The following is a 115,343-nucleotide window of genomic DNA, read 5'->3' on the forward strand; positions in this document are numbered from 1 at the left end:
CCCCGAGCAGGTCCCGCCACGCCGCGATGATCTCCCGTTCCACGGCGGCGGCGGACGTCTCGGGCTCGGTCGGCGCGGTCGGCGCGGTCGGCGCGGCCGGGACCGCCGGGACCGCCGGGACCGCCGCGCTGTCCGCCACCATCGCCGCCGCCCCGGGCGGGGTGAGGTCGACCCAGTGCCGGACGCGCTCGAAGGGGTACGCCGGCAGCGGCACCCGCCGGGCGGCCGGGTCGAGCCGGAACGCGGCCCAGTCCGGCTCGACGCCCGCGGTCCACGCCGTCGCGACCGCCCGCAGCAGCACCGGCAGCGCGTCGGGGCCCGCCGTGGCCGGCATCGTGGGCGCCACCGGGACAGGCCCGCCGCCCGCCGCGCGGACCAGCGCGGTCAGTGCCCGGCCCGGTCCGACCTCCAGGACGACCGGGTGACGCACGGCCAGCAGCTCGGCGGCGGCCTCCCGGAACCGGACCGGCTCGCACATCTGCCGCACCCAGTGCTCGGCGGGGCGGGTCGTGCCCTCGACCACCGGTTGCCCGGTCAGTCCGCAGAGGACGGTGGTGGTGACCGGGTGGTGCGGCACCGAGGCGGCGGCCGTCCGGAAGTCGTCGCGGATGCTGTCGAGCAGGCGGGAGTGGAAGCCGTGCGCGGCGGGCACGGGGCGTACCCGGATGCCGGCGGCGGCGCACCGGTCGGACAGTTCCCGCACCCCGGCCGGCGGGCCGGAGACCACTGTGACGCCGGGAGCGTTGTCGGCGGCCACCTGCACGCCGGGCGGTAGCAGCGCGGCCACCCGGTCCCGGCCGGCCAGCACGGCGGCCATCCGGCCGGGCGGGGTGCGCTCCACCAGCCGCCCGCGTTCGGTGAGCAGGGCCAGGGCGTCGGCCGGGCGCAGGCCGCCGGCCAGGCAGAACGCGGCGTACTCGCCGACGCTGTGCCCGATCAGCCGCTGCGGTCGCAGGCCCCAGTCGAGGAGTTGGCCGCCGAGAGCGTACTCCAGCAGGAACAGTGCGGGCTGGGCGATCGAGGGGCGGGCCGCCTGCGCCGCGGCGGACGGGTCGAGGAGCACGGCGCGCACCGGGTCGGCGCGGCCCGCCGGCAGCGCGTCCAGGCCCGTCTCGATCCGCTCGCGGACGCCGGGCAGCCGCGTGTGCAGGCCGGCGGCCATGCCGGGGAACTGGCTGCCCTGCCCGGGGAAGGCGAACGCGAGCGTCGCCCGGCGGGGCGCGGTGACCGGCTCCGCCGCGGTGCCGAGCTGCCGCAGCAGGTCGGCGCGGTCGGTGGCGACGATCGCCCGCCGGATCGGCCAGGCGGTACGGCCGGCGCGGCTGGTGTGCGCGACGTCGGCGAGTTCCCACCGGGGCGTGTTCGCGAGGTGGTCGCCGAGCCGCCGCGCCGCCACCCGTACCGCCTGTGGGGTGCGCCCGCTCAGCACGACGAGATCGGCGTCCGCCGTCCTCGGTGTGACCGGCGGCGGGGGCGCCTCCTGCAGGACGACGTGGGCGTTGGTGCCGCCGATGCCGAACGAGCTGACGCAGCCCCGGCGCGGCCCGCCGCGCGCCGGCCAGGGCTCGGCCGTCGTGTTGACGCGCAGGCCGGCCTCGGCGAACGGGATGTCGGGGTGGGGCCGGTCGTGGTTCACGGTGGGCGGCACGATCCCGTGGCGCAGGGCGAGCAGCATCTTGATCATCCCGGTGATGCCTGCGGCGGCGTCGAGGTGGCCGAGGTTCGGCTTCACCGACCCCAGCAGGCGTACGCCCGCCGGGCCGCCCCGCCCCAGCGCCTCGCCGAGGCCGGCGACCTCGATGGCGTCGCCGATCTCGGTGCCCGTGCCGTGTGCCTCCACCACGTCGACGCTCGCCGGGTCGACGCCGGCCCGGGCCAGGGCCATGCCGATCACCTCGGCCTGACCGGCGACCCCGGGCGCGGTGTAACCCACCTTCGCGGCCCCGTCGTTGTTGACGGCGGAGCCGAGCACCAGCCCGAGGACGGGATCGCCGTCGGCCACCGCGTCCCGGAGGCGCCGCAGCACGACGATCCCGGCGCCGTTGCCGGCCACCGTCCCGGCGGCGTCTGCGGCGAAGGCCCGGCAGTGCCCGTCCGGCGCGCCGATGCCGTTCGGCTCGTGGCGGTAGCCGCGCTGCTGGGGCGTGCTGACCGTCGCGCCGCCCGCGAGGGCGATGTCGGCGTCCCCGCTGCGCAGGCTCTCGCAGGCGAGGTGCACCGCGACGAGCGAGGTCGAGCAGGCCGTCTGCACGCCGATCGCGGCGCCGCGCAGGCCCAGCCGGTAGGCGATCCGGGTCGCCGCGTGGTCCTTCTCGTTGCCGATGAGGATCGGCAACGGGCCGAGCTCGGCGAGCAGGTCCGGCCGCCCGAGCAGGTGGTTCGCCAGGTAGGTGTTGACGCCGGTGCCCACGAACACGCCGATCCGGCCCGGTTCCCGACTCGGCGGGTGGCCCGCGTACTCGAGCGCCTCCCACGCGCACTCCAGCAGCAGCCGGTGCTGCGGATCGGTGATCATGGCCTCCCGGGGGGTGAGGCCGAAGAAGGCGGCGTCGAAGTCCTCGATGCCGTCGAGCGTGCCCCGCACGGGCACGTAGTCCACGTCGTCGCGCTCCCGCTCGGTGACACCGGCGGCGGCGAGCTGCTCCGGCGTGAACCGGGTGAGCAGCTCCCGGCCCTCGACCAGCGCGTCCCACAGCTCGTCGAGCCCCGCGACGCCGGGGAAGCGGCCGGCGACGCCCACCACGGCGATCGGTTCGCGTCCGGCCGTCATCGGGTCACCCCGGCGGCCGTCTGATCGGCGCCGCGCAGCCACCCGGCGAGCGAATCCACGGTGGGGTGCCGGTAGAGGTCCAGCAGGGCGAGAGTCCGGCCGGGCAGCCTGTCCCGCAGCAGCCGGTGCACCTTGGCCAACTGCAACGAGTCGCCGCCCACCTCGAAGAACGGCTCGTCGTAGCCGAAGTCGTCGTCGCCGAGCACGGCGGTCCACGCCTCGGCGATCAGCGACTCCAGATCCGCTGTCGACGGGCCGGGCGGCGCCGGTGCCGGGGCGGGCCCCTCCTCGCTCAGACGCAGGATCGCCCGGGCGTCGACCTTGCCGTTGGCGGTGAGGGGCAGGGCGTCGATCACCACCCAGCGTTTCGGCACCGCGTACGCCGGTAGGCTCCGCACGACAAGCGCGCGCACCTCATCGACCAGACCGGCCTCCGGCGGGGCGACGAGCGCCGCCACCAGGAACCGGCCGCGGTCCGCGTCGCCGGCGACCACCACCGCCGCGTCGCTGACCCGTGGGTGCGCCAGTAGCCGGTGGGTGACCTCGTCCCGCTCGACCCGGTGCCCGTCCAGCTTGACCTGCTGGTCGCGGCGGCCCAGGAAGCGCAGTCGGCCGTGTTCGTCCCAGCGCACCAGATCGCCGGTCCGGTAGTAGCGGGTGCCGTCGCCGAGCCGCCGGAACGCCTCGGCGGTCCGCTCCGGATCGTCCAGGTAGTCACGTGCCAGCCCGGTGCCGGCGGCGCACAGCTCCCCCACCGCGCCGGGCGGCAGCAGCTCGCCGCGCTCGTCGAGGACCAGCAGGCGGGTGCCGCACACGGGCCGACCGATCGGGACGTCCGAGTCCAGCTCGCACGGGTCGTCGACGTGGTGCACGGTGGTGAAGACGGTGTTCTCGGTGGGGCCGTACCCGTTGGTGACCCGAAGACCCGGGCAGTGCCGCAGCACGGCGGCGACCTGTCGGGCCGGGACCACGTCGCCGCCGGTGAGCAACTGCCGGAGCCCTCGGAACGCCGCCGGGTCGTAGTCGGCGAGCACCCGGAACAGACCGGCGGTGAGCCAGGCGAGGATGACCTCGCGCTCGGCCAGGAACCGGGCCAGCTCGCCGGGGTGCGGCACCGGGCCGGGGAAGATCTCGACCCGGCCGCCGGTGAGCAGTGGGACGAACAGCTCCATCGTGGAGGCGTCGAAGGCAAGCGGCGCGAGCCGCAGGAAACCGGCGTCCGGCCCGTGTTGGAACACGTCGGGGTCGTGCACGAGGCGCCGCACCGCGGCGTGGGTGATCCGGGCGGCCTTGGGCTCACCCGTCGACCCGGAGGTGAACGCCAGGCAGGCGACCCGCTGCGGATCGGCCGGCGCGGCGGGTGGGGTGTCGCCGGTGCGCGCGGGCCGGGGCCGCCCGGTGCGGACCGCGCAGGCGCCCGGGGCGAGCCGGGCGATCCGCGGGTCACCCACCACGGCGGCCGGGCGGCACCGGGCGAGCTGCGTCGCCACCCGCTCGTCCGGGGCGTCGGCGTCGATGCCGACGTACGCCGCTCCCAGCCGCAGCGTCGCCAGCACGGCCACCACCTCGGTGGTGGTGCCCGCAGCGGCCACGACCACCGTCGAGCCGGTCGTGACCCCGGCGTCGGCCAGCTCGGCGGAGAGCCGCTCGGCGAGGTCGTGCAGCTCGGCGTAGGTGGTGCTGCCCTCGGGGCCGCGCACGGCGACCGCCGCGGGCCGGCGGGACGCCTGCGCCGAGAACGCCTGCCACAGCCCGCCGCCCGGGCCGGCGTCCGGCCCATGCCCCCATTCGCCGAGCCGGGCGCGCTGCCGCTCGGACATGCCCCGAACGGTGCTCAGCGGCAGGTCGCGGGCGTGTGCGAGCGCCACGAGGGTCGCCTCGAACGCCTCGGCCAGCTCCGCCGCGCCGGCCGGGGACAGCGCGGCCAGCCGGTGCTCCAGCGCGAACCGGGGCCGCTCCCCCCATGCCTGGAGATAGAGCATCGCGTCGAAGACGGAGCCGCCGTCGTGGCCTTCGTGGACGGTCGCCGTCCCGGCCGGGCCCGGCAGCTCGGCGGGGATCAGCTCGTCGTGGGCGGCGAACCCGATCTGGACCAGCGGGTTGCGGTCGATCGCCCCGGCGGCGCCCAGCTCCGTCACGAGCGCCTCGAACGGCAGGTCGGCGGCGGCCACCGCGTCGGCGAGGGCGTCGGCCACGGCGGGGCCCAGCGTGTCCGCGGGCGCGTCGTCGTCCCAGCGGCAGCGCACCGGCACGACGCGGGTCGCGAGCCCGACCATCTCGCTCAGCTCGGCGGTCGGGCGCCCGGCGGCCGGCACCCCGACGAGCAGGTCGTCGACCCCGCACCGGCGGGCCACGACGAGCGCCCACGCGGCCAGCAGCACCGCCGTACGGCTCACGGCGGCGGCGCGCGCCAGGTCGCCACACGCCGCGGTGGCCTCGGCCCCGAGCGTGAAGGTCAGCCGCGAGCCCGGACGCCCCGGCCGGTCGGTGCCGCCGGGCCGGCCGGGCAGCTCCACCACCTGCGGCGCGCCGGCCAACTGGGCGGCGCGACGTCGCCGCAGTCGGTCGTCGGGCCGGGCGGACCGGAGCAGGACGTCGGGGGGTACGCCCGGCTCGGCCGGCGGCACGGCGCCGCCGAGGTACGCCGCGGCCAGCTCCCGCAGCACCAGCCCGACCGCCCAGCCGTCGAGCAGGGCGTGGTGGGCCAGCAGCGAGACGACGTGGCTCTCGTCCCCGGGCAGCTCGGTCAGCAGCCACTCAGCGGCCGGCCGGCGGAACGGGTCCAGGCCGGACGCCAGGTCGGCGAGGTGCGCGTGGGCGACGTCGACCGGGTCGCCGCCGGGGGTGACCCGCCCCTGCTCCCGCAGCACCGGGCGCCACCGGCGCAGCACGCGGCGTCCCGGCTGGCCGGCGTCGGCGTCGGCGTCGGCGTCGGCGTCGGCGTCGGCGTCGGCGTCGGCGTCGGCGTCGGCGTCGGCGTCGAACACGGTACGCAGGGTCTCGTGCCGGGCGGTCAGCGCGTCCAGGCAGTCGCGGAGGTGCTTGGCGCGGGCGGGCCCCGGACAGTGGAGGCTGAACAGCAGGCGGTAACCGGTGCCCGGCCACTGCTGCTCGTGCACCAGCATGGCGTGCTGCGCGGGCAGCAGGGGACGTCGGTCCGACGGCGGCCGGTCCCGGTGCTCGGCCCGGTCCAGCGGGGCACTGCGGCGCAGCGCCGCGGTGAGCGGCCCGGGACGCAGCAGGTCAGCGAGGTCGATCCGGAGGTCGAGTTCGCGCTCGGCCCGGGCGACCAGCCGCATCGCCCGCAGCGAGGTGCCACCCAGCGCGGCAAAGGATTCCCGCGAATCTCCAGAGAACTGCTTCTCGGAAATGTCGAGAACATCGCGGGAAAGCCGAACAAGAGCAGGAAAAATTGCATTTTCCAAGACGTCAAAACCCCCGTTAAGACGACGCCCGCGCGAGCGCGCGGCTCTCAGTGAGAGACGGCACCGCACCCTAGCATGGGGCGACATTCCTGGCAATCCACAAAGATCAGTCTCCGTGACACCCCGTACCAGCGCTGTTAGAATCGCTCGCGTCAATGCGGCCGGCAGGCATCTCGGGCCAGCGGCGGAAAGATCAAAAACTCGGGAAACGCCGGCTCACACGCAGCACGCGCAGTTCAACGGGGGAACGGCATGGCGTCACCGCAGTCCACCATGTCCGGACGCGGAACCGGAACCGCAGGCGGCAAGGGGGCGCACGGTCGGCTGACGTCCGTGCGCGACACGCTCGTACCGGTGACCGGCCCCGCCCGACGGCTCGCCGCCGCGCAGCTCGCCGGCAGCGTCGGCGCCGGTCTCTACCTCGCCGGCGCGCCGGTCTACTTCCTCCGGACCGGCGACCTGACCGTCGCCCAGGTGGGCGCCGGGCTCTCCGCCGCCGCCTTCGCCGGCATCCTGGCGAGCGTCCCGGCCGGCCGGCTGGCCGATCGCTACGGCGCCCGCCGGATGTCCATCGTGTTCGTGCTGCTACAGGCGCTCTTCGTGCTCCTGCTGCTGGCGGCCGGCCCGTTCTGGGCCTTCGTGCCGCTCGTCGCGCTCGTCGCCGTCGCCGAGCAGTCCTGGGACGTCAGCCGCGACGGCATGATCGCGGCAGCGGTCGCCGGGAGCGACCGGGTGCGCGTCTCGGCGTACCTGCGGAGCGTGTTCAACGCCGGCTTCGCGGTCGGGACCCTGGCGGCCGGCCTGGTGCTCGCCGTCGACTCGCGGGCGGCGTACGTCGGAATGCTCGCGGCCGTGGCCGCGTGCTGGGTCGCGGTCGCCGGCCTCTACCTGCTGCTGCCGGCCTGGCCGAGGCCGACCCCGCCGGAGGGCGCGCGGCAGCGCGTGCGACCCCTCGCCGACCTGCCCTACCTGCTCGTGGCGCAGGTGAGCTGCCTCACCCGGATCGGCGAGACGATCCTGCTGGTCGGGCTGCCCCTCTGGATCGTCTCCGCCACCGATGTGCCCCGCCCGCTCGCGGCGTGGCTGACCGGCATCAACACCCTGCTGGTCGTGCTGCTCCAGGTCCGGGTGTCGCGGGCCGGCGACACCATTCCGGCCGCCGCGCGCCTCCAGCGGCTGGCCTTCCTGCTGCTCGCCGTCGCCTGCCCGGTGGCCGCGCTGACCGGCCGGCTGCCGGTGGCGCCCGCGATCGCGGTACTGGTGCTGGTCGCGGTCCTGCTGACCTTCGCCGAACTCGGCGGTGAGACGGCGCGGTGGACCATGCAGTTCGGTCTCGCCCCGGAGCACGCGCAGGCCCGCTACGCCGGGGTCTTCCGACTCGGCCAGGCGGTCCCGGCGGTGGCGGGCCCCGCCCTGGTGACCGGCCTGACCGGCGGCCTGGGCACCACCGGCTGGCTCGTCCTCGCCGTGATCCCGCTGGTCGGCGCGGCCGTCAACGGCCCCGCCGTCGCCTGGGCCCGCCGCACCCGCCCGGAGCCGGCCCCCGCCTGACCCACCGGGTCCCGCCCCGACCCCACCAGCGCCGCGGGCCGTCGGCCCGGGCCCGCCGACCGTCACGAGGGAAACCGGAATGACAGACACGACCGAGGCCGTCCGGGACGGGCGACCACGCGACGCCATCGAGCTGGTGCTGCTGCACATCTGGCGCGACCACCTCCGCAACCCCGCCCTCGGCGTCGACGACGACTACTTCACCCAGGGCGGCACCTCGCTACAGGCCGTGCGCACCCTGTCGGAGATCCGCCGGCGCACCGGGGTGTCCCTGCCGCTGCCGGCGATGGCGCGGGCCGGCAGCGTCACCGCGATGGCCCGGCTGCTGCGCGACGGGTACGCGGACACACCCACCCCCCTCGTGCCGATCCGTCCCGGCAAACCGGGCGGCCCGGTGGTCGCCTGTGTGCACCCGCTCGGCGGCAGCGTCCTGTGGTACCGGCACCTCGCCGACGCGCTGCCGCGCGGTCACACCTGCGTCGGACTGCAGGCGCGGGCCCTCGACCCGCGGCTGTCACCGGACCACACCATCGGCGAGATGGCCGCCGCCTACCGGGCGGAACTGGCACGCGCCTACCGGCCCGAACAACTCGTCCTGGTCGGCTACTCGTTCGGCGGGCTGGTCGCGTACGAGATGGCGAGCCGGATGGCGGCCGACGGCGAGCGACCCGCCGCCGTGGTGCTCCTCGACACCGCCGTCACCCGCCGCGAACAACCACCGGCGTCCCGTGCCCGCCTGCTCTGGTCCCTGGTCAACCACAACTTCGGCCTCGACCTGTCGGCGGACGACCTGGCCACCCTCTCCCCCGACGCGATGTGCGCGCGCATCCTCGACGAAGCGGTCGCCCGTGGCGTCCTGCCACCCGGCTTCGGCCCCGACCGGCTACGACGCCTCGTCGAGATCTACCCGATCAACGCCGAGGCGGAACGTGTCTACCGCCTGCCGACCTATCCGTGGCCACTGGACCTGGTCCGACCGCGGGAGCCGCGCGTGGACGCGGAAAGCCTGGAGATCTGGTCGGAACACTGCCCGGCCGGCGTGCGCGTACACCGCGTCCCCGGCTCCCACCTGGACCTGCTCGCCCCGTCCCACGCGCCGGCGGTCGCCGAGGTGATCGCCGGGCTGCCGTCGGCGTAGGCCGGGGCCGGTTGCCGGCTCGGGGCCGACCCTCCCGGCGGACCGGGTGACGGTTGCAGATCAGTCCCGGTCGATCTCGGCGTACCTGGCGCGGCTCTCGGCGAACCAGTCGGCGATCAGCTCCAGCGTGGGATCCTCGTACGCGAGGGTCACGGCCACCCGCTCGAACGTGTCGAGGAACGCCCTGATGTCGCCGGGCGGCAGCAGGGCCGTGTCAGCGAACAGCGAGAGGTGGATCCGCTCGGCGGTGCCCCGGATCCCCATGAAGAGATCCTTGTTCTTCATGGGCACCCGCTCGGGCCAGGAGAAGGTGGAGGACCGGGTCGTCGCGGCCAGTTCGTCGAGGGTGGCGGGGGGTCTGGTGGGCCGGCCGGGCAGCGCCGACCAGGTGTCGTTGAACTGGCAGCCCCGCCGCGCCCCCGCCGCGCTGATCATGTCCAGGGTGCTGCGCTGGCGGTGCCGGCCGTACCGTCTCGCCTCCGCCAGCACCGCCGAGCAGTGACGGACCAGAGCGGCGAAGGAATCCGCGGTCAGCTCGATCACGGTCAGGATCCCCTGGCTGAGGTTGCTGACCGTGCCGGCCAGCTCCGGTGTCGTGCGGTTGCCCTGCATGACGTCGATGGGGTAGTTGGGCCCCGGGCAGACGCACCGGATCAGCGCCGAGGTGATGGAGAGCAGGATCGCGGAGGGGGTCGTCCGGTGGCGGCGGGCCGCCGGGCCGATCGCGACGGCCACCGCGTCGGACTCTAGTTGCCCACGGAAGAACCGTGGCGTGACCGGAGTGGCCCGTGCCGGCAGCATCTCCGGGCGGGTTCGGTCGAGCTGGCGCCGGATGAACTGCGCGGCCTGGATGTTCAGTAGCTGTCCCTGCGGCCCGTTCTCCATCCGGGCGAGGTCCGCCGGTTGTGATACGGGCCGGGCGGGTGGCGGTGGCGCGCCGGCCGCGCGGGCTCCCAGCAGGGCGGTGAGGTCGGTGACCAGCAGTTCAGCGCTGGTGAAGTCGGCGGACAGATGCGACACGGCCAGCGTGAGCAGGATCGGGATGCCGTCCTGAAGGATCACCGAGAAGCGGATCGGAAGTTCCTTGTCGTGGTCGAAGCCGAGTTCCGCGGCGCGCTCCAGACAGTCGGTGACGATGCTGGCGTAGTCCTTCGGATCGTCGACCGAGCGGTCGACCAGCTCGACCGGGAGCGACCCCGAGCCGAGGATCTCCTGAATCGCGTCGCCCCTGGCGGTGGGGTGGTACATGGTGCGGAGCGCCTCGTGGCGCCGGATCAGCTCAGCCAGGCTCTCCAGCACGTCGCCGACGCTCAACAGCAGCGGGATGTGCAGCCACTTGATGAGCACGGCGTACGACCGGGTGTCCTCCCAGTCGCGGATCAGGTCCCAGATGACCTCCTGGCCCCAGGCCAGCGGGGCCGTTCGCGAACGTCCGCCGTGGAACTCCAGGTCGGTCGAGCGGATAGTGATCATGGGGAGCTTGGCACCTCCACGACGGTGGACAGGGTGCCGGGTGCCGGGTTCGCCGGCGATCGGAGTACCTGTCGCAGGCAGAAGGTCGAGTAAGACAGGCCGACGGTCCAACTCGCGACCACGGCCCACATGATGGCGTGGATGCCGAACGGGCGGCTGAGCAGGTACGCGAACGGGATCTGCACCATGACGAAGGCGACGATGGTGCAGATCAGCGGTGCTGTGGTGCGGCGGGCGCCGTTGAGGTAGCCGTGCAGGACCACCATCAGGGTGTAGAGCGGCAGGAAGGGAAAAATGATCGTCAGGTACTCGCCGGTGACCCGGCGGGTGGTCGGGTCGTCGGTGAACAGCGCGGCGATCGGGGCGCGGGCCAGCAGGACCACGGCGGAGAACACCAGCGTCAGCGCGAAGGTCAACCCCAGGGTCCGCAACAGTGCGTGCCTGGCCCGTTCGTGGTGGCCGGCGCCGAGGTTCTGCGCCGCGAACGTGGTGACCGCCCCGGAGAAGGACAGGAACAGGATGGCGCTGAACGCCTCGACCCGCGCGACGACGGTGAAGGCCGCCATCACCACCTCGCCGTACGGCTCGATGATCCAGACCAGCACCATGATCCCGACGGCGAGGATGATGTGCTGCGTGGCCAGCGGCAGACCGAGCCGGGTGGCGTCGACGAGTTCGCCACGTACGGCCTCGCGGGCGGGCCGGCCGGGAGGCAGGGGATAGATCCGGGCCGACGCGACGACTCCGATGACCGCGGCGGCGCTGCTGGCCGCCGCCGTGGCCAACGCGGCACCGGCGATTCCGAAGCCCAGTCCACCGACGAAGAGCAGGGCCAGCCCGATGTTCAGCAGGTTTCCGGCGGCCTGCACCCACATCGCCGCCCGCGAGTTGCCGAGGCCGCGTAGGTAGGCGCTGACCGCGGCGGATCCGAAGATGCCGGGGAAACCGAGGGAGAGCACCTGGATGAAGCGGGCGCACTGCTCGGCCAACTCGCCCGTGATGCCCATCAGCGCCAGCACCGGCTGGGCCAGCACGGTGACCAGCAGCACGCAGCCCACCGTCCAACCGACCGTGACCAGGGCCAGGGACACCACGACGTCGCGCCGCTGCCGGTCCTGCCCGGCGCCGCGCAGGTGCGCCAGGCGGATGGTGAACGCGGTACCGAGCCCGATGAACATCGCGTTCAGCAGATAGAACAGCGGCCCGCTCGCGCCGACCGCGGCCAGCCCCTCGACGCCGACGTAGCGCCCGACGACGATGCCGTCGACGAGGAGGTACACCTGCTGGAACAGGCTGGCCGCGGTCAGCGGCAGGGCGAAGCCGACGATCTGCCGGAGCGGCGGCCCCTTTGTCATGTCGGTCATGACGTCCCCGATCCCGGTCGTCGCTCAGTTGCCGCTCGCGCCGAACTCCCGCAGTTCGTCGACGTGGTACGCGATCTCGGCGACGGTGCGGTCGGCGAGCAGGTCCGCGACGTCGTACGACACACCGTGGTAGACCGCGATGTTGTTGGCCACCGTGGCCGCCATGATGGAGTCGCCGCCCAGGTCGAAGAAGTCGGCCTCCACGTCGAGCCGGTCGTAGCCGAAGGCGAGCGCCAGACACCGCGCGACCGACCGTTCGGTGTCGGAGTAGTCGCCACCGGCGCGGCCGTCGAGTTCGACCGGCACCGCCGCGACCGTCGTCTGGATCCGGTCGGTGGCCTTCGCCAGCCGGGCCTCCAGCGCGTGCATGTGCCGTTCCACCGTCGCCTCGATGTCGGCGGAGAGCCCGACGTCGTAGGAACGCAGCAGGTGGATCAGTTCGCCACCGTAGTGGAGTTCGCCGGCGAACAGCCGCGAACGGCGGGAGCGCAGGCCGGCGTCGAGGACGGCCAGGCCCACCGCGGTCGGGATGGCCTTGAACATGGTGTCGCCGTTGGTGCCGAAGTCGACCGCCATGCCGATCTCCTTCCAGGCCACCCAGTCCAGCGCGATCACGTGGCACCGCCCGCCGGCCCGGGACCTGGCCAGGTTGTCCAGGTAGTAGTTGGCGGCGGCGTAGTCGGCCTGACCCGGGGCCGGAAAGACCGAGGCGACCGAGGAGAAGTGCGCGACGAAGTCCGGCGGGTCGTCCCGGGTCGCCTCGTCGAGGACGAAGGCGGCGTGCAGTTTCGCCCGTACGACGGCGTCGAAGTCGTCGAGGTGGCGGAACATGACCGTGCTTCCGCCGGGCAGGCCGGCGGCGTGCACGATGCCGTCGATCCGGCCGTGTCGAAGGCGGATCTGGGCGACCGCCTCGGCCAGTGCCTTGCTGTCGCCCGCGTCGGCCGCCACCGCGTCCACCGTGGCGCCCAGTGCCTCCATTTCCCGCACCGCCCGGATCCGGTTCGCCTGCGGCCCGTCCGAAGCGGGCCCGGTCAGCTCGTCCCACCGGTCGCGGGGTGGCAGTCCGGATCGGCTGAGCAGGATTACCGTGATGTCGTGCTGGGCGGCGGCGAAGTCGCGGGCGACGGCGAGGCCGAGCGCGCCGGTGCCGCCGGTGATCAGGTAGGTGCCACCCGGCTTGAGATACGGCCGCGGCCCCTCGGCCTCGACGCCGAGGTCGATCTCGGGGACCTCGACGAAGACCTCGCGCAGCCGCTGCTCGCCCCGGAGGACCGACAGGCCGTGCTCGTCGGCGAGGATCTCCGCGCGTAGCGCGGCCGGGGACACGGCCAGGTCGACGTCGATGTGCCTGACCTTGACGTACGGGTACTCCCGCACGATCACCTTGCCGAAGCCGACCAGCGCGGCGTTCTCGGTGACCGCCGTCGTCTCGCCCTGGTGGGCGCTGACCGCGGTCCGGGTCAGCACCACCAGGTCGAGCTTCGCGCCGGCAGCCATCAACGCCTTGGTCAGGTGGAAGAGGCCGTACAGGTTCTTGGTGGATCGACGTTCGATCTCCTCGATGTCGGTCGCCGGGCGCTCCTCGAATGCCAGGGCGTAGACGAGGTGGGTGACGTCGTGTTCGTCGACGAGCCGCACGATGCGTTCGATCGACGCCACGCTGTCGGCGGCGAACACCTCTTCGCCGGGGCCGATCGGCTCGCCGAGGCGGACGATCCGACTTGCCGCGGGCAGGGCGTCGGCCAGCAACCCGCCGGCCTCGGTCGCCGGGTCGACGAGCGCCAGTACGGTGCCCGCCGAGGTCGTCTCCGGTGTCGCTGCCGGCGTGGGCCGGAGTTCGACGTCGTGCGTCACCGGATGGTGCTCGGTGGCGCGCTCCAGCGACATCGTCTGCCGCCAGTCGTCCGGGAAGCTCAGCCAGGCGGTGCTCTCGTCGAAGACGTAGCGGGGCAGCCGGACGACCCGACGCGCCTGGCCGGCGGCGAGTGCCCGCCAGTCGACCGGAGCGCCCCGCAGGTATTCCTCCGCCGCCTCGGCGAGCCGGCCGACGACGGGTTGCGGGATGTCGGCGAGGACCCCTTCCAGCGCTCGGCGGAGATCGTCGGGGCCGGTGACCAGCAGGGCGATCCGGTAGCGGTGCGCCGAACGCGAGACCTGGGTGGTGTAGCAGACGTCGGCGATGTCGAGGTCGTCCAGCCCGCCGCCGTCGATGAACGCCAGATAGCTGCGGACCAGCCCGGTCAGTGAGCGGGGCGTGGCCGCGCTCAGCGTGAACAGGTGTTCACCGGCGGGGGCGAGCGGGCGGGGCGCCGCGACGTACTCCTCGACCACGACGTGGGCGTTCGTGCCGCCCAGGCCGAACGCGCTCACCCCGCAGCGACGCGGGCCCGCCGGCGACTCCCACGGACCCAGTTCGGTGGGGACGAAGAGCGGCCCGGAGGCGAAGTCGAGTTTGGGGTTGGGCGTGACGAAGTTGGCCTGCGGCGGGAGCATCCCGTGCCGCAGCACCGCCACCGCCTTGAGTAGGCCGATCACCCCGGAGCCCTCGAACAGATGGCCCACGTTCGCCTTGACCGTGCCCACCGCGCAGAAGTTCCGCTCGGCCGTGTGCTGGGCGAAGGCCAGCTTCATGCCCTCGTGCTCGATCGGGTCGCCCACCCGGGTGGCCGTGCCGTGGGCCTCGAAGTAGCCGAGCGTGCGCGGGTCGATGCCGGCGTTCTGCCACGCCGCGAGCAGCAGGTCGGCCTGCGCTTGGGAGTTGGGGCTGGTGATGCCGTCGGTGTGACCGTCGTGGTTGACCGCGCTGCCCTTCAGGATCGCGTAGATCTGGTCACCGTCGGCGATGGCCTGCTCGGTCCGTTTGAGCACGACGGCGCCGGAGCCCTCACCGAAGCCGGTGCCGTCGGCGGCCTCGTCGAACGTCCGGGTGACACCGTCGGACGATTCGATGCCGATCGCCGAGTGGGGATGCTTGACCGGCGCGAAGACGATCCGGGCACCGCCCACCACCGCCAGCTCGCAGTCCCCCGCCAGCAGGGCGTTCTTGGCCTGGTGCACCGCGACCAGGGTGGCCGAGCAGGCGGTGTCGACGACGATGCTCGGCCCCCGCAGGTCGAGCAGGTGGGAGAGGCGGTTGGCCAGCATGGCCGGGATGTTGCCGGTGATCGCCTGCTGGCTGGCCGAGGGCTCGATCCGGGACAGGTAGTCCATGTAGGTCGCGCCCGGGTTGGTCGCGAAGCCGACGAACACCCCGGTCCGGCTGCCACGGAGCCGGTCGGCGGAGTATCCGGCGTCCTCCAGGGCGAGGAACATGGCGCGCAGCACCATGCGGTGGTGCGGATCGGTAAGCGTGGCCTGCCGGGGGGTCATCCCGAACACGGCGTAGTCGAACGTGTCGACGGTGTCGAGGAAGCAGCCGTTGTGGAAGTCCAGGTCATCATCCTCCACCGGCTCGACGGTGGTGGCCCGTACGTAGTGGATGTACTCGGCCAGGGTGTCCCGGCGGTGCGGCGGGAACGGCCGGGTGAGGCTGGCGCCCGTACTGATCACCCGCCACAGGTCGTCCAGGCCGTCCACCCCGGGCAGCTCCACCGAGGTGCCGACGATCGCGATGCTCATGCTCCGTTGTCCCTTCAGTGGATCCTGCTCACCAGCGCGGTCAGGGTGCTTCCGTGGACCTCGTCGAACCGGGTCACGCCCGCCGCCCGCAGCGTGGTGACCGCGCGCACCCACTGCACCGGGGTGGACACCTGGCGGGCCAGCAGCTCGGCGCCCTCGTCGGGGCGGAAGACCGCACCGGTCACGCTGGACACCACGGTGCCGTGGCCGTCGGCGAACACGCAGGCTCGCAGCAGTTCGCGCAGTGCGGGCTCGACCGGCGCCATCAGGGGGCTGTGGAACGGCCCGCTGACGTTGAGCGGGACGACTCGGGCACCGGGCAGGGCGCCGATCGCCTTGGCCGCGACGGCGACCTCGACCCGGTCGCCGGCTATCGCGGTCTGCGTGTCGGCGTTCAGGTTCGCCACGTGGACGCTGGACAGACCGGTTTCCCGCAGGACGCGCTCGACGAAGGCGGCCGGCACCCCCTGCACCGCCGACATGGCTCCGCCGGTGACACCGGCCATCAGCTCTCCTCGGCGTCGTACCAGCCGCAGCGCGGTGCCGAAATCGAGCACGCCCGCCGCGACCAGTGCGTTGTACTCGCCCAGACTGTGTCCGGCGAAGAACCGGTAGGCGTCCGGCTGCTCGTTGGCCCGCCGCATTCCCAGCAATGCGTTGACCACAAAGACGGCGGGCTGGGCGAATTGGGTGTCGCGCAACCTTCTGTGCGGATCCCGGGTGCACAGCTCCTCGATGGAGTAACCCAGAATCCCGTCCGCCAGCGCGGTCGTCTCCGGAAACTGGGCGAAGAGATCAGCGCCCATTCCTTTGCGCTGCACGCCCTGGCCGGGAAAGAGCAGACACTGCATGCTGGCCTCCTGTCGCCTGGGCAGCGGAAAATTGTTGGATCGGCTCGAACACCAGACGTTGCGCGCTGCCTCGCAGGCACTCCCTGGTAAACCGTCGTGCGGCCGGCCCCGGCCCGCAGTCCACGATGCGGTCGACGGCCGCGTCGTCGATTGCGTGTCGCGTCACGAGTTCCCATTCGATGGGGCGGAGAAGTACCTGGGTGAGGAACTCCTCCACCAGATCCGACGACCCCTGGAGATTGCGTGGACCGTCGGTGGCGTACACCGGCAGCCGCAGTCTCTCGCCGCCCGGCAGGTCGCCGATGAAGTGCAGGTCGCCGCCGACCCGCTCCGCCGCCGGCGCGAGGTGCGCGCTGTGGAACGGGATGGTGGTGGTCAGGAACGCCCAGCTCACGCCGGTCCGCTCGAACAGCGCCTCGTGGTCGAAGTAGAGGTCGAGCAACTCCCCCGCCGGGCCGCTGAGCACGTAGGTGTCCGGTGAGTTGGCCAGGCTCACCGAAAGTGACCCCCCGCCGGTGTTGAACGCCTCGACGAGGCCGCGCAGACCGTCCCGGGGCAGGCCGGAAAGGGCGGCCATCGGCCCAGGTGGGGCACCCCGACGGCCCTTGGCCAGGTAGCGGTCGACGGCGTCGGCGTCGGGTGTGGCGGCGGTGGTGAGCTGATGTCCCCGGACCAGGGTTAGCGCTAACAACCGCAGGCACACGGAGGCCACGTCCAGGAACTCGTCCATCCGCCGCAGTCGCATTCCGGCGATCATGGCGGCCAGCAGACCGATGCTGTGGCCCAGCGACCCGACGACGCCCTCCGCGCGGTGCCGAGCCGGTTGGAGGTGGCAGACCTGGAGGATGTGCACGCAGAGCCCGGCGGAAACCGAGTTGCGCAGGACCTCGTCGGGGGCGCCGGTCGCCGGGGCCAGCCATTGCCGCAGCGGAAGATCCGCCGGCCCGCTCGGTGCCGGTGTCGGCGGGTCGAGATAGGCCGCCACCTGGTCCAGGGTTTCCCGCACCGCCTGGCAGTAAGCCGCATTCTCGGGAATGGCGAAAAGGCTGCGGAGCGCCGGCAGGAGATTGTCGTTGGTGCCGCCAAGGCCATCAAAGAGCAGCAGCGTACGCACAGCCGACCTCCACTTTCGGGCCACTGAGTGATCGACATGGGGTCGGGGTGACGTGCGGCTGAATAAAGCCTGCCCGCATGGCTTGTGGCTTTTCGTATCGGGGACACTAGCAAATGATATGGCTCAATGTAAACAAGCTCGTTGGCGGGCCGTGGCGGATCGTCGATCCGTCGGGTGGGATGGATCCTGCGCTTCGTCACGGGCGGTGACGGAGCCGCCGTGGACTTCACACAAATGTCAATTGTGGTTAACAGAAATGACATGGCCCATGCGAGGTCGGAGGACTTTCCGGTCCAATAGCGCGTCGGGCGGAGGCTCGCTGTCGGTTGTTTCCGGGCTTGGCTGCCCGGTGACCCATTTGCGCGCCGAGCGCACCGGCAGTCGGCCGGCGAGCCTCCGATGGGCCCGCCGGCCGCCGCACCCCCATACGCTTACATGGGAGCGTCGCCGTGCAGTCGTCGCCGGGTGTGCTCACCACGACTGGCTGCGCTTGGCAGCAGCCCTGGCACGATCGACACTTCGCCCCGGTCACCCGGGGGAGCTTTCACGCGGCGCAGATGATCTGGGCCTGCGCCGAGTAGAAGTTGGGCATCGGCTGGGTCACCCAGGACGCCCCGTTGGCGCACTGGATGAACGGCTCCGGATAGCCTGCGGCATAGGCCAGGTTACGGGCCTGGTTCTGGGCGTTGATCAACGCGATCTGCGGGATCGAGCTGATGCCGTAGCCGGTGAAGACCTGCACCCCCGGCGGCGGGGCAGCCGAAGCCGGAGAGGCGGCGGTGAGGCTCGATGCCAGCATCGCCGTGGCGAGCGCCGCAGCGGCGGTGAGTCGTCGGACTGTGGACATGAGCTAGCTCCTCGGATAGATGGTGGTCGGTTGCCAAAGGGTCCCCGGCGGTCCCGGAACATGGTGGGGGGTCGAGCGATCTCAGGCGGCGCCGGCCGGCCATCCCGTTGCTACTCCGGCACCACCGCAGGTCGATGGAGAGAGCACGCGCGGTTGACCCGTACGCCGGCGGGACGGCTCTACTGCCAGGGGCCGCTGCGGCAGATGAACTGGGTGGTGCCGCTGTACTGGGTCGTGCTGCCGTCGAAGTAGCTGTAGCTGGCCCGCACGGGGTGACCGAGGTTGCTGGCCGGGCAGGCGGCGAAGAGGGTCGACCCGGCGGTCGTGAAGGTGCCGACGCTGCCGGAGTACCAGGTGACGTTCCAGGTCGTCGTGCCGGTGCTGCTGCCGTCGCAGTAGAACTGGGAGGCGCCGGACTCGCAGAAGGGCGCCGGGGCGGCGGCGAGTGCCGGGGTGGCACCGGCGGCGGCGAGGCCCAGAGCGGCAAGCGCGGACGCGGCAAGGACCTTGACGGTGGTACGCATGGAACTCTCCCAACGTAGCCAAGCGATGACTCAATGCAACGCCAGCCTATCTATCGCATAGACGTACCTGGATTAGCCGTTCGGTCGATCAATCACCCCGGTGCGTCCGAGGCGGTGCGGTGCGTACAGTTCCGGGTCGGACGTGGGGTGGGCCGGGTGGGACCCGGCGCAGGGAACGGGACGAGACAGCGACACATGACGGCGGACAACCTTAACGAAACCGGTCGAGACGGCATTGACCGCGGACAGCTGGAGACCTGTCTCAGCGTCTTCGAGGCGCTGGAGAACCTGCCTCCCGATCACCCCGACGTGGTGCGGGTGCAACGGGCCACCGCGAAGCTCTACAAGGTGATCAAGCAGCGGCGACGCGAGGCACGGCGCGATGCCATCGCGGCTGCCGACCGCGCGGTGACGGCGGCCACCGCCACCGGCGCCCCGGGCCGGATCGACGACGAGACCCAGGGCGTCCCGCTCGCCTCCCCCACCGTCGGTACCACGGCCGGCTTCCTGCACCATCCGCGCGGCTGCTACGTCTGCAAGCAGCGCTACCACGAGGTGGACGCCTTCTACCACCAGCTCTGCCCACCCTGCGCCGCGCTCAACCGGGAGCGCCGCGACGCCCGCACCGACCTGACCGGCCGGCGCGCGTTGCTCACCGGCGGCCGAGCCAAGATCGGCATGTACATCGCGCTGCGGCTGCTGCGCGACGGCGCGCACACCACGGTGACCACGCGGTTCCCGCACGACGCGGTCCGCCGATTCGCCGCGATGCCGGACAGCGGGGACTGGCTGCACCGCCTGCGGATCGTCGGGATCGACCTGCGCGACCCCGCCCAGGTGATCGCCCTCGCCGACTCGGTCAGCGCCCAGGGACCACTCGACATCCTGATCAACAATGCGGCGCAGACCGTCCGCCGCACGCCCGGGGCGTACGCCCAACTCGTCGCCGCGGAGACGGCGGCCCTGCCGGACGGCCCCCTGCCGGAGCTGATCACGTTCGCCAAATCCGCCGACCAGGGCCACCCAGCGGGAATGATCGCCCCGCCGCAGTCGGCCACGGTCACCCCGCAGGCGCTCACCGCGTTGGCGCTGACCGGCGGCTCCGCCTCGCCGGAACGGATCGCGGCAGCCACCGCCATCGACGCCGGCGGTCTGGTGCCGGACCTCGACCCGGTCAACAGCTGGGTGCAGCGGGTGCACGAGGTGGACCCGGTCGAGCTGCTCGAAGTGCAACTGTGCAACGTGACCGCGCCGTTCGTACTGGTCAGCCGACTGCGACCGGCGATGGCCGCAGCGACCGCCCGCCGGAAGTACGTGGTGAACGTGTCGGCGATGGAGGGCCAGTTCGCCCGCGGCTACAAGGGGCCGGGGCACCCGCACACCAACATGGCCAAAGCCGCCCTGAACATGCTCACCCGAACCAGCGCCCAGGAGCTGCTGGCCGACGGCATCCTCATGACAAGCGTCGACACCGGCTGGATCACCGACGAGCGGCCCCACCCGACGAAGATGCGACTGGCGGACGCCGGCTTCCACGCCCCGCTGGACCTGGTCGACGGCGCGGCCCGGGTCTACGACCCGATCGTCCGCGGCGAACAGGGCGAAGACCTGTACGGCTGCTTCCTGAAGGACTACGCGCCCTGCGCCTGGTGATCAGCCCCTCGGATACTCGCCGTGTTCATCTGCCCCGTGGCGGACTGCGGTTACCATCACCTCACGGTATTGGAGATTTCGGTGGGGAATGGTTGCCGACGACGAGGATCGACATGTCACCGGTCAGCCTCGGCTGAAGGCAGCATTGGCCGGAAAGATTCGCCACGAGGTGTCGGGCTACGACATGTCCTGGCAGTGGGGGCCAGGGGCCCGGATCGCGAGTGACTATTGCCTTGGCTTCAGCTGTCCGCACAGCGAGCAGCTCCAGGATGAGCCTCGCAAGCTCCAATCCGAGGATGCGGATCAGTTCGACGAGGGGGCAGTTGCCCTCGCGGCGCATCTCGCCGGATGCGACGAGGTCGTCTCTCGAGGTTTCCTGCGGCGGATGCTCCTCGCCTATGGCGCGCTGCTGCGCGAACCAGTGGACTGCGGACCCGCCGAGGCGTGCATCGCATTTGATCGTCACCGTCTCTCCGACCCCGCTGCGAACCCACCGCTTTCCGCGCCCAGCCACGACATCGTCGTGGAGGTCGCGAAGTTCCTCGGCGCCGCCGCGGCCGGCGGGGTGGTCGGCAACCGGATCGACGCGGGTGTCGTGGCCACCGCGAGGCGGATGTTTCGGCTGGTAACAGAGCGATGGCGCCGCCGCGCTCCGTCGGCTGACGCACCGCTCACTGTCGAGGAGGCTGTCGAGGCGGCGAGAGCTGCCGTCACCGCGGCTGGCTACCACCCATCGCGGACGCTCTCCACGGAGCGCGCCACCAAGGGCTCGTGGGTGGTGTACCTTCACACACGCGAGAAGGACACATCGGTCCGACTGCGGGTATGGGTGCCCCCGGGCCCACCCGACTGCGCAACGATCCTCATCGTGCCGCTGCACCTGTAGGCCAGCCGTCGCGCCGATCGGCTCGTGGCCCGCTCGACCTGGTCGACGGCGCGGCCCGGGTCTACGACCCGATCGTCCGCCCGCGGTAACCGGGCGAGCTGTCATGAGCGCTGAGCGGAACTGGCCTTTCTACAGTCCCTTCGCCGGTGGAGCGGGCGGCCGGGTTCGGTCCGGAGGCATCCGGAGCAGGGCGCCCGCCGAGAGGGCGAGCAGCGCGCCGACCGCCCAGAACACGCCGGCCGCGCCGGCGGAGAAGGCGCCCACCGCGACCGGCAGCGCAGTCTGGGCGAGACGGTTCGCGGTCAGCCGCAGGCCCATCGCGGCGCCCCGGGTGCCGGGGCGAGCGGCGTCGGCCACCCAGGACATTGCCAGCGGTTGCGCCACGCCCAGCCCGATCCCGAGGAGCAGCATGATCACGGCGGCGCCGGGGAGCTGGACCAGCGGCAGCACCAGCAGGCCGAGCCCGGCGACGGCGATCGAGGCCACCATGGTCAGCCGGCGGCCGGCGCGGGCCACCACCCGGTCGACGACCAGCCGGGCGAGCAGGGTGACCACTGCCCGCAGCGCGAGCAGCCCGCCCACCGCCGCGACCGGGACGCCGCGTTCGTCGGCCCAGGCCGGCAGGAAGACAGAGAGCAGGTCGAGCGCCGCCAGCACCACGCCGCCGGCGACCAGAGTCGCGGCCATCCCGGGTACGCCGACCATGCCGGCCGCCACCCGCCAGGACGACCGGGGGGCCGGTGCGCGGGACCGGGGCGCGGCCCGCAGCAGTGGTCTCAGGCAAAGCGCCGAGGCGGCGCAGATCGCCGTGCCGACGGCCAGCCCGACGGCCGCCGGTGACGGGCCGACGCCCGGGACGCTCGCCGCCCCGGCAGCCAGCAGCGGGCCGACCGCCTGCCCGACCGCCCCGGCCGCGGTGAGCAGGCCGAAACCACGGTCGAGGTTCGCGGTGCCGCTCACCGCGACGGTGGCCTGCTGGCCGACGACGCTGACGAGTTGGCCGAGACCGAGCAGCGCGCTGGCCACCAGCAGCACCGGCAGGCTGCCGGCCAGCATGGCGAGCACTCCCGCCCCGGTGAACAGCACGACGCCGACCACCATCAGCCGAGCCGGGCCGAACCGGTCGGCCTGCCGGCCCACCGGGTACGCGAGCAGCAACGGCAGTACCGAGAAGCTGGCCGCGAGCAGCCCGATGCCGGTGTTGCCGGCCTGCAACTCGATGGCCCGGTACCCGGTCATCGGGCGGACGGCCGCGTACCCGCCCAGCACCAGGCCGGCCTGGACGAGCAGCGGCCACCCGACGGCCCGGCGGGTCACCCCTTGTAGCTGACGACCCGGCCCCAGAGGCCCTTGGTGCCCCAGATCCCGGAGCGGAGGCATTCGAGCTGGTAGACCTGGCTGTGGTCGATGAAGACGTTGACCTCGGGGCCGTAGTTCTTCACGTACCACTCGAAGACCGGCGGGTCGGCGGCCTCGAACATCACCGACTCCAGGCCGAACTCGGCGATGAACAGCGCCGGCACGTCGGTGCGCCAGGCGCGGACCTGCTCGGTGATCCCCTCGGACTCCAGCATGACCAGGTTCGCGCCGGCGTCGAACGCGCGGCGGGCGCGTTGCACCGCGTAGCTCGGGTCGCCGGTGCCCTCGGCGGCGAGCTCCTCCACCGACGAGGTGCCGCCGGCCCCGAACTGGATGCCGACCTCGGCCTTCACCTTGAGTCCGGCTTTGCGTCCGCGTTCGATCAGCCGCAGGTAGTCGGAGGCGGCGATGGCCAGCATGCCGACGGAGATCTCCACGATGTCGAACTCGTACCGGGCGATGGCCTGGAAGTACTGTTCCACCGCGTCGGGGCCCCGGGTCAGCACGAACTCGATGAGCCCGCCGGTGGAGACCTCGACGTTGTGGTCGTGGCAGACGTCGATGAACTTCTTCAGGGTCGCCTCAGACATCAGCGGCATCGACGCGCCGGGGAACTTGAACGAGTCCACGTGCGGGCCGACGGACTCCAGCAGGTCACGCAGGTGGTCCGGACCGAACGAGGTGTAGTAGGGACCGCGGATCTCGGTAAGCCCGACGGTGCGCGGCTTGTCCGGCCGCTCGTTGAGGCGCAGGAACGGGAAGGACCGCTCGGGGGTGGTGCTCATCAGGATGGATCTCCTCGTCAGCTCGACTCGAACTCGATGTCTTCGACCTGGTGGCGGTGTCCGGCGGTGAGCCGGTCCACCTCGGTCCACACGTCGTCGGGCAGCTCCAACTCCAGCGCGTCGGTGACCGCGTCGAGCTGGTCGACCCGGCTCACCCCGACGATCGGCGCGGTCACGTCCGGGTGGCGCAGCCCCCAGGCGGTGGCCAGCACGGCGAGCGTGCTCCCGGCCCGCGCGGCCACCGTCGACAGGGCGTCGACGGTGGCGAACGTGGCGTCGGTCCAGTACCGCTCGGTGTAGCGGCGGCCGGCCGCGCCCACCGCGAACCGGCTGCCCGCCGGTGGTGGCCGGTTGCGGTCGTACCGGCCGGTCAGAACGCCGCCGGCGAGCAGGTTGAACGCGAGCACGGCGACCCGCTGCTCCCGGCACAGCCGGAACGCCTCGATCTCCGCGCCGCGTCGCACCAGGCTGTACCGCAGTTGCGCGGTGCGCAGCCGGGGCAGCCCGGCCAGCTCGCCGAGGGTGAGCGCCCGGGCGAGCTGGTACGCCAGGAAGTTGCAGCAGCCCACGTACCGGACCTTGCCGGCGCGGACCAGCGTGTCCAGCGCGGCCAGGGTCTCCTCGATCGGCGTCGATCGGTCGTACCGGTGCAGTTGCAGCAGGTCGATGTGGTCGGTGCCGAGTCGGGCCAGCGACCCGTCGACGGCGGCCAGCAGGTGTTTGCGGGACAGGCCGAGCTGCCAGGGGGCGGGCCCGGTCCGGTTGTAGACCTTGGTGGCCAGGAAGACCTGGTCGCGCCGGCCGGGCAGCCACCGGCCGAGCAGCTCCTCGGTGGCGCCGACGGCGTCCGCGCCGCTGCCCAGCGGGTAGCTGGTCGCGGTGTCCAGCCAGGACATGCCCCGCTCCAGCGCCCGGTCCAGGATGTCCCGGGAGGTCGCCTCGTCGCACTGCGCGCCGAAGGTGGCGGTGCCCAGGACGACCCGGGGCGCCCGTACCCCGGTGTCGCCGAGCAGGACGGTGGCCGGTCCGGTCATCCCCGGTCCCGGCTGTGCCGGGCGGCGGTCCGGCCGGCCCGACGGCCGAAGACCGCGCCGGACATCAGCCCGCTGCCGCCGGGGTAGTTGTCGTAGAAGAGGCCGCCGACCACCTCGCCGGCCGCGTGCAGGCCCGGAATCGGCTGGTCGGCCTGGTTGAGCACCCGGGCGTCCTCGTCGACGCGGACTCCACCGTAGGTGAAGGTGATCGCGCAGCCGACCGGGAACGCGACGTACGGGGGCCGGTCGATCGGTTGGGCCCAGTTGCTCTTGGGTGGTTCGAGGCCGCTGGTGGCCAGCCCGTCCAGCACGGTCGGGTCGAACGGTCGGTCGCCGACCGACGCATTGTACCCGGTGACCGTCCGCTCCAGCCGGTCCGGGTTCAGGTCGAGCTTCTCGGCCAGCTCGCGGATCGAGTCGGCGACGACCTGGCTGGCCCCGTCGTGGCCGTAGTCGGTGCGAAGCAGGCCGACGCCGCGCTGGTCGAAGATCTGGTACGCGAGGCCGCCGGTCTGCCGCAGGATCGCCGACCCGATCTTGGCGTACGTGTAGTTGCGGAAGTCCGCCCCCTCGTCGACGAACCGGTCGCCCTCCACGTTGACGGTGATCCCGAACGGGTACGAGTGCCGTTGCAGCTTGTTGGTGAGCACCCGGTTGCCGTACGGACCGGCGTTGATGTCCCAGGCCACCGCGTGCGCGCCGGACCAGTTGCCGTACGCCTGCGCGCCGATGCCGAGCGCGCTCATCAGGCCCTCGCCGGTGTTGTGCCGGCTGCCGCGTACCTTGGCGGTGTCCCAGCCGGGGCCGAGGTGCACCGCCCGCAGCCGGGCGTCGGCCTCGAAGCCGCCGGAGGCGAGCACCACCGCGCGGGCGCGGATCTGCCGTTCGCCCTGTGGGGTGCGGCACACCACGCCCTCCACGGCCCCGGTCGGGCCGACCAGGAATCCGGTCATCTGGTGTTCGGCGCGCACGTCGATGCCGGTGGCCTTGGCGGCGGCGAGGTGCTGCTCGATGAGCCCGATGCCGCCGCCGACGGTGGCGATGGTGCCGCCGCCCCAGAACTTCTTCCGGCCGTTGACCTCGAAGACCTGGTTGTCGGACTGGAGCTTGAACTTGACCCCGTGCCCGTGCAGCCACCGGAGGGTGGGGAAGGAGTCCTCGACGAGGATCCGCATCAGGGTCGGATCGGTCCGGCCCCGGGTGAGCCGGAGCATGTCGGCGGCGAAGCTCTCCACCGGGTACGGGTCCAGGTCGTACCGGTCGGCCTCGCGCTCGTCGAGCTCGCTGAGGATCGGGCGCAGGTCGTCGAGGCCGTGGTAGGTGGCCCGGAAGGATCCGAGCGTGAAGTAGGAGTTTCCGCCGAGTTCCGCCGTGGTCGCCTTCTCCAGCATGCCGACCCGGGAAACCTGCTCCCGGGCGGCGTGCGCGGCCGAGAAGGCGGCGTTGCCGGCCCCGACGACGAGGACGTCGTAGTCGTAGTCGCTCATGGTTCTCCCTGGTTCGTGGGCGGGGTTCACGGCTGAAGGATGCGGACGTCGGCCGCGTCGACGGTGACCTCGACGGTGGCGCCCTCCGGCAGCTCGGTGCGGATGTTGCTCCAGACCCGCAGCACGTGCTCACCGCAGGTCACGGTGTACTCGGTGTGCGGGCCGAGGAACAGCGCCGCCTTGAGCGTCCCGGTGAAGGTGGCCGCGCCGTCGTTCTCGGCGGAAGCGCCGGTGGCGGGGGCGATGTGGGCCCGTTCGGGACGGAACAGCGCGATCGCCTGGTCGCCGTCGCGGAGCTGGTCGGAGGCCAGCCGGCCGCGTACCAGGCCGAGGGCGGTGCGGACGGCGGCCAGCCCGGCGCCGTCCGGCCCGGTGACGGGGCCCGGCAGCTCGTTGCTGGTGCCGACAAAGTTGGCCACGTACCGGGACGTCGCGTCGTGGTAGATGTCGCGGGGGCCGCCGAGCTGGGCGAACCGTCCCTCCCCCATCACCGCGATGCGGTGCGCCAGCCCCATCGCCTCGTGCTGGTCGTGGGTGACGTAAACGGCCGCGAAGCCCAGCTCCCGTTGCATCGAGACGAGTTCGGCGCGCAGCTGCTCCCGGACCTTGGCGTCGACGTTGGACAGCGGCTCGTCGAAGAGAATGAGGTCGTTGCCGGCCACCAGAGCCCGGGCCAGCGCCACCCGCTGCTGCTGGCCACCGCTCATCTGGCCGGGGTACTGCCGGCCCAGCTCGCCGATGTGGACCTGGTCGAGGCTGGCCTGGACCCGGGCGGCGATCTCCGGGCGGGGCAGTTTCCGCGCCCGGTTCTCCAGCGGATACGCGACGTTCTGCGCCACCGTCATGTGCGGCCACAGCGCGTACGACTGGAAGATCATGCTGATCCGCCGTTTCTCGGGCGGGACGACCAGACGTCGGCTGTGGTCGTACACCGGTTGGCCGTCGATCTCGACGGTGCCGGCGTCCGGCGTCTCCAGTCCGGCGATCATGCGCAGCAGGGTGGTCTTGCCGCAGCCGCTCGGGCCGAGCAGGACCAGGAACTCGCCCCGCGCCACATCGAACGAGACGTTGTCGACGGCTTTCGTCTCGGCGCCGTCGGCGCGGCGGAACCGCTTGGACAGGTCCCGGACCCGCACGATGGGGCCCGCCGGTGGCGTAACCGTGCTGGCGGTGGTGCTCTCGACCTGGGCGGGTGCGACCATGCCCCTGTCACCTCCGGAGTCGTGGATTGTCATCGGTTGCCCTTGGTCCGCCCGCCGGTGCCCTGCCAACGGCCCTGCCAGCGGGAGTAGGCGAGGCAGAGACCGACGACCAGCGCGGTGACGGCGGTCAGGACGACGGACAGCGAGGCGAGTTCCGCGTAGGAGCCGTTCTCGAAGATCTGCAGGATGCGGAAACCGACCACCATGTTCGTGGTGCCGGCGAGCACCGCCGTGGCGGTGAGGTCGCCGACCATCCGGGCGAACAGGAAGGCCCAGCCGGCGACCAGGCCGGGCACCATCAGCGGCAGGTACACCCGGCGGAAGGTCTTTCCGCCGCCGGCGCCGCTGATCTGGGAGGCTTCCGCCAGGTCACCGCCGACCTGGCTGGCCGCCGAGTCGGCGGCGACCGAGCCCTGCGGCAGATAGATGCTGATGTACGCGAGCAGCAGGATCATCGTGGTGCCGCCGAGGTAGAACGGCGGGCCGCCGAACGCGAGGATCATCCCGACCGCGATCACCAGGTGCGAGAAGACCGAGGGCAGTTTGATCGCGCCGTCCAGCGCCCGTACCGCCCGCCGCTTGGACCGGACCACGAGCAGGGCGACCAGCGCGGCGGCGACCATGCCGATGGTCGCTCCGGCGATGCCGAGCCAGAGGCTGTTCTGCACGGCGGTCAGCGTCTGGCCGTCCTCGAAGACCGACTCGCGGACCGAGTCGAGACTCAGCCCGGTCCAGTTGATCTTCGGGGTCCAGAAGCCGTTCAGCGAGACCAGCAGCAGTCCGATCGCCGGCAGCACCACGGCGAGCGCACCGTAGCCGAGGATGAGCAGTCGGGCCGGCCACTTCCAGCCGCCCAGCTCCTGCCGGGTGAAACGCTGCCCCTTGCCGCCGACGGTGGCGTGCCGGCCGCTGCGCAGCATCCGCGACTGGAGGTACCACATCACGCCGACGAACAGCAGCACGATGAAGCTCAGCCCGACGGCGGTCGCGGTCTCCGGCGGGTACGTGAACGACAGCAGGTCCACGATCCGTACCGAGATCACGTCGATGCCCGCGCCCGAGCCGATGATCACCGGCACCGAGTAGAGCGAGAAGCCCTGCCAGCACATCAGCAGGATCGCCCCGCCGATGCTGGGCCGGATCGCGGGAAGGGTGACCCTCCACAGCGTCTTCAGTCGACCGGCCCCGCTGATCCGGGACTGCTCGTCGAGACTCGCGTCGGCGTTGCGCAGCCCGGTGGTGACCAGCATGAACACGTACGGGACCTGGTAGAGCGTGTAGACGAAGATCAGGCCGGGCCAGGAGAAGATGTCGAACGGGCCCTCGGTCAACTGGATGCCGACCCCGCCGAGCACCCAGCGGATGAACGCGTTGAGCAGACCCGCGTTGGTGGAGAGCAGCAGCACCCAGCCGACCGCGCCGGCGATCGGCGGCAGCAGAAACGGGATCATCGGCATCGAGTCGGTCAGCCCGGCCACCCGGGCGTCGGTCCGCTCGTTGAGCCAGGCCAGGATCGACCCGACGACCAGCGCGACCACGCCGCTCACCACGACCGCGACCAGGGTGTTGACGATCAGCGTCACCAGATCGGGGACGGCCAGGACGTCCCGGATCGGCTCCACGGTGAGCCGACCGTCGACGTAGACCAGCCCGACCGCGACCCGCAGGATCGGGTAGGTGGCGAGGACCGCGAGCACCGTCGCCACCGTGACCGCGATCGTGGTGAACGGGGTGATCCGGCGGCGGGCCGCCCGGGCCGGCGCGGGGCTCTCCGGCTCGGCGTCCGGCCCGGGCGGAGCGAGCATCACCATCGGCGCGCCCCCATCAGCTCAGCCCGAGGTTTCCGATGACCTGCGCCTGCTTGGTCTTGGCGCCGGCCAGGTCGGGCGAGACGTACTCGGTCGGCAGGTTGGTGGTGTCGTAGGGGGAGACCGCGCCGGCCGCGTCGGCGAGGACCTTGCTGCCCTCGGCGGAGAGCGCGTACTGGATGAGCAGCCGAGCCGCGTTCGGGTGTCTGCTGTTGGCCGCCACCCCGGGGACGACCTCCGCGCCGCTGGTCAGCGGCGGGGCGACGAACTCGATCGGCGCGCCCTTGGCCTTCGGGTCCACGATGTGCGAGGCGAGACCCATCACGCAGAACGCCGCCTCGCCGGCGGCCACCGCCGCCGCGGCCGGCACCCCGCTGGCGTACTTCTTGAGGTCCTGGGCGGCGAAGCGCTGGAGGAAGTCGGGTCCGCTGGCCTCCGCCACCACCAGCCACTCCCCGATGTACGACGCGGACGACGCCGGGTCGGGAATGGCGATCCGGCCCTTCCACTTCGGGTCGAGCAGGTCCGCCCAGGTCTTCGGGGCCTCGCCGGCCGGCACCAGGTCGGTGTTGTAGGCGATCCCGGCCGGTTGGATGATCGAGATGGCGGTGCCCTCGTCGGGCAGCACGAACCGCTCGTCCAGGTTGCCGGGGAAGTCGGGCAGCCCCGCGTCAGCCAGTGGCACCAGCCAGCCGCTCTCGATCGCGTCGGCGGTGAAGCCGGTACGCGAGATCAGCAGCGCGTCGGCGGCCGGCGCCCCGGCCTGCGCCTCGGCGGCGAACCGCTGGGCGAGCTGGGCGCTGGTCAGCCGGACGACCTGCACCTCGACGTCGTACCTGTCGGTGAAGGACTTGGCGAACGCGGCGGTGGCGTCCTCCTCCACGGAGCTGTAGAGGGTGACGGTGCCCTCTTCCTTGGCGGCGCTCTCCAGTCCGTCGGGGGCGGCGACCTCAGCGGCCTCACCACCACGGTCGCCGCAGCCGGTGATCGCGAGCAGGACGACGGCGGCAGCCGCCAGATATCTACGACGAGGGTGTGGCATCAGCGTGGACCTCTCTATCGGTGGTGGCGGTGGGTGACGGGGAGCGGGCGGCGGCGAGCGCCACGGCGACGTCGATCAGGAGGTCCTCCTGACCACCCACGTACCGGCGTCGACCGGCCTCGCGGAGGATCTCGTGGCTGGGCACGCCGTACCGCCGGGCGGCCCGTTCGGCGTGCAGCAGGAAACTGGAGTAGACGCCGGCGTAGCCCATGACGATCGAGGCCCGATCCATCACCGGCTCCCGGTCGACGTACCGCAGGACCACGTCCTCGGCGGCGTCCAGGATCGCGCCCAGGTCGACCCCGGTGACGATGTCCTGCCGGTCGAAGACGGCGGTGAGCACCTCGGTCGGTGAGTTGCCGGCGCCCGCGCCGAGAGCCCGGGTCGCGCCGTCGATCTGCCGGGCGCCGGCCCGGACGGCGGCCACCGAGTTGGCCACCCCCATGGCCAGGTTGTTGTGCCCGTGGAAGCCGACCTGGGCGTGGTCGCCCAGCTCGGCGTGCAGGGCGCCGACCCGGGCGGCGGCGTCGTCGGGGAGCAGCGCGCCGGCGGAGTCGACGACGTAGACGCACTGCGCGCCGGCGTCCGCCATGATCCGGGCCTGCCGGGCGAGCTGCTCCGGCCCGATCATGTGCGACATCATCAGGAAGCCGACCGTCTCGGCCCCCAGCGAGCGGGCCAGCCCGAGATGCTGGGCGGCGATGTCCGCCTCGGTGCAGTGGGTGGCCACCCGGACCAGGTCGACCCCGTGGTCAACGGCGGCGCGCAGTTCGTCGGCGGTGCCCACCCCGGGCAGCAGCAGCGCAGCGATCGTGGCCGGGCCGGCCTCGGCGACGGCGACGTCGATCAGGTCGAGTTCCGGGGTGGCGGAGAAGCCGTAGTTGAACGAGGAACCGGCCAGACCGTCGCCGTGGGTGACCTCGATGACCGGCACGTGCGCCGCGCGCAGCGCCCGGACCGTCGCCCGGACGTGTGCGGGCCGGAACTGGTGGCGCATGGCGTGGCTGCCGTCGCGCAGCGTGGTGTCGGTGATCCGGATCCGGGTGCCGCTCACGACGCCACCTCCGCCCGCGCGGCGGCGATCCGCTCACCGACCCGGGTGGCGGCGGCGGTCATGATGTCGAGGTTTCCCGCGTACGGCGGCAGGTGGTCGCCGCGTCCCTCGACCTCCAGCAGGACGGTCACCCGCGCCTGCCCCTGCCAGTCGGGGCGCGGATCGTCGAACTGCGGCTCGGCGACCAGACGGTAGCCCGGCACGTAGCCGGCGACCCGGTCCACCATCGACCGGATCGACCCGGTCACCCGGTCCCGGTCGGCGTCCGGGTCGATCGCGCAGAACACCGTGTCCCGCATGATCATCGGTGGGCTCACCGGGTTGAGGACGATGATCGCCTTCCCGGCGGCGGCACCACCGATGGTCTCGACGCCCCGGGCGGTGGTGGCCGTGAACTCGTCGATGTTGGCCCGGGTACCGGGTCCGGCCGAGCGGGACGCGATGGACGCGACGATCTCCGCGTAACTGACCGGGGTGACCGCCGAGACGGCGGCGACGATCGGAATGGTGGCCTGCCCGCCGCAGGTGATCATGTTGACGTTCGGGGCATTCAGATGCTGGTCGAGGTTGACCGAGGGGACGACGAACGGGCCCACCGCCGCCGGGGTGAGGTCCACCGCCGGGATGCCCGCCTCGGCGTACCGGGCGTGGTGGACCAGGTGCGCCGCCGCCGACGTCGCCTCGAAGACCAGGTCCGGCAGCGGATGATGGCGCAGCAGCCAGTCCACCCCCTCGGCGGAGGCCGGCACGCCCGCCCGGCGGGCCCGGGCCAGCCCCTCGGAGGCCGGGTCCACGCCGACCATGGCGACCAGCTCCAGCCCGGCGGACCGCTGGATCTTGACCATGAGGTCGGTGCCGATGTTCCCCGACCCGACGATGGCGACGGCGAGGCTCATGAGGCCAGGCCCCCGTTACCGGTCACGGCCTCGTTTTCGTCGTCGGTCGCGGCCCGGTTCCCGTCGTCGAGGTTGCCGGGGATCTGGAAGGGCTCCGCCATGGCCGGGCGCATCCGCTCGTCGACCCAGGTCCGGCCATAAAGGATCTCCAGTGGCAGATCCTCGTCCTGGACGTCCTGCTTCTGCTGCTCCTCCATCCGCAGGCGGGCCTCGGCCGCCTGCGCCACCTGCTCGGCGACGCCGCGCGGGACCACCACCACGCCGTCCTCGTCGCCGACGATCACGTCGCCCGGGCTGACCACGACACCGCCGCAGGTCACCGGCACGTTGACCGAGCCGACCGAGTGCTTCACCGCCGACCGGGGCACGATGCCGACGCAGAACACCGGGAACGGGATCGCCATGATCCCGGACCGGTCCCGGACGCTGCCGTCGATCACCGCGCCGACGAACCCGACCCGGTGCGCGAAGAGCGACATGTTCCGGCCCAGCACGGTGGCGTCATAGGTCCCGCCGGTGTCCACCACCAGCACGTCACCGGGCTCGCCGAGCTGCAGCGCCTTGTGCACCATCAGGTTGTCGCCCTCCGGGCAGTGCGCCGTGACGGCGGTGCCGACGAGCTTGCTGTCGAGGTCGAGCGGTCGCATCCGGTGTGACATCGCTCCGTGACGACCCATCGCGTCGGAGAGCGTGGCCGTGTCGATCCGCCCGAGTCGGTCGCGCACGCTGGGTGACACTCGTTCCGGTACGCGGTTGATGCTCTTGAACATTCACTCCCCCTCAGGGCCTGCTTCCGGCCGCGGCGCCTGACCGGGACTATGGCCCTGAACTGGGTTCGACGTACACGACGATGTATCGGATTACGAGATGCCTGTAGTAAATTCCGCGTTACCCGCGTCACCTCCTTCCCCAAGCCAACCACCCTCCGTAGTCGGCTCCCCCCTGAAGGAAGAGGTACGAGATGAGCACCGATCCGTCACTGACCGTGCTGAAGGCGTTCCGTGTCCTCGACCTGTTCCGGACCCACCGTCAGGTCGGAGTCAGCCAGTGCGCGGAGCTGCTCGGCCTGACCAGGGCGAACGCGCACCGACTCCTGGTCAGCCTCACCGCCGCCGGGGCGGTCGAACGGACCGACAGCGGGCAGTACCGGCTCTCGATCTGGATGTTCGAGGTGGGCGCCCAGGTTCCACTACTGCGCGCGCTCACCGAGCAGGCACAGGTGCCGATGGAACGGCTCGTAGCGGAGACCGGCTTCCAAGCCCATCTCGCAGTACGTGACGGCACCGAGCTGATCTACCTGTTGAAGATCAGTCACGTTGACGGGCGGGTCCGGACCCGCCCCGGCACCCGCAACCCGCTCTACGCCACCAGCCTCGGCAAGATCCTCCTGGCCGGTGCGCCCGAGTCGTTGATCGAAGAGGTCATCGCGCAGGGGCTGAAGCCGCTGACCAGGTACACCCGCACCTCACCGGCGCTGCTGCGCGCCGAGCTTGCCGACGTGCGCCGCACCGGCTTCGCGTACGACCGGGAGGAACGGCAGATCGGGGTCTCCTGCATCGCCACCGGCCTGCACGACCACACCGGACGGGTGATCGCGGCGATCTCCATCCCGTCCAACTCGGAACACCGCGACCTCGACCAGGGGCGGTTACAGGCGCCGCTGCGCAAGGCGGCGCAGACCATCGAGGCCCGACTCGACCGCCGCGCCGCCAACCTCCCCTGACCGGGCGGCCCCGCCCGGCCCACAGGCGGGTCTCCGGCTGGCTGCGCGGTGTGGTCGGTGAGGGTGGCTTCCCGGACCACGCGTTGCAGGAGTCTGTGGACCCGGACCATCGGCCCCGCGCTACGAGGGCAACTGGAACAGCAGTGCGGCAAATCCGGCTTCCTCGAACCGGTTCGACGGATCGGTTCGGACGGCAGGCCCCCTTCGGGCGCGCTGATCGAACGAGTCACCGGCACACTCTCGCTGGCAGGCGAAACCCCGGTTCGCCACCCCGTGGATTCATTGACAACCTTCACTCCCTGGTTCTACGATCCGTTCGAATCGATTCGCCGGCACAACGCTCCGTGAGCGTCCCCCGCGCCGCATGCGGTGTAGATCAGCCTGGCATCCGTCCCGATCCCGGCAGAGGCGGCACCACCAGCCTCGATCCGCCACCGCCCCATCCCACCGCCGCCGCACCAGGAGAGGATTCGATGAGTGTGAAGAGAAGGCTGAGTCGCGTCATGGCAGCGGCGGGCGTCACGTTGGTCCTCGCTGTCGGTGCTGGGGCCTATGTGGTCTCGGACGCACCGGGCGTCGCCCACGCCGCCGGCACCGGCCCGTGTGACATCTACGCCACCGGCGGCACACCATGCGTCGCCGCGCACAGCACCACCCGCGCCCTCTACGGCGCGTACAACGGACCGCTCTACCAGGTCCGACGCTCCTCGGACAACACCACCCGCGACATCGGCGTGCTCAGCGCCGGCGGCTACGCGAACGCCGCCACCCAGGACACGTTCTGCGCCAACACCACCTGCGCCATCACGATCATCTACGACCAGTCCGGCCGCAACAACCGCCTCACCCAGGCCCCGCCCGGCTACTGGCCCGGTCCCGGACCCGGCGGATGGGACAATCTCGCCGACGCGAAGGCAGCCCCGATCACCGTTGGCGGACAGAAGGCGTACGGCGTCTACATCGCCCCCGGCACCGGTTACCGCAACAACAACACCAATGGCGTCGCCACCGGCGACCAGCCCGAAGGCATCTACGCGGTCGTCGACGGCACGCACTACAACCAGTGGTGCTGCTTCGACTACGGCAACGCACAGACCGACGGCCAAGCTGACGCGCCCGCCATCATGGAGACCGTCTACTTCGGTGCCAACAAGCAGTGGGGCTACGGCACCGGGGCCGGCCCGTGGATCATGGCCGACCTGGAGTGGGGGCTGTTCTCCGGAGTCAACGCCGGCTACAACGACATCGCGCCGATCAACCACCGCTTCGTCACCGCCATGGTCAAGGGCGAGTCGAACCACTGGGCCATCCGAGGCGGGAACGGCCAGTCAGGGGCTCTGACGACCTACTTCGACGGGCGACGTCCGAACGGGTACCACCCGATGAAGAAGGAGGGTGCGATCCTGCTCGGCATCGGCGGCGACAACAGCACCTCCGGCCGGGGGACCTTCTACGAAGGTGTGCTGACCTCCGGCTACCCGACCGCGGCCACCGAGAACGCCGTCCAGGCCAACATCAACGCCGCCGGCTACGCCACCGCCGCAGGAGGCAACCCGCAACAGAACGTCCAGCTCGTCGGCGGGCAGTCCGGCCGCTGCATCGACGTACCCAACGCCACCACCACCAACGGCACCCAGGTCCAACTCTGGGACTGCCTCGGCAACACCGCCCAACGCTGGACCTACACCGCCAACAAACAACTCCAGGTACTCGGCAACAAATGCCTCGACGCCAGCGGCGCAGGCACGACCAACGGCACCCAAGCCATCATCTGGGACTGCAACGGCCAAACCAACCAACAATGGAACCTCAACGCCAACGGCACCATCACCGGCGTCCAATCCGGACTCTGCCTCGACGCCAGCGCCTACGGCACCGCCAACGGCACCAAGATCCACCTCTGGGCCTGCCACGGCGGCACCAACCAACAGTGGTCCACCCGCACCTGACCACACCCGCACACCACACACCGGCAATGCCGCCCCCGCGAGGCCGCTGAGGGCGGCATTGCCGGCGATTCCTGCACGGTAGTGACCTGGCCAGGCACCCTCGCACCAGGCCGGCCACGGCGAAGCCCGGATCGGAGCCGGCGGCGAGCAGGTTCGCCGGGAGGGCCAGACGATGACGCCGAGCCCCGCGGCGATGGCGATCTCAAAGGTGCGGAAGCCCCGCGAGCGCTGCGCGAGCACGGCGAACGCGGTGGCCCGATGATGATCCCGCCGGGCAGCAGGGGGATGCCGAAGAGCAAGTACCGGGCGACCGCGCCACCGATCACCTCGGCCAGGTTGGCCATGGCGACCAACTCGGCCTGTACCCACATGGTCCTGTCGAGGGGCTTCGGTAGGCGTTCCCGGCACAGTTCGGGCAGGCTGCGCCCGGTGGCCAGACCGAGCTTCGCGGTGAGCGTCTGCACCAGCATCGCCATCAGGTTCGCCACCACCACGCCCCAGACGCGGCGGAGTCGGTGGCGAAGTTGCCGGGGTCGACGTAGGCGACGGCCGCGACGAACGCCGGGCCGAGCAGGATCAACCGCCCGCGTGCGCGGGCGCGCGCGGGTCACCTGTAGCGGAGCAGCCCTCAGCGTCGTCAGTTCGTTGGCGACCATCGCACACCTCCCCTTCCACCTGGTTGCTGCCGGTTCCTTCCCGAGCCGCTGACCCGTCGGTGCCAACCTCTGGCCTGCTGGTGCCGACCGGTCGACACGCCGGGCAGCCGCCCGTGGCGTGCCGTGTCGGGCCGGGCGCGTGTCGCGTCGTGCTTGACAGGAGCGACAGTGCCAGCGAGGCTGTCTGTCAGTCCTATTGTATTAGGACAACAGGAGGGATCATCGCGAGTGATCGAATTCGTACTGGACAGCCGGTCGAAGGTGAATACCTACATGCAGCTCGTGCAGCAGGTGAAACAGGCTCTGCGGGTCGGGCTGCTGACGCCGGGCGACCAGTTGCCGAAAGTCCGGGACGTCGCGCAATCCCTGGCGATCAACCCGAACACGGTGCTGAAGGCGTACCGGGAACTGGAGATCGAGGGTCTGGTCGGCGGCCGCCCCGGAGTGGGCACGTTCGTCCAGCGCACCCTGGCCGGCGCGTCGCTGCCCAACCAGGCCGAGCTACGCGACGACCTGGTTGCCTGGCTGCACCGGGCGCAGGCTGCCGGCCTCACCGCCGAAGACGTCATCGCCCTGGTGGAGACCACGCTGCGCGCCGCCCTCCCCGAAGACACCCCGCAGAAGGAACCCGCGTAAGCGGAACGAGAGGACAGAGAATGGACCATGTCTTGGAGGCGGACCGGCTGGGCAAGCGGTACGGCCGGGCCTGGGCGTTGCGGGACTGCTCGCTGCGCCTGCCGGCCGGCCGGATCGCCGCGTTGGTCGGGCCCAACGGCGCGGGCAAGAGCACACTGTTACACCTGGCCGTCGGGCTACTCAAGCCCGACGCGGGCACGGTACGGGTGTTCGGTCGATCGCCGTACGGCGACACGGACGGCCTCGCCGACATCGGCTTCGTCGCCCAGGACACCCCGCTCTACCGGGACTTCACGGCGTCCGAGCTGGTCGTCGCCGGCGGCAAGCTGAACAAGCGGTGGGACGCGCACCTGGCCCGCACCCGGTTGGCGCAGCTCGGCATTCCACCGGACCGACCCGTGGGCAAGCTCTCCGGTGGGCAACGGGCCCAGGTGGCGCTGGCCCTGGCGCTGGCCAAGCAGCCCCGGCTGCTGCTGCTCGACGAGCCGGTCGCCAGCCTCGACCCGCTGGCCCGGCGTGAGTTCCTCCAGTCCCTGATGGGCAGCGTCGCGGATTCCGGGACCACCGTCCTGCTCTCCTCGCACCTGCTGGCCGACCTGGAGCGCGTCTGCGACTACCTGATCGTGTTGAACGCCGCCAAGGTACAGCTCACCGGCGCGGTCGACGACCTGGTCACCGGGCACCGCCAACTGGTCGGCCCACGGCACGACGGCGGCCCGATCGGGGGCGTCGCCGCCGTCGTCCGGGCCAGCCACACCGACCGGCAGTCGACACTGCTGGTCCGCACCGACGGGCCGGTCAACGATCCGGCCTGGACGATCCGCGAGGTGAGCCTGGAGGACGTCGTCCTGGCCTACCTGGCCGAGGGCACCGCGCAGACCAGTCACAGCGAGTGGGGGGTGGCAGCATGATCTGGTTGACCTGGCGGCAACACCGCAAGCAGGCCCTTTTCACAGTGCTGGCGTTCGCCGTGCTCGCGGCCGTGCTGGTGCCGATCGGCCTGTCGATGCGGAACACCTTCGCCGACCTCGGGCTGGCGGACTGCGTTGGCCAGCTTGCCCGTGCCGACGTGGCCGCGTCGACCCGCGAGGCATGTGACGCGGGCTTCCACCGCTTCAGCAACCAGTACGGCAGCCTCAATCTGCTGGCCGTCCTGCTGATCACCCTGCCGGTGCTGGTCGGCCTGTTCTGGGGCGCGCCACTGGTCGCCCGTGAGGTGGAGCAGGGCACGCACCGGTTCGTCTGGACCCAGGGCGTCGGCCGCACCCGCTGGGCGCTGACGAAGTTCGGGCTGGTCGGAGCCGCTGTGCTGCTCCTGGCGATCGGCTACGGGCTGGGCATATCGTGGTGGGTCGCGCCGCTGACCCAGGCCGCTTACGAAGGTCGCCTCGGCATGGTCGTCTTCGATCTGCAGGGCATCGTCCCGATCGGCTACACGCTTTTCGCCGTGGCGTTGGGTGTCTTCGCCGGCACCGTCTGGAAGCGGATGCTGCCCGCCATGGGCATCACCCTCGCCGGGTTCATCGGCGTACGAGCGGCGGTGGCGCTCCTGGCCCGGCCGCACTACCAGACCGCCCGTACCCAGACCTTCCCGATCGAGAGGGAGGGACCCCCGGAGATCAGCCGGGGGGACTGGATCCTCGCCCAGGGCGTCCGTAACCCGGACGGGACGATGATCGCGGAGGATACCCGCATCCAGTGCCCGCCGGGCGGCAAGGGCCCGGACGGTCGGGTCTGCGGCGCCGAACTGGGCCTCCAACCGGGCGCGTACAACTGGCAGCTGTACCAGCCGGCGGACCGGTTCTGGCTGTTCCAGGGCATCGAGACGGGTATTTTCGTCGCCCTCGCCCTGCTGCTGCTCTACCTGGCCGTGCGCCGGGTCCGCCGGATCGCGTAGTCGGGGACCTCGGATCGTGGACAGCGACGGGTGCTCGTCGGGGCGCGGGGGCCTCGGCGATCACCCGTCAGCCACACCCTCCGGGGTCAGCGAGAGCCAGGACGCCAGGTCGCGCAGCTCGTCGTGCACGGCGCGGCTCACCTGCAGGGTGAGGGGCACATCTTCTTGGACGGCGTGCACGGTGAATGTGCCGCGCCGGCGGTCGGCCGTGGCGTCCACCTTTCCGACCAGCCGGTCGCCGTGCGAACTCAAAGGGGTACATGGGAGCGTGACTATCAGTCAAATTGCGATCGAAAAGGCGACTCCGGCCGGGCTTGGCAGACCCGTTTCCCACCAAGCCCGGCGGACGGCATCACTTCGCGGGTGTGGCCTTGACGGTGGCGCGCAGCGTCCGTGCGAGGCCAGGCATCGCCTTCCAGCCATCGGCGACTCGGGCGATCCGGGCGGTGTTGGTGGTAGTGAACTTCTGCAGGTCGCCAGCGGCGGCGTTGACGACTCCATCGAGCCGTGATTCACGGCAGGCCCAGTCGGCAGCGGCTACCTTCTTCTCGAATGCGACAGCGCCGGCCCATTCAGGGAGGGCGGTCGGGTCCGACGGACGCTCGAATGACACAGGCGGAAACCTCTGCTCGACCTTCAGGTACGCCTCGGACAGGTCACCGGCATCGATTCCGGCCGACGTCATGCAGCCGGCGTACTGGCGAGTCAGGTCCGGTGCGGCCTGCTGCTGGACGCTGCCGAGCAGGTCCACCAGCTCGACTTCCAGTTCCTGCTGCCCGTCGGGAACCCTGAGCTTCTCACCCGCGGTGGCGGCGTTCTGGCAGGAGTCGACAGCAGTGAACCAGCGAGCTTGGTCATCCGCGGCGGCAGGCAAACCCGGGTTGGGGGTTTCACCTCGCTTGGCCAGCATCTCGATACGGGCGGCGACCCCGAAGTCGGCGCGGTGGGGCGCAAATCCGAGCAGGTCCCCGGGGGCAGGGTCGGTAGGCGGGCTCATCGGCTGATAGGGGGTGACGCCGTACACGACGCCCTTGGTCCGGGCGCAGGCGGCGATCGCGGACTGGCTGGTGAGCCACATTCGCTCCTCGCCGGCCAGACGCTGTTGCGGCGTTCCATACACCTGGTCGATCACAGCGGACAACATGGCCGGGGCATCGACGCCGACGGGCGCGGCGGTCGGCATGCCGGGCTCGCAGCCGGCCAGCGCGACGATGGTGGCGGTGGCAACAGCAGCCTGCCGGCGACGGTTAACCATTGGCCGGTGGACTCCCTTCACACGAGATCAGGACGAGCAAGAAGTGACCGAGCCGCCCCCGTCGTACAGGTAGGAGCCGGTGGAGGTGAGCCACCACGAGCGGGTGCACTTGTTCGGAATGCTCATGATGACCGCAGACTGGTGCGCCGATCGCTATCTCGCAAGTGCCGCTGGCCCGCCGGTTACACCCCGGCGCGGGCCACGGGACGGTGAGCAGTCCCACGCGCTGACTGTCGCCGCTTATCAGGGTAAGCGGCGTTGTGCGAGGCGGTGACCACATTGCAGGGTGATGGTTCTGCTCGGCACAACGTGTACAGCGTCCTAGGATAGGAGGGTCAGTTGATGATCTCCCTGTGCGACCTCAATCTTGTTCAAGCCGTAGGTCTAGATCCTGCTGCGGCCCTGCCGCATCGCCCGTGAGAGCCGCCGTCCGGCGGCGCCTGCCGCTGGCAGGGTCCTCGTCGCCGGTGGTGCGGGCGTCGAGGACCCTGCGCTCAGCTTCCCTCTGCCGGTGGCTGGCCGGCGGTGGCGGCGACGAGTAGGGACAGTTCCCGGACCAGGTCGTCCATGGACTGGCCGCTGCTGGCCCGGACCAGGCCGAGGGCCAGGTCGGCGAGGAGGTAGAAGCCGAGGGTGCGGGCCTGCTCGCCGGGGAACGCGGCGAGCAGTTCCTCGGCGCCGGCGAGGTCACCGCGGTGCTTCGCGGCGATGACCCCGGCAGCGCGTTGGAGTAGTTCCGCCGCGGCGGGGGTGGTGTCGTCCACCAGGTCAGATCTTCGGGCTCGTCGCGCGGGCGGCGTCGAATCGGGCGATCACGTCGGACCAGTTGACCAGGTTCCACAGTCGGTCGACGTAGTCGGGCCGCACGTTGCGGTACTGCAGGTAGTAGGCGTGTTCCCAGGCGTCGAAGACCAGCAGCGGGGTGGTGCCCTGGCCGACGTTGCCGTGGTGGTCGTAGACCTGCTCGACGATCAGCCGCCGCCCCAGCGGCTCCCAGCCGAGGACGCCCCAGCCGGAGCCCTGCACGCCCTTGGTGGCTGCGGAGAGTTGGCCGGCGAACGCGTCGAAGGAGCCGAAGTGCTCGTCGATCGCGGCGGCGAGGTCGCCGTCGGGGCGGTCGCCGCCGTCCGGGGACAGGTTGCCCCAGAAGATCGAGTGGAGCACGTGGCCGGAGAGGTTGAACGCGAACGTCTTCTCCAGCCCGACGAGCGTGGCGAAGTCGCGCTTCTCGCGGGCCTCGGCGAGCCGCTCCAGGCCGTCGTTGGCGCCTTTGACGTACGCGGCGTGGTGCTTGCTGTGGTGCAGCTCCAGGATCTCGCCGGACATGGCCGGTTCCAGCGCGCCGTAGTCGTAGGGCATGTCGGGCAGGGTGTAGAGCGCCATCAGGGAATCCTTCCGGTGATGCTGCCATAGTTTGGTTGTTGCCAGTATCTTGCAACAAGGTGGCGGTTGTCGTGAGGAGCGGGGATTGATCACATCGCCTGTCGAGCGGGTGAGCGCCGTGATGGATCGGCTCCGCCGCGCCGGTCTTCGTACGACACTCGCGCGTCGCGGCGTCGTGGACGCGCTCGGCGAGGCCGCCGGCGAGCGTCGGCATCTGCGCGCCACCGAGGTGCATCAGCGGCTCACCGGCCGGGGACTGGCGGTGGAGCTGTCCACCGTGCACCGCATACTCACCCACCTGGTGGACGTCGGTGTGGCCCACACGGTGTCGGTGGGTGGCACGGCGACGTTCGGGTTGGCCGACCGGCCGCACCATCACGCGGTGTGCCAGGGCTGCGGCGGCATGCGCCAGCTGACCGCCTCGGCGGTGGCGGGCACGGTCACGGCGGCCCGGGCGGTCGATATCGAGGTGGATCCGGACGGTGGCACCGGCGGGGTGGTCGTGTACGGGCGGTGCGCGCCGTGCCGCAGCAGGACCACCTGACCGCGCCGGCCGGTCGCACGACCGCGCCCCGCCCCCGCGAGCACCGAACGGACCTCACCGACCGCGGTGAGTTGACAGCGCTCGCAGTGTGCCTGGCCAACACGCGGCTCGACGACACCACCCAGGCGTACGCCGCGGTGACCCGGTGGCCGGGCCTGGGCGACGGGCTCACGTCGACCGGCCTCGCGGTGTTGGGGTCGGCGGGCCGGCAGCTTCGCGCGGTCTTCGTCGACGCCGCCGCCGGCCACGACCGGGAGGCTGTCGACCGGCTCAACCGGCTGCTCACCCGGCACCGGCTGCGGCCGGTCATCTCCGGCACCGGCCCGTCGGATCGCCATCTGCACGTCGCCGCGGTGGGCAGCGACGCGGCGGTGGAGTATGTGGCGGCGGCGGTGTGGGCGCTCGCGGTGTTCCTGTGCGAGCAAGGCGTCGACCGGTTGAAGGTGTGCGCCGAACCGGGGTGCGGCGCGGTGTTCCTGGACGGGAGCACGAACCGGCGTCGCCGGTTCTGCTCGCCGCGCTGCGCCACCCGCACGCACGTGCGGGCGCACCGCGAGCGGCGGCGTGTCACCTGACACCGGTCAGATGATCGCGGCGAGCGCGGTGAGGATCTCCTCGGCGGTGCGACCCGAGGCTCCGCCCTGCGCCAGGCGGGCGGTGCCGCCGCCGCGCCCGTCGAGGGTGGCCTTGACCAGGTGTACGGCGCCGAGCGGGTCCGGCGTCGCCGCGGTGGTGGCGACGACCAGTCGGGTGTTGCGTGGCGCGGACGCGGCGACCGCCACCACGCCGGGCTGGTCCTGGGGTAGCGCGGCGCGGATCAGCTCGGCGAGCTGCCGTGGGTCCTCGCCGTCGGCGGCGACGACGGCGACGTGGCGGGTGCCGTTGATGCGTACCGCGTCGGCGGCGAGGCGTCGGGCGCGCTGCGCGGTGAGTTCGCGGGTGAGCTGGTCGGCGCGGCGTTCTGCGGTCTTGGCGCGGCCGAGCAGCGCGCCGATGCGTTCGGGTAGGTCCTCGCGCGGTGCCTGCAGCTGCGCGGCGAGCTGGGTGACGAGGTCCCGTTCCCGGGTGAGGTAGCGCAGCCCGTCGAGGCCGACGACCGCCTCGACGCGGCGGTGACCGGCGCCGACGGACGACTCGCCGGTCAGCGCGAGCAGGCCGATCTGGCTGGAGTGGGTCACGTGGGTGCCGCCGCACAGCTCCCGGGACCAGGCGCCGCCGATCTCGACGACCCGGACCTGCTCGTCGTAGGTCTCCCCGAACAGGGCCAGGGCACCTAGGTCCCGGGCCCGGGTCAGCGGCATGACCTGCGCGGTGACCGGCAGGTCGTCGCGCAGCGCCTGGTTCGCGACGTCCTCGACCTCGCTGCGCGTGGCCGGGGACAGGCCGCCGGGCCAGGCGAAGTCCAGCCGCAGGTAGCCGGGCCGGTTGTAGGAGCCGGACTGCAACGCGGTCGGGCCGAGGACCTGCCGCAGCGCGGCGTGCAGCACGTGGGTGCCGGAGTGCGCCTGTCGGGCACCGAGGCGCCAGCTCGCGTCGACGCGCGCGGTGAGGCGGGCGCCGACCGTCAGGTGCCCGGCGGTGACGCGGACCTGGTGGGCGACGAGCCCCTTGACCGGGCGCTGCACATCGATCACCTCGCCCGCGCCGTCGGGGCCGGTGAGGTGCCCGGCGTCGGCGGCCTGTCCGCCGGACTCGGCGTAGAACGGGGTGACGTCCAGGACCACTGTGGCGATCTGTCCCTCGGACGCGACGGGCACCGGTTCGCCGTCGGCCAGGATCGCCACGATCGTCGACTCGGTCGTCAGGTCGGTGTAGGCGCGCCAGTCCGTCAGGCCCGCCGTGTCGACGATCCGCCGGTAGGCAGACAGGTCGGTGTGCCCGGTCTTGCGGGCCTGCGCGTCGGCCTTGGCCCGGCCGCGCTGGTCGGCCATCAACCGGCGGAAGCCGTCCGCGTCGACCTGGAGGCCCTGCTCGGCCGCGATCTCCAGGGTCAGGTCGATCGGGAAGCCGTACGTGTCGTGCAACTGGAACGCCTTGTCACCGGAGAGCGCCGGCTTGCCCGCCGACTTCGTCTCCGCGATCGCGGTGTCCAGGATCGTGGTGCCGGCGCGCAGCGTGGCCAGGAACGCGTCCTCCTCCGCGTACGCGTACTGCGAGATCCGGCCGAAGTCCTCGGCCAGCTCCGGGTACGACGGGGCCATGCAGTCCCGCGCCACCGGCAGCAGCTCCGGCAGCGCCGATTCCTGGTAGCCCAGCAGGCGGACCGACCGGATCGCCCGGCGCATGATCCGCCGCAGCACGTAGCCACGCCCCTCGTTCGACGGGGTCACCCCGTCGCCGATCAACATCAACGCGGTGCGCACGTGGTCGGCGACCACCCGCAGCCGCACGTCGTCCGGATGCGACTGGTTGGCCGCGTGCCCGGAGTGCGCGCCGTACCGCTTCCCGGTCAGCTCGGCCGCCCGGTCCAGGATCGGCTTGACCTCGTCGATCTCGTAGAGGTTGTCCACACCCTGCAGCAGCGAGGCCATCCGCTCCAGGCCCATGCCGGTGTCGATGTTCTGCGCCGGCAGGTCGCCGAGGATCGGGAAGTCCTCCTTCCCGGTGCCCGGCCCCCGCTCGTACTGCATGAAGACCAGGTTCCAGAACTCCAGGTAACGGTCCTCGTCGACCTCCGGACCACCCTCGCGGCCGTACTCCGGGCCCCGGTCGTAGTACAGCTCCGAACACGGCCCGCACGGCCCGGGAATGCCCATCGACCAGAAGTTGTCCGCCTTGCCCCGACGCACGATCCGCTCCGCCGGCACACCCGTGGCACGCCAGATGTCGTACGCCTCGTCGTCGTCCAGGTAGACCGTCGCCCAGATCCGCTCCGGGTCCAGCCCGAAACCGCCCGCCTCGACCGACTTCGTGGCCAAATCCCAGGCCAGCGGAATCGCCCCGGACTTGAAGTAGTCACCGAAGGAGAAGTTGCCGTTCATCTGGAAGAACGTGCCGTGCCGACTGGTCTTGCCGACCTCGTCGATGTCCGGCGTCCGCAGGCACTTCTGCACGCTCGTCGCCCGCTGGTACGGCGGCGTCTGCTGGCCCAGGAAGTAGGGCACGAACTGCACCATGCCCGCGTTGATGAACAGCAGGTTCGGGTCACTGATGGCGGGCAGCGGAGCGGACGGCACCACGGCGTGCCCGTTCGCCTCGAAGTGGGCGAGGAACCGCCGCTTGATCTCCGCCGTCCGCATACCACCCATCCCTTACTGCAACTGTTTGGCAATTGCATAGTATGGGCGACTGTGCAGACACCGACCGGCACCCCACAATCCATCACCCGATACGGCACCCCGGTGCTGCACCGCCGCTGCGCCGAGGTGACCGTCTTCGACGACGCCCTCGCGCAGCTCGTCGCGGACATGTTCGCCAGCATGTACGCCGCCCACGGCGTCGGCCTGGCCGCCAACCAGATCGGCGTCGACGCCCGGATCTTCGTCCTCGACTGCCCCGACGCCACCGGCGCCCACACCGTCGCCCACGTGATCAACCCGGTCCTGCACCTGCCCGAGCAGCGGGATCTCGTCACCGACAGCGAGGGCTGCCTGTCCGTGCCCGGCCAGTACGCCGAGGTCACCCGCCCGGCCACCGCCGCCGTTTCCGGCCTTGACCTGCACGGCCGGCCGGTGCGCATCGACGGCACCGGCACCCTCGCCCGCTGCCTGCAACACGAGGTCGACCACCTCGACGGCCTCGCCTACGTCGACCGGCTGCCCGCCCGCACCCGCAAACGCCTCCTCGCCGCCGCGGCCGAACACCCCGGCGTCGGCGTCGGACAGGACTGAGCGGTGCCGGTCGTCCTCGGCATCGAAACGTCCTGCGACGAGACCGGCGTCGGCATCGTCGCCGACGGTGTCCTGCTCGGCGACGCCCTCGCCACCAGCATGGACGCACACGCCCGCTTCGGCGGCGTCGTGCCCGAGATCGCCGCCCGCGCCCACCTGCACGCCATCGCCCCGATGGTCCGTCACGCCCTCGACCGCGCCGGCCTCGGCTTCGCCGACATCGAGGCCATCGCCGCCACTGCCGGCCCCGGCCTCGCCACCGCCGTACAGGTGGGCCTCGCCGCCGGCAAGGCCTACGCCCTCACCCTCGGCGTCCCCCTCTACGGCGTGCACCACCTGGCCGGCCACGCCGCCGTCGACGTCCTCGACCACGGCCCCCTCCCCGCGCGCAGCGTCGCGTTGATCGTCTCCGGCGGCCACACCAGCCTCCTACTCCTCGGCGACCTCGCCCGCGACCCCGTCGTCCACCTCGGCGACACCGCCGACGACGCCGCTGGCGAAGCCTTCGACAAGGTCGCCCGGCTGCTCGGCCTGCCGTACCCCGGCGGCCCGGCCATCGACGCCGCCGCCCGCCACGGCGACCCCACCGCGATCGCCTTCCCCCGTCCCATGACCGCACGCGTCGACCCGCCCTACCGGTTCTCGTTCTCCGGCCTGAAAACCGCCGTCGCCCGCTGGACCGAACGCCACCACGGCCCCCTGCCCGTCGCCGACATCGCCGCCTCCTTCCAGGAAGCCGTCGCCGACACGCTCACCCGCAAAGCCGTCGCCGCCTGCCACGACCACGACATCGACACCCTGCTGCTCGTCGGCGGCGTCGCCGCCAACAGCCGCGTGCGCACCCTCGCCGAACAGCGCTGCCACGCCGCAGGCATCACCCTGCGCGTCCCCGCACCCCGACTCTGCACCGACAACGGCGCCATGATCGCCGCCATCGGTGATCTTCTCGTCCGCGCAGGTGTGGGCCCGTCAGCGCTGACTCTCGGCGCCGACCCCAACGCCGTCCTGACCCGCGCCACGATTCCCGACGCCGTCTTGCAAGGGTGAGAACGACGCCCAGGTGGCCGGACTGCACGCCGCCCTGTCCGGCGGCGGCGTGTCAGCTCAACGCGAGGCGGACACCGAGAGCGATGAACGCGACCGCACAGAGCCGGTTGATCTGCCGCGACCACCGCTGGTCGGCCAACCGGCGGGCGAGCCGGCCGGCGCCCGCGCCGAGGGTGACGTCCACGGCGAGTTGCACGGTGACGAACAGGGCGCCGAGCAGGACGAGCTGCGCCGTGGCGTTGCCGGCGCCCGGATCGACGAACTGGGGCAGGAACGCCACGCTGAACAGGATCATCTTGGGGTTGAGCAGGTTCGTCACCAGACCCCGCAGGAAGGCCCGACCGGGCGACGCGCCACGGTCCGGACCGGTGACGGCCATCGGATCGCGGTGGCGCGCGGCCCGGACACCCAACACGATCAGGTACGCGGCGCCGGCCCATCGGATCGCCGTGAACAACGTCGGCGACGCGCTGATCACGGTGGCCAGTCCCCCGACCACCGCCGCCACGTGCACGGCCTCCCCCGCGGCGACGCCCAGCGCGGCGACGACGCCCGACCGGGCGCCGTAGCGGGTGGCGTTGGCCAGCACGAACATCATGTCCGGACCGGGGGTGACCATGAGGACGACGATCGCGGCGAGGTAGCCGGCGAGGGTCGCCACGGACAGTCCGAGCATCGCTCAGCCCTCCCCGGCGCCGTCGAGCAGCGCCCGCCGCAGCGACAGCCGATGCTCCCGCCGGATCCGCGCCTCCCGGTAGCGCCGCCGGTCCCCATCGGTCTCCGGCAACAGCGGCGGTACCGGACGGGGGTCGCCGTGATCGTCCACGGCCACCATCACCAGATGCGCCGTCGCCACGTCGACCGGCGGCACCGCCCGGTCCCAGCGGTCCGCGCTGACCTTCACCGCCACCTCCATCGAGCTGCGGCCGGCCCAGGTGATCCGGGCGTCGACGTGGACCACGTCGCCCACCCGGACCGCGCGCAGGAACGCGGTCTCGTCGATGGCGGCGGTGACCGCCGGGCCGTCGGAGTGGCGGGCGGCGACGACCCCGGCGACCGAGTCGATCAGGTTGAGGATCCGGCCGCCGTGCACCGTACCCATCAGGTTGGTGTGGTGCTGGTCCATGATCTGCGACAGGGTCAGGTTCGACGCCGACGGTGGTCGTCCGGCGAGCGTGATGGTGTCGGGCACTGTGCGGGTCCGTCCTCGATGCGGTGGACCGCCGACCGGAGGGCGCGCGTCGAGGGCACGCCGACGGATCGCGTACGGCGTGACACCCGCCCGACCCACCCGCGAGGTCGACGGCAGCGCGCACCGGTGGTGCGCGCGACGCGGGCAGGTCTTCGGACTCGCGGGCCGGACCGGGTTCGGTCGCCTACTGGCCGTCGCTTCCCAGGCCGGTGGCCCAGTGCTGATGACGGCGGTCGTTCCCACTCACCGCTGCGGGGCAGTCCCGGACTTCCACCGGGTTCCCTCTTACGACATCCGGCCGTCGCCGACCGGATGAACCAGCGCTGCCGCCATCGTAGCCAGTCGTCCGAACGTGGCCCGTGTGGCAGGTCGGGGCGGGTGACGCCGGTCTCGTCGCGTCCTGATCGGCGCCGTCGAGGTGTCCCGCGACTCGGACACGACCGCTCACCCGTCGCTCCGTCGTCGTACGATCGTGCGCGGTGCTGGTTCGCCTTCCCGCTTCGGCGGGTGGGCGTCGTAAGAGGGAACCCGGTGCGAGACCGGGACTGCCCCGCAGCGGTGAGTGGGAACGACCGCCGTCAACGAAGCACTGGACCGAAGAGGTCCGGGAAGCGACGGCCAGTAGGCGACCTCGTGTCATGCCCGCGAGTCCGAAGACCTGCCAGCGCCGCGCGCGCCGTCCGGTGCGCGCCGTCGGCGGCCTCTCGGGAGGGCCAGGGCGGAAAGCCGGTACGCCCGTCGTATCCGCTTCTCCCTCCCGAGAGGTCGCCAGGCACCTCGAGGGAAGGACCACCCGTGACAACCTCATTCGGCCAGAGCACCGTGCTCGGCTACCCGCGCATCGGCGCGCGCCGCGAGCTGAAGAAGGCGGTCGAGGCCTACTGGGCCGGCACGCTCGACGCCACCGGCCTGCACGAGACCGCCGCCGAACTGCGGGCGCAGGTGTGGCGGACGCTGCGCGACGCCCGCCTGGACGCGATCCCGTCGAACACCTTCTCCTACTACGACCAGATGCTCGACACCGCCGTCGCCCTCGGCGCGATCCCCCACCGGTTCGCCCGCCTCGGTCTCGACGAACTCGACACCTACTTCGCGATGGCCCGCGGCGTCGACACCGAACCGGCGCTGGAGCTGACCAAGTGGTTCGACACCAACTACCACTACCTGGTGCCGGAGATCGACCCCGACACCTCCTTCACCGCCCGACCGGCCAAGGCCCTGAGCGAGTACGCCGAGGCCCGCGCGCTCGGCATCACCACCCGCCCGGTGCTGATCGGTCCGGCCACGTTCCTGCTGCTGGCCAAGGGCGCCGACCCGTTCGCCCGCCTCGACGACCTGGTCGACACCTACGCCGGCATCCTCACCGCGCTCGCCGGGGCGGGTGTGCCGTGGGTGCAACTCGACGAGCCCGCCTACGTCGCCGACCGCACCCCGGCCGAAATCGACGGCCTGCACCGCGCCTACCGGCGCCTCGGCGACCTGCCGAACCGGCCGCGGATCTTCGTCACCACCTACTTCGGTGACCTCGCCGACGCCCTCCCGGCGTTGCTCGACACCCCGGTCGACGCGATCGGGGTCGACCTCGTCGCCGGTCCGGGGAACCTCGAACGGCTGGCCGGCGCCGGCCCGCTCGGCGGGAAGACGATCGTCGCCGGCCTCGTCGACGGCCGCAACATCTGGCGTACCGATCTGCGGGCCGCCGTCGCCGCCGGAGCCACCGTCGCCGCGTTGGCCGACCACGTCGCGGTGTCCACATCCTGCTCCCTGCTGCACGTCCCGGTCGACCTGAGCGCGGAGACCCGCCTGGACCCTCGGCTGTCCGAACGGCTCGCGTTCGCCCGGCAGAAGCTCGACGAGGTCGTCCTGCTCGGGCGCGCATTGCGCGACGGCACCACCGCCGTGCCGGCACCACCGCCGGCCACACCGGCGTCCTGGCGGCGCGACGATATCCGCGGACGCCTCGCCGCGCTACGCCCCGAGCACCGGCGGCGCGGCGACTACTCCGACCGGGCCGCCCGCCAGCAGCGCCGCCTCGGCCTGCCCGCGCTGCCCACCACCACGATCGGCTCGTTCCCCCAGACCCCCGAGCTGCGCGCGGCCCGCGCCGCCCGCCGGGCCGGCACCCTCGACGACGCCGGCTACACCGCGCGGATGCGCGCCGAGGTCGCCCACGTCATCCAACTGCAGGAGAACCTGGGCCTGGACGTCCTCGTGCACGGCGAGCCGGAACGCAACGACATGGTCCAGTACTTCGCCGAGCAGCTCGACGGGTTCGCCGCCACCGACCACGGCTGGGTGCAGTCCTACGGCACCCGCTGCGTGCGTCCACCCATCATCCACGGCGACGTCGCCCGCCCGGCGCCGATGACCGTCGCCTGGTCCACCTACGCCCAGTCCCTGACCAGCAAACCGGTCAAGGGCATGCTCACCGGACCGGTCACCATCCTCGCCTGGTCCTTCGTCCGCGACGACCAGCCGCTCGCCGACACCGCCGACCAGGTCGCCCTCGCCCTGCGCGACGAGTGCCGCGACCTGGAGACCGCCGGCATCCGCGTCATCCAGGTCGACGAACCCGCACTGCGGGAAACCCTGCCGCTACGCCGCGCCCACCAGCAGACCTACCTGGACTGGGCGGTCGGTGCGTTCCGGCTGGCCATCAGCGGCGTCGCCGACGACACCCAGATCCACACCCATTTGTGCTACTCCGAGTTCGGGGAGGTCATCGCCGCCATCGACGCCCTCGACGCCGACGTCACCAGCATCGAGGCGTCCCGCTCCAAGATGGAGATCCTCGACGACCTCGCCACCATCGGCTACCACCGCGGCGTCGGACCGGGCGTCTGGGACATCCACTCCCCCCGCGTACCGCCGCACGACGAGGTCGTCGACGCGCTGCGCCGCGCCGTCGCCGCGGTGCCCGCCCACCGGCTCTGGGTCAACCCCGACTGCGGCCTGAAGACCCGCGGCTACCCCGAGGTCGAGGCGTCCCTACGGCGCCTCGTCGCGGCGGCGGCCGAGGTACGGAAGGGCTGAGCGCGTCGCCGGGTGGCCGCACGAGAGCGGTCACCCGGCCTGGCCAGTTGGCGCGTCCGGGCCATCCCCCCGGGCACGGCCGGACGGCCCTGCCCGCACGGTCCCGCAGAAGTCGCGGGAACCGCGATCGGGTGGCCTCCGACTATCGGGATGTCGGGTGAGCGCTGTGGCGCGACACGGGGAGGCCACGCGTGGAGGTTCAGGTGAGAGGCGAAGCCCGGCACGACGCGACGGCCGGATGGACGGGCGGGCAAAGGAACTGCGGGCCACCCACCGGGCACAGGCCGGTCGAGTGAGCGCCGCCGCGGTGACATTCCGGGCCGTCACCTGCCGGTACGGCAGCAGGACCGCGGTGGACGCGGTGGATCTGGTCGTCGACCCGGGTGAGCACGTGGCGTTGACCGGCGCCAACGGCTCCGGCAAGACGACCCTGCTGCGCGCGGCGCTCGGCCTGCATCCCCTGGCCGGCGGCGGTGTCGGCGTGGACGGGTTCGAGGCGCGGCGCGGCGCGGAGTGGGCTCGGCGCAGGCGGGAGGTGGCCTGGGTGCCGCAGCGCCTCGCCGCGGGCCGCTTCCCGCTGCTGGTCGACGAGTTGCTCGACAGCGGCGGCGGACCCGGGGCCGCGCGGGACGCCGCCGCCGGTCTCGGTGTCGCGGGGCTGGGCCGCCGCCCGCTGCACACCCTCTCCGGAGGGCAGTTGCAGCGGGTGTTCCTGGCCCGTGCCCTCGGCGCGGTCGCGGCCGGCGCCCGGGTGCTGTTCGCCGACGAGCCGACCGCCGCCCTGGACTTCGACGGGCAGGAGCAGGTTGCCGCGCTGCTGGCCGCGTTGCCGGTGACGGTGGTCGTGGTGTCCCACGACCGGGCGATGTCCCGTGCCTGTGACCGGGTGGCCGAGATGGCCGCCGGCCGGCTGCGGGTGATCTGAGCCGTGGACCAGATGCTCGATCTGCTCAGCCTTCCCGCCGTGCAGCGCTCCGGGATCGGCCTGCTGATCGCCGCCGTCGGCCTGCCGGTCGTCGGGGTGTTCATCATCGGGTTGGACATCATCGCCGTCCGCTTCGCGATGATGCACGTGGCATTGCTCGGCATCGCCGTCGGCCTGCTCACCGGCCTGGACCCGATGCTGTGTGGCCTGGCCGCCTGCGCGCTCGCCGGAGCGGGTGTCGCGCCGCTGGCCCGACGACCCACCGGCCTGCCGGGGGCGATGGGTCTGCTGATGACCTTCGCCATCGCCGCCGCGCTGCTCGTGCTGTCGGTGTCCGGCGTCAACGCCACCGGCGCGTTCGAGCTGTTGTGGGGGTCCATCCTCGCCACCCGCGAGGTCGACCTGGTGGTGCTCGGCGGTCTGACGGTGATCGTCCACGTCCTGTTCTGGCGGTGGCGGCGGCACCTCGCGCTGCTGTTGTTCGACCGGGAGTTGGCCCTGTGCTCCGGAGTCGCCGCCGGACCGCTGCTACTCGCCCTGCTCGTGGTCGTCGCCGTGGCCATCGGCGCGTCGATCCGGCTGACCGGGGCGCTGCTGGTCGACGCCCTGACCATCCTGCCCGCCCTGGGCGCCCGCAACCTCGGCCGGTCCCTGCGTTCGATGGTGGTGTGGGCAGTCGCGCTCGGCGTCGTCGGCAACGGCGCCGGGTTCGCCGCCGCGCTGCTTCTCGACCAGCCTCCCGGGCCCGTCCTCGTCCTCGTCGCCGGGACCCTGACCCTGCTCACCTACCTGATTCCCGAAGGAGCACGTGATGCGATCGATCCGGGCCGCCGCGCTGAGCGCGGTGGCGACCCTGTCCCTGCTGGCCAGCGGATGTGGCAGCACTGACGACCCGGCGCCGGCCGGTAGCGGCGGCGCGTCGACGGCGGTGAAGGGGCCGAGGGTGGTCGCGTCCACCACGTGGGTCGGCGCACTCGCCAAGGCCGCCGGCGCCACCGATATCACCGTCGTCGCGCCGGCCAGCGTGCAGCACCCGCCGGACTACGACCCGAAGCCCAGCGACCTGAGCGCCGTCGTCAGCGCCGACTACATCCTGTTCGCCGAGTTCGACGGCTTCGCCGCCCGCCTCAAGGACGCCGCGGGCGGCGGGGGCAAGCTGGTGCCCGTGCAGTTGGAGAACACCCCGACGGCGATCACCGCGGAGGTGACGCGACTCGCCGCGATGTTCGGCACCCAAGCGGCCGCGAACACCTGGACCTCCTCGTTCACCACCGAGTACCAGACCCTGTCCACCCGGGCCAAGACGGCGGCTGCTGGCCGGGCGACCGCCGTGTCGCACGTGTTCATGGCCTACTGGGGCGACTTCGCCGGCATCCCGGTCGTGGGCACCTACGGACCACAGCCGGTCACGCCCAGCCAACTGGCCGACCTGACCGGTAAGAAGCCGACGCTGGTCCTGGCCAACGCGCACCTGCCCGGCGCCAACCCCGACATCGCCGGCGCCGCACGCGTCGACATCGTCAACTATCCCGGCGCCGACCTCGACCTGCTCACCGTCTTTCGGACCAACACCGAGCGGCTGACCGCGGCGCTCAAGCCCTGAGAGGCTGGCCCGGCGAGGGCTGGTGAGGGCATCGCGGACGTCCTCACCAGCCCTTGCGCAGGCGGTGGTGCGCGCAGGCGTCCGGCGACACCCCGGACCCGCTGGGGCCGCCAGCGGATGCGGAGCGCTCGGTGTGACGTCAGCCGGCGCCGACGAACCGGTCCGGTGCTTCCTTGAACTGCCGCTCGCACCAGGATCCGCAGAAGTACCAGCGGACGCCGTCGTGCTCGGCCGTGCGGGAGGTGTCGGGTGACACCGGCATCTCGCACACCGGGCACAGCGGCCGGTCCGGTGCGCTTTCCGGGCTCCCGGCGAACTGGCTGTTGCTGCCCGGGTGCATCCAGCCGGTGCCCTGGTATTCGAGTTCGGTGGCGGTCTGCCGAGCGACGTCCCGGCCGAAGTATCGTTCGACGATTCGCAGTGCGAGGTCGATGCCACTGGTGAGCCCGCCGGCGGTGGCGATCCTGCCGTCCTCGACGTAGCGGCGGCCTCGGACGACGGTGACGTCCGGGAAGGCGGCCCGGAGCGCGGCGTAGCCGCCGTGGTGGGCGGTCGCGGTCCGGCCGTCGAGCAGGCCAGCCTGCGCGAGCACGAACGAGCCGTTGCAGACGGACATGGTGACCGAGGTGTCCTGGTGGACACGGCGCAGCCACTCCAGCATCCCGGGGGCCAGTTTCCCGGTGTCCATGGCGGGCACCACCACGATGTCCGGCGTCGGCGCACTGTCGAGATCGTGGCCGGGCGCCAGGACCATGCCGGCGGAGATGCGGACCGGATCGGTCGTGGCAGCCACCGTGTAGAGCGTGAACGGGTTGCGCCCGTCGGCGAGGTGGACGTACTCGAAGACGCCCCACGGCCCGGCGAGGTCGACGAGTTCCGTTCCGGGAGAGATGAGGAACGCGACAGTGATGTCACCCGTCGCGGGAGGGTCGAGCGGTGCGGTGAGCCGGCCGTCAGGTACGGGCTGCTCGTCGGCCGGTTCGGATTCGTCGAACGTCGTGCTCATGGTGGTGCCTCCGTTCGGGGATGAGACGCCGCGCGTCACTGGGTGCACGCCGTGGACCTGCGGCCAGGCGTTCCGGGCCGAGCCGCCGGTGTCGCCGGACGGCCCAGCCCGGAATACCGGTGTCGTCTCCGCTCAGCCGGTGGCCTGGACGGCGTCGCTGATCCGCTTGACCGCGACCGCGTTCAGCGGCCCGAGATAGAAGCTGTCCGACACCGACGTGTAGGTCTTCGTCTTCGACGCCGGCCACTGCGGGAACTGCTTGAACAACTGCTCGGCGTACGTCTTCGCGTCGTCGCTCGGCTGGTAGAGGCCGATCACCAGGACGTCCGCGTTCGCGGCGGCGAGGGCCTCGGCGTTGATCGCGGCGAGTTGCTGGTCGGTGCGGCCGGCGAACACGTTGACGCCGCCGGCCCGGTTGACGATGTCGTCGAAGATCCCGCCGGCGAACACCGTCGGCACCTTGAGCCCCATGGCCGCCGACATGCCCGGATAGACGACCAGCACCCGCTTGCGTTCGCTGGCCGGCGCCGGGAGCGCGGCGAGCGCGGTGCGGGTGTCCTGCACGATCTGCGCCGCCTTGCCCTGCACGTCGAAGACCAGCCCGAGCTGGGTGAGCAGGTCGAACGACGACTCCACCGACCGCTTCGCGTACGTCGTGACGTCCTGCGGTCGCGGTGCGGTGGCGCCGTTGGCGCAGTTGGACGGCGTCACGAAGCTGTTGACACCGGCCTTGCCCAGCTCGTCCCGGGAAATCGAACCGATCTTGTTGTCGAACCCGCCCGCCCAGGTGGAGATGACCAGGTCCGGGGACTGGGCCAAGACCTGCTCGCGGGGCACCTCGAAGTTCTGGTTGATCTTCACGCCGCCGGTCGGGATGGCATCGATCTTGGCCACCATGGCCGGGTCGTCGGACACGCCGTAGCGCTGGCTGTTCGCCACGATCCGGTCCTGCACCCCGAGTGCGATCAGGGACTCGACCTCCGCGACCGACGCCCCGTTGAGGAGCACGACCCGGCGCGGCGCCTGGGTGAAAGTGACCTCACGGCCGCAGTTGTCGATGGTCAGCGGATAGGTCGTCCGCGCCCCGGGGGCAACGGACGCGCTCGATGCCGCGGTCGGCGCATCCGCCACCTTCGTGCCGGAACAGGCCGCGAGCGCCAGGACGCCGCACAGGGCCAGCACTGCCCGGACGGGACGGGAGTAAGAGTCAGGAATCAGCGGCGGAACGGCTCGTACCATGGGTGGACTGTTACTCCTCTGTCGGTGGCACATGGGGAATCGGTCGGTCGTCAGGGTCAGACGGTGCCGAAGAAGCTCCGCAGTGGAGGGAGCCGGCGGATCAGGAACTGGTCCAAGGCGAGGACGATCAACAGGGACAAGCCGAACAGGGGCAGGAAGACACCGAGTACGACCATCGCGCCGAGCAGGGTCCAGTTGCCCCAGACCGGAAGTTTCGCCCGGGGCGCGGCAAGGCCGGAGGCGGTTCGGCGACGGGTCCACCACATCATCGGACCGGTGACGCACATGAAGATCACCGCGAGGCAGAAGAACGTGGACAGGACCGTGTTGAGCGTGCCGAGGCGTCGCCCCTCGTGCAGCGCGATGCCCTGGGAGACGACCTTCGCCGCGGCGCTGTAGTCGTCGTAGCCGTACTGGCCGACCACGTCGCCGCTGTACTGGTCGACGTGGATGGTCCGCTCCTTGCTGACGTCGGACTCGGCCGGGTTGCCGACGTTGTACCACTGGCTGCTCATCACGCTGAACACGCCTTTGTCGCCATCCGGATACATGATCAGGTACGGGCCGGGGGCGCCCTGGGTCTGCGCGGCCGTGACCGCCTTGTCGATGGAGATCGGGGTGCCGGCGCCGGTGCTGGTGCCCTGCGGGGCGTTGCCGGCGGCCCATCCGGCGGGAGCGGACTGGCCGTCGGTGTCCTCGATCTGCTGGCGGATGGTGGACTCCGCGCCGGGATCCTCACCCCAGAGCCCGGAGCCGCCCTGGACGGCCACCTGCTGGGCCTTGGCGCCCCAGAATCCGGTCCACGGCAGGCCGGAGATCACCAGCAGCAGGATGCCGAGGCCGACGGGAAGTCCGACGAGGGCGTGCCAGCCGCGCAGCCGCGCGCCGCGCTTGCCCTTGGCCTGTGCGCCGCTGCGGGCGCGGCGGCCGAGGAAGAAGATGATGAACCCGGTGATGGTCAGCACGATCGCCCAGGAGGCGCCGAGCTCGACGATGCGGTCGCCGGCGCCGTCCTCGCCGATGAGCAGGTCGCCGTGGATGCGCTCGGCCCAGGTGGAGACGAGCTGGTCCTGGCGGAGCTCGCCGGTGACGGTGGAGGTGTAGGGGTCGACGTAGATGTTGGTGCTGCCGCCGTCCTCGAGCCCGGCGACAAAGAGGGTCGCCCGGTCACCGGCGCCGTCCTGCACGGACAGGATGGGGCGGTCCGGGAACGCCGCGCGGACGGCGGCCTCCTGGGCCGACAGCGCCGTGCGTTCGGCGCCGTCGGTCACAGACACCTTCAGCACGCCGGGATGGGTCAGGGAGTCCACCTCGTCGCGGAACATGTAGGTCATGCCGGTGACGGCGAGGCAGAAGAGCACCGGGATGACGATCAGCGATCCGTAGAAGTGCCAGCGCCAGAACGCGGCGAACCAGTTGGTCCTCCTGGGCCTGGCCGGTGACGACGGCGCCTCGGCGGGGGGCGGCGTGGCGGTTTCGGTGGCGGTCAAGGAGGTCGCCCCTCTCGGTCGGCGTCGTTTTCTTTTTCCAGATCGGCTGGCTAGGTTGTAGTCGTGCTAGAGGCCCCGTGGGTTCCCGTGCTGACGGCTGTGTTCCTGGCGACCGGCCTGGTCTGTGCCGCCGGTCTCCTGATTCGCAGGCGGGGATCCGCCGGCGACCGGGAACTCACCGACGTCGATCTGGTTGACATCAGTCACGGCGTGATGAGCGCGGCGATGATCCTCATGCTGTGGGTGCTGGTCGAGGGCGTGGTCGCCTGGGCGCAGGTCGCCATCTTCGCGATCCTCGCCCTCTCGCTGCTGCCCGCCTACCGGCGGGCGCGCGCCACGTCGGGCCGTGTCGACCTGCTCGGTCACATGGCGATGGGCGTGGCGATGATGTGGATGCTCGCGGCGATGCCGACGCTGATGTCGGAGATGGCCGCCGGCGGCACTGGCTCCGGACACTCGCACGGCGGGGGCAACGCCGCGGCGGGGCCGACGGCGACACCGATGTGGGCGGACGTGGTGAACGTCGCGTTCGTGGTGCTCGCCGCCGGTACGGCGCTGTGGTGGCTGTACCGCGCCGCGACGGTGGCCGGCCACCGGCTGCACCTGGCCAGTTACGCGGCCATGGCCGGGGGCATGGCGACGATGCTGGTGCTGATGAACGGTTGACGCGCCCCGCTCACATGAGCAGCGTCCGCCAGTAGAACCAGAACTCGATGCCGATCAGCACCGCGATGACCAGGTACCACACGGCGAGCCCGACGGTGTGCAGCCGCACCAACGCCGTCGACGCCGCCGGCGCGGGCAGGTGCCGGTGGTGCAGGTTGTGCAGCGTGACGTACCAGAAGATGGCGATCGTGACGACCCAGACCACCATGCAGTACGGGCACAGTGCGCCGATGCGGTAGACGCTCTGGTAGATCAGCCAGTGCACGAACAGCACACCGAACGTGGCCCCCACCTGGAGGCCGAGCCAGCACCAGCGGGGCAGCGTGACGCGGGCCAGGAGCAGCACCCCGATGGTGGTGACCACGCTGAAGCCGACGATGCCGAGCAGCGGGTTGGGGAAGCCGAAGGCCGACGCCTGCGGCGTGACCATGACCGAGCCGCAGGACAGGATCGGGTTGATGCTGCACGACGGGCGGTACGCCGGATCGGTCAGCAGGTTGACCTTCTCGATGGTCAGCGTCAGCGCGGCCAGCAGCCCGACGCCACCGCCGACGGCCAGGATCCACGGCACGATCCGGGCGGCGAACGGCTCCCCGCCGGCGGCCGGCCGGTCACCCAGGTCCGGCGCGACGCGGGTGTCGGCGCTCACTCGCTCAGCGCCGCGTCGACGGCGTTCTTGAGCGCGGCGTACGTCGCCGGGCCGTCGAAGCGTTCACCGTTGAGGAAGAACGTCGGGGTACTCTGGACCCCGGCCGCGGTGCCGTCCTGCTGGTCCTGCCGGATGCGGTCGGCCGTTGACGCGTCGGACACGTCGGCGCGGTAGCGGGTCATGTCGAGGCCGAGCTGCTCGGCGTAGCCGGCGAAGACGGCGGACTGGTCCTGCTGCTGGTTGCCCCAGCTGCTCTGGGTCTGGAACAGCTTGACGTACATCTGCTCGAACTTGTCCTGCTTGCCGGCGGCCTCGGCGGCCCGGGCGGCGTTCTCCGCGTTGGCGTGCACCGACAGCGGGAAGTTGCGCACCACGTAGGTGATCCGTCCGGCGTACTCCGTGCGAAGCCGCTCGACCTGGGGGAACGCCTGCCCGCAGGCGGGGCACTCGAAGTCGAGGAACTCGACCACTGTGACCCGGCTGTCGCCGGCGGTGCTGATCCGGTGGCTGTCGGCCCGCACCAGGCGCTCGGCGGAGACTTGCCCGGCCTTGCCCGACTGGCGCTGCACGACCACGAACAGCGCGGTGAGGCCGATCAGCACCACCGCGAGCAGCCCCAACGTCAGCTTGGTGTTGGTGCTCATGCCGCGCTTCTGCATCGCGCGGGCCGCTTTGCCACCGGCCCGCCGGTCGCGCTGGGAGCGGCGCTCCGGCGTGGCGGCGGATCGCGGATTGTTCGGGCGGGTCTTCGGCATCGTCCCAACCTTCTCGACGGTCGTCAGTCCGTGCCGGAGTCCGGGTGCGGCACGCCACCGTAGATTGGTCGCTCGGCGGCGTCCGCGAGTTCCCGCGGCCGGTCAGGTCCGGACCGTGGTCGCCATCAGCGAGCGGCCCCCGCTCCTGGTGCTCACCTCGAAGCGCAGCGTCCAGGACCGGCCGGCGGCGAGACTGGCATTACCGAGCGCGGTGCGGCTGGTCAGGGGCACCACCGCCACCCCGGTGGGGCGGTCGGTGGTGGTGTCGTGTGCGGTCGCCGCCCACCGGACCACCTCGTCGTCGCCGCCCGCGCCGCGCCAGCAGAGATGGAGGAACAGGCCGCTGGTGTCGCGCCGGAGCCAGGCGTCCAGGGTCTGTCCCCGGTCGCTGATCGTCACCGACGTACGGCGGGGACAGAAGTCGCGGTCGGCGGTCGGACGCGCCGCGGCGGCGGGCAGCGCGGCGGCGGTCACCGCGGCGAGCAGGACCACAGCCGTGCCGATGATCAGCGGCCGCGAGCGGCGCCGGGGTCCGGACGCGCGGATCGTCTCCCCCGCGTGATTCGGACGCGCCAGTGGACGCAGCACGTGTTGGGGCGGTCCGGCCGTCTCCTGGTGGTGCACGGCGAGTCCGGGAGCTGTCCGGCGCCCGGCCGGTCGTGGCCGCTCCCGGAGGCTCTTCGCCGTCGCGCGGGTCCGGTTCCGGCCGGCGGCGAGCGGGACGATTCGGCAACGCGTGCCCACCGCGGCGCTGACGGTGACGAGTCCGCTGTCTGCGCCGGTCGGTTCGAGGCCGAGGTCCGGTGGTTCGTCGTCCGTTCCGCCGCGGTCCACGGTCCGCATGAGCACAGCGGCGAGAACGATCATGGCCAGGAAGATCGCGAGGCTGGTCACGACAGCCGCCGTCGGGCCGCCGTGACGGGATCGTAGGTAGGGGTCATGCCCGTCCGATCGGAGCAGCCGGCCCATCATCGCGGCCGGAGGGACTTCTCTGCTCGGTTAGTCCGCGTCGGGTGGGCAATAGTTCCCGCCAGTCGTCGGCGTCCGGGCGGTGGCCTGCGTACCGCTCACAGCAGGGTGACCGTCGCGGCGGCCATGCCGGCGGACATGAGCAGGTGGCTGCCCACGACGCCGGCCCGGCCGAGCAGAGCCCGACCCTGCGGCACCCGGAGCGCGGCGACCAGCCGGAGCGCCCAGACAGCCGCCGCGCCGGCGAGCAGCACCAGCAGCACGACGGTCAGTGCGTCCGGCAGGCCGGTGCTCTCCCACCCGCCACCGCCCGCGTGCGACTCGTGCGGGCCGTGGTGACCGGCATGGTCGGCCATCCGCAGCAGCATCCAGGTCATGGCCGCGGCCATGACCACCTCATGGCCGAGTTCCGTGCGGGTGCCCGGGGTCGCCGGGCCCAGCGCGGCGCGGGCCGCGAACCCGCCGCCGAGCAGGAGGAACAGCGCGGCCTGCACACCGGTTCGGTCCCAGCCGACGCCGACCCACGCCATGGCGATCATCGCGGCGCTCATCGCGAGGTGGGTCACCTCCACCAGCCAGGCCGTCGGACCTCGAAGCGCACGGCGTCGTACCCCCTCGACCCAGCACCGGGCCAGGCAGTGGACGCCGGTCGCGACGAAGGGCACCGTCAGCACCCACCGAAGCCAGAGCACCTCGACCATCTGTTGCACCCTCCCCTGTCCGACGGGTTCGGCAGACAGGTCGGTCACGCGGTGGGGTCCGGTTCCCGGCGGGTGGCTACTTCGTCCGCGCCGTCCGGTCGGTGGAGGGCAGCCGAAAATTGCGCAGCCGGAGGCTGTTCGAGACCACGAGCAGGGACGACAGCGCCATCGCGGCGCTGGACACCAGTGGGCTGAGCAGTCCGGCGGCGGCGATCGGCAGGGCTGCGACGTTGTACCCGAACGCCCACCCGAGGTTGCCGTGGATGGTGCGCAGCGTCCGCCGGGCCAGCACCACCGCGGCCGGCACCGTCCGCAGATCGTCCCGCACGAGGATGATGTCCGCCGCGCCGATCGCCACGTCGGTTCCGGTCGCGATCGCCATGCCGAGGTCGGCGCGGGCCAACGCCGGAGCGTCGTTGACGCCGTCGCCGACCATCGCGACCGAGCGGCCGGCACGCTGGAGTCCCTCGATGACCGTCGCCTTATCCGCCGGCAGCACCTCGGCGATGGTCTCGTCCACGCCGATCTCGGTGGCGACCGCGGCCGCCGTCGCCTGGTTGTCCCCGGTCAGCAGCACGGTCCGCAGCCCCGCCGCCCGCAGTCGCGCCACCGCTGGCGCCGCGCTGGGCTTGACCGTGTCGGTCAGCGCCAGCGCGCCCGCCACCGCTCCGTCGACCGCCACGAGGACGCAGGTGCAGCCCTTGCTCTCCCAGGCCGCGCGCCGGTCCCGCACGTCCTGCGCAAGCAGGATGCCGGAAGATTCCACCAGTCGGGGCGATCCGACCAGTACGGGCCGGCCCGCGACGACGCCGCAGGCACCCAGGCCGGGCAGCGCCCGGAAGTCGTCCGCCTCGGGCAGGTCGCCGACCTCGGCGCGGGCGTAGTCGGCGACGGCCCGGGCGATGAGGTGTTCCGCGGCGTTCTCCACCGCTCCGGCCTGGGCGAGCAGGCTCGCGCGCGAGGTGTGGTCGGCGACCCAGAGGTCGGCCACCACCATCCGGCCGGTGGTCACGGTGCCGGTCTTGTCGAACACGACCGTGTCGATCGAGCGAGCCGACTCCAGCGCCTGGTGTCCCTTGACGAAGATGCCGAGCTGGGCTCCCCGGCCCGACGCGGCCAGCAGGGCCGTGGGGGTGGCCAGGCCCAGCGCGCACGGGCAGGCGATGATCAGGACGGCCAGCGCGGTGCCGATGAACCGCTCGGCGGGCGCCCCGGCGAGCGCCCATCCCACGCCGGTGACGATCGACAGGGCGATGACCGCCGGTACGAAGACGCCGGACACACGGTCGGCGACACGCTGGACGTCGGCTTTGTCGGACTGGGCGCGCTCCACCATCCGGACCAGCTGCGCCAGCTGGGTGTCCCCGCCGACCCGGGTGGCGCGGACACGCACGCGGCCGGTCAGCACCGTCGTCCCGCCGGTCACCGGTTCGCCGGGGCCGACCTCGGCGGGGACCGACTCGCCGGTCATCGCGCTGGTGTCGATCGAACTCGCGCCGGAGAGCACCACCCCGTCGGTGGCCACCATCTCGCCGGGGCGCACGACGATCTCGTCGTCGACGCGCAGGTCCCCTGCCGGCACCCGATGCTCGACGCCGTCGCGCAGCACGGTGGCGTGCTTGGCGCCGAGACCGGCGAGGCCGCGCAGGGCGTCGCCCGCCGCCCGCTTCGCCCGCGCCTCGAAGAACCGGCCGGCCAGGACGAAGATGACCACGCCGGCGGCGACCTCGAGATAGATGGAGCCCTCGGGCTGGAAGAGCAGCCCCCAGCCGCCGGCGTGGTGATCCTCGCCCCGGTCGCGTCCGAAGATGGTGTAGAGCGACCAGAGAGTCGCCGAGATCACCCCCAGCGACACGAGGGTCTCCATCGAGCTGGTGCGGTGCCGGGCGGCGGCGATCGCCCGCCGGTGGATGGGCCAGGCGCACCAGGTCACGACCGGCAGCGCCAGCGCCAGCAGCACCCACTCCCAGCCGGAGAAGCGGATGCTCGGTACCAGGATGAGGGTGATGGACAGGTCGGCGAGCGGCACGCCGACCAGCAGCGCGACGATCAGCCGCCGCCACAGGTCAGCGACGCGAGCGTCCTCCTCGTCCGCGGGGTCGGCGTTACGGACGGGAGCCGCCCGGTAGCCGGCCTTCTCGACCTTGGCGATCAGGTCCGCAGTGGGGACCGGCTTGACCAGCCGGACCGTGGCCCGATCCGTCGCGTAGTTGACCGTCGCCTCGACGCCGTCGAGCTTGTTGAGCTGGCGTTCGACCCGGGCCGCGCACGCTCCGCAGGTCATTCCGGTGATGGCTAGTTCGACACTGTTCGGGGTGTCGGTGACAGTCTTCAACTCTGCCTCGGTCTCTGGTCGGGGCTGGTCGCGTGTCGGGTGTCCCGGCGTCGCGCGCCCGCCGACGTGACCTGCGGTCGGCGGCCTCGAAGTGATCGAACGTCTCCGTGTGCTTCCGTCGGGCCGGCCTGACCCGGGCGTGGGAGACGCGCTGGCCGAATCCTACCGCTCGTAGTATTCGCTCCGTCGAGGGTCCACGAACTACCGGGCGGTCATCCCTCGCGAGCGCGTGCGGAATCGCGTTCCGCCATCCGCGCCAACCAGTCGTTGTAGGCGTCCAGCGCCATGTCGTCGTCGTCCACGTCGCGGCGCAGCGACACGTCGGGCCGTCCCGGCGACGCCGTCTGGTAGCGGGCCATGTTATGCCGGCGGGCCGCCTCGATCCAGCGCAACCGGGCGCCGGCGCCGCCGAGGTTGCGGACCCAGGGAATCGCGGCGATGACCACGAAGACCATCATGATCGCGTCACCGGCCACCCACATGATGGCTCCGCCCCAGTGCACGTCGGTGAGTAGGTCCGGGCCCCAGCCCGGGTAGTGCCGCGCGTAGGCGGGCCACGGGGGCGTGGTGGTCATCAGCAGTGCGACGCCGGTGAACGTGTCGATCGGCATGGAGAAGAGAATGATCACGATCTTGATGGGGCGGGACAACCGCCACCGGATGGGCTCGTCGCCGAAGCCGGAGAGCAGGTAGAGGTAACCCACCGTCAGGTAGGCCAACTCCTCGGCCGCGTCCACTGCCGGGTTCTCGATGCTGAGCGTGTTGAACGAGGTCAGGTGGGTGATCACCACGATCGCCGCGTAGGCGGGAACGGCCACCAGCGGACAGGTGAGCACCGTGACCACGGGTGAGCGCAGCACCCGCTTGATCCTGGTGTGCCAGGGATTGCGGGTGGAGTGCAGGGCGAGGATCAGCGGTCGTCCGAGGATCAGCAGCACCGGGGCGATCATGATCAGCAACAGGTGTTGGATCATGTGGATCCAGAAAAACGCGTCGTCATAGGTGCCGATGAGACTCAGCCGGGCGACGACGATCACCCCGAGCCCGGCGTAGAAGCAGGCCGCCCGACCCCATGGCCACGGCCCCGCCGGATGGGCGGCGCGCACCCGGAGCACTCCCCAGGCGTACGCGGCGGCAGCGGCGGCGACCAGCGCCAGGGTGATAGGTTCGGCGCTCCAGGTGGAGACGGCGTCGCCGATGGTCGGTGTCGAGTAGGTCATCTGATCTCACGATCGCTCGTGTGCCGGGTGAGGAATCTCGCCGCCCGCGGCCGAGACGCGACAGCCAGCCATCCCTCGACATTCGATTCGGTCAGGACGCTACCGGGAGAGGACTGTCGGTCAGCTGATGGGTACCGAACTGGAGGACGCGCCGTCGCGTGAGCGCCCGAGCCGGCCGACAGAGCGGCGCGTCGCCGCCGGAGCCCCGCTCCCCCGCTGGTCGCGTGGCAGATGGGTGTGGCTGGCCGGCGGCGGGCTCGCGGTGCTCGCGATCGGCCTCGCCGTCCAGGCCGGCCTGGTCGGTCAACCGTACGCGGCCCTGGGCGTGGCCGACCCGGGTCAACTGGCGCGCACCTGCGCCGCACTGTTCCGGCTGCTGGCCACGGTCAGCGCGACCGTGTGCGTCGGCGCGCTGGTCTTCGCGACGTTCCTCACCCGGCCGCAGCCCTCCGGCGTCGCCTCGCCGGCCGGGTACGCCGCGCGACGGACCGCGGCGCGGGCGGGCGCGGTGTGGCTCGCGGCCGCGCTGGTCCTGGCACCGGTCGACGCCGCGGACAAGGCTGGCCTCCCGTTGTCCCGGGCGCTGCGACCGGACGCGTTCCTCGTCCTGGTCGACGCCCTCGGCGCGCCGAGGGCGTGGCTGGTCACCGCCGGCTGCGCGGCGGTGGTCGCCGTCGGCGCCGCGCGGGCGTTGCAGTGGCGAACCCACGCCGCGTTGCTCGTGGTGGCCGTGATCGGGCTGCTGCCGCCGTTGACCGTCGGCAGTTCCGCCTCCCAGGACGGGCACGACCTGGCCACCCTGGCGCTCATGATCCACGTGGTGGCCGCCGCGGTGTGGGTCGGCACGTTGCTGGCGGTACTGCGGGCCCGCGGCGGCCGCGGCGAGGAGGCCTGGCGCCGGTATCGACGTCTCGCCGCGGTCTGCGCGGTGCTGGTCGCCGCCTCCGGCCTGCTCGACGCCGGCATCCTGGCCCCCGGTACGACCGCCATGACCAGCGGGTACGGCGCCGTGGTGCTCGCCAAGGTCGCGGTCCTGGCCACCCTGGGGCTCCTGCTCGTGCGGCTCAGCGGGCGGGTCGGCCGGCCCGTCACCGGATCCGGGTCGGTGCTGCGGCTGGTCGCCGCCGAGCTGATCCTGCTCCTTGTCGCGTACGGGCTGTCGGTGGCCCTGACCCGGCTGTCGGCGCCGAAGTTCCTACTCCGCCAGCCCACCGGGCACGAGACGCTGCTGGGCTACGAGCTGACCGACGCGCCGACCGCGCTGGTGCTGCTGGGGCAATGGCGATTCCATGTGCTGTTCGCGCCGGTGGCGGTCGCCCTGGGAGTCGGCTACCTCGTCGCGGTCCGCCGGCTGCGCCGTACCGGGATCCGGTGGCCACTGGGTCGCAGTCTCGCCTGGAGCCTCGGCTGCCTGGCGCTGCTGGTGGTGTCCTCGTCCGGGCTGGGCCGCTACGCCCCGGCCATGTTCAGCCTGCAGACCATCTCTCACATGCTCTTGGGCATGCTGGTGCCGCTGCTGCTGGTCCTCGGCGCGCCGTTCACCCTGGTGGTGGCAGCCCTGCCCGCCGCGGCGGACGGTCGGCTGCCCGGTCTGCGCGAGTGGGCCGAGGCGCTACGCACCGGCATCGTGGCCCGGCTGCTGACCCACCCGCTGGCCGGCACTGTGGTGTTCGCCGGGGCGCCGTTCCTGCTCTACTTCACCGACCTGTTCGGCTTCTCGATCCGCTATCACTGGGCCCACACCGCCGTGCACACCGTCTTCCTGGTGATCGGCTTCGGGTTCGCCTGGCTCGTGGCCGGTGTCGATCCCCTCCCCCGCACCACCCCCGGGCTGTTCCGCCTCGGCGCGCTGATGGCGGCCATGCCGTTGTGTGTGGCGTTCGCGGCGGCGATCCTCAACAGCGGCGACCTGATCGGCAACGGTGCGGCCAGCGGGAACCTCTACACCGGACTGGACCTGCCCTGGGTGCGGGACCTCGCCGCGGATCAGCGGCTCGGCGGCTACCTGGCGCTGGCCATCGGTGAGACGTGCATGCTTCTCCTGCTGGCCATGCTGCTGTGGCGGTGGGGGCGGCACGGCGCGCGGGGCCAGGCCGAACTGATGGGCATGGACCTCGACGCCGACCCACTCGGTGACGCCCTCCCGCGGGTCGGTTCGCCCCACAGCGGGTGAGCCGGTTACGCCGCGTCGGGCGGTCGACGCGGCGTCAGAGCGCTCGCGGCGCATCAGCGCCCGGCGCACTGATCTTGTGCAGTGCCAGGTCGCGGGGCAGCAGCGCGACACCGGGCCCGCCCTCGGCCACCCAGTCGCGGATCCGCGCCGCGGTCTGCACGTCGGCGCAGCCGAACCAGACGGGACGGCCGCCGCGTCGACGCCCGGTAAGCGAGGGTTGGACGACGACCACGTCGGAGTAGTCGCACCGGCCGAGGCAGGAACTGGTGCGCACCCGGGCGAGGTCGGGCGACGCCTGGCAGAGGGCGCGCAGCGGCGCGGCGCCCTCCGGGTCGGTGCGCCCGCAGCAGCATCCCGCGCAGAGCACGATCCCGACACGGGTGTCGGTTGTGGAGATGGTGGGTGGCATCGGCGCATCCCTCTCACTCGCGGTGACGGCCCTGGCGGCGGAGACCTCTCCACCGCCCGCCGTGGTGATGGTCGTGACGCCCCCGGCGGAGGTTCCACGCGGATCGCGACTTTCCCTCGTTCTGATGACTACCAGGGGTTTCACCCCCGATCCGGTCGCGGTGCGTGCGCACATCGTCGACAGCTCGTCAACCTCCACGGGGCTGCCACGCTCCGTCACGTTGACGCTGCCGGCCGACGACGGCGACAACCCGCAGTCGGGGCACCACGATCGGCGATCATGTCCGGGGAACTCGCCTGGCCGGCGGGACGACCAACAGGCAGGGACGGGCATGAGGGTGAATGCCGCCGTCACCGGGCGTCGACGGGAGGCGAAATGACCCTGCTGCTCGGCGGCCGAACGGTTCGGGACTGCTTCCCGGCCCTCGCCGCCAACCCCGGAGTGGCCTACCTGGACTCCGCCTCGACGACGCAGAAGCCCGCGGTGGTGATCGAGGCCGCGCGGCGTTACCTCGGTGACCGCACCGCCAACGCCGGCCGGGGCGCCTACCCGTGGGCCACCCGCGCCGCAAGGCAGGTGGAGGACGTCCGGGCCCGCATCGCCGGCCTGATCGGCGCCGCCGGTCCGGACGAGGTCATCTTCACCTCCGGCGCGACGGCGTCGTTGAACGCGGTGGCGCTGTGCTGGGGCCTGGCCAACCTCGACGACGGCGACGAGATCCTCTACAACCCGCTCGACCACGCGTCGAACGTGGCGCCGTGGCGCAACCTGCAACGTCACCTCGGGCGGCGCGGAGTCACCGTCCACCTCGTCCCCTACGCGGTCACTGCCGTCGGTGAGGCCGACATCGCCGATGTCGAAGCCAAGATCGGCCCCCGGACCAGGCTGATCACGACCAGCCACCTGCACAACGTCTTCGGCTCGCTGACCACCCTGGAGGAGCTGGATCGACCGCTGCTGCGCTGCTTCGACTGCAGCCAGAGCGCCGGGCACGTGCGGGTCGACGTCAGCGCGCTACGGGCCGACTTCGCGGCGTTCAGCGGGCACAAGATGTTCGCCGCCCCCGGCATCGGCGCGCTCTACGTCGCCCGCCGGCACCACGACACGCTGATGCCGTTCCTGCCCGGCGGTGACGGCGGCACGGCCATGCCCCGGCTGCTGGAGGGCGGCACCCCGAACCTGGTGGGCATCGCGACGCTGGGCGCGGCCGTCGACGTCGTCACCGACATCGGCGTCGAGGCGATCGCCGCGCACGACCGGTCGCTGACCCGCCGCCTCGTCGACCGGCTCGCCGCCGTCCGTGGGGTCGAGTTCCTGCCCGGGGTGGCGGCGGCGTCGTGCGACGTCGGCTACGGGATCGTCTCGTTCCGCATCGCCGGGATCGAGGCCGCCGACGTGGGGTTCGTGGCCGCCTCCCACGGCCTGTACGTGCGCACCGGCACCCACTGCCTACCGGGCGCACCGGCCCACCTGGACTCCGTGCGCGTCAGCACCCACGCCTACACCAGCCCGGACGAGGTCGACCGCCTGGCCGACCTGGTCCGGGACATCGCGAAGGAGGTCCACCGCCCATGACCAGCCCCCGTTACGACCGCGCGGACGCGTCCCGGATCCTGGCCGACCTCGCCGGATCCGACCTGTTGCCGACGGCGCCGTGGGCGGCGCCGGCACCGGTGCCCTTCCGGTCACACCGGCTGGCCGCCGAGCCGGGCGGTCACCTGACGCTGTCCCAGCGGCTCTACCTGGAGCGGTTCATGCGGCCGTGCACCCCGGCCGAGGTCACCAGCGCCACCCACCGGATCACCTGGACCGACTCCGCGGGCGTGCCGAGCACGGGGCACTTCGTGGCCGGCGGGCTCGGCCCGGTCGTGCCGATCGCGGTCCGGGAGACCACGCTCGCGCTGTGGCGGCGCCTGGACGCCAGCCCGGGATTCGCCGCGCGCGTCGCGGCCCTCGGGGACGACGACCGGGCGGTGTTGGACGGCACCACCACCGACCGGGAGCCGCGGGACATCTTCCGCATCGGGGTGGAGGCAACCGGGCGGGCCCTCGCCCAGCACGCCCTGCTGGCGGGGCAGACACCCCACGACGACGCCGGGACCTTCGCCCGCGCCATGGCCCGCGGGAGCCTGTTCACAGCGGTGGCCAGCCAGTGGTACTGGGAGTTGCAGGCCTCCACCTACCGGCGCGGGATGATCCCGGTGCGGCTGGAGGCCACCCCGGACGGCACGCTGCGCTACACCGCAGGCAGCGTCGAGACGCTGCGGCGGATGAAGGAGGCGACAATCGCGCAGGCGCACGCGGTGATGGCGCGGGCCACCAGCGAGGAGGGGCTGACCGTCGAGGCCGCGGTGCACCGCTACCACGACCAGCTCGACCTGATCTCCCGGCAGTACGCGCTGCTCGACCCGGGCACGCGGCCCCGTTGCCTGGCGCTGCCGACCGTGCTGCCGGCGGTGGTGGACGCCTACGTCGAGACGTTCGTCGCCGTCGTCGCCCGCCTCGACGTCGTCGAGGAGCCGCACGACACGTCGAGCGTCGACGGTGACACCGGCGGGGTGTTCCACGTGCCGGACATGAACTGCAAGCACTGCCAGATGACCATCCGCGGTGTCCTCGAAGCCATGGACGTCACCGTCCACGAGGTCGACCTGGCGTCCAAGCGCGTCGTCGCCGACTTCCGCAGCCCGCGCAACCGGCGGCGGGCGCTCGCGGCGGTCCGCGACTCCGGCTACACCGTGCTGGCCGACTAGTGCGCGGACCGCGGCCCCGCCTCACCGCCCCGGCGGGGTTACTGCTCGACCGGCCCGACGTACTGTTCGACCTGACCGCCCAGCACGGCACCCCGGTCAACGTCGTGTTCCCCCAGGTGCTGACCGACAACGTCGAGGCGTTCCGGCACGCCCTCGACGGCTACCGTCTGCCGTACCGGATCTTCTACGCGCACAAGGCCAACCAGTCACGGGCGCTGGTGCGGGCGGCCCACGACGCGGGAGTCGACATCGACGTCGCCTCCGCCGGTGAACTCGCGCAGGCACGCGAGTGCGGCTTCCCCGACGACCGCATCGAGGTCACCGGGCCGAAGGGCGAACGGTTGCTGCGGCGGCTGGTCGACCCGGCCGGCCCGGTGGTCAACGTCGACAACCCGTGGGAGCTGCACCGCCTCACCGAACTGGCGGCGCGGCCGGTGCCGGTGCTGCTGCGCCTGGCCGGCGGCCGACGCGTCAGCCGGTTCGGGATGACACCGGAGCAGTTCGACGACGTGTTCACCCTGATCCGCTCCCGCCCCGACGCGGTGGACCTGCGCGGCGTCTCGTTCCACCTGGACACCGCCGACGTCGACGAGAAGGTGCACACCGTCGACGTCGCCCTGCGTCTGGTCGAACGCGCCCACACCCACGGACTCACCCCGCGGGTGGTCAACATCGGCGGCGGATTCCGGCAGGCGTACCTGGCCGCCCCGGACGAGTTCGACGCCTACGTCGGCGAGCTGCGGCGCGGGCTGCTCGGGCGCGGACCCCGGCTCGGGTGGGGCGACTACACGTTCGGCTACCAGGTCGACCGGACCGGCGCGCTGCGCGGCACCCCGGTCTTCCACCGCTACGCCAACGCCACCCCCGGCGTGCAACAACTGCGCGAGCTGCTGGACCGGCCGCTCACCGGTGGCCGCACCGTCGCCGAGACCATCGGCGAGAGCATGCTGGAGCTGTGGGTCGAGCCGGGCAAGGCGCTCGTCGACGGCGCCGGCCTCACCGTCGCCGCAGTCGAGTTCACCAAGCGGGCGTCCGACGGCAGCACCCTGGTGACGCTGGACCTGAGCCGCGACATGCTCACCCCGGCCGACCAGGAGGTCATGCTGGATCCGACAGTGCTGCACCGCGGAACGCCCGACGGCGGCCCCTGCGAGGTTTTCCTCGCCGGCAACCTGTGCCTGGAACGCGACATGGTCAGCAACCACCTCGTCCGGCTGCCGGCGCTGCCCCGCCCCGGAGACCTGATGGTTTTCGTCAACACTGCCGCCTACCAGATGGACCTGTCGGCCGCGCCGGCCCTCATGCACCCCCGCCCACCCAAGGTCGCGGTACGGGTCACCGACGGCCGGTTCACGGTCACGACGGACGGAGACGAGGAATGCTCTACCACGACGTGACCGAACTGATCGGCGACACCCCGCTGCTGCGCCTCGACCCGGCCCGCCACGGGCTGCTCGACGTCGAGCTCTACGCCAAGCTGGAATCCCACAACCCGTTCGGGTCGGTCAAGGACCGGGTCGCCTGGGGCATGCTGCGCGACGAACTGCCCACCGCCGTCGCGCAACGCCGCACCCTGATCGAGGCGTCCAGCGGCAACACCGCCAAGGCGCTGCGGATCCTCGCCGCGATGCACGGGCTCGCTGTGCGCGCCTACACCAACCGGGTCCGCGTCGACGAGATCCGCGACCTGCTGCGCTGGCTCGGCACCGACGTCCACGAGCTGCCCGGCCTGTCCGAATGCCCCGACCCGACCGCCCCCGACGACGTGTTCAGCGTCATCGAGAAGCACCTCGCCGCCGACCCCGACGCCTACCTGCACCTGTCGCAGTACACCAACGAACGCAACATCGAGGCCCACCACCACGGCACCGGCGCCGAGATCGCCGCCGACCTCGGCCACGTCGACTACCTCGTCGGCGGTCTCGGCACCACCGGATCCACCCGCGGCGCCGCCACCGCGCTACGCGAGATCAACCCCGACCTGCGTACGGTCGGGGTCGTGGCCCGCCGCGGCGACTTCATCCCCGGCATCCGCTCCGAGACGGAACTGTGGGACGTCGGGCTGTTCCAACCGGACTTCTACCACGAGATCGTCCCGGTCGACGCCGGCGTCGCCGTCGACGCCACCGCCGAGCTCGCCACCCGCCACGGTGTCCTGGGCGGGCCGACCAGCGGGGCCAGCTACGCGGCCACCCTCGACGTGCTGCGCCGCCGACCGCCGGGCGAGGGGCCGGTCCGGGCGGTGTTCATCGTCTGCGACCGCGTCGAGTCGTACCTGTCCTACCTGCGCAAGCGCCGACCCGAACGCTTCGGTGGAACGGCCCGGCACCCGACGGCGGCCGACCTGGACGCGGTGCCCCGGTGGGAACCCGAGGAGCTGCACGCCCGCCGGGAACGGGTCGTCGTGGTGGACACGCGCGGGGGCATGGCCTACCGCATCGGGCACGTGCCCGGCTCGCTGAACATCCGCGACGACCAACTCGAGGACTCACTCGAGCAGGGCTCACCGTTCCCGCCCGGCGCCACCGTCGTCCTGGTCTGCCCGGTCGGGGACCGCTCCGTGCGGATCGCGGCGCTGGCCCGCCGGCACGGCCAGGACGCGGTGAGCCTCGCCGGCGGCATCGTGGCCTGGCGCGACGCCGGCCTGCCGCTGGAGGTGCGCGGCGCCCGGTGAGCGCGGCGCTGGTCGCGGCGCGGCCCTCTGCCAATGGCGGGAAAAGTGCCGGGAACCGCCGCCGTGGACGCGCCGACTAACCAGGTGCCGCCCCCTTGAGACGCACCGCAGAACGGTGATGCCGGCACGGGGCGGCGCCACCTCGACCTCCGCCGCGGCGGAGGTGACCCGGAAGGGCCGAACCTCAGATGCTGCGACCGAGCGATCCCGTCGAGCCGCGGACCACCGTCGCGGTGGCACGGATCAGCGATGCCTTCCGCGCCGCCGGTTGAGCGTGCCGGCCGTCGCACCGATCGCCGAGGTCGGGACAGCGCGGTCCGCGCGCCCCATCCCTTCTCGGACCGGGCTCTACCGTTCCTGATCGCCACGCTGGTGGCGGGGCTCGTCCTGGCCACCAGCATGGCGATCGCGATCGGCACCGTCGCGGTGCCGCTGGCCGACGTCGTCGCGGTCACCTGGGCGCACCTGACACCCGGCGACAGCGAACAGAACCTGTTGTACGACCAGATCGTCTGGGACTTCCGGACGCCCCGGGTGCTGCTGGCCGCGGTCAGCGGCGCCGGGCTGAGCGTGGCAGGTGTCTGCCTGCAGGCGTTGGTGCGTAACCCCCTCGCCGACCCCTACCTGCTCGGCGTCTCCTCCGGCGCGTCGCTGGGCGCCGTGGTGGCGCTCACCACCGCCACCGCGCTCACCACGACCGTCGGGGTGTCCGGCGCCGCTTTCCTGGGCGCGCTGACCACCGTCGCCGTGGTGCTCGGCCTGGCCCAGCGCTCCGGCCGGGTGTCCGCCACCCGGCTGATCCTCGCCGGTGTCGCGGTCGCCTACCTGGGTTCGGCGCTCACCAGCTACGTCCAGTTGCGGGCCGACCCGACCGAACTCGTGGGCACCATGTTCTGGCTGCTGGGCTCGGTCGCCGGCGCGTCCTGGACGGACCTGCCGGCCCCCACCGTCGCCCTGGTGGCCTGTGCGCTCTGGCTGGCTACCCAGGGCCGCCGTCTCAACGCGCTCACCATGGGCGAGGATTCCGCGACCGGCCTCGGCATCGACGTCAACCGGCTGCGGATCGGCCTGCTCCTGGCGGCGTCGCTGCTCACCGCCACCGTCGTCAGCGTCGCCGGCGGCATCGGATTCGTCGGGCTCATGGTGCCGCACGCGGTACGGCTGCTCGTCGGCCCCGACCACCGCCGGGTCGTACCCGTGTCGTTGCTGCTCGGCGCGCTGTTCCTGGTTCTGGTCGACCTGCTGTCGCGGACGCTCGACCGGCCCAACGAGATGCCGATCGGCATCTTCACCGCGGTGCTCGGCGCGCCGTTCTTCCTGTGGCTGATGCGGCGACGGGCGGGTGCCCTCCGGTGAGAGTGACCGCAAGTGACCTGCGGGTGACCATCGACGGGCACGTCATCCTCGACGACGCCGCGCTCACCGCCGAGACCGGCGCCGTCATCGGCCTGGTCGGGCCGAACGGGTCCGGTAAGAGCACGCTGCTGCGCAGCATCTACCGGGCGATCCGCCCGGATCGCGGTGCGGTCCTGATCGGGCAGACCGACGTGTGGCGCCTACCCGCCCGCAAGGCCGGCAGGCTGCGCGCGGTGGTGACCCAGGACCAGGAACTGCACAACGACTTCAGCGTCCGGGACGTGGTCGCGCTGGGCCGGGTGCCGCACCAGGGCCTGCTCGACCGGGAGACCGCTGACGACCGGGAGGTCGTGGCAGGCGCGCTGGAACGCGTCGGCATGACCTGGGCGCGGTCCCGGCTGTTCGCCACGCTCTCCGGCGGGGAACGACAGCGGGTGCTGCTCGCCCGGGCGCTCGCCCAGCAGACGCCCGTGCTCCTGCTCGACGAGCCCACCAACCACCTCGACATCGGCGCCCAACTCGAACTGCTCGACCTGGTCCGCGACCTCGGCCTCACCACCATCTGCGCCCTGCACGACCTCGACCACGCGCTGGCCTACTGCGACGAACTGGTGCTCCTGCGCGGCGGACGGGTCGTCGCGGCCGGCGGTCCGGTCGACGTGCTGACTCCACAGCGGCTGACGGACGTCTTCGGCGTCCGGGGGGCGTTCACCACCCACCCGCTGACCGGCCGGCCCCATCTGGTCGTCGCCGCCCTGAACCCGGCCGACCCGCCCAACCGCCGCGTCGACGCCGACGCGGGCAGCACGGCCGCCTCCACGGCATGACCCACCAACGGAAGCGCCCGCCGGATGGCCCCGGAACCACCGAGCGCCGCGCCTACCGCAGGGCGCGCAACCCCCACCACCGATGCCGCCTCGGCCCGGCGGCCAGCTCGGCCAGGACGACCTCGGTGACGTCGACGCCGTCGCGGACCAGTGTCATCCGGGCGCGACGGGTGATCGCCGCAGCATCGTCGTACCACCGACGGCAGGTGTCGCACGACGTCAGATGCCGCTGCGCGACGTTCCACTGCCCGGGCGCGTCCTCGCCGTCGAGCTGGCTCGACAACACCTCACGCCACCGGACGCACCCCACATGTCGGTAGTCGCCGCCGACCTCATGATGGTTCCCACCCGCGCCGGCCGGCGCCGGGCGCGGTCAGCTTGCCGCGCCCCCGCCGCCGCGCCGCTTCCCCGGCGACCCGGTGGTGAGCACCTCGATGAGGTCCTCGCGGGCCCGGGCGACCCGCGATCGGATCGTGCCCACCGGGCAGCCGCAGACCTCCGCGGCCTCCTCGTACGACATGCCGAGCAGTTGGGTGGCGACGAACGCCACCCGCCGCTCGGGACGCAACGCGGCGACGAGCTGCTCCACCGCGATCGCCTGGTCGAAGCCGCCGTTGACGTCGACCAGGTCCTCCGGCAGGGTCATCGCCACGGTACGCGGGCGGGTGGCGGCCATCCGCACGTTGTCGACGGCGACCCGGCGGGCGATACTCAACAGCCACGTTCGCGCCGACGACCGCCCAGCGAACGACGGCAGGGACCGCCACGCCCGCAGATAGGTCTCCTGGGCCAGGTCGTCGGCCTCCGCCGCCGACGTCAGCGCGGCCAGGAACCGCCACACCGACGTCTGGGTGGCCCGGACGAACGCCGCCGCAGCCTCCCGGTCACCCCGGCCAGCCGCGAGCGCCCACGCGGTGACCTGCGCGTCGTCCATCACCCTCGGCACCTCCGCACGCCCCACACGACAACGTGTAGTAGTAACTGCTCCGCAGACTACGGCATGAGTCGTCAGCGCTGTCCGACCGCGACGCGAACCCTCCCGGCGACCGGAAAGCCCGCCCGTCAGCACCCTGCGGCATCCGCACCAGCCCACCACGATCGACGTGGACCGACTGAAAGGCGAACCAATGGCAGGTCGCACGGCACGCGGCATCGTCCTTCTCCTGGCCGCCCTGGCCGGCACCGCGGCGGCGGCCGGACCGGCGTACGCGCACGTGTCGGTCAGCCCCGCGCAGGCCGCCCCGGGCACGACCACCACGTTGACGTTCCGGGTGCCCAACGAACGCGCGGACGCCACCACGGTCGGACTGCGTCTCGTCCTGCCCGCCTCGACGCCGATCGACTCCGCCGCCGTGCACGAGTTGGCCGGCTGGCGTGCGGTGGTCGAGCGGACCCAGCCGGGCGGCGGCGGCCCCGTCAGCGCTGTCACGTGGACCGCGCTCACCCCGGACGCGGCGATCGACGGTGAGCAGTTCCAGGAGTTCCGGGTCTCGCTCGGCCCACTGCCGGACGGCGGCGACCGGGTGGTGTTCAAGGCGCTGCAGACCTACTCCGACGGGCAGGTCGCCCGATGGATCGAGGAACCCGAGACGGGGAAGCCCGAGCCGGAGAACCCGGCGGTGGTCCTAAGGCTGGACCGCGACGCCGGCGGCGCGGTGGACGAGCACGGCATGCCGATCGCCGGCGGCAGCGCCGCACGCGCCAGCGCCACGCCGGCGTCCGTGTCGCTCGCCGTGGGCGTCGCGGCGCTCGTGCTCGCCGCGGCCGCGCTGCTGGTGGCGCTGGTCAACCGGGCCGCCGCCAGCACGGGTCGACGCTGACCGGTGCGATTTCACGCGGGCCGGTGCCGCCGATGACCGACCAGCGAACCGGTCCGCCGCACGGCCGGTTTCACGTCCACGTCCACCGTCCCCGCACGTCGCCCGAGGTCGGCGCCGGCACCGACGAGACGGTGATCCTGGACCCCCTCTCCGGCCGCCCGTGGCTGTCCGGGCGGTGGCCGCGCTGGACCGTCCGACAGGTCGACACCGACGCGCTGCGGGTGGCGCTGATCGGGACCTGCGGGCTGGCCGAGCGCGCCCTCGCCGAGCAGGTGATCCGGTCCGCCGACCACTATGACCCGGGTGCCCTCGCCCGCTTGCCCGGCAGCTTCCTCACGTTCGTCCGCACGCCGTACGGCACCTACGCCGCCGGAGACGTCGCCGGCCTTCATCGTCTGTGGCTCACCGCCGGCGCGCTGACCGCTGGTCCCGCTGGGGGCGCGGCTGCGGTGCCCGAGGCGGTTGGCGTGCACCTCTACGACGACGGCGCCCACCGGCTCGAACCGTACTGGGCGCCGCCGCGGGCCGACCTGCCGGCGACGGTGACCGGCCCGCTAATCGCGCAACGGCTGCGCACGGCCGTGCGCGCCCGCGCGTCGACGCTCGGCGCCACGATCGACGCCGACGACGCGGCTCGCCGTCTCCTCGACGGTTACCCCGTGCCGATGGACTCACCGCGGGGCCGGCTCACGCTGCTGCCGACCGGCGTCGAATCCCTGCTGCCACCCGGCCGGCAGACGCGCCGCCGGTTGGGCGTCGACCGCCGCCTAAGCGCGGTGCGCGCGAGTGCCGCAGCCGCCGCCGCGGATCCCGACCTGGGCTGGTTGCTGCAGCTACCGTTGCTCGACGCGCACATACTCCAGGTGGCGCTGGCGACCCGACCGTCCGACCTGTCCCGGGATCGTTTACGCGCCGAGGCCACCCAGGCAGTGGGTCGATGACAGGCGGCGCACAAAAATGCGCAACATTCGATAATCCGTACCGCGCCGCAGTCCGTACCATATTCGTGAGCCGGGACACGTCACGCGCCGCGAAGGGCTACCGCGGTGCGGCGCTCACCGACGGCACGAGGGCACGCTGCCGCCGAGCCGCCCCCGCCCGATGCTCGGGATCCATCCACCGAAGATGAGGTCTGTCGTGGAGTCCACCTACCACGTGCTCGGCATGAGCTGCGACCACTGCGTCCAGTCCGTCACCGCCGCGCTGAGCGCGCTGCCCGGCGTCCGCGAGGTCACCGTCGACCTCGCCGCCGCCCTGGTCACCGTCCGCAGCGACACCCCGCCGCCACCGGACGCGGTCCGCCGCGCCGTGGACGAGGCCGGTTTCGAGCTGACCGCGGGCCGGCCGTGACCGCCCCGGCGCAGCTGACACTGACCCCGCTCAGTGTCGGCGGGATGACCTGCGCGGCCTGCGCGAACCGGATCGAACGCAAGCTGAACCGCATCGACGGCGTACGGGCCACGGTCAACTTCGCCACCGCCACGGCCACCGTCACCCACCCGGCCACCGTCCCCGTCACGGACCTCCTCGCGGTCGTCACCGCGCTGGGCTACACCGCCCAACCGCCGAGCGCGGACACGCCGGACACCGACCAGGACGGTCCGCTGCGCCTGCGGCTGACCGGCGCGGTGACGCTCAGCGTCCCCGTCATGGCGATATCCATGGCGCCCGCGCTGCAGTTCACCGGCTGGCAGTGGGCCGTGGCGGCGTTGAGCGCCCCGGTGGTCGCGTGGGCGGGCTGGCCGTTCCACCGCGCCGCGCTGGCCAACGCCCGCCAGGGCGCCGCCACCATGGATACGCTTGTCAGTCTCGGCGCGCTTGTGTCGTACCTGTGGAGCCTGTGGGCGCTGCTCGCCACCGACGCCGGACGGCCTGGCCTGACGATGACCTTCTCCCTCACCGGCGGCCACGGCCACGCCCTCTACTTCGAGGTCGGCGCCGGCCTGGTCACCTTCCTGCTCGTCGGGCGCTGGCTCGAGGCCCGAGCCCGCCACCGCGCCGGTTCCGCGCTGCGCGGCCTGGCCGAACTCGGCGTCCGGGACGTCGCGGTCCTCGACGCCGACGGCCAGGAACACCGGCGGCCGGTAGGCGTCCTGCACGTCGGGGACCGCTTCGTGGTCCGGCCCGGGGAGCGGATCGCCACCGACGGTGTCGTGGAGACCGGCGCCGGCGCGGTCGACGCCTCCCTCCTGACCGGTGAGAGCGTGCCGGTCGAGGTCGGCCCGGGCTCGCCGGTCGCCGGGGGCACGGTCAACACCGGCGGCCGGCTGGTGGTGCGGGCCACCCGGGTCGGCGAGGACACCCGCCTCGCCCAGATCACCCGGCTGGTCGCCGAGGCACAGGCCGGCAAGGCCCGGGTGCAGCGCCTCGCCGACACCATCGCCGGGATCTTCGTCCCGTTCGTGCTGGTGATCGCCGTGGCGACGGCAACGGCGTGGCTGGTATTGGCACCCGCCGCCACCGCGGTCGGGGTGGCGGTCGCGGTGCTCATCGTGGCCTGCCCGTGCGCCCTCGGCCTGGCCACCCCGACCGCGTTGCTGGTCGGCACCGGCCGCGGCGCTCAACTCGGCGTGCTCATCCGGGGCGCCGCCGCGCTGGAGTCCGCCCACCGCATCGACACCGTGGTGTTCGACAAGACCGGCACGCTTACCACCGGCCGGATGCGGGTCACCGCGCTACACCCCGCCACCGGGGTCGACGAGGTGGAGTTGCTCCGCGCCGCCGCGGCGGTCGAGTCCTGCTCCGAGCACCCGCTCGCGCAGGCCGTCGTGATCGCCGCCGGGCAGCGCTGCGGCACCGGCCTGCCGGTCGCGACCGACTTCCACGCCACGCCCGGACGCGGCGCCGCCGGCACGCTCGACGGCGCCCTGGTCATCGTCGGCAGCGCCCGGCACCTCGCCGACGCCGGCGTCACCGTGCCCAAAACCGCCGGCGCCGACAGTGTCGCGTACGTGGCCCGCGACGGTCACCTGCTCGGATGGATCACCATCGCCGACCGCCCCCGCGACACCGCCGCCGCGACCGTGGCCCGGCTTCGGGACGCCGGCCTGCGACCCGTCCTGCTGACCGGCGACACCCCCGCCGCCGCCGAGGCGGTGGCCGCGCTGGTCGGACCGATCGAGGTGCACGCCGGCGTCAGCCCCGAGGAGAAGGCCGCCACCGTACGCCGGCTGCGCGCCGAGGGCCGCGCCGTGGCCATGGTCGGCGACGGCGTCAACGACGCGGCGGCGCTGGCCGAGGCCGACCTCGGCATCGCGGTCGCCACCGGCAGCGACATCACCATCGAGGCCAGCGACATCACCCTGGTGCGCGCCGACGCCGGGACCGTGGACCTGACCGCCGCCGTGGACGCGCTGGAGCTGGCCCGGGCAACCCTGCGCACCATCAAGGGCAACCTGTTCTGGGCGTTCGCCTACAACACGCTCATGATCCCGTTGGCGGCGACCGGGCTGGTCAACCCGATGGTGGCGGCGGCAGCGATGGCCGCGTCCAGCCTCCTGGTGGTCCTCAACAGCCTCCGGCTGACCCGGTGGCAGCCTGCGTTGATCCGCTCGGGCTTGTGAACCGTACGTCTGGAAGACGGTCACACGCGATGTCGTAGGCTTCCCGACGGCCTCTACTACAAGCTGTCGTTATCAGTGATCCGGCAGGACACCACCGGGACGGAAGGGAACGGACGTGACGGACGAAGCGCAGGTCACCGCCTGGGCGCTGGCGGCCGGTCAAGGTGACCACGAGGCGGCCACCCAGTTCGTCCGGGCGACGCAGACCTCCGTGTGGCGCTACCTCGCCGCTATCGCCTCCCCCGCCGAGGCCGACGACCTCACCCAGGAGACCTACCTGCGCGCCGTGCGGTCGCTGCCGTCGTTCGCCGGCCGGTCCTCCGCCCGGACCTGGCTGCTGACGATCGCCCAACGGGTCGCGGTCGACCGGGTACGGACCATCACGGCGCGGCCCCGCACGGTGCCGCTGCCCGAGACGCATGAGGTCACCGACCGTCACCACAGCGGCTTCGACCAGCGGATCGTCCTCGAACACCTGATCGCAGCGCTTCCCGCCGACCGGCGGGAGGCATTCGTCGCCACCCAACTTCTCGGCATGTCCTACGCCGAAACCGCCGAACTGTGCGGCTGCCCCGTCGGCACCGTCCGGTCCCGCGTCGCCCGCGCTCGGGAAGACCTTGTCGCCGCGATGCGGGCCCGCCCCGGCCGGGGCGACGCCGTCGGATGACCCGCAGGTCACCAGCAGGACACGGGAACCAGCGACGCCCTCGCGACGACTACCCGACCATGGGGTGTGCGCAGTGGCGTGAGGTGTTGTCAGCTCAACTCGACGGCGAGGAAACCGCCGCCGAGCGGTCGGCCGTCGAGCAACACCTGGCCGACTGCCCGGCCTGCCGCATCTGGTACGACCGCGCCGCCGCGGTGTCCCGACGCGCCCGGCTCACCCTCGCCGACGGCGCGGTGGACCGCACCGACGCGATCCTGGCCGCCCTGCCCGAGCGGCCCCGGCGGTCGTGGCGGCAGCGGATCACGCTGGGCCTACGGGCCACGCTGGGACTGGTGGGCACACTGCAACTGGTCCTCGGTCTCGCCCAGGTCGGGCGCGGGCCGACCGGCGGCCACCAGCACGACGTCGGTGGGGCCCTGACGTCCGGCCACCTCTGGCACGAGTCGGCGGCCTGGAACGTGGCGGTCGGCGCCGGGTTCCTGTTCGTCGCCGCCCGGCGCACCCCACCCACCGGGCTGGTGCCGATGCTGTCCGCGTTCGTCGGCACGCTGGTGCTGCTGTCGGTCAACGACCTGGCCACCGGCCGAGTCGACCCGGGGCGGCTGGTCAGCCACGCGTTCCTGCTGGCCGGCTACGCCATCGTGGTCGCCCTGAGCCGCGTCCGGGTGGAACCGGGTGGCCCCGCCGGCCGCGGCGCCCGAGAGCGCGGCCGGTGGCGGCTGTCCGAGGACAGCACCCCGGCGTCCGGGCTGCGCCTGGTGCCCGCGCCCTACCAGGGCTCGGCGCACCACCGGCACGACGCGGCGGCGTGACCGCACTGTCGGGTGAGGTGGCCGATCCCACCGGCTGGAACTTTCCGCCGCTCGACCCCGACCAACGACAGGAGTACCGATCTTCGAGGGGACACTGTCATGCCCAGCACCACCACCAGCGTCTGGTTCCTGCGTCCGGCGGCCCTGATCGGCGCGGCCCTGCTGGCCGCGTCCGTCGCCGCCTGCGGCTCCGCCGACGGCTCGACCACCGCCGCACCGTCGGCGACGGCTTCGGCTTCGGCTTCGGCGAGCGCGGCGGCCGGGGTGCTCGGCATCAGCGACCCGTGGGTGAAGGCCGCCGACAAGGGCATGACCGCCGCGTTCGGCACCCTGGTCAACGACGGCGACGCGGATGTGACGATCACCAAGGCGGCCACCGAGGTCTCCCCGATGGAGCTGCACGAGATGACCATGAAGGACGGCAAGATGGTCATGCAGCCCAAGGAGGGCGGCATCGTGGTCAAGGCGCACTCCCGGGCCACGCTGGAGCCCGGCGGCGACCACCTGATGCTGATGAACATCGCCAAGCCGGTGCAGGCGGGCGACGAACTCAGCTTCACGCTCACCTTCGCCGACGGCCGCACCCAGACGTTCACCGCCGTGGCGAAGCCGTTCACCGGCGCCCAGGAGTCCTACGCCCCCGGCCACGGCGACTCCCCGATGCCGGAGATGAGCATGAGCCCCGCCTCATGACCGGGGGTTCCCCCACGGGCCGTCCGGTGAGCAGGCGTGGCCTGCTCACCGGCGGCGCCGTCGCCGTCGGGGGCACGCTCGCCGGCAGCGCCGCAATCGCCGTCGCCCGACCCGACGAGCCTCGGGCACGCCCCGCCGACGCAGTTCCGGTGGCCCAGGTCGGCAGCGCGGTCGAGCCGTTCTACGGCGCCCGGCAGTCCGGGGTCACCACCGAGCCGCAGGCGCACGCCGCGTTCGTGGCGTTCACCCTGAAGCCCGGCACCGACCGGGCCGCGCTCGGGCGGATGCTGCGGCTGCTCTCCGACGACGCCGCCCGGCTCACCCAGGGCCGGCCGGCGCTCGCCGACACCGAACCGGAACTCGGCCTGCTGCCGGCCCGGCTGACCGTCACGTTCGGCTTCGGCCCCGGCCTCTACGCCGCCGCCGGGCGCGACGACCGCCGGCCGCCGTCCGTGGCCGAACTGCCGGCGTTCCGCGTGGACCGGCTGCAACCGCGCTGGTCGGGTGGGGACCTGCTGCTCCAGATCTGCGCCGACGACCCGCTCACCGTCGCCCACGCCCAGCGCGTCCTGGTCAAGGACAGCCGCCCGTTCGCCACCGTGCGCTGGGTGCAGCAGGGCTTCCGGCGGGCCGCCGGCGCCGAACCGGGCCGCACCCAGCGGAACCTGTTCGGGCAGCTCGACGGCACCGCCAACCCGAAGCCGGGCACGCCGTCGGACACCGCCGTGTGGGTCACCGACGGGCCGGACTGGCTGCGCGACTCCACCACCCTCGTGGTGCGGCGGATCAGCATGAACCTGGAGACCTGGGACCTGCTCGGCCGCACCGACCGGGAGGTCGCGGTGGGCCGGCGGCTGGACACCGGCGCACCGCTGACCGGCGTCGCCGAGCACGACGAGCCGGACTTCGCCGCGCTCGGCGCGGACGGGCTCACCGTCATCCCGGACTTCTCGCACCTGACCCGGGCGCATGTCACCGACGACCGGCAGAAGATCCTGCGCCGGCCCTACAACTACGACGGCGCGCCGACCGCCGACGGGCACGCGGACAGCGGGCTGGTCTTCGCCGCGTACCAGGCCGACATCACCCGCCAGTTCCTGCCCATCCAGCGCCGGCTGGCCGAACGGGACCTGCTCAACGAGTGGACCACCCCGATCGGCTCCGCCGTGTTCGCCGTACCGCCCGGCTGCCCCGACGGCGGCTGGATCGGCCAGCAGGTGCTCGGATGACGACGACCCGGAAGGCCCGGTCCGACATGCGTACCCGTACCGTCGCCACCCTCGCGGTGGTGCTCACCGCGCTTCTGCTGGCGCCCGCCGCGCCCGCCGCGGCGCACAACTCGTTGCAGGCGGCCACGCCGGCCCAGGACGCCCGGCTGACCGCCGCGCCGACCACTGTCACGCTGCGGTTCGCGCAACGGTTGAACCCCGAGTTCACCACCATCGTGCTCAGCGACGCCGACCGGCGGAAGGTGCCCACCGGCGCGCCCACCGTGGACGGTACGGCGGGCCGCGTCACCATCGACGGACCGCTGCCCAACGGCGCCTACACGGTCGCCTACCGGGTGGTCTCCGCCGACGGCCACCCGGTGCAGGGGTCGTACCGCTTCACGGTCGCCGACCCGACCGCGCCCACACCGCCGGCCGAAGCCGGGACGGCGGGAACTCCGGTCGGCGCCGACGCGGCAAGCCCCGCATCCGCTGCCGGTAACGGCGACACCGGCCCGCCGGTGGCCCTGATCGCGGGGGGCCTGGTCGCCGCCTTGGCCGTGGCGGGTACGGCCCTGCTCCTCCTGCGGCGTCGTCGCGCCGCCTGATCGCGGGCGAGCGGCCCGCCGGCCAACCGACCCGATGCCAGGCTCCACGTCGTGCACCAGACCGCATCCGGGCGCCGCTGCCGGCACGGCGGACGGCGAACGCCACCGGCACCGTGGTGCCGGCCATGGTCGCCGTGCACGGCCCCGCCGTCGCCTGCGGTGGCGGTGGCGGCAGGGTGGCCGGGGCATACGCGCCCGGGATGTGGTGGTCGACGCCGAGCACCAGCGGTGTCGCAGCGCCGCCCGGGGTGAGGACGGAGAAGTCCGCGTAGACGCGGTAGGCGCCGGCGCGGAGGAGTCTCAGCGGCACGCTCCAGGTGCCGTCGGGCGCCATGGTGGGGTGCGGGTGCAGGTGCTGGTAGCCGGTGAGGTCGCGGGCCACCACGACGAGATGCAGGGGCTTGTCATGCACGACCGCGGAGCGCGTCGCCGGCCGCCCGCCGGTTCCCAGAACGCGGAAGCGGTAGTCCTCGCTCCGGCCGGCGGGCTGCAAGCGCCGCTCGGGCAGCCCGTCCCGTTGGCGGTAGCCGCGCGAGCGTCGGTGACGCGGCCGGTCGCTGTCGTAGGCCGCGTAGAACGAGGTCCTCGGCAGCTCGGGCGCCGTGGTCCAAGCCGCGCAGAATCGCATCCGCTGATGCCGGTGGCGTGACAGCACCGGTGAGGAGGCCGTCACGCCACCGCAGGGAGCGTCGTCGCCGGAGGTACCAGTACCGACTGACGTCCAATGCGATGTTAACGGATCTGGTTGCCGTTTGCACCAGCGGCAGACATCCGGCTGCACCGGATGGCGCAGGCGCAAGAGGCCGGCCGACGTGCGACCCCCGCAGAGGACGCCGCGCCGGCCGGGTCCGCCTCACCTGAGGTACCCCCTACCTCGCGGACGTCTTTACGATAATGAGTTCCGCTTCCAATGTCATCGCCTGTTCGTTCCGGCGCGGGAAGCCCGAGCGGAACCCTGGAGCCATCTGCGCCTGTTGACTCACCAGGCGACTACGTGGTGTGCTCGCACGGTAACGGTAACGATGGTCGTTTCGAGTTCTGAGGAGGATCATGTCTCTCACCGTTCCGCCAACCCTGCTCGAAGCCGCCGAAGCGGGCCCCGTGGACGACGCCGACTTCGTCGCCTGCGTACGCGACTCCCTGCCGTACGCCTGGGAGACCGTCTCCCGGGTGGTCGAGGAGTTGGCGTCCTCCACCGCCGACTTCGCCGACAACGTCGTACCACCGCCCACCGAGACCGAACGCGGTCAGCTGTTGCGGGCGCTGGCCAGCGATGCGATCCGCTCCGGCCTGGAGCGCCACTTCGGGGTGAAGCTGGCCTTCCAGAACTGCCACCGGGTGGCGGCGTTCCGGTTGAGTGCCGTCGACTCCGATACCTACCGCAGGTTCGTCTCTACCCGTGGGCAGTTGCTCAACCAGTCACCCGAGCTACGCAACTGTTGACCACCACACTGCCGGACGTCCCGGCGGGCAGGTCCAGGCTCACCTGTTCCTGCGCGCCGGGCATCGGTACGGCGGAGGAGGACACCGGCCGGGTCGGTGGCCGCCGCGCTCACGGTGTACGCCATCTGCGGTCACTCGTCGAGGCGGCGACAACGCTACGCACCATTAACCGGTTCGGCAGCGAGGTGCTGAACGGCCGGTAGGAGCATGCCTTCCACCCGGGCGTTCCGGCGGCGAGCGTATCCACCGCAGGACGGTGTTCAGGTGGCGCAGTCGCCGCAGACTCCGAAGATCTCCATGGTGTGGCCGACGTCGGTAAAGCCGTGCTGGCTGGCGACCTGGTCGGCCCACCGCTCCACGGCCGGTCCGGCGACCTCGACCGTACGACCGCACTCGCGGCACACCAGGTGGTGATGGTGGCGGCTCTGGCTGCACCGCCGATAAAGCTGCTCTCCGCCCGGCAGCTTGGTGGAGTCGAGTTCGCCGGTGTCGACAAGCATCTGCAGTGTGCGGTAGACGGTGGTCAGGCCCACGCGCGCCTGGCGATTCAGCAGCATCTGGTGCAACTGCTGGGCGCTGTGGAAGCCGTCGACCTCGCGCAGCAGTGCCAGCACCTCGGCACGCTGGCGGGTGTTGCGGGTCATGCCGGTCGTCGCCTCGCTCACCGTTCGCCGTCTCCGTTCCGCTGGGTGGCCAACCCGCTGCGGCTGGTTGGCGGTGTTTGCTCGCGCCCCATCGTGGGCCATCTGACATCCGCACCCATTATGCATTGCGCATATATCCAATGTTCTCGCTGACCCTAGCAGTGCGGCACCAACCCGATCCGGGCGTCGAACGTGGCCTGAGCTGTAGCCCCGCTCGCCCGCCACGTCTCGCGGCAAGCGCTTGCGTGACGCCGATACGAAAGTTAGTCACGGCCTGGTCACAACGCTTCGTGCGCTTAGTGACAATGGCTTTCGATGAGCGGATGATCCCCTTCAGTCGCGCCCGTCACCGGGCGCTCGCTCTGGGAGGAATCCGCCCGTGAGACATCCATCCCCGTGGGGTAGGCGGGGCTTCGCCGCCCTGCTCGCCTCCACCGTCGCCACCGGCACGGTCGCGTTGACCGGTGCGAGTGCGGCGGCCGCCGCACCGGCGGCCCCGCCGGCGCCGGCGCCGGAAGCACCGAAGGATTCGCCGGCCGCGGCGCTCGGCAGCCATGACGCCGAGCTGCTCGCCGACGCGCAGGCACAGCGCAGGTCGGCGGTGACTGTCATCATCTCCACCGACAAGGGCAGGGCCGACGAGGTCACCGCCGCGGTCCGCAAGCTCGGCGGCACGGTCACCCACCGGGTCGACCAGGTCGGCTACCTGCTGGCGCAGGTCCCGACGGACAAGGTCGTCAAGACCGCCAAGCTGCCTGGCGTGTCGGCGATGGACCTGAACGAGTCGATCACCTTGCCGAGCCCGCGGGTGGAATCCCTGCCGGGCAAGCAGGCCGGAGCGCAGGAAACAACCTCCGGCCCCGGTGCCTCCACCCCGGCGGACAACCCCTACATGCCGACCGGGGAGACCGGCGCGGTGGCGTTCAAGAAGGCACACCCGACATGGGACGGCCGGGGCGTGACCATCGGGATCATGGACTCCGGCGTCGACCTGGACAATCCCGCTCTGCAGACCACCTCGACGGGCGAGCGGAAGATCGTCGACTGGGTGACCGCCACCGACCCGTTGCTGGAGGGCGACCTGACCTGGCGGGCCATGCGCACGCAGGTCACCGGCACGTCGTTCACCGCGGCCGGGCGCCAGTGGACCGCACCAGCGGGCACCTGGCTGTTCAACGTCTTCAACGAGAACATCACCGAGGGCAGCGAGCCCGGTGGCGACGTCAACCGCGATGGCGACACCTCCGACAGCTTCGGCATCCTCTACGACCCGGCCAGCCACGACATCCGGGTGGACTCCGACCAGGACGGCGACTTCACCGACAACCCGGTGATGCGCCCCTACAAGGAGCGCTTCGACGTCGGGCACTTCGGCACCGACGATGCCGCCACCGCCGTGCGGGAGCAGATGCCGTTCGTGGTCGATTACCGCGAGGACGTCGACCTTGGACCGGCGGGCCTGCCCGGTCAGACCGCGGACTTCGTCAACATCGGCATCATCGAGGGCGCGCACGGGTCGCACGTCGCGGGCATCACCGCGGCCAACGACATGCTCGGCAACACCCGCTTCGACGGGGCCGCGCCGGGCGCGAAGCTGGTTTCCTCCCGGGCCTGCACCTGGGGCGGAGGTTGCACCGCGGCGGCGCTGACCACCGGCATGGTGGACCTCGTGGTCAACCGCAAGGTGGATGTGGTGAACATGTCCATCGGCGGCCTGCCGGCGCTCAACGACGCCAACAACGCCCGCGCCGAACTGTACGACCGGCTGATCAACGACTACGGCGTGCAGATGTTCATCTCCGCCGGCAACTCCGGCCCGGGTGTCAACACCGTGGGTGACCCGTCCGTCGCTGGCAACGTGGTCAGCGTCGCCTCCAGCATCAGCCGGGAGACCTGGCTGGCGAACTACGGCTCGGTCACCCGCCGGCCGTACCAGCTACACCCGTTCTCCTCGCGCGGGCCGCGTGAGGACGGCGGCTTCAAGCCCACCATCAGCGCGCCCGGCTCGGCGATCTCCACCATCCCGCTGTGGCAGGCCGGCTCGCCGACCCCCGAGGCTGGCTACTCGCTGCCGCCGGGCTACGCAATGTTCAACGGCACCTCGATGGCCTCCCCGCAGGCCACCGGCGGCGCGGCGCTGCTGCTGTCCGCCGCCAAGGCGACCGACACCGGGGTCACTCCGGCGGCGTTGCGTCGGGCCGTGGTCAGCTCGGCCTCGTGGATCAAGGGCGAGCCGGCGTTCGCGCAGGGTAACGGCCTGCTCGACGTGCCGGCTGCCTGGAAGCTGCTGGCCAAGCCCGTCACCCCGCGCAGCTACACCGCGAGCGCGCCGGTGTGCACGCCGATCTCCGACTTCCTCGCCACCCCCGACCGGGGCACCGGCATCTACAACCGCTGCGCCCCCGGGCAGGGCGGCCAAAAGGTCGGCCAGGCACGCACCTACCAGGTCAAGGTCACCCGCACCACCGGTCCGGCCGGCGTAATCCGCCACAAGCTGCAGTGGCGGGGCAACGACGGGACGTTCCGCGCCCCGAAGTCGGCGGACCTGCCGCTGAACAAGGCCGTCTCCATCCCGGTGACGGCAACCCCGAAGGCCGGCGCCCACGGAGCCATCCTGCGCATCGACGACCCGAAGACCAAGGTGGTCGACTTCGAGGTGCTCAACACCGTCGTCGCCGCCGCGCAGCCCACCAGGCCGACGTACGCGTTCTCCGGCTCGGGCAGCGTGGACCGCAACTCGACGACCAGCTTCTTCGTCTCGGTCCCGGAGGGGACGGCGGCACTGCAGGTGAACCTGTCCGGCATCGCCACCGGCTCCCAGACCCGGTTCATCGCCATCAACCCGTGGGGTGTGCCGGTGGAGAGCACCGCCAGCACCGCCTGCTACACCAACTACTCCGACGCGGCGGCGTGCAAGCCGCAGGAGCGGGACTACGCCAACCCGATGCCGGGGATCTGGGAGATCGAGGTGGAGGCACGGCGCACCTCGCCGTCGCTGAACAACCCGTTCCAGCTCACCGCCCGAGTGCAGGGCGTCACGGTGGAGCCGGCCGTGGTGACGCTGCCCAGCGTCACTCACGGTGAGTCCACGCCGATTACCTGGACGGTCACGAACACGTTCGGCCCGGTGGTGATCACGGGTCAGGGCGGTCCGTTGGGCAGCTCGGCCTCCTCCCGGGACAGCATCGCCGACGGTGAGCGCAAGACCTACACCGTCGAGGTGCCCGAGGGCGCCACCCGGCTGGACGTCGCCATCGGCAACACCAGCGACCTGGCCGCCGACCTGGACCTGACCGTCCTGCGCGACGGCGTCGAGGTCGGCCAGTCCGCCGACGGCGACTCCGAGGAGTCGGTGGCCATCCCGAACCCCGAGCCCGGGACGTACACCGTGCAGGTCGACGGGTACGCGGTGCCGGCAGGCACCACGCAGTTCGACTACCGGGACGTGTTCTACTCCCCGGCACTGGGCCAGGTCACCGCACCCGGCACCACGGTGTCCCTGCCCAACGGTGCCAGCGCCGCCATCACCGGCGCCGTCACGGTGGACGCCGCTCCCGCTGCCGGCCGGCAGTTGTTCGGTGAGCTGAACCTGGTCACCGACGAGGGCGCGGTCGTCGGCCGCGGCGCAGTGTCCATCGGTGCCGTGAACTGACCGACAGCGCGATGCCCGCCCTCGGCACCCACGAGGGCGGGCATCGCCGCGTCATAGGCGCATCGTGATCGAGTGATCACTGTAGGATGCGGTCGTTGAAGTTGAGAGGTGATCCGCCTGAGTACGACCGAGCCCGCCGCGCCCGTGCGGCCCGAGCCGCAGGCTCCTACCGTGCCGGCCGCCGAACCGGCGGCGTCCGACCGCGAGCGGTGGGTCGGCTCGACCGAGGTGCTGTGCTTCCTGCTCATCCTCGTCGGTGTGCTGCACCGGCAGGTCGGGGCGCTGGTCACCGACCCGCGCCTGCAGACCTGGCTGACGGTGTTCGTGTCGGTGATGGTGCAGGCGGTGCCGTTCCTCGTCTTCGGGGTGGTGCTGTCGGCGGTGATCGCCGTGTTCGTGCCCCGCTCGTTCTGGGCGCGGGCCCTGCCCCGCCACCCCGCGCTCGCGGTGCCGGTCGCCGGCATGGCCGGAGTGGTGCTGCCGGGCTGCGAGTGCGGGTCCGTGCCGATCGCCGGGTCGCTGATCCGTCGCGGTGTCACCCCCGCCGCGGCGCTGGCGTTCCTGCTCGCCGCGCCGGCGATCAACCCGATCGTGCTCACCGCCACCGCCGTCGCGTTCCCGCGCAACCCGGAGATGGTCGCCGCCCGCGGCGGCGCCAGCCTCCTGGTCGCCCTGCTGATGGGCTGGATGTGGCTGCGGCTGGGCCGCACCGACTGGATCCGCCTGCCGCACCGCGCGCACCTCGACGGGCTACCTCGGATGACCGCGTTCTGGACGGCCTGCCGGCACGACGTCATCCACGCCGGCGGGTTCCTCGTCGTCGGGGCCATGGCCGCGGCGACGATCAACGTGGTCGTACCGCAGCAGTTCCTGCACGACCTCGCGGCGCGGCCGGTGCTGTCGATCCTCGCGCTCGCCGCCCTCGCGGTGCTGCTGTCCATCTGCTCCGAGGCCGACGCGTTCGTCGCCGCCTCGCTGTCCCAGTTCTCGCTGACCGCCCGGCTGGCCTTCCTCGTGGTCGGTCCGATGGTCGACCTCAAGCTGATATCCATGCAGGCCGGCATCTTCGGCCGGCGGTTCGCCGTCCGGTTCGCCCCGGCCACCTTCGCCCTCGCCGTGCTCGTCGCGGCGACCCTCGGGACGGTGATCTGGTGAGTCGCGGTACTCAGGCGGTGGTGCTGGTCTTCCTCGGCGGCGCGATCCTGCGCGCCAGCCTCACCGACCTCTACCTGCGCTACGTCAAACAGGGGCTGCGACCTTTCCTCATCGCCGCCGGGCTGCTGCTGGTCATCACCGCGCTGGTGGCGCTCGTGCAGGAACTGCGGCACCTCACCCGGCCCGAGGGCCAACCTGACGACGACGGGCACGGCCACAGCCGTTCCGGTCCCATCGTCGGGTGGTTGCTGCTGCTCCCGGCGCTCGCGCTGCTCTTCGTCGTACCGCCTGCGCTCGGCGCCGACACTGCGGCCCGCGCAGGCTCCGCCCTGACCGACGACCGGGACGTAGCCTTCCCGCCGCTACCCCCCGGCGACCCGGCCGAGCTGACACTCATCGAATACGGCTACCGAGCCGTCTACGACCACGGACGCACGCTCGACGGCCGGCGCATCCAGTTGACGGGCTTCCTCGCCCCCGGCCCGGACGGTGAGCCAATGCTCGTCCGCATCATGCTGTCCTGCTGCGCCGCCGACGGCATCCCTGTCAAGATCGGCCTGCGCGGCGACGTGCCCGAAGGCCCGGCGAACACCTGGGTACGCTCCACCGGCCGGTGGATCCCGCACACCGCCAAGGACCCCGTCAACGACGCCGACCTCCCCTACTTCCAGGTGGAGACCTGGGAGAAGATCCCCGCGCCCGCCGAACCGTACGAGTAGCCGCGACGGTTGCACGAGTGCTGATATCAACATCTGACAGCTAGACGACGCTATTGCACATGACTACCGTTACGCTCACTTTAAGGAGCGCGAGGAGCGGTCGAGCATGCGCAGAGTTTCGCGCCACCCCGTTCCGGCGGTGTCGTGACCCCCGGATCCGGCAGCGTCGAGGAGATCAGTGACCTTCTGCGCACCATCGCCCACCCGACACGTCTTCGTATCCTGCGGCATCTCACGGAGGGCGATGCCTGCGTCACGGAGCTGAGCGCCACGTTGGAGGTTCCTATGCCCAACGTGTCCCACCAGTTGCGGCTGCTCCGCAACGCCCACCTGGTGCGCCGTTACCGCGGCGGCGGCCGCATGTACTACGGACTCACCGGCATACCGGCCGTCGCTCTCGTGCTGGAGGTGCTGAGGTTCTGCCCCTGACGACGGCGAGGCGCCCGCACGCGCCGAACGCCGCTCCCGGCGGTGCGCCGAATCCCGTAGGTGGCCGGCGCGGAGCCAGGTGGGCGAGGGCTCCGCGCCGGCCGGGATCACTGTTCGGTGGCGCCTCTACCGCAGGACGCTGCCGAACACTGACGGACTTCAGGCGCGTCGATCAGGGCAGCACCTCGAACGTGAACGTCTTCGGTCCCGAGGTGACGGTGCTGCCGGTGGCGGCGAGCTTGCCGGTCACCTCGAAGGTGACGGCATACGTGCCGGCGGCGTCGAAGCCCCAGTTGGCGTGCGTGTGGGTGTTGCGGTTGACGTTCAGGCTGTCCGCCAGGCCGTTGCCGCTGTCGAACAGCACGCTCGGGGCGCCACCGGAGACGGTGTAGATGCTGAAGCCCGCCGGCCCGGACACGCTGGTGAGCTTGAAGGTGACGCGGTTGTTCTGGAAGACGCCGGTGGGCACCTCGGTGGTGTTCCAGCCAGCCCAGAGCAACCCGGCCGTGTTGGACTGCGGCAGCACCCAGGCCTGGCCACCGGTGCCGAGGAAGGCCCAGGACGATCCGCCGGGCACGCTGACCTTGGCCGTGTTCGGCAGGCGGAAGAGCACGTCGGCGGGATTGCGCTCGACATCGGTCGGGCCGCTGCCGTCCAGGACGCTGACGGTGAGCGCGCCGGCGGCGTAGTCGACGTCGATGACGTCGACATGGCCGCTGGTGAGCACGAGCGGCGCCGCGGCGACGGGCGTGGTGGTGCCGGCGAGCAGTGCGGCGGTCAGGACCAGACCGGCGAGAAGACGGTTGCGGATACGCATCGCGCTCATGCCTTCACGACGAAACGCAGCGTGGCGGGGGCGGAGGTGACCTGCTGGCCGGTGGCGGCCAGGGTGCCGGTGGCGCGGAAGGTCACGCAGTAGGTGCCGGCCTTGTCGAACGCCCAGTTGGCGTGCGTGTGGTCCCCGGCGGTCAGGGCCAGGGCGTCGGGGAGGCCGTCGCCGCTGTCGGCCAGGATGCTCGGCTGGCCCACGGCGTTCTCGGTGTAGATGGCGAGCTGGCCCGGGCCGGCGACCGACTGGAGGGAGAGCGTCAGTGAGTCGTTGGTGAAGACGCCGGCCTCGATCTCCTCGGCGGTGAGGCCCGGCCAGATCAGATTCTCGTTCTGGATTTCCGGCAGGATCCAGACCTTGGACACGCCCGGGGTGCCGAGGAACGTGAAGGCGGGGTCGGCGGGGACGGTGAGCTTGGCCTGGCGCTTGACGACCAGCTTGACCTCGTCGGCGCCGTACTCAACGTCGTTGTCCTCGTCGTGGACGCCGATCTCCAGCGAGCCGTCCTCGTAGGCCACGTCGACGACGTCGAGGTGGCCGGCGTTGAACGTCACGACCGAGGCGGTGGCGGCCTGCGCGGGCAGTGCCGTCGCGACCAGCGCTACGCCCAGGACACCCGACGCCAGCAGGTGACGCACGGTGCTACGCACGTAAAGACTCCTCTCATGACAGTCCTCGGCGGACCATCAGTTATTGGAAATGATAGTCGTTTTGCTTTGGTGGGGGAAGGTGTCGCGTCCGGCTGATCGGCGGCTCTTGGTCACCAGGCCATGTCGGGGGGCGAGCAGCCATGCGGTGAGGAAGACGGCGGTGGCGACCAGGACGATGGTGCCGCCGACCGGGGTGTCGTAGCTCCAGGACAGGTACAGCCCGACCAGCGCCGAGGCGCCGCCGATCAGCGGAGCGAGCAGCATCATCACGGCAAGCCGGTCGGTGAGCAGGCGGGCGGCAGCGGCGGGGGTGATCAGCAGCGCCAGGACGAGAATGTTGCCGATGGTCTGCAGGGAGATCACCACGGCCAGCGTCACCAGGACGTAGAGCGCGATGTCGAGCCAGAAGACCGGAAGCCCCATGGAGCGCGACATCTCCCGGTCCAGGCAGACCGCGACGAACTCCTTGTGCAGCGCCAGCACCAGGCCGAGGATGACCAGACCTGTCCCCCCGACGACGTACAGGTCCCGGTCCGGGATGCCGGTGATCGAGCCGAACAGGAACTGCTGCAACGATCCGGCGTAGCCGGGCGCCTGCGAGATGATCACGATGCCGAGAGCGAACGAGGCGACCAGGAAGACGCCGATCAACGAGTCCTCCTTGACGCGCCGGTTCTGCGAGAAGATCGCGATCAGCAGAGCGGTGGCGATGCCGGCGACGGCGCCACCGAGCACCAGGCTGCCCTGCAGCACGAAGGCGACCGCGATGCCGGGAAAGACCGCGTGGGCCACGGCGTCGCCGATGAAGGCCATCCCGCGCAGCACCACATAGCAGCCGACGACGCCGCAGACGATGCTGGACATCACCGCGATCGCCAGTGCCTTGGGCAGGAACGCGAGGTCGGGGTTGAGCAGGTCGGTGAGGAAATCGGTGATCGACATCAGGCCGCCCGCACGAGCTTCAGCAGGGGAGAGGTCGCGCTCACGCCGAAGGTCTCCGTCCACAGCGCGGGGTCTTGGAGATCCGCAGGTCGACCGTCGGCGACGACCCGCCCGTTGAGCAGGACCAGCCGGGTGCAGGAGTCCACCGCGGCGACCAGATCGTGGGTGGTCATCAGCACCGCGTGATCCTCCCGGGTCAGGCTGGTGAACAGCTCGCCCAACAGTTCCTGGGTGGGCATGTCGAGTCCGGTGAACGGCTCGTCGAGCAGCAGGATGCCCGGCGCGAGCGCGAGCGCCCGCGCGACCAGGACGCGTTGGCGTTGCCCACCGGACAGTTCACCGGCGGGCCGGCGGCGCAGGCCGGTGAGCTGCACCCGGTCGAGCGCGTCGCCGACCGCACGCCAGTCGGCCACGCCGGGACGGCGGAGCGGACCGATCCGTCCGGTGCGACCACTCATCACGGCCTGTTCCACCGAGATCGGGAAGTCCCAGTTGAACTCGTGACGCTGGGGGACGTACCCGATCCCTGACCGGCCGGGGCGGGTCGGTTCACCCTCCACCAGCACCCGCCCGCCGCGCTTACGGATCAGGGCCAGGACGGCACGCAACAAGGTGGTCTTGCCGGCGCCGTTGGGCCCGAGCAGCCCCACCAGCTCACCGCGATCCAGCCGCAGCGTCACGTCCCGCAGGACCGGCCGGCCGCCGAGATCCACGTCCAGCCCTTCGATTTCCAGTGCTCTCACCGCCGGCCCTCCGACGAGGCGACGGCGCGTTCCCGGTCGGCCCGCCGTCGGGCGCCACGTCCGCGCAGCAACAGGACGACCACGCCGACAGCGAGCGCGACCGCCGTCCCGGCCAACGCCGCGATCAGCAGCGTCGGCGGGCCGCCGGCCCGATCGCCGGCTCCGGCCGGGCCCTCGGCGGGCTGCTCCTGACCGGCGGGTACGGGCGTGTCCGCCTTGGCGACGAAGGCCTCGGCGGCGCTGGTGGCGTCACCCACCGCGAAACGCAGCGTGCCGGTCGCCGACACCTTCTTCCGGTCGACGAGGTCGGCCGACACCTGCACCGCCAGCAGATAGACGCCCGGGGCGGAAAAGACCCAGTTGGCGTGGGTGTGGGTGTTGACCTCCACCCAGAAGGGTTGGGCCTTCGACTCGGCGGATCGCCAGAGCGGCTGCGGCGCCGCGAAGTTGCCCGACTGGAGGTACGTCGTGAGGGTCCCCGGCCCACGCACACCGAGCAGGGTCAGGGTGACGCCGCGGTCGATGGTCCGCAACACCCGCGGGTCCTGGGTGTTCCACCCCAGCCAGACGACGTTCCGGTCCTGGACCTGCGGCACCACGTATGCCCGCGCGCCGGCCTCGATGCCGAGAAAGGCGTACGCCGGGTCGTCCGGAACGGTCTGCACTGCGGCGTCGGACACCCGCAACAGGGTCTCGTCGGGGTCGCGCCACACCGGTCGCGCCTGCGTGCCGTCGTGGATCAGCAGCGTCCACCGGTTGTCGACGTAGCGGGGGCCGATGTCGACGTGCCCCGTGGTGAGCGTCGTCCGCCCGGTGGCGAGGGGCTGGTCGGCTGCGATCGACTGGCTGAGGTTCGGCGTCGGCTCGGCCGCCCGCGCCGGGGCCGGCGCCGTCGCCAGTACAAGCAGCGCCGCGAGAGCGCCGCGCAGGATGACTGTGGTCGTGCGGGCACGGCGGCGCGCCCGTCCTGCCGTCACTGGTTCCTCCATCACTTCTCCGTGGTCAGGCAGTCGCGCAGCGATTCGGCGTTGAACCGCATCATCTCCGCATAGGTGGTGACGTCGCGGTCGAACGCGTCGCCGTAGATCGGGCACACCCGCAGGTTCTCCTCGCGAGCCACCTCGGTCAGCGTGGCGGACCGGGCCGCCAGGTTCGGCTCCAGAAAGACGGCGGGTATGCGCAGGTTGCGGATCGTCTCGGTGAGCTTGCGGCGGTCGGCGAGGCTCGGCTCGGTGGCCGGGTTGGGTGTGACGAAGCCGGATATCCGCACCCCGTACGCCTGGCCCAGGTAGCCGAACGCGTCGTGCGTGGTGACGAGGTGGCGCCGGGACGGCGGGATCTGCGCGATGGTGTCCCGCACGTACGTGTCGAGCGCCTCCAGTTGCCGGAGGTAGGCCGAGGCGTTCGCCCGATAGGTCGCCGCCCCCTCGGGGTCGACGCTGATCAGCGTGTCCCGGATGAGCTGGGTGTAGGCCATCGCGTTGCGGACGTTCTGCCACAGGTGCGGGTCGATCTCACCGTGCACGTGCTTGCCGAGAACCGCCTGTGGCAGCTGGTGGACCTGGGTGCCGGGCCGGCCGAGGAACCGGAAACGCCGGTCCCCGGGGACCTCCAGCAGTGCCTTGTTCGGCACCTCGATCACGGTGTGTGCCGGGTCGTACACCCGCTGGTGCGCCTCGCCGCTGCCCTCCTGGTCAGCGAACAGGTAGAGCCGCCGCTGGTCGAGATCGACTGTGACGTCGGCGTGGCCGCCGCTCAGCACCTCCGACGTCCCCGGCACCGAGTGCGGGTCCACCCCGACGGCGAAGGTGAACACCTGCTCACCCATCGGGACGGGCGCCGTCCGCGGGTCGACGGCCAGCCGCGCCCGCATGGTCAGCCGGTAGACACCCGGCTTGGTGAACGCCCAGCTCATGTGGGTGTGCGCGTCCGGCGGCAGCGTCGCCGTGTCGTCCCGGTAGCCGTTGGCGGGGTCGAACCCGTCGCTCGAGTCGACGGAGAACGACGGGGTGCCGAACGACTCGGTGAGGTACGCGAACATCCGCCCCGGCCCGTCCACGGCGGTCGCGCTGAGCAGTACCTCCGAGGACCGGTCCGCTCCCTGCTCCGCACCGGTGCCGCGCACCCGCATGCCCAGCCAGATGGTGTCCAGCGAGACGTCCTCGACCAGCGGGATGATCTCCGCCGCGTACTTCACCGCTCCCTCGGCCAGCGAGATGTTCGGCACGCCGTCGCGCAGGTTCGCGTCCAGCGCCTTGATGACGGTTTGTTCCTCCAGGAGCAGGTAGTTGCTGAAGGCCACGTCGGCGTAGACGACGTCGCGGATGTCCCGCAGCGACGGCTCGTAGCTGTGCGGGTCGGCGCCGTCGGGCACGAGCGAGGTGACGGTCACCCGGTCGCCGCCGACGTTGCGCGCCAGGTCCCGCAGGATCCCGGTGGTCGTCAACACCTGGATCCGCTGGTCGTGCGCGCTGAGCGTCACGTCCGACCGGCAGCCCCCGGCGAGCATCGCGGCCAGTAGCGGCAGCACGGTAAGCCACCTCGGCGGTGCACGGTGGCTTACCGTGTTCGGCACGGCCGTCACCGGGTCCGGAGCGCGGCGCGCCGACGGGCCAGCACCATCAGCAGAGCACCGACCGCCACCAGGACGACACCGACCGCCAGCGCCGGCAGCACCCAGCCCGCGCCGGTGCGCGGAAGCGGACCGGCGCCGCCCTGGTCGGCGTCGCCGTCGCCGTTTCCACCAGCTCCGGAGCCGGTTCCGGCGCCGGCGGCGAACCCGGTGTTCGGATCGGTGCTGTCGCCGACGGCGATCGTGAGCGTCTTCGTGGCGCTGACCGCCCTGCCCGCCGTGGTGGTGCCGCTCATCTGCACCGCGAGGCGGTACAGACCGGGTTTGCCGAACGCCCAGTTGCCGTGGGTGTGGGTGTTGAGCGGGATGTCCAGCTTCTGCGGGAACGGCTTGGTGGAGTCGAACAGCACGTTCTCGCTGCCGAACGAGCCGGTCAGGAAGAGAGCGAACCGGCCGGGCCCGTTGACCCCCTTCAGCGTCCAGGTGACGTTGCCCTTGACCCCCGACACGACGGATTCGTGCTGGGTGTTCCACCCAGGCCAGACGAGACCCGCCTGCTGGGTCTGCGGGAGCAGCCACACTGTGTCGCCCTGCTTGCCGAGGAAGTCGGCGCCGGCGGGCACCGTGATCCTCGCCTTGTCCTTGGCGTGCAGCACCACGTCGGCGGTCTCCCGCCAGACCGGAGGACTGCTGCGGTCGTCCTTGATCCGGATGGTCCAGGAGTCGCCGTTGAGCTGCGGGCCCATGTCGACGTGCCCGTCACTGATCACCTGACGACCCGTGGCGGGGGCGGCCGCCGCCTGCGGCGCGGCGGCGGGCTTCGGCGCAGCGGCGGCCGCCTTCGGCGCAGCGAGGGCCCGCGCGTTCGGCTGCACGGCCGGCTCCAGCGGCGCGGGCGCCGACTGGCCGGCCGGGGCGATCGTCGGCACCTTCACCCGGTACGTCGCCTCGGCCCGTGCCGTCCCGCCCGAACGCAGGACGGCCGACGCGGCCAGCGTGAGCCGGTATTCACCGGCGGCGTCGAAGGCCCAGACCACGCCACCGGTACGCGTGCCGGCCGGCAGCCGCGCCGAGTCCGGTACCCCCGGACCGTTGCCGAACAGCGGGGTCGCCGCGCCCAGGCCGGACAGGGTGTAGGCGGTGAACGTTCCCGGCCCGTCGACCGAGCGCAGCGCGAGGGTCACCCGGTCGTCGGCGACGGCCCCGGGGCGTACCCCGGTGGTGTCCAGGGCGGGAAAGCCGGTGTCGCCCGCGGACAGTGCCCACACCGGGTGGCCGGCCCGTCCGAGGAAGGCGAAGGCCGGTCCGTCCGGCACCCGGCCGGCCAGTCCGCCGTCCGGGCCGAGCACCACCTCGGCCGGGTCGTGCCCGGCCGGCGGCGCGTCACCGCGGAAGCGCAGCGACATCGTGTCACCGTCGAGCGCCACGGAGACCAGGTCGGCGCCGGCGGAGGTGACAGTGGCCGGTTCGGCGTAGGCCGGCGTTGCCGTGGGAGCCAGCGCCAGCACGACGGCGGCCAGGCTCGCGGCGCCGGCACGCATGCTTCTCATCCTCATTTGTCGCTCCCCCAGGCGTAGCCCATTCACGTGTCGTCCTTCCCCGTGCGGTCGATGGCAGGTTGTCGGTTGTCGGTTGTCGTGGCCCGGGCCCGATCGATCGGCGTCCGGGGCCCGGCCGGCCTCCGCGCGGCCCTCCTCCCGGGCGGCGGCCACCGCCCGGGCGTGCAGGGCCGCCCGGCGGCGCCGGGTCGCGATCAGCGCCCACCCGGCGAGGGCGAGCAGGGCCAGCAGGGCCAGCTGCGGCCAGGGCACGGCCCAGACGGCGGCCCGGGCCGTGCCGGCTCGCGGTGGTGGGTCGAGGACCTGGTCGCCCACGGCGACCGGTGTGACGGTCGCGTCCGCGGTGAGCCAGAACAACGGCGGGACACCCGGCATGCGTACGGTGGTGGTCAGCTCGCCACCGGGCAGGATCTCCTGCAGGGCCGCACCCGTCACGGACCGCCGGGCCTGGCCGAACGGCCCGGCCACGCCGAGCACGGGCTGTCCGGCGAGCCGTACGTTGCCGGTGTTGCGGACGGTGAACGTGGCGGTGACCGTGCCACCGGTCAGCGGATTGACCGACCCGGTGTGCCGTACCCGGAGGTCCTGGATGGTCAGCGTCGGCTGCAGTTCACCGGTCACCCGCAGGTAGATGCGCGCGCCGACCCGGTGGTCGACGGCGACCCGGTTGCCCCGCGCGTCGCTCCCCACGTCGGTCAGCGAGGCGACGATCCCTCCGGCGTGGTCTCCCGGGGTGGCGTTGCGCGGCACGGTGAGCGTGAACGGCACGTCCAGGCGGGACGCCGAGGGGATGGTCACCGTGCGGCGCGGGAGGCGGACCCAGGAGCCCACGTCGGTGGGCTTCTGACCGGCGGCCAGCAGGTCGAACCCGCCCCGCGTGGTGGTAACCGCGTCGCTGGCGTAGAGGTCGAGGGTGAGCGGGCGGCTGGAGTGGTTCGTGACGCCGACGTAGTCGGTCAGGATGGCGCCCGGGTCGAGCTTGTAGCCGAACGCCGGCCGGCCGTTCGGCCCGCGCGCGGTCGACGGCGCCACCCCCCACGTCGCGGCGGTCGGCGGGGGCGCGGCGCGGGACGGCGCAGCCGAGGACGCCGGCTGCCCCGGCGGGGTGGAGGGGGCGGGGACGGTCAGCGCGGAGGCGGCAGATGTGGGGATCACGCCGAGCAGGGCGATTGCGGCGGCGACGGTGGCTAGCAGGCGCATTGCGGAGACGGTGTCCGTTCCTGAGGTACGAGGGGAGCCGCGGGGCGGGCGGTCACGGCAGTGACACCCCCACCCCGCGGTCGTCCGGTGGCCGGGCTCGACGCCCGGCCACCGGACGGTTCGGTGCGATCAGATGGCGGTGAGTGTCAGGGTCGCGGTGTAGGTCCCCGCCGCCGTTTCGGTGGGCAGACTCAGCCGCAGGTCCGCGCCGAGCTGTGCGGTGCCCCGCCCGGTGCCGTCCGGCGCCGAGCCCAGCACCGCGCTGTTGCCGAGACCGCCGCCGACTCCGACGACGTACGGCGCCACCGCCGCGCCGGGCACCACGCCCTGCCCGTCGGCCTGGGCCAGGACACGCGGGGTCCAGCCGAGGTAGCCGGCGCTGAACGTCGCCCCGTCCGGGCCGGCGAAGTCCGCCGGGATCTGCCCCGAGGCGCTCCACCCCGGCTGGCCGGCGCGGGTGTCGGTCACCGTGACCGGCCGCAGCTCACCGTTGCTCTCCCACCGGTCAGCGGCGGCGTTGAGCTGCGCGGGCGGCAGCTCCACGGCCCGGTCGTCGGGGTTGACGCTGATCACCAGCGAGCCCTGCGTCTCGGCGATCGACGCGGTGATCGTCTGGGAGGCGCCCGGCTCCTGCGGCGGGAACGCCACCCACAGGGTGACCGGCTCACTGGTCGCCACGACCTCATGGTCGCCGTCGTAGAGCTTGGCAACGTACTCGCAGGCGTTCAGCTCCCGGGTCGCGGTGAACGAGTAACTCGCGCCCGCCTCGCCCGAGACGATGCTCCAGTCGGCCGCGTCCGGACACTTGCTGAACCAGTGGTAGTGGTCCAGCTCGGTCTGCGGCGTCTGCACCGCGCTGAGCGTGACCGTGTCGTTGGGCTGGTGCTCGTCCGCCATCCCGCTGACCGACAGGCTGACATCCGGCCCATCGCCGGGCATCTCGCCGACGACGAACGAGTAGTCGACCGCCCCGGTGCTGACCGTGCTGCCGTTGGTCAGCGTCGCGTCGGCCTGGAACGTCAGCGTGTAGTTGCCCAGCGCGTTGAACGCCCAGTTCGAGTGCGCGTGGGTGTGCACCGGCACGTCGATCGCGTCCGGCAGCCCGTCGTCGGACCGGAACTTGATGATCGGTCCGCCGAACGAGTCCTGGGTGAACAGCGTGACGTTGCCGGGGCCATCCACGTCGACCAGGCTCAGGCGCACCTTGTCGCCCTCGAACACGCCGGAGTCGAGCGTCGTCGTGTTCCAGCCCGGCCAGAGCAGATCCGGATCCTGCGTCATCGGCAGCAACCACACCTGCGATCCGGCCGGACCGAGAAACGCGAACCTCGAATCGGCCGGCACGGTCATGGCCGACTCCGGCGACGCCTGGAACGTGACGTCCGCCGGGTTCCGCGTCACCGACGGGCTGACCGTGTCATCGTGCACCTCCAACGACAGCGCACCACCTTCGTAGTGCACGTCGACCGCGTCGGTGTGGCCCTTGGACAGCACCACCTTCTCGGCTGCCGAAGCGGCGGTGGGTGCCAGTGCCGTGCCGGTGACCACCACCGCCCCGGCGAGCAGGGCCGCGAAACCGCGAGCCCTCAATGTCGCATTCATACCTCCCCTTTCCACGCCGCGCGCGTCCGCGCGCGGTGGTACACGTCGCCCGGTGCGGGCGGCAGCCGGCGCGGGGCGGTGGCCCGCACCCGACCGGTGACGGCGACCGTCACCAGGACGCCTTGCGGACACCCGGCAGCTCACCGCGCAGGGCCAACTCCCGGAACCGGACCCGGGAGAGCCCGAAGCGGGTCAGCACACCTCGCGGACGCCCGTCGATCTGATCCCGCGAGCGCAGCCGGACCGGGCTGGAGTCGTGCGGGAGCCGGCCGAGCGAGCGGACCGCGTCGGCGCGTACGACCGGGTCGGTGTCCGGGTGGGCGATCAGCCGCTTCAGCTCCGCCCGGCGGTCGGCATGCCGGGCGACCAGGTCCTCCCGGCGGGCCTGACGGTTGCTCAGGCTCTTCTTCGCCATCAGCGGGCCTCGCGGAACTCGACGTGCCGGCGCACGACCGGGTCGTACTTGCGCAGCACCAGGCGGTCCGGGTCGTTGCGGCGGTTCTTGCGGGTGACGTACGTGTAGCCGGTGCCGGCGGTGCTGCGCAGCCGCACGATCGGACGGACGTCGGTCTGCTTGGCCATCAGAGCTTCACTCCCCGGGCGCGCATCTCGGCGACGACCTTCTCGATGCCCTTGCGGTCCACCGTCTTCAGCGCCTTGGCGGTCAGGGTCAGCCGCACCCAGCGGCCCTCCGACGGCAGCCAGTAGCGGTGGCTCTGCAGGTTCGGGTTCCACCGGCGACGGGTGCGCCGGTGCGAATGGGAAACGGCGTTGCCGAAGCTCGGCTCCGCCCCGGTGACGTCACAGCGTCGGGACACGACTCAACTCCTCCTGGTTCGATCGAACGATAACGACAACGGTTTTCGTTTCTACATCAGCCGATCGGACATCGTTCAGTCGGGGTCGTCCACCACCTCGACCGACATGGCGGATCCGAGCCGGTAGCCGACGCCGCGGACGGTGGCGATCACCGGCAGGTCGGCGCCGAGCTTGACCCGCAGGCGCCTTACGTGGACGTCGACGCTCCGGGTGCCGGTGAAGGGGTGCCCCCACACCCGATCGAGCAACTGGTCCCGGGTGAACACCCGGCGGGGATGGTCGGCAAGGTGCCGGAGCAAATCGAACTCGCGCCGGGTGAGAAGGATCTCGCGGCCGTCGCAGTAGACCGTCCGCGCGTGCGGGACGACTCGCAGGAGGTGCCCGTCCCGCGCGGCAGAAGGCTCCACCCCGCCCTCGGCCTGGCGGGCGGCGATGCGACCCACCAGCCGCAGCAGGCGCGTCGCGTCGGCGTCGGGTGGCCCCGTCGAGCCCCCCAGCCGGATGGTGACCACCACGCCGCCGTCGTCCTCCATCGACACCCCCACCCGCCGGTCGTCCATCACGTGCCTATAATGACAATCGTTTTCAACTCGTGTCGAGAGGATTGTGATGTCGACGTCACCGCTCGCACCCGCCGACCCCGGCGCTACGACGGCCGACACCGGGCCGTCGTTGACCGTGCTCAGCGGCTTCTGGCCGTCCGCGACGTACGCCGTCGCCCGCACTCTGCTGGCGGCGGACCCGGCGCTGCTGCTGGTCCGGCACGACCTCGCCGACCTGGCCGCCGGCACCGTGCACCGCATCGTGCGCGACGCTGCCGGCGTGCTCGAGGACGAGCGGATCACCCTGGCGCACGGATGTGTCTCCTGCACGCTGCGGGAGGACGTGCTGCCCACCCTCGCCCGGCTGGCCCGCGCCCACCCGCACCGTGACCTGCTGCTGATGCTTCCCGAGGTGGTCGAGCCCGAGGCGGTCGCCGCCGTCTGCGCACACTGTCTCGTCGACGGCACCCCGATCACCGATCTGATCCGGGTCGACTCCTACGTCACCGTGGTCGACGCCGAGCACCTGCTCGACGGCCTGGCCAGCACCGACGACCTGACAACCCTCGGCATCGCGGCGGCGAACAACGACGACCGGGCGCTGGCCGACGTCGTGGTCCGGCAGATCGAGTTCGCCGACACCCTCGTCCTGTGGGGCGAGTCCCGCGAGGGCGCGTACGACACCAGTCGCCTGTCGGTGCTTCTGGAACGGATGGCGCCGTGGGCGGCGCAGGTCCGCGTCGACGGTGACCTCGTCGACGCCGGTACGCTGACCCGGCAACTTCGCCACACCCACCGGCACCGGCCGGAAACCCCGGGGATCCTCAATCGCGGCCTGCAGGGCTACACCCTCGGCGCGCACGAGCCGGAGTCCGACTGCGGAGTCGTCTCCGCCGTCTTCCGTGCCCGCCGGCCGTTCCACCCGCAGCGCCTGCACGACGTCCTCGAAGAGGTAAACGCCGAGATGATCCGCTCGCGCGGGTACCTCTGGCTGGCCAGCCAACCCGACACCGTGGTGGCCTGGGAGTTCGCCGGCGGCGGCCTTGCCATGGGTTCTCTCGGGTACTGGCTGGTGAGCCTGCCGGAGCAGCACTGGGAGCACGTCGAGGACCAGCGTCGCCTGGCCGCCGCCCTCGACTGGGATCCCTACTACGGCGACCGGCACCAGCACCTGGTCTTCATCGGTCTCGACATCGACCCCGTCGACCTGTACCGAACCCTCGCCGGATGTCTGCTCACCGACGCCGAACTCGCCGACGGAGAACAGACCTGGCGCACATATCCCGACCCGTTCGCCGGCTGCTTCCCCCTCGGGGCGGAGGAGCTGACCGACACCGACACCGAAGGAGCGCAGCCCGCATGAAGCCCGGCATCCACCCCGAGTACCGCCCCGTCGTCTTCCGCGACAAGGGCGCCGACTTTGCCTTCCTCACCCGCTCCACCGCCACCAGCGACCAGACGATCGAGTGGAGCGACGGCACCACCTATCCGGTGATCGACGTTCAGATCTCGTCCGCCAGCCACCCCTTCTGGACGGGGAAGCAACGCCTGCTCGACACCGCCGGCCGCGTCGAGAAGTTCCGCCAGAAGTACGCTCGCCGGGGATCCCAGCGGTCGTGACGACCGAGACGCGTATCGACTGGGCGGCGCACACGACCCGCCTCGTCGACGCCGCCACGGCCGATCGGGCCTGGTACCAGGCCTTCGCCCGCGAGCTGGTCGCCCCCGCGACCGGCTCGCGGGCGACGTCGGCTGCGGCGGCGCCGGCAACCCACCCGGCCGCAGCAGCTGCCGGATCTCGGCGTACCACGCGCGGACCCGGCCCTCGGGCAGGTAGTGCACGGTCATCATCGCCACCATCACGTCGTACGGGCCATCGGCTGGCGCCGACCACCCCTCGGTGGCGATGTCGGCCCGGACGGTACGCACGTGCGGCAGCGCGGTCTCGGACAACGCCAGCAGGACCGGGTCGACGTCCAGCACGGTGACGTGGGCGCCGGGCCACCGCCGAAGCATCGCCTCGGCGGTGGCACCCGGTCCGCCACCGATGTCGAGGGCCCGCTCCGGCGTCCGCCCGTGTGCCTGCTCGACCGCGGCGAGGCCGGCGGCGAGCATCTCGTCCCGGCCCGGTTGGTAGTGCCGCATGAACCGCCTCCCAGTCCCGCCGCCATCGGGCGACGTCGACGTGAGCAAGCATCCTCGACATGATCAGAGCCGTACCGTCTCGGCATGGTCGTGTTCGTGCAGGTCGCCGAGGTCCCACTCGGGGAAGGGGTCGGGCAGGAGCCGCCACCCGGCCACCCCGAGGGCGACCTCCGCGTCGGTGAGCAGGCAGCCGGTCAGGGCCGCCCGCAGCCCGTCGCCGTCGAGCCCGACGCCGATGAGGACCAGTTCCTGCTGGCGGTCCCCGAAGACCGGGTGCCACCGGGACTCCACCTCCGCCCGCTCGGCGGGATCCTCCGGCCACTCCCCCGACACCGCGACCGGCACGCCGACCGGGTCGCACCGCCCCGACGGACCCGCCTGCGACCACAGGGCCACCACGTCCGGGCGGCTCGCCAGACAGAGGAACCCCTTCGATCGCACCACGCCGAAGACGTCCAGCCCACCTGCCAGCAGATCCCACAGGCGCTGCGGATGGAACGGTCGGTGGTCGCGGAACACGATGCTGGAGATGCCGTACTCCTCGGTCTCCGGCACGTGCTCCCCGTTGAGTTCGGCGACCCAACCGGGCGTGGTCTCCGCGCGGTCCAGGTCGAACCGCCCGGTGTGCAGGATCTCCGCCGCGTCGACCCGCCCGTGGACCGCCCGGACCTGCCGGGCCGCCGGGTTGAGCCGGGTCAGCAGCGCCTCGACCACCGTCAGGTGCTCCGCGGCCACCAGATCGGTCTTGTTGACCACCAGCACGTCGGCGAACTCGATCTGATCGACGAGCAGGTCGGCGATGCTCCGATCGTCCCCCTCGTACGCGGCCAGGCCGCGCGCCTCGAGTGTCTCGCCCGCCTCGATCCGGGCCAGCAACCCCGCCGCGTCGACCACGGTGACCGTGGTATCCAGCCGGGCCAGGTCGTCCAGGACCTGACCGTCCTCGACCCCGAAGGCGAAGGTGGCGGCCACCGGCATCGGCTCGGAAATCCCGCTGGACTCGATCAGCAGGTAGTCGAAGCGGCCCAGGCGCGCCAGCCGGGCCACCTCGTCGAGCAGGTCGTCGCGCAGCGTGCAGCAGATGCAGCCGTTGGTCAGTTCGACCAGTCGCTCCTCGGTCCGCGACATCGCGCCGCCGTCGCGGACCAGCGCGGCGTCGATGTTGACCTCGCTCATGTCGTTGACGATCACCGCCACCCGCAGCCCGTCCCGGTTGGCCAGGACATGGTTGAGCAGGGTGGTCTTGCCGGCGCCGAGGAAGCCCGACAGCACCGTCACCGGCAGCCGACCGGTCACGGCTGGTCCACCATCTGACGTCCCTTGTACAGGCCGCAGTGCGTGCAGGCCCGGTGCGGCACCACCATCTCCTTGCGCGGACAGGGGCAGGGGGTCAGCTGCGGCACGGCCGCCTTCCACTGCGCCCGCCGGTGCCGGGTGTTCGACCGCGACATCTTCCGCTTCGGAACGGCCATGAGATCTCCTTCTTCTGCCGGTCTCATTCGACACTATCGGTATCGGTTTTCGTTTTCAAATTCGCGTTCGACATCCGGCGTGGAGCGGTTCCGGGCGGTCATCGGTGGGCGAGGATCACGGTCTGCGCAGGACCGCGTCGTCGCTGACGGAGTGATCCACCGCACCCGTGAGTCGCACCGTGCGGTCGGCGAGGGCCGCATCGGCGGCGTCGTGGCTGGTGTAGACCACCGCCGCGCCGGCACGGACCCGTTCGGCGAGCAGGTCGTGCACGTGCTGCCGGCTCTCCGCGTCGAGCGCGGCCGTGGGTTCGTCCAGCACGTAGATCTCGGCGACCTGGACCAGGGCCTGGGCGATGAGGGTGCGCTGGCGTTGCCCGCCGGACAGTTCGCGCAGCCGCCGCCGGGACAGGTGGGCGAGGTCGAGCCGTTCCATGATCCTGCTCACGGCGGCGCGGTCGTCGCGGCTCTGGCGTCGACGCGGCCGGAACCGGCCGATCTGGACGCACTCCGCGACGGTCAGCGGGAGCGCGTCGATGCCGCTGGTGCGCCGCGGGAGCAGGGCCAGGCGGCAGCCTGCTGCGGACCGACAGCTCAGGCCGGACTCGCGGGACAGCTGGGCAACGTCGACCGTGTGCCAGTCGTAGGTGTCGCTCACCTCCCGCAGCAGACGACCGGCCCGGTACACCCGCCACGCGGTTGTGAACCGCATCGACGTGCCGTCACCGGGGGTGCCCGCCACCCACCACTCGTAGTCGTGGCACCCGATGGAGTCGCGCACCGGCAGCGCGGGTGGGATCTCCCGCGACTGCCGCATGCCCATCAGTTCGACGACGATCACTCCGCCCGGCGGCGCGCTCGGGCACGGGCGTCGACGCCGATCGCCGGGAGCTGCAGAAGCTGATCGGAGCACGCTGATCCACGCGATGCCCGAGGCGGCCCACCGCCTCGGGCATCGGGTGCGCAGCGACCACCCGCCTCACCCCACCGGCCCCGGTGCCGACACGTCGCACCAGGTGCCGGCCATCCAGTGATGCACACATCGTTATATCACGAAGCAAAAATCATAATGGAAATCACTTCCGATAGTCTTGCTGACGCGCGCGCCACGCCGTTACGGTCCTGCTGGTAATGAACCTCTTTTTCAGACTGACCGGACGTGGAAAGGCGGCGGTTCCGGTGTTCGATAAGCGCGCAGGTCTTCTCAGCGCAGCCCTGATCTCCGTGGCGATGCTCGGTGCGGGTTGCGGATCGTCCTCCGACGGCGGCGCGGCGGCGCCCTCCTCCGAGGCACCAGTATCGACAGGCGTCTCGGTGGTCGCATCCACCAACGTCTACGGTGACATCGTGCGGCAGATCGCCCGCGACAAGGCGACGATCACGTCGATCATCAGTGACCCGTCTGCCGATCCGCACTCCTACGAGGCCAACACCCGCACCCAACTCGAGCTGTCGAAGGCCGACCTGGTGATCGAGAACGGTGGCGGCTACGACGACTTCGTCGACACGATGCTCAAGGCGGCCGACACCAACGCCAAGGTGCTCAACGCCGTCGAGATCTCCGGCAAGGCGGCGACCGGCGGCGAGGAGCTCAACGAGCACGTCTGGTACGACCTGCCATCGATGGGCAAACTGGCCGACCAGATCGTCGGCGCGCTGTCCGCCGCGGCCCCCGGCGACGCCGCGACGTTCACCGCCAACGCGACGACCTTCAAGCAGAAGCTCAAGGATCTGGAAGCCACCGCAGGTGAGATCAAGGCGGCACACGGCGGCACCGGGGCGGCAATCACCGAGCCGGTGCCGGGCTACCTGCTGGACGCGTGCGGCCTGGTCAACAAGACTCCGGAAGAGTTCAGCGAGGCCATCGAGGAGGGCACCGACGTCTCCGCCGGCACCCTGAAGGAGACTCTCGCCCTGTTCACCGGCAAGCAGGTCAAGCTGCTGGCGTACAACGAGCAGACGACCGGACCGGAGACCGAGAAGGTGCTCCAGGCGGCCAAGGACAACACGGTCGGCGTGGTCCCGGTCACCGAGACGCTGCCGGCCGGCAAGGACTACCTCTCGTGGATGAGCGGAAACCTCGCCGCCGTCAAGACCGCACTGGGCTGATGTCGGACGACCACCGCGCGGTCCCGGTGCTGGAGTTCGAGGATGCCGGGCTGGGTTTCGGCCCGAGGCGGCTCTGGTCGGGGCTCTCCCTGCGCGTCGAGGCCGGCGAGTTCATCGCCGTCCTCGGCGCCAACGGGTCGGGCAAGACCAGCCTGGTCCGCGCGATCCTCGGGCTCCAGCGTCTCAGCGCGGGTCGGCTGCGCGTGTCCGGCCGGCCACCGCGCCGCGGCGCGAACGACATCGGATACGTGCCGCAACAGCGGCGCATCGATCCGCTGACGCCGCTGCGCGCCCGCGACGTGGTCGGCCAGGGCCTCGACGGACACCGTTGGGGCCTGGGCCGGCACCCGGGGCGGGATGCGCGGGTCACAGCGGCACTCGACTCGGTCGACGCCGCCTCGTTCGCCCACATGCCGGTCGGACTGCTCTCCGGCGGCGAACAACAGCGGATCCGCGTCGCGCAGGCACTGGTGGCTGACCCGCGCCTGCTGCTCTGCGACGAACCGCTGCTCTCACTGGACCTGCGCAGCCAGCAGACCACCACCGCGTTGGTCGACCGGCGACGCCGGGAGAAGGGAACCGCCGTCGTGTTCGTCACGCACGAGATCAATCCTGTGCTGCCCTACGTGGACCGCGTTCTCTACCTGGCCGACGGCGGGTTCCGCAGCGGAACGGTGCAGGAGGTGTTCACCTCGGCGACGCTCTCCGATCTGTACGGGGTACCGATCGAGGTGCTTCGCGTCAACGGACGAATCCTCGTCGCGGGCATTCCGCCGGCCGACGAGTCGCACCATCACCACGAGGGCGCCGAGGTCGGGGCGGAGCATGTCTGAACCCGGGCTGTGGGACCGCGTCTTCAACTTCGCCGACTACGGCGAGCTGCTCGGTCTCGTCCACAACTCGATCGTCGCCGGCGCGGTGCTGGGTCTCATCGGCGGGTTGATCAGCACGTTCGTGATGATGCGCGACATGCCGTTCGCCGTGCACGGCATCAGTGAGCTGTCGTTCGCCGGCGCGTCCGGTGCGCTGCTGGTCGGCGCGAACGTCGTGCTCGGATCCCTACTCGGCTCCGTCCTCGCCGCCCTGGTGATCGGGATGCTGGGCAGCCGGGCCCGGGACCGCAACTCCATCATCGGCGTTCTCATGCCCTTCGGTCTGGGTCTCGGCGTGTTGTTCCTCGCGCTCTACCAGGGCCGTTCCGCGAACAAGTTCGGGCTATTGACCGGTCAGATCGTCGCCGTGGACACACCACAGCTGTCCTGGATGCTGGTGACCTCGACGGTGGTCCTGATCGGCCTGCTGGTGATCTGGCGCCCGCTCGCCTTCGCCAGCGTCGATCCGGAACTGGCCGCCGGGCGCGGCGTCCCGGTCGCGGCGCTGTCGTCGGTGTTCATGCTGCTGCTGGGTCTGACCGTCGCCATGTCGGTGCAGATCGTCGGTGCGCTGCTGGTGCTGAGCGTCGTCGTCACACCCGCCGCGGCCGCGATGCGGGTCACGGCGTCCCCGCCGCTCGTCACCGTGCTCAGCGTTCTGTTCGCCGTCGGCTCCGTCGTCGGCGGCATCCTGCTCGCCCTGGGCAGCAGCATTCCCATCAGCCCCTACGTCACCACGATCTCGTTCATGATCTACATCGGCTGCCGGATGCTCGGCGCACGACGTCAGCGGCGCGGTTGGGCCACCGTCGGGCGCACCGAGGCCCCGCTGTCCGCGGCGGCGCGCTGAGAGCGGGACCGGCCGAATGGCAGAGAGCGACCGCGGCGCCACGAAGGAGCCGATAGAGACCGCCGCCGCCGTTCTTCAGGCCCTCGCCTCGCCCATCCGCCTGCGGGTGGTCCTGGACGTCATCGATCAGGAGGCGACGGCCGGCGAACTGGCCGAACGGCTGGGCGTCGGATACACCACTGTCGCCAAACACCTACGGCACCTCCGGGTTGCCGGCCTCGTCCGCCGTCACCGGAGCGCGAACCACGTCCGGTACGTCGCGACCCGTCGGCCGTCCTGCTGGTGCGCGCCGTCCTCGTCACGACCGGCCCGGCGGCGAACCGGGGCACCACGTCTCCGAAGCCCTGCCACGGCACTGATCCCGCCGACGACCCACCGGGGTAGGCCCCGGTTAGTCGAAACCGCACGTGCATCGGCAGTCCGGCATCCGTGGACGCTCGCCGCGCGCGCTACGCGGATACCGCGTCGGGCACGCTCGGCCGGACCGGGCCGAACTGGAAGTCGGGGTCGATCTGGGCGGTGAGGTCGACGCCGGTGCTGTCGTTGGCCCACGCGACCGCGTTGCGGCGGTGGAACTCGTGGGCATGCCGGGCGAAGGCCTCCCAGTCCTGCACGGTGGCGTCCACCGCGTCGGCGAGCTGGACCAGGACCGCCTGGTTGGCCGGCTCCAGCTGTGACAGCGACTCGACCGCGCCGCGTTCGGCGCGCCGCACGTATGTCGAGCGGCTCAGCCAGGTGAGCAGGTCCGCGCCGACGTGCTCGCGCAGGAAGTCCACGTCCGAGGCGTCCTCGACCTTGTTGCCCACCACGGACAGGGCGACGCCGTAGTCGCGGGCGTATCCGGCGTACTGGCGGTAGACACCGACGCTGCGCAGGGTCGGCTCGCAGACCAGGAAGGTGCGGTCGAAGCGGGTGAACAACCCGGAGGCGAACGAGTCGGCCCCGGCGGTCATGTCCACCACCACGTACTCCCCCGGCCTGTCGAGCAGGTGGTTGAGCAGCAACTCCACCGCCCCGACCTTGGAGTGGTAGCAGGAGACACCCAGGTCTTCGGCAGTGAAGGCCCCGGTCGCCGCGACGCGCACGCCGCCGACGTCCCGCACGCACGCGGCGTAGACGGGGTTCTCCTCCGCCACCCGCAGCAGCCGGGATCCGGCGCCAGGTGGAGTCGTCTTCACCATCTCGGCGGCGGAGCCGATCCGCGGGTTCGTCCCCCGCAGGTACTCCTTGATCGCGGGCAGGTGCTCCCCGAGCGGCGGCAGCTGCGCGGCGACGGAGGCAGGCGCGCCGAGAGCCACCGCGAGATGCTGGTTGATGTCGGCGTCGATGGCCAACACCGGGCCCCGGCCGGTGAGATGGCGGGCGAACATGGCGGCGAGGGTCGTCTTGCCGCTGCCGCCCTTGCCGACGAACGCGATCTTCACAGCCGGCCTCCCGTGCGCACTAAAGTGATAACCGTTTTCATGGGCGTTACTGTAGCCGCCGGATCGTCCGCGGTGGTGGAAGTAGAGGTCATGTCATCCGAGCGGCGGCACGGCCGGCACCGGTCATATGCTCAGAATATCCATCATCTGCTATGCATCTGAGAAGAAAATGACTTCTATGATCGTCACCAATCGGTGCCGGCCGATCGCACCGCTACCGCAGCGCGACGATTCGGCTCCGGCTGGAGGAGGAATGCGATGCGTCCATCGTGCAAGTCCGCACTCGTCGGGGCGGCGGCCCTGACAATGCTGATGGCGGCCACGCCCGCCATGGCGGCCGACCGGGTCGGCGTAGTCCGGGAGGCGGGCGGCGCCACCGCCGTCGCCGACAGCTACCTCGTCGTGTTCAAGGACGCCTCGGTCACCCGGGCCCGGGTCGGGGACACCGCCCGGCGGTTGACCGGCCGGCACGGCGGGGCGGTCGCCCGGACCTGGGGCACCGCGCTGCGCGGCTTCGAGGTACGGGTCGACGCAAGCGCCGCCGCGCGGATCGCCGCCGACCCGGCCGTGGCGTACGTGCAGCAGAACCACACCGTGTCGATCAGCGCCACCCAGACCAACCCGCCGTCCTGGGGCCTGGACCGGATCGACCAGCGGAACCTGCCACTGGACAGTTCCTACACCTACCCGAACACGGCCAGCAACGTGCACGCCTACATCATCGACACCGGCATCCGCACCACGCACGGCACCTTCGGCGGGCGGGCCGCCTGGGGCACCAACACCGTCGACAGCAACAACACCGACTGCAACGGTCACGGCACGCACGTCGCCGGCACCGTCGGGGGCTCCGCGTACGGCGTGGCCAAGGGGGTGCAGCTGGTCGCGGTCAAGGTGCTCAACTGCTCCGGCAGCGGCACCACCGCCGGCGTCGTCTCCGGCGTCGACTGGGTCACCGCCAACGCGGTCAAGCCCGCGGTGGCAAACATGAGCCTCGGCGGCGGCGTCGACACCACCCTGGACACCGCCGTGCGCAACTCCATCGCCGCCGGCGTCACCTACGGCCTGGCCGCCGGCAACGACTCCGGCGCGAACGCCTGCAACACCTCCCCCGCCCGGGTGACCGAAGGGATCACGGTCGGCTCCACCACCAGCAGCGACGCCCGATCGTCGTTCTCCAACATCGGCACCTGCCTGGACATCTTCGCGCCCGGCTCGTCGATCACCTCCGCCTGGAACAGCAGCGACACGGCGACCAACACGATCAGCGGCACCTCGATGGCTACCCCGCACGTGGTCGGCGCGGCCGCACTGGTCGCCAGCGCCAACCCCTCCTGGACCCCGCAGCAGGTCCGCGACTACCTGGTGACCAACGCCACCAGCAACGTGGTGACCAACCCCGGAAGCGGCTCACCCAACAAGCTGCTCTACGTCGTCAACGGCAGCACCCCACCGCCCCCGCCGACCGGCTGCACCGGCACCAACGGCACCGACGTGACGATCCCGGACGCCGGCTCGGCCGTGACCAGTGCCATCGCCATCTCCGGCTGCGGACGCGCCGCCTCGGCGACCGCCACCGTCGCGGTCACCATCGTCCACACCTACCGCGGTGACCTGGTCATCGACCTGCTCGCTCCGGACGGCACCAGCTACCGACTGAAGAACAGCAGCAGCTCCGACAGCGCCGACAACGTCAACGCCACCTACACCGTCAACCTCTCCTCCGAGGCGGCGGACGGCACCTGGCGGCTGCAGGTACGCGACGTCTACTCTGCCGACACCGGCTACCTCAACACCTGGACCCTCACCGTCTGACCATCCGCTCACGCCTCACGGAGCGGACACCGTGACGGTGCGGCCGGCTCGCTGCCACGCGAGCCGGCCGCACCTGTCGTTGGCTGGCCGTGTCTGCCCCACGCGGAAGCAGGGTTGCCTTACTTCCTGCGGTGCTCCAGTCGGACGGCGCGCAGCACGACGTCGTCGGCGTGGTGGGTGCTGATCGCACCCGGGGGGCGCGGGCGGGTCTCGTTGACGTCGATACGCCAGTCGCCCGAAGCCGTGATGGCGGCGGCGATCTCGTCGATGCCGACGTACGCCTGCGGGTCGTACATGTAGGTCTGCTCGCCGGGGTCCGGCAGCTGCTGAAACATGGTCAGGTCGTGGCCGACGACGAGCAGCGTCCCACCGACGGCCACGGCGTCGAGCAGATTGCGCAGTCCGCGCTGCTCGGGGGTGCGCTGGAACGACCCGTACTGCAGGGAGACGAGGTCGTAGGTCTCGTCCGCGTACGCGGCGGGGTCGTTGGCGTCGCGGTGCAACGTGCGCACGTCGAGCCCGCGACGTTCCGCTTCGGCCCGGATGCGGTCGAGTGCCCTGGCGGAGACGTCGGAGGCGGTCACCTTCCAGCCTCGTTCGGCCAGCCAGAGCGCGTCGGCTCCCTCGCCCGCGCCGACGTCGAGCGCCCGCCCGGGGGGCAGATCCGCCACCTCCGCCGTGAGGGTGCCGTTCGGGTTGGCGCTCCACACGCGTTCCTGATGCCCGTAGCGGCCGTCCCACTCGATCGCGACGCCGGAGGGGCGGACACCCGCCGAGGTGTCCTCGCCGGCGAGGCTGAAGGCGATCTGGGCGCCGATCCAGCTGCCGTTGGCGGCGGACTGAAGGACCTGGGCGCTCGGGTCCGTCAGGTTCCCGGCGGCGAAGACGCCCGCCACACTGGTACGTCCGGTGGGGTCGACCGCGACCAGGTCACCGAGTCCGCTGGGATGGGCCGTGGTGTCGACGCCGAGCCCGGCGAGCATCTCGACCCGGGGACGGAACCGGCCCC

At 71.9% G+C, this 115,343-nt stretch carries 102 protein-coding genes, 2 pseudogenes and 2 riboswitches (2 of these 106 running past the window's edge); of the genes and pseudogenes, 45 read left to right on the top strand and 59 right to left on the bottom strand.

Translation table 11 applies throughout. The features are described 5' to 3' along the window. Together O7613_RS14575 and O7613_RS14580 are read right to left on the bottom strand one after the other, a co-directional pair. Positions 1–2,770, bottom strand: the 5' portion of a protein-coding gene (locus O7613_RS14575; protein ID WP_282294434.1) for a beta-ketoacyl synthase N-terminal-like domain-containing protein. 188 nt of this gene lie to the left of the window's left edge; the window shows 2,770 of its 2,958 coding nt (coding positions 1–2,770); its start codon is at positions 2,768–2,770; the stop codon falls past the left edge of the window. After that, positions 2,767–6,282, bottom strand: a complete 3,516-nt coding sequence (locus tag O7613_RS14580) for an amino acid adenylation domain-containing protein (protein ID WP_282289010.1) — start codon at positions 6,280–6,282, stop codon at positions 2,767–2,769. The genes O7613_RS14575 and O7613_RS14580 overlap by 4 nt, the downstream gene beginning before the upstream one ends. A gap of 246 nt (positions 6,283–6,528) precedes the next feature. Between O7613_RS14580 and O7613_RS14585 the strand changes: the two genes are divergently transcribed. Further along, the gene (locus tag O7613_RS14585; protein ID WP_282289011.1) at positions 6,529–7,746 is read left to right on the top strand and encodes an MFS transporter; all 1,218 of its coding nucleotides are present in this window, start codon (positions 6,529–6,531) and stop codon (positions 7,744–7,746) included. Between the two features lie 79 nt (positions 7,747–7,825). Further along, positions 7,826–8,884, top strand: a complete 1,059-nt coding sequence (locus O7613_RS14590) for an alpha/beta fold hydrolase (protein ID WP_282289012.1) — start codon at positions 7,826–7,828, stop codon at positions 8,882–8,884. A gap of 60 nt (positions 8,885–8,944) precedes the next feature. Here O7613_RS14590 and O7613_RS14595 read toward each other — a convergent pair whose 3' ends face one another. The 7 genes from O7613_RS14595 to O7613_RS14625 form a co-directional block, all read right to left on the bottom strand. After that, on the bottom strand, positions 8,945–10,357 hold the full coding sequence (locus tag O7613_RS14595; protein ID WP_282289013.1) for a condensation domain-containing protein: 1,413 nt from the start codon (positions 10,355–10,357) through the stop codon (positions 8,945–8,947). Then, the gene (locus O7613_RS14600; RefSeq protein WP_281587851.1) at positions 10,354–11,721 is read right to left on the bottom strand and encodes an MATE family efflux transporter; all 1,368 of its coding nucleotides are present in this window, start codon (positions 11,719–11,721) and stop codon (positions 10,354–10,356) included. Before O7613_RS14600 ends, O7613_RS14595 begins: the two co-directional genes overlap by 4 nt. A 24-nt stretch (positions 11,722–11,745) precedes the next feature. Continuing rightward, complete coding sequence (locus tag O7613_RS14605) at positions 11,746–15,342, bottom strand: SDR family NAD(P)-dependent oxidoreductase (RefSeq protein ID WP_282289014.1); 3,597 nt, start codon at positions 15,340–15,342, stop codon at positions 11,746–11,748. 14 nt (positions 15,343–15,356) lie between these two features. Next, positions 15,357–16,193: an acyltransferase domain-containing protein gene (locus tag O7613_RS14610; RefSeq protein WP_282289015.1), complete on the bottom strand. Its 837-nt coding sequence runs from the start codon at positions 16,191–16,193 to the stop codon at positions 15,357–15,359. Beyond that, positions 16,138–17,307, bottom strand: coding sequence for a hypothetical protein (locus tag O7613_RS14615; protein ID WP_282289017.1), 1,170 nt, complete (start codon positions 17,305–17,307; stop codon positions 16,138–16,140). Before O7613_RS14615 ends, O7613_RS14610 begins: the two co-directional genes overlap by 56 nt. Before the next feature lie 544 nt (positions 17,308–17,851). Beyond that, complete coding sequence (locus O7613_RS14620) at positions 17,852–18,154, bottom strand: hypothetical protein (protein WP_282289018.1); 303 nt, start codon at positions 18,152–18,154, stop codon at positions 17,852–17,854. A 179-nt stretch (positions 18,155–18,333) separates the two neighbouring features. After that, positions 18,334–18,678, bottom strand: coding sequence for a hypothetical protein (locus O7613_RS14625; protein ID WP_282289019.1), 345 nt, complete (start codon positions 18,676–18,678; stop codon positions 18,334–18,336). 195 nt (positions 18,679–18,873) lie between these two features. Between O7613_RS14625 and O7613_RS14630 the strand changes: the two genes are divergently transcribed. Next, positions 18,874–20,331, top strand: a complete 1,458-nt coding sequence (locus O7613_RS14630) for an SDR family oxidoreductase (RefSeq protein ID WP_282289020.1) — start codon at positions 18,874–18,876, stop codon at positions 20,329–20,331. Positions 20,332–20,419: 88 nt separating this feature from the next. Continuing rightward, positions 20,420–21,217, top strand: a complete 798-nt coding sequence (locus tag O7613_RS14635; RefSeq protein ID WP_282289021.1) for a hypothetical protein — start codon at positions 20,420–20,422, stop codon at positions 21,215–21,217. A 129-nt stretch (positions 21,218–21,346) separates the two neighbouring features. On the opposite strand, the gene O7613_RS14640 is transcribed toward O7613_RS14635, so the two are convergent. Genes O7613_RS14640 through O7613_RS14685 form a run of 10 tightly spaced genes read right to left on the bottom strand, consistent with a single transcriptional unit; the run spans position 21,347 to position 32,609 of the window. Further along, complete coding sequence (locus O7613_RS14640) at positions 21,347–22,534, bottom strand: MFS transporter (protein WP_282289022.1); 1,188 nt, start codon at positions 22,532–22,534, stop codon at positions 21,347–21,349. Beyond that, a complete protein-coding gene (locus O7613_RS14645) occupies positions 22,531–23,361 on the bottom strand; it encodes a phosphosulfolactate synthase (RefSeq protein ID WP_281587839.1) in 831 nt (276 codons plus the stop codon). The genes O7613_RS14640 and O7613_RS14645 overlap by 4 nt, the downstream gene beginning before the upstream one ends. 17 nt (positions 23,362–23,378) lie before the next feature. Continuing rightward, the gene (locus O7613_RS14650) at positions 23,379–24,395 is read right to left on the bottom strand and encodes an aldo/keto reductase (protein WP_282289023.1); all 1,017 of its coding nucleotides are present in this window, start codon (positions 24,393–24,395) and stop codon (positions 23,379–23,381) included. After that, complete coding sequence (tcuA, locus tag O7613_RS14655) at positions 24,392–25,882, bottom strand: FAD-dependent tricarballylate dehydrogenase TcuA (protein ID WP_282289024.1); 1,491 nt, start codon at positions 25,880–25,882, stop codon at positions 24,392–24,394. The genes O7613_RS14650 and tcuA overlap by 4 nt, the downstream gene beginning before the upstream one ends. Before the next feature lie 26 nt (positions 25,883–25,908). Beyond that, on the bottom strand, positions 25,909–27,084 hold the full coding sequence (locus tag O7613_RS14660; protein ID WP_282289025.1) for an ABC transporter ATP-binding protein: 1,176 nt from the start codon (positions 27,082–27,084) through the stop codon (positions 25,909–25,911). Positions 27,085–27,113: 29 nt separating this feature from the next. After that, a complete protein-coding gene (locus O7613_RS14665) occupies positions 27,114–28,895 on the bottom strand; it encodes an iron ABC transporter permease (protein WP_282289026.1) in 1,782 nt (593 codons plus the stop codon). Between the two features lie 13 nt (positions 28,896–28,908). Continuing rightward, a complete protein-coding gene (locus O7613_RS14670; RefSeq protein WP_282289027.1) occupies positions 28,909–29,934 on the bottom strand; it encodes an extracellular solute-binding protein in 1,026 nt (341 codons plus the stop codon). Further along, positions 29,915–30,988 carry a 4-hydroxy-2-oxovalerate aldolase gene (dmpG, locus tag O7613_RS14675; RefSeq protein ID WP_282289028.1) on the bottom strand — a complete coding sequence of 358 codons (1,074 nt, stop codon included), beginning with the start codon at positions 30,986–30,988 and terminating at the stop codon, positions 29,915–29,917. Before dmpG ends, O7613_RS14670 begins: the two co-directional genes overlap by 20 nt. Then, positions 30,985–31,884 (bottom strand): acetaldehyde dehydrogenase (acetylating), encoded by a 900-nt coding sequence (locus O7613_RS14680; protein WP_282289029.1) that lies wholly within the window; start codon positions 31,882–31,884, stop codon positions 30,985–30,987. The genes dmpG and O7613_RS14680 overlap by 4 nt, the downstream gene beginning before the upstream one ends. Continuing rightward, the gene (locus O7613_RS14685) at positions 31,881–32,609 is read right to left on the bottom strand and encodes an RraA family protein (RefSeq protein WP_282289030.1); all 729 of its coding nucleotides are present in this window, start codon (positions 32,607–32,609) and stop codon (positions 31,881–31,883) included. The genes O7613_RS14680 and O7613_RS14685 overlap by 4 nt, the downstream gene beginning before the upstream one ends. Before the next feature lie 236 nt (positions 32,610–32,845). Here O7613_RS14685 and O7613_RS14690 point away from each other — a divergent pair, with 236 nt between their 5' ends. After that, on the top strand, positions 32,846–33,607 hold the full coding sequence (locus tag O7613_RS14690; protein WP_281587825.1) for an IclR family transcriptional regulator: 762 nt from the start codon (positions 32,846–32,848) through the stop codon (positions 33,605–33,607). A gap of 473 nt (positions 33,608–34,080) precedes the next feature. Then, entirely contained in the window at positions 34,081–35,556 is a 1,476-nt protein-coding gene (locus O7613_RS14695; RefSeq protein ID WP_282289031.1) for an arabinofuranosidase catalytic domain-containing protein, read from the top strand. Here the strand turns inward: O7613_RS14695 and O7613_RS14700 are convergent. Then, the gene (locus O7613_RS14700) at positions 35,475–36,212 is read right to left on the bottom strand and encodes an Nramp family divalent metal transporter (RefSeq protein ID WP_348775373.1); all 738 of its coding nucleotides are present in this window, start codon (positions 36,210–36,212) and stop codon (positions 35,475–35,477) included. The two genes, O7613_RS14695 and O7613_RS14700, sit on opposite strands and share 82 nt — an antisense overlap. Positions 36,213–36,440: 228 nt before the next feature. Here O7613_RS14700 and O7613_RS14705 point away from each other — a divergent pair, with 228 nt between their 5' ends. From O7613_RS14705 to O7613_RS14715, 3 genes are read left to right on the top strand one after another with little or no spacing between them, the layout of a single operon-like run. Then, the gene (locus O7613_RS14705) at positions 36,441–36,848 is read left to right on the top strand and encodes a GntR family transcriptional regulator (RefSeq protein ID WP_281587822.1); all 408 of its coding nucleotides are present in this window, start codon (positions 36,441–36,443) and stop codon (positions 36,846–36,848) included. A gap of 20 nt (positions 36,849–36,868) precedes the next feature. Further along, a complete protein-coding gene (locus O7613_RS14710) occupies positions 36,869–37,759 on the top strand; it encodes an ABC transporter ATP-binding protein (RefSeq protein ID WP_281587820.1) in 891 nt (296 codons plus the stop codon). Beyond that, a complete protein-coding gene (locus tag O7613_RS14715) occupies positions 37,756–38,745 on the top strand; it encodes a transporter (RefSeq protein WP_281587818.1) in 990 nt (329 codons plus the stop codon). Before O7613_RS14710 ends, O7613_RS14715 begins: the two co-directional genes overlap by 4 nt. Before the next feature lie 60 nt (positions 38,746–38,805). Here the strand turns inward: O7613_RS14715 and O7613_RS14720 are convergent, their stop codons facing one another. The 4 genes from O7613_RS14720 to O7613_RS14735 all read right to left on the bottom strand — a co-directional run bounded on the left by O7613_RS14720 (position 38,806) and on the right by O7613_RS14735 (position 41,383). Further along, positions 38,806–38,997, bottom strand: coding sequence for a hypothetical protein (locus O7613_RS14720; RefSeq protein WP_282289032.1), 192 nt, complete (start codon positions 38,995–38,997; stop codon positions 38,806–38,808). Positions 38,998–39,097: 100 nt separating this feature from the next. Continuing rightward, complete coding sequence (locus O7613_RS14725; protein ID WP_282289033.1) at positions 39,098–40,000, bottom strand: hypothetical protein; 903 nt, start codon at positions 39,998–40,000, stop codon at positions 39,098–39,100. Positions 40,001–40,494: 494 nt separating this feature from the next. Then, positions 40,495–40,764, bottom strand: coding sequence for a superoxide dismutase (locus tag O7613_RS14730; RefSeq protein ID WP_282289034.1), 270 nt, complete (start codon positions 40,762–40,764; stop codon positions 40,495–40,497). Positions 40,765–40,768: 4 nt separating this feature from the next. Continuing rightward, the gene (locus O7613_RS14735; RefSeq protein WP_282289035.1) at positions 40,769–41,383 is read right to left on the bottom strand and encodes a superoxide dismutase; all 615 of its coding nucleotides are present in this window, start codon (positions 41,381–41,383) and stop codon (positions 40,769–40,771) included. Positions 41,384–41,468: 85 nt separating this feature from the next. Between O7613_RS14735 and O7613_RS14740 the strand changes: the two genes are divergently transcribed. Then, entirely contained in the window at positions 41,469–41,927 is a 459-nt protein-coding gene (locus tag O7613_RS14740) for a transcriptional repressor (protein WP_282289036.1), read from the top strand. Then, positions 41,906–42,502, top strand: a complete 597-nt coding sequence (locus O7613_RS14745; protein ID WP_282289037.1) for a CGNR zinc finger domain-containing protein — start codon at positions 41,906–41,908, stop codon at positions 42,500–42,502. The genes O7613_RS14740 and O7613_RS14745 overlap by 22 nt, the downstream gene beginning before the upstream one ends. A 6-nt stretch (positions 42,503–42,508) precedes the next feature. Here O7613_RS14745 and alaS read toward each other — a convergent pair whose 3' ends face one another. Further along, on the bottom strand, positions 42,509–45,166 hold the full coding sequence (gene alaS, locus O7613_RS14750) for an alanine--tRNA ligase (RefSeq protein ID WP_282289038.1): 2,658 nt from the start codon (positions 45,164–45,166) through the stop codon (positions 42,509–42,511). A 51-nt stretch (positions 45,167–45,217) separates the two neighbouring features. Here alaS and def point away from each other — a divergent pair, with 51 nt between their 5' ends. Both def and tsaD read left to right on the top strand, forming a co-directional pair. Then, entirely contained in the window at positions 45,218–45,757 is a 540-nt protein-coding gene (gene def / locus O7613_RS14755) for a peptide deformylase (RefSeq protein ID WP_282289039.1), read from the top strand. Positions 45,758–45,760: 3 nt separating this feature from the next. Next, positions 45,761–46,804: a tRNA (adenosine(37)-N6)-threonylcarbamoyltransferase complex transferase subunit TsaD gene (gene tsaD, locus O7613_RS14760; RefSeq protein WP_282289040.1), complete on the top strand. Its 1,044-nt coding sequence runs from the start codon at positions 45,761–45,763 to the stop codon at positions 46,802–46,804. Positions 46,805–46,856: 52 nt separating this feature from the next. On the opposite strand, the gene O7613_RS14765 is transcribed toward tsaD, so the two are convergent. Together O7613_RS14765 and O7613_RS14770 are read right to left on the bottom strand one after the other, a co-directional pair. Continuing rightward, positions 46,857–47,480, bottom strand: a complete 624-nt coding sequence (locus tag O7613_RS14765) for a LysE family translocator (protein ID WP_282289041.1) — start codon at positions 47,478–47,480, stop codon at positions 46,857–46,859. A 3-nt stretch (positions 47,481–47,483) separates the two neighbouring features. Further along, positions 47,484–47,996, bottom strand: coding sequence for an acyl-CoA thioesterase (locus tag O7613_RS14770; RefSeq protein WP_282289042.1), 513 nt, complete (start codon positions 47,994–47,996; stop codon positions 47,484–47,486). Positions 47,997–48,121: 125 nt separating this feature from the next. After that, positions 48,122–48,333, bottom strand: a riboswitch (cobalamin riboswitch). Positions 48,334–48,462: 129 nt separating this feature from the next. Continuing rightward, positions 48,463–48,677: riboswitch (cobalamin riboswitch) on the top strand. A gap of 114 nt (positions 48,678–48,791) precedes the next feature. On the opposite strand from O7613_RS14770, the gene metE reads away from it, so the two are divergent. From metE to O7613_RS14790, 4 genes are all read left to right on the top strand, one after another. Beyond that, the gene (gene metE, locus O7613_RS14775) at positions 48,792–51,029 is read left to right on the top strand and encodes a 5-methyltetrahydropteroyltriglutamate--homocysteine S-methyltransferase (protein WP_282289043.1); all 2,238 of its coding nucleotides are present in this window, start codon (positions 48,792–48,794) and stop codon (positions 51,027–51,029) included. Positions 51,030–51,267: 238 nt separating this feature from the next. Continuing rightward, positions 51,268–51,954 carry an ATP-binding cassette domain-containing protein gene (locus O7613_RS14780; RefSeq protein WP_282289044.1) on the top strand — a complete coding sequence of 229 codons (687 nt, stop codon included), beginning with the start codon at positions 51,268–51,270 and terminating at the stop codon, positions 51,952–51,954. A 12-nt stretch (positions 51,955–51,966) separates the two neighbouring features. Then, the gene (locus O7613_RS14785; protein WP_282294537.1) at positions 51,967–52,842 is read left to right on the top strand and encodes a metal ABC transporter permease; all 876 of its coding nucleotides are present in this window, start codon (positions 51,967–51,969) and stop codon (positions 52,840–52,842) included. Then, the gene (locus tag O7613_RS14790) at positions 52,766–53,557 is read left to right on the top strand and encodes a hypothetical protein (protein ID WP_282289045.1); all 792 of its coding nucleotides are present in this window, start codon (positions 52,766–52,768) and stop codon (positions 53,555–53,557) included. Before O7613_RS14785 ends, O7613_RS14790 begins: the two co-directional genes overlap by 77 nt. 139 nt (positions 53,558–53,696) lie before the next feature. Here O7613_RS14790 and O7613_RS14795 read toward each other — a convergent pair whose 3' ends face one another. The 3 genes from O7613_RS14795 to O7613_RS14805 all read right to left on the bottom strand — a co-directional run bounded on the left by O7613_RS14795 (position 53,697) and on the right by O7613_RS14805 (position 57,292). Further along, the gene (locus tag O7613_RS14795) at positions 53,697–54,563 is read right to left on the bottom strand and encodes a DJ-1/PfpI family protein (RefSeq protein ID WP_282289046.1); all 867 of its coding nucleotides are present in this window, start codon (positions 54,561–54,563) and stop codon (positions 53,697–53,699) included. 132 nt (positions 54,564–54,695) lie between these two features. Continuing rightward, positions 54,696–55,745: an ABC transporter substrate-binding protein gene (locus O7613_RS14800; RefSeq protein ID WP_282289047.1), complete on the bottom strand. Its 1,050-nt coding sequence runs from the start codon at positions 55,743–55,745 to the stop codon at positions 54,696–54,698. A 113-nt stretch (positions 55,746–55,858) separates the two neighbouring features. Beyond that, on the bottom strand, positions 55,859–57,292 hold the full coding sequence (locus O7613_RS14805) for a PepSY domain-containing protein (protein ID WP_282289048.1): 1,434 nt from the start codon (positions 57,290–57,292) through the stop codon (positions 55,859–55,861). 87 nt (positions 57,293–57,379) lie between these two features. On the opposite strand from O7613_RS14805, the gene O7613_RS14810 reads away from it, so the two are divergent. After that, positions 57,380–57,958 (top strand): DUF5134 domain-containing protein, encoded by a 579-nt coding sequence (locus O7613_RS14810; RefSeq protein WP_282289049.1) that lies wholly within the window; start codon positions 57,380–57,382, stop codon positions 57,956–57,958. 10 nt (positions 57,959–57,968) lie between these two features. On the opposite strand, the gene O7613_RS14815 is transcribed toward O7613_RS14810, so the two are convergent. The 6 genes from O7613_RS14815 to O7613_RS14840 all read right to left on the bottom strand — a co-directional run bounded on the left by O7613_RS14815 (position 57,969) and on the right by O7613_RS14840 (position 64,587). Continuing rightward, on the bottom strand, positions 57,969–58,577 hold the full coding sequence (locus O7613_RS14815) for a vitamin K epoxide reductase family protein (protein WP_282294538.1): 609 nt from the start codon (positions 58,575–58,577) through the stop codon (positions 57,969–57,971). Positions 58,578–58,603: 26 nt separating this feature from the next. Beyond that, positions 58,604–59,362, bottom strand: coding sequence for a thioredoxin domain-containing protein (locus O7613_RS14820; RefSeq protein WP_282289050.1), 759 nt, complete (start codon positions 59,360–59,362; stop codon positions 58,604–58,606). Between the two features lie 102 nt (positions 59,363–59,464). After that, the gene (locus tag O7613_RS14825; protein WP_282289051.1) at positions 59,465–60,256 is read right to left on the bottom strand and encodes a hypothetical protein; all 792 of its coding nucleotides are present in this window, start codon (positions 60,254–60,256) and stop codon (positions 59,465–59,467) included. Positions 60,257–60,429: 173 nt separating this feature from the next. Further along, positions 60,430–61,032, bottom strand: coding sequence for a DUF5134 domain-containing protein (locus tag O7613_RS14830; RefSeq protein WP_282289052.1), 603 nt, complete (start codon positions 61,030–61,032; stop codon positions 60,430–60,432). A 76-nt stretch (positions 61,033–61,108) separates the two neighbouring features. After that, a complete protein-coding gene (locus O7613_RS14835) occupies positions 61,109–63,367 on the bottom strand; it encodes a heavy metal translocating P-type ATPase (RefSeq protein ID WP_282289053.1) in 2,259 nt (752 codons plus the stop codon). A gap of 212 nt (positions 63,368–63,579) precedes the next feature. Continuing rightward, positions 63,580–64,587: a cytochrome c oxidase assembly protein gene (locus O7613_RS14840; RefSeq protein WP_282289054.1), complete on the bottom strand. Its 1,008-nt coding sequence runs from the start codon at positions 64,585–64,587 to the stop codon at positions 63,580–63,582. 127 nt (positions 64,588–64,714) lie between these two features. On the opposite strand from O7613_RS14840, the gene O7613_RS14845 reads away from it, so the two are divergent. After that, on the top strand, positions 64,715–66,760 hold the full coding sequence (locus O7613_RS14845; protein WP_282289055.1) for a cytochrome c oxidase assembly protein: 2,046 nt from the start codon (positions 64,715–64,717) through the stop codon (positions 66,758–66,760). A 34-nt stretch (positions 66,761–66,794) separates the two neighbouring features. Here O7613_RS14845 and O7613_RS14850 read toward each other — a convergent pair whose 3' ends face one another. Beyond that, positions 66,795–67,169, bottom strand: a complete 375-nt coding sequence (locus tag O7613_RS14850) for a (2Fe-2S) ferredoxin domain-containing protein (RefSeq protein ID WP_282289056.1) — start codon at positions 67,167–67,169, stop codon at positions 66,795–66,797. A gap of 375 nt (positions 67,170–67,544) precedes the next feature. On the opposite strand from O7613_RS14850, the gene O7613_RS14855 reads away from it, so the two are divergent. From O7613_RS14855 to O7613_RS14880, 6 genes are all read left to right on the top strand, one after another. Then, positions 67,545–68,744 (top strand): aminotransferase class V-fold PLP-dependent enzyme, encoded by a 1,200-nt coding sequence (locus O7613_RS14855; protein ID WP_282289057.1) that lies wholly within the window; start codon positions 67,545–67,547, stop codon positions 68,742–68,744. Beyond that, on the top strand, positions 68,741–69,922 hold the full coding sequence (locus O7613_RS14860) for a heavy-metal-associated domain-containing protein (RefSeq protein ID WP_282289058.1): 1,182 nt from the start codon (positions 68,741–68,743) through the stop codon (positions 69,920–69,922). The genes O7613_RS14855 and O7613_RS14860 overlap by 4 nt, the downstream gene beginning before the upstream one ends. Next, positions 69,922–71,319, top strand: coding sequence for an alanine racemase (locus O7613_RS14865; RefSeq protein WP_282289059.1), 1,398 nt, complete (start codon positions 69,922–69,924; stop codon positions 71,317–71,319). The genes O7613_RS14860 and O7613_RS14865 overlap by 1 nt, the downstream gene beginning before the upstream one ends. After that, positions 71,301–72,596, top strand: coding sequence for a pyridoxal-phosphate dependent enzyme (locus tag O7613_RS14870; RefSeq protein WP_282289060.1), 1,296 nt, complete (start codon positions 71,301–71,303; stop codon positions 72,594–72,596). The genes O7613_RS14865 and O7613_RS14870 overlap by 19 nt, the downstream gene beginning before the upstream one ends. Positions 72,597–72,968: 372 nt before the next feature. Beyond that, on the top strand, positions 72,969–73,952 hold the full coding sequence (locus O7613_RS14875; protein WP_282289061.1) for an iron ABC transporter permease: 984 nt from the start codon (positions 72,969–72,971) through the stop codon (positions 73,950–73,952). After that, a complete protein-coding gene (locus O7613_RS14880; RefSeq protein WP_282289062.1) occupies positions 73,949–74,779 on the top strand; it encodes an ABC transporter ATP-binding protein in 831 nt (276 codons plus the stop codon). The genes O7613_RS14875 and O7613_RS14880 overlap by 4 nt, the downstream gene beginning before the upstream one ends. A 52-nt stretch (positions 74,780–74,831) precedes the next feature. Here O7613_RS14880 and O7613_RS14885 read toward each other — a convergent pair whose 3' ends face one another. Beyond that, positions 74,832–75,062 carry a hypothetical protein gene (locus tag O7613_RS14885; RefSeq protein WP_282289063.1) on the bottom strand — a complete coding sequence of 77 codons (231 nt, stop codon included), beginning with the start codon at positions 75,060–75,062 and terminating at the stop codon, positions 74,832–74,834. A gap of 90 nt (positions 75,063–75,152) precedes the next feature. After that, positions 75,153–75,716: a sigma-70 family RNA polymerase sigma factor gene (locus O7613_RS14890; protein ID WP_282289064.1), complete on the bottom strand. Its 564-nt coding sequence runs from the start codon at positions 75,714–75,716 to the stop codon at positions 75,153–75,155. 190 nt (positions 75,717–75,906) lie between these two features. On the opposite strand from O7613_RS14890, the gene O7613_RS14895 reads away from it, so the two are divergent. From O7613_RS14895 to O7613_RS14940, 10 genes are all read left to right on the top strand, one after another. Next, positions 75,907–76,599: a YcnI family protein gene (locus O7613_RS14895; RefSeq protein ID WP_282289065.1), complete on the top strand. Its 693-nt coding sequence runs from the start codon at positions 75,907–75,909 to the stop codon at positions 76,597–76,599. Between the two features lie 32 nt (positions 76,600–76,631). Next, positions 76,632–77,540 carry a hypothetical protein gene (locus O7613_RS14900; protein WP_282289066.1) on the top strand — a complete coding sequence of 303 codons (909 nt, stop codon included), beginning with the start codon at positions 76,632–76,634 and terminating at the stop codon, positions 77,538–77,540. Between the two features lie 184 nt (positions 77,541–77,724). Continuing rightward, positions 77,725–77,949 carry a heavy metal-associated domain-containing protein gene (locus O7613_RS14905; RefSeq protein ID WP_282289067.1) on the top strand — a complete coding sequence of 75 codons (225 nt, stop codon included), beginning with the start codon at positions 77,725–77,727 and terminating at the stop codon, positions 77,947–77,949. 44 nt (positions 77,950–77,993) lie between these two features. Further along, complete coding sequence (locus O7613_RS14910) at positions 77,994–80,162, top strand: heavy metal translocating P-type ATPase (protein ID WP_282289068.1); 2,169 nt, start codon at positions 77,994–77,996, stop codon at positions 80,160–80,162. Between the two features lie 115 nt (positions 80,163–80,277). Beyond that, positions 80,278–80,829: a sigma-70 family RNA polymerase sigma factor gene (locus O7613_RS14915; RefSeq protein WP_282289069.1), complete on the top strand. Its 552-nt coding sequence runs from the start codon at positions 80,278–80,280 to the stop codon at positions 80,827–80,829. Positions 80,830–80,888: 59 nt separating this feature from the next. Beyond that, on the top strand, positions 80,889–81,641 hold the full coding sequence (locus tag O7613_RS14920; protein ID WP_282289070.1) for a zf-HC2 domain-containing protein: 753 nt from the start codon (positions 80,889–80,891) through the stop codon (positions 81,639–81,641). A 99-nt stretch (positions 81,642–81,740) separates the two neighbouring features. Next, entirely contained in the window at positions 81,741–82,334 is a 594-nt protein-coding gene (locus O7613_RS14925; RefSeq protein ID WP_282289071.1) for a copper chaperone PCu(A)C, read from the top strand. Continuing rightward, positions 82,331–83,563: a Dyp-type peroxidase gene (locus O7613_RS14930; protein ID WP_282289072.1), complete on the top strand. Its 1,233-nt coding sequence runs from the start codon at positions 82,331–82,333 to the stop codon at positions 83,561–83,563. Before O7613_RS14925 ends, O7613_RS14930 begins: the two co-directional genes overlap by 4 nt. Before the next feature lie 26 nt (positions 83,564–83,589). After that, a complete protein-coding gene (locus tag O7613_RS14935) occupies positions 83,590–84,150 on the top strand; it encodes a copper resistance CopC family protein (protein WP_282294539.1) in 561 nt (186 codons plus the stop codon). 1,050 nt (positions 84,151–85,200) lie between these two features. Next, positions 85,201–85,593: an SCO5389 family protein gene (locus tag O7613_RS14940; protein ID WP_282289073.1), complete on the top strand. Its 393-nt coding sequence runs from the start codon at positions 85,201–85,203 to the stop codon at positions 85,591–85,593. A 260-nt stretch (positions 85,594–85,853) separates the two neighbouring features. Here the strand turns inward: O7613_RS14940 and O7613_RS14945 are convergent, their stop codons facing one another. Next, positions 85,854–86,237 carry a transcriptional repressor gene (locus O7613_RS14945; protein WP_282294540.1) on the bottom strand — a complete coding sequence of 128 codons (384 nt, stop codon included), beginning with the start codon at positions 86,235–86,237 and terminating at the stop codon, positions 85,854–85,856. Between the two features lie 421 nt (positions 86,238–86,658). Here O7613_RS14945 and O7613_RS14950 point away from each other — a divergent pair, with 421 nt between their 5' ends. From O7613_RS14950 to O7613_RS14965, 4 genes are all read left to right on the top strand, one after another. After that, positions 86,659–89,889, top strand: a complete 3,231-nt coding sequence (locus tag O7613_RS14950) for a S8 family serine peptidase (RefSeq protein WP_282294541.1) — start codon at positions 86,659–86,661, stop codon at positions 89,887–89,889. A 171-nt stretch (positions 89,890–90,060) separates the two neighbouring features. Then, complete coding sequence (locus tag O7613_RS14955; protein ID WP_282294542.1) at positions 90,061–91,044, top strand: permease; 984 nt, start codon at positions 90,061–90,063, stop codon at positions 91,042–91,044. Next, positions 91,041–91,763 (top strand): TIGR03943 family protein, encoded by a 723-nt coding sequence (locus tag O7613_RS14960; RefSeq protein WP_282289074.1) that lies wholly within the window; start codon positions 91,041–91,043, stop codon positions 91,761–91,763. Before O7613_RS14955 ends, O7613_RS14960 begins: the two co-directional genes overlap by 4 nt. Before the next feature lie 144 nt (positions 91,764–91,907). Next, positions 91,908–92,192, top strand: coding sequence for a metalloregulator ArsR/SmtB family transcription factor (locus O7613_RS14965; RefSeq protein ID WP_282289075.1), 285 nt, complete (start codon positions 91,908–91,910; stop codon positions 92,190–92,192). Positions 92,193–92,364: 172 nt separating this feature from the next. On the opposite strand, the gene O7613_RS14970 is transcribed toward O7613_RS14965, so the two are convergent. The 13 genes and pseudogenes from O7613_RS14970 to O7613_RS15030 form a co-directional block, all read right to left on the bottom strand. Then, a complete protein-coding gene (locus O7613_RS14970; RefSeq protein WP_282289076.1) occupies positions 92,365–93,018 on the bottom strand; it encodes a choice-of-anchor M domain-containing protein in 654 nt (217 codons plus the stop codon). After that, positions 93,015–93,671, bottom strand: coding sequence for a choice-of-anchor M domain-containing protein (locus tag O7613_RS14975; protein WP_282289077.1), 657 nt, complete (start codon positions 93,669–93,671; stop codon positions 93,015–93,017). Before O7613_RS14975 ends, O7613_RS14970 begins: the two co-directional genes overlap by 4 nt. Before the next feature lie 36 nt (positions 93,672–93,707). After that, entirely contained in the window at positions 93,708–94,613 is a 906-nt protein-coding gene (locus O7613_RS14980) for an anchored repeat-type ABC transporter permease subunit (RefSeq protein ID WP_282289078.1), read from the bottom strand. Continuing rightward, the gene (locus O7613_RS14985; RefSeq protein WP_282289079.1) at positions 94,613–95,356 is read right to left on the bottom strand and encodes an anchored repeat-type ABC transporter ATP-binding subunit; all 744 of its coding nucleotides are present in this window, start codon (positions 95,354–95,356) and stop codon (positions 94,613–94,615) included. The genes O7613_RS14980 and O7613_RS14985 overlap by 1 nt, the downstream gene beginning before the upstream one ends. Further along, positions 95,353–96,345 carry a choice-of-anchor M domain-containing protein gene (locus O7613_RS14990; protein ID WP_282289080.1) on the bottom strand — a complete coding sequence of 331 codons (993 nt, stop codon included), beginning with the start codon at positions 96,343–96,345 and terminating at the stop codon, positions 95,353–95,355. Before O7613_RS14990 ends, O7613_RS14985 begins: the two co-directional genes overlap by 4 nt. Next, positions 96,345–97,865 (bottom strand): anchored repeat ABC transporter, substrate-binding protein, encoded by a 1,521-nt coding sequence (locus tag O7613_RS14995; protein WP_282294543.1) that lies wholly within the window; start codon positions 97,863–97,865, stop codon positions 96,345–96,347. The genes O7613_RS14990 and O7613_RS14995 overlap by 1 nt, the downstream gene beginning before the upstream one ends. A 71-nt stretch (positions 97,866–97,936) precedes the next feature. Continuing rightward, positions 97,937–99,469, bottom strand: a complete 1,533-nt coding sequence (locus O7613_RS15000) for a TIGR03773 family transporter-associated surface protein (RefSeq protein WP_282294544.1) — start codon at positions 99,467–99,469, stop codon at positions 97,937–97,939. A 129-nt stretch (positions 99,470–99,598) separates the two neighbouring features. Next, a pseudogene (locus O7613_RS15005) lies at positions 99,599–100,687 on the bottom strand (DUF916 domain-containing protein); the annotation flags it as partial. Positions 100,688–100,816: 129 nt separating this feature from the next. Beyond that, the gene (locus O7613_RS15010; RefSeq protein WP_282289081.1) at positions 100,817–102,289 is read right to left on the bottom strand and encodes a choice-of-anchor M domain-containing protein; all 1,473 of its coding nucleotides are present in this window, start codon (positions 102,287–102,289) and stop codon (positions 100,817–100,819) included. Between the two features lie 109 nt (positions 102,290–102,398). Next, a complete protein-coding gene (gene rpsN, locus O7613_RS15015; RefSeq protein ID WP_282289082.1) occupies positions 102,399–102,704 on the bottom strand; it encodes a 30S ribosomal protein S14 in 306 nt (101 codons plus the stop codon). Continuing rightward, positions 102,704–102,871: a 50S ribosomal protein L33 gene (gene rpmG, locus O7613_RS15020; RefSeq protein WP_018783846.1), complete on the bottom strand. Its 168-nt coding sequence runs from the start codon at positions 102,869–102,871 to the stop codon at positions 102,704–102,706. Before rpmG ends, rpsN begins: the two co-directional genes overlap by 1 nt. After that, positions 102,871–103,107, bottom strand: a complete 237-nt coding sequence (rpmB, locus tag O7613_RS15025) for a 50S ribosomal protein L28 (protein ID WP_216935083.1) — start codon at positions 103,105–103,107, stop codon at positions 102,871–102,873. The genes rpmG and rpmB overlap by 1 nt, the downstream gene beginning before the upstream one ends. Before the next feature lie 75 nt (positions 103,108–103,182). Further along, the gene (locus O7613_RS15030; RefSeq protein WP_282289083.1) at positions 103,183–103,671 is read right to left on the bottom strand and encodes a winged helix-turn-helix domain-containing protein; all 489 of its coding nucleotides are present in this window, start codon (positions 103,669–103,671) and stop codon (positions 103,183–103,185) included. 43 nt (positions 103,672–103,714) lie between these two features. Here O7613_RS15030 and O7613_RS15035 point away from each other — a divergent pair, with 43 nt between their 5' ends. Further along, entirely contained in the window at positions 103,715–105,013 is a 1,299-nt protein-coding gene (locus tag O7613_RS15035; RefSeq protein ID WP_282289084.1) for a GTP-binding protein, read from the top strand. Beyond that, the gene (locus tag O7613_RS15040; RefSeq protein ID WP_282289085.1) at positions 105,010–105,270 is read left to right on the top strand and encodes a type B 50S ribosomal protein L31; all 261 of its coding nucleotides are present in this window, start codon (positions 105,010–105,012) and stop codon (positions 105,268–105,270) included. Before O7613_RS15035 ends, O7613_RS15040 begins: the two co-directional genes overlap by 4 nt. Before the next feature lie 207 nt (positions 105,271–105,477). Here O7613_RS15040 and O7613_RS15045 read toward each other — a convergent pair. The 4 genes and pseudogenes from O7613_RS15045 to O7613_RS15060 form a co-directional block, all read right to left on the bottom strand. Further along, positions 105,478–105,795: pseudogene (locus O7613_RS15045) on the bottom strand (methyltransferase domain-containing protein); the annotation flags it as partial. A gap of 63 nt (positions 105,796–105,858) precedes the next feature. After that, positions 105,859–107,091, bottom strand: coding sequence for a GTP-binding protein (locus tag O7613_RS15050; protein WP_282289086.1), 1,233 nt, complete (start codon positions 107,089–107,091; stop codon positions 105,859–105,861). After that, positions 107,088–107,267, bottom strand: coding sequence for a 50S ribosomal protein L32 (rpmF, locus tag O7613_RS15055; protein ID WP_282289087.1), 180 nt, complete (start codon positions 107,265–107,267; stop codon positions 107,088–107,090). The genes O7613_RS15050 and rpmF overlap by 4 nt, the downstream gene beginning before the upstream one ends. 115 nt (positions 107,268–107,382) lie before the next feature. Beyond that, positions 107,383–108,087, bottom strand: a complete 705-nt coding sequence (locus O7613_RS15060) for an ATP-binding cassette domain-containing protein (protein ID WP_282289088.1) — start codon at positions 108,085–108,087, stop codon at positions 107,383–107,385. A 308-nt stretch (positions 108,088–108,395) separates the two neighbouring features. Here O7613_RS15060 and O7613_RS15065 point away from each other — a divergent pair, with 308 nt between their 5' ends. The 3 genes from O7613_RS15065 to O7613_RS15075 are packed head-to-tail and all read left to right on the top strand — an operon-like array spanning position 108,396 to position 111,095. Continuing rightward, the gene (locus tag O7613_RS15065; RefSeq protein ID WP_282289089.1) at positions 108,396–109,373 is read left to right on the top strand and encodes a zinc ABC transporter substrate-binding protein; all 978 of its coding nucleotides are present in this window, start codon (positions 108,396–108,398) and stop codon (positions 109,371–109,373) included. After that, entirely contained in the window at positions 109,373–110,206 is an 834-nt protein-coding gene (locus O7613_RS15070) for an ABC transporter ATP-binding protein (protein WP_282289090.1), read from the top strand. Before O7613_RS15065 ends, O7613_RS15070 begins: the two co-directional genes overlap by 1 nt. Beyond that, positions 110,199–111,095 (top strand): metal ABC transporter permease, encoded by an 897-nt coding sequence (locus tag O7613_RS15075; RefSeq protein ID WP_282289091.1) that lies wholly within the window; start codon positions 110,199–110,201, stop codon positions 111,093–111,095. Before O7613_RS15070 ends, O7613_RS15075 begins: the two co-directional genes overlap by 8 nt. A gap of 449 nt (positions 111,096–111,544) precedes the next feature. Here O7613_RS15075 and O7613_RS15080 read toward each other — a convergent pair whose 3' ends face one another. Beyond that, positions 111,545–112,519: an ATP-binding protein gene (locus O7613_RS15080; RefSeq protein WP_282289092.1), complete on the bottom strand. Its 975-nt coding sequence runs from the start codon at positions 112,517–112,519 to the stop codon at positions 111,545–111,547. Positions 112,520–112,777: 258 nt separating this feature from the next. Here O7613_RS15080 and O7613_RS15085 point away from each other — a divergent pair, with 258 nt between their 5' ends. Continuing rightward, positions 112,778–114,334: a S8 family serine peptidase gene (locus O7613_RS15085; RefSeq protein WP_282289093.1), complete on the top strand. Its 1,557-nt coding sequence runs from the start codon at positions 112,778–112,780 to the stop codon at positions 114,332–114,334. 119 nt (positions 114,335–114,453) lie between these two features. Here the strand turns inward: O7613_RS15085 and O7613_RS15090 are convergent, their stop codons facing one another. Then, on the bottom strand, positions 114,454–115,343 hold the 3' portion of the coding sequence (locus O7613_RS15090; RefSeq protein WP_282289094.1) for an FAD-dependent oxidoreductase. The gene runs 730 nt beyond the window's last position; only the last 890 of its 1,620 coding nucleotides appear in the window; the start codon falls outside the window, past its right edge — the gene reads right to left on this strand; its stop codon occupies positions 114,454–114,456.

Origin of the sequence: Micromonospora sp. WMMD975, from assembly GCF_029581215.1 — a bacterium.
Classification (GTDB): domain Bacteria; phylum Actinomycetota; class Actinomycetes; order Mycobacteriales; family Micromonosporaceae; genus Micromonospora.

Coding starts and splice junctions, on each gene's coding strand:
- O7613_RS14580 (WP_282289010.1), bottom strand. CDS start 6,282: ATGTCGCCCCATGCTAGGGTGCGGTGCCGTCTCTCACTGAGAGCCGCG.
- O7613_RS14590 (WP_282289012.1), top strand. CDS start 7,826: ATGACAGACACGACCGAGGCCGTCCGGGACGGGCGACCACGCGACGCC.
- O7613_RS14595 (WP_282289013.1), bottom strand. CDS start 10,357: ATGATCACTATCCGCTCGACCGACCTGGAGTTCCACGGCGGACGTTCG.
- O7613_RS14600 (WP_281587851.1), bottom strand. CDS start 11,721: ATGACCGACATGACAAAGGGGCCGCCGCTCCGGCAGATCGTCGGCTTC.
- O7613_RS14605 (WP_282289014.1), bottom strand. CDS start 15,342: ATGAGCATCGCGATCGTCGGCACCTCGGTGGAGCTGCCCGGGGTGGAC.
- O7613_RS14610 (WP_282289015.1), bottom strand. CDS start 16,193: ATGCAGTGTCTGCTCTTTCCCGGCCAGGGCGTGCAGCGCAAAGGAATG.
- O7613_RS14620 (WP_282289018.1), bottom strand. CDS start 18,154: ATGTCCACAGTCCGACGACTCACCGCCGCTGCGGCGCTCGCCACGGCG.
- O7613_RS14625 (WP_282289019.1), bottom strand. CDS start 18,678: ATGCGTACCACCGTCAAGGTCCTTGCCGCGTCCGCGCTTGCCGCTCTG.
- O7613_RS14630 (WP_282289020.1), top strand. CDS start 18,874: ATGACGGCGGACAACCTTAACGAAACCGGTCGAGACGGCATTGACCGC.
- O7613_RS14635 (WP_282289021.1), top strand. CDS start 20,420: ATGGTTGCCGACGACGAGGATCGACATGTCACCGGTCAGCCTCGGCTG.
- O7613_RS14645 (WP_281587839.1), bottom strand. CDS start 23,361: ATGAGCACCACCCCCGAGCGGTCCTTCCCGTTCCTGCGCCTCAACGAG.
- O7613_RS14650 (WP_282289023.1), bottom strand. CDS start 24,395: ATGACCGGACCGGCCACCGTCCTGCTCGGCGACACCGGGGTACGGGCG.
- tcuA (WP_282289024.1), bottom strand. CDS start 25,882: ATGAGCGACTACGACTACGACGTCCTCGTCGTCGGGGCCGGCAACGCC.
- O7613_RS14660 (WP_282289025.1), bottom strand. CDS start 27,084: ATGGTCGCACCCGCCCAGGTCGAGAGCACCACCGCCAGCACGGTTACG.
- O7613_RS14665 (WP_282289026.1), bottom strand. CDS start 28,895: ATGGTGATGCTCGCTCCGCCCGGGCCGGACGCCGAGCCGGAGAGCCCC.
- O7613_RS14670 (WP_282289027.1), bottom strand. CDS start 29,934: ATGCCACACCCTCGTCGTAGATATCTGGCGGCTGCCGCCGTCGTCCTG.
- O7613_RS14680 (WP_282289029.1), bottom strand. CDS start 31,884: ATGAGCCTCGCCGTCGCCATCGTCGGGTCGGGGAACATCGGCACCGAC.
- O7613_RS14690 (WP_281587825.1), top strand. CDS start 32,846: ATGAGCACCGATCCGTCACTGACCGTGCTGAAGGCGTTCCGTGTCCTC.
- O7613_RS14695 (WP_282289031.1), top strand. CDS start 34,081: ATGAGTGTGAAGAGAAGGCTGAGTCGCGTCATGGCAGCGGCGGGCGTC.
- O7613_RS14700 (WP_348775373.1), bottom strand. CDS start 36,212: ATGGTCGCCAACGAACTGACGACGCTGAGGGCTGCTCCGCTACAGGTG.
- O7613_RS14710 (WP_281587820.1), top strand. CDS start 36,869: ATGGACCATGTCTTGGAGGCGGACCGGCTGGGCAAGCGGTACGGCCGG.
- O7613_RS14715 (WP_281587818.1), top strand. CDS start 37,756: ATGATCTGGTTGACCTGGCGGCAACACCGCAAGCAGGCCCTTTTCACA.
- O7613_RS14725 (WP_282289033.1), bottom strand. CDS start 40,000: ATGGTTAACCGTCGCCGGCAGGCTGCTGTTGCCACCGCCACCATCGTC.
- O7613_RS14735 (WP_282289035.1), bottom strand. CDS start 41,383: ATGGCGCTCTACACCCTGCCCGACATGCCCTACGACTACGGCGCGCTG.
- alaS (WP_282289038.1), bottom strand. CDS start 45,166: ATGCGGACGGCGGAGATCAAGCGGCGGTTCCTCGCCCACTTCGAGGCG.
- O7613_RS14765 (WP_282289041.1), bottom strand. CDS start 47,480: ATGCTCGGACTGTCCGTGGCGACCCTCGCCGGCTACCTCGCCGCGATC.
- O7613_RS14780 (WP_282289044.1), top strand. CDS start 51,268: ATGGACGGGCGGGCAAAGGAACTGCGGGCCACCCACCGGGCACAGGCC.
- O7613_RS14785 (WP_282294537.1), top strand. CDS start 51,967: ATGCTCGATCTGCTCAGCCTTCCCGCCGTGCAGCGCTCCGGGATCGGC.
- O7613_RS14790 (WP_282289045.1), top strand. CDS start 52,766: ATGCGATCGATCCGGGCCGCCGCGCTGAGCGCGGTGGCGACCCTGTCC.
- O7613_RS14795 (WP_282289046.1), bottom strand. CDS start 54,563: ATGAGCACGACGTTCGACGAATCCGAACCGGCCGACGAGCAGCCCGTA.
- O7613_RS14820 (WP_282289050.1), bottom strand. CDS start 59,362: ATGCCGAAGACCCGCCCGAACAATCCGCGATCCGCCGCCACGCCGGAG.
- O7613_RS14830 (WP_282289052.1), bottom strand. CDS start 61,032: ATGGTCGAGGTGCTCTGGCTTCGGTGGGTGCTGACGGTGCCCTTCGTC.
- O7613_RS14840 (WP_282289054.1), bottom strand. CDS start 64,587: ATGACCTACTCGACACCGACCATCGGCGACGCCGTCTCCACCTGGAGC.
- O7613_RS14845 (WP_282289055.1), top strand. CDS start 64,715: ATGGGTACCGAACTGGAGGACGCGCCGTCGCGTGAGCGCCCGAGCCGG.
- O7613_RS14850 (WP_282289056.1), bottom strand. CDS start 67,169: ATGCCACCCACCATCTCCACAACCGACACCCGTGTCGGGATCGTGCTC.
- O7613_RS14855 (WP_282289057.1), top strand. CDS start 67,545: ATGACCCTGCTGCTCGGCGGCCGAACGGTTCGGGACTGCTTCCCGGCC.
- O7613_RS14860 (WP_282289058.1), top strand. CDS start 68,741: ATGACCAGCCCCCGTTACGACCGCGCGGACGCGTCCCGGATCCTGGCC.
- O7613_RS14870 (WP_282289060.1), top strand. CDS start 71,301: ATGCTCTACCACGACGTGACCGAACTGATCGGCGACACCCCGCTGCTG.
- O7613_RS14895 (WP_282289065.1), top strand. CDS start 75,907: ATGGCAGGTCGCACGGCACGCGGCATCGTCCTTCTCCTGGCCGCCCTG.
- O7613_RS14900 (WP_282289066.1), top strand. CDS start 76,632: ATGACCGACCAGCGAACCGGTCCGCCGCACGGCCGGTTTCACGTCCAC.
- O7613_RS14905 (WP_282289067.1), top strand. CDS start 77,725: ATGAGGTCTGTCGTGGAGTCCACCTACCACGTGCTCGGCATGAGCTGC.
- O7613_RS14910 (WP_282289068.1), top strand. CDS start 77,994: ATGACCTGCGCGGCCTGCGCGAACCGGATCGAACGCAAGCTGAACCGC.
- O7613_RS14920 (WP_282289070.1), top strand. CDS start 80,889: ATGGGGTGTGCGCAGTGGCGTGAGGTGTTGTCAGCTCAACTCGACGGC.
- O7613_RS14925 (WP_282289071.1), top strand. CDS start 81,741: ATGCCCAGCACCACCACCAGCGTCTGGTTCCTGCGTCCGGCGGCCCTG.
- O7613_RS14930 (WP_282289072.1), top strand. CDS start 82,331: ATGACCGGGGGTTCCCCCACGGGCCGTCCGGTGAGCAGGCGTGGCCTG.
- O7613_RS14935 (WP_282294539.1), top strand. CDS start 83,590: ATGCGTACCCGTACCGTCGCCACCCTCGCGGTGGTGCTCACCGCGCTT.
- O7613_RS14940 (WP_282289073.1), top strand. CDS start 85,201: ATGTCTCTCACCGTTCCGCCAACCCTGCTCGAAGCCGCCGAAGCGGGC.
- O7613_RS14945 (WP_282294540.1), bottom strand. CDS start 86,237: ATGACCCGCAACACCCGCCAGCGTGCCGAGGTGCTGGCACTGCTGCGC.
- O7613_RS14970 (WP_282289076.1), bottom strand. CDS start 93,018: ATGAGCGCGATGCGTATCCGCAACCGTCTTCTCGCCGGTCTGGTCCTG.
- O7613_RS14980 (WP_282289078.1), bottom strand. CDS start 94,613: ATGTCGATCACCGATTTCCTCACCGACCTGCTCAACCCCGACCTCGCG.
- O7613_RS14990 (WP_282289080.1), bottom strand. CDS start 96,345: ATGGAGGAACCAGTGACGGCAGGACGGGCGCGCCGCCGTGCCCGCACG.
- O7613_RS14995 (WP_282294543.1), bottom strand. CDS start 97,865: ATGCTCGCCGGGGGCTGCCGGTCGGACGTGACGCTCAGCGCGCACGAC.
- O7613_RS15000 (WP_282294544.1), bottom strand. CDS start 99,469: ATGCGTGCCGGCGCCGCGAGCCTGGCCGCCGTCGTGCTGGCGCTGGCT.
- O7613_RS15010 (WP_282289081.1), bottom strand. CDS start 102,289: ATGAATGCGACATTGAGGGCTCGCGGTTTCGCGGCCCTGCTCGCCGGG.
- rpsN (WP_282289082.1), bottom strand. CDS start 102,704: ATGGCGAAGAAGAGCCTGAGCAACCGTCAGGCCCGCCGGGAGGACCTG.
- rpmG (WP_018783846.1), bottom strand. CDS start 102,871: ATGGCCAAGCAGACCGACGTCCGTCCGATCGTGCGGCTGCGCAGCACC.
- O7613_RS15040 (WP_282289085.1), top strand. CDS start 105,010: ATGAAGCCCGGCATCCACCCCGAGTACCGCCCCGTCGTCTTCCGCGAC.
- rpmF (WP_282289087.1), bottom strand. CDS start 107,267: ATGGCCGTTCCGAAGCGGAAGATGTCGCGGTCGAACACCCGGCACCGG.
- O7613_RS15060 (WP_282289088.1), bottom strand. CDS start 108,087: ATGGGCATGCGGCAGTCGCGGGAGATCCCACCCGCGCTGCCGGTGCGC.
- O7613_RS15065 (WP_282289089.1), top strand. CDS start 108,396: ATGAACCTCTTTTTCAGACTGACCGGACGTGGAAAGGCGGCGGTTCCG.
- O7613_RS15070 (WP_282289090.1), top strand. CDS start 109,373: ATGTCGGACGACCACCGCGCGGTCCCGGTGCTGGAGTTCGAGGATGCC.
- O7613_RS15075 (WP_282289091.1), top strand. CDS start 110,199: ATGTCTGAACCCGGGCTGTGGGACCGCGTCTTCAACTTCGCCGACTAC.
- O7613_RS15085 (WP_282289093.1), top strand. CDS start 112,778: ATGCGTCCATCGTGCAAGTCCGCACTCGTCGGGGCGGCGGCCCTGACA.